General features: G+C 63.1%; 92 protein-coding genes, 1 tRNA gene, 3 pseudogenes and 1 riboswitch (1 of these 97 running past the window's edge). Of the genes and pseudogenes, 56 read left to right on the top strand and 40 right to left on the bottom strand.

Going from position 1 to position 115,343, the window contains the following annotated elements; genetic code table 11:
* The 17 genes from dnaA (at position 1) to ACP8LP_RS00085 (ending at position 19,684) form a co-directional block, all read left to right on the top strand.
* Positions 1-1,509 carry a chromosomal replication initiator protein DnaA gene (gene dnaA, locus ACP8LP_RS00005; RefSeq protein ID WP_016666594.1) on the top strand — a complete coding sequence of 503 codons (1,509 nt, stop codon included), beginning with the start codon at positions 1-3 and terminating at the stop codon, positions 1,507-1,509.
* A gap of 566 nt (positions 1,510-2,075) precedes the next feature.
* Positions 2,076-3,236, top strand: a complete 1,161-nt coding sequence (gene dnaN, locus ACP8LP_RS00010; protein WP_021108128.1) for a DNA polymerase III subunit beta — start codon at positions 2,076-2,078, stop codon at positions 3,234-3,236.
* Between the two features lie 142 nt (positions 3,237-3,378).
* Positions 3,379-4,032: a DUF6226 family protein gene (locus ACP8LP_RS00015; RefSeq protein ID WP_016666596.1), complete on the top strand. Its 654-nt coding sequence runs from the start codon at positions 3,379-3,381 to the stop codon at positions 4,030-4,032.
* A gap of 58 nt (positions 4,033-4,090) precedes the next feature.
* Positions 4,091-5,275, top strand: a complete 1,185-nt coding sequence (gene recF, locus ACP8LP_RS00020; protein ID WP_016666597.1) for a DNA replication/repair protein RecF — start codon at positions 4,091-4,093, stop codon at positions 5,273-5,275.
* Positions 5,268-5,873 carry a DciA family protein gene (locus ACP8LP_RS00025; RefSeq protein WP_016666598.1) on the top strand — a complete coding sequence of 202 codons (606 nt, stop codon included), beginning with the start codon at positions 5,268-5,270 and terminating at the stop codon, positions 5,871-5,873. Before recF ends, ACP8LP_RS00025 begins: the two co-directional genes overlap by 8 nt.
* 104 nt (positions 5,874-5,977) lie before the next feature.
* On the top strand, positions 5,978-7,171 hold the full coding sequence (gene manA / locus ACP8LP_RS00030; protein ID WP_016666599.1) for a mannose-6-phosphate isomerase, class I: 1,194 nt from the start codon (positions 5,978-5,980) through the stop codon (positions 7,169-7,171).
* Positions 7,172-7,439: 268 nt separating this feature from the next.
* Positions 7,440-9,509 carry a DNA topoisomerase (ATP-hydrolyzing) subunit B gene (gene gyrB / locus ACP8LP_RS00035; RefSeq protein WP_171023442.1) on the top strand — a complete coding sequence of 690 codons (2,070 nt, stop codon included), beginning with the start codon at positions 7,440-7,442 and terminating at the stop codon, positions 9,507-9,509.
* 50 nt (positions 9,510-9,559) lie between these two features.
* Complete coding sequence (gene gyrA / locus ACP8LP_RS00040; protein WP_016666601.1) at positions 9,560-12,235, top strand: DNA gyrase subunit A; 2,676 nt, start codon at positions 9,560-9,562, stop codon at positions 12,233-12,235.
* Positions 12,228-12,860, top strand: a complete 633-nt coding sequence (locus ACP8LP_RS00045) for a DUF3566 domain-containing protein (RefSeq protein WP_016666602.1) — start codon at positions 12,228-12,230, stop codon at positions 12,858-12,860. The genes gyrA and ACP8LP_RS00045 overlap by 8 nt, the downstream gene beginning before the upstream one ends.
* A gap of 236 nt (positions 12,861-13,096) precedes the next feature.
* Positions 13,097-14,104, top strand: a complete 1,008-nt coding sequence (locus ACP8LP_RS00050) for a LacI family DNA-binding transcriptional regulator (RefSeq protein WP_016666603.1) — start codon at positions 13,097-13,099, stop codon at positions 14,102-14,104.
* Entirely contained in the window at positions 14,101-15,612 is a 1,512-nt protein-coding gene (locus tag ACP8LP_RS00055; protein ID WP_016666604.1) for a sugar ABC transporter ATP-binding protein, read from the top strand. The genes ACP8LP_RS00050 and ACP8LP_RS00055 overlap by 4 nt, the downstream gene beginning before the upstream one ends.
* Before the next feature lie 53 nt (positions 15,613-15,665).
* Positions 15,666-16,667, top strand: a complete 1,002-nt coding sequence (locus ACP8LP_RS00060; protein WP_036975618.1) for an ABC transporter permease — start codon at positions 15,666-15,668, stop codon at positions 16,665-16,667.
* A 50-nt stretch (positions 16,668-16,717) separates the two neighbouring features.
* Positions 16,718-17,662: a D-ribose ABC transporter substrate-binding protein gene (locus ACP8LP_RS00065; RefSeq protein WP_016666606.1), complete on the top strand. Its 945-nt coding sequence runs from the start codon at positions 16,718-16,720 to the stop codon at positions 17,660-17,662.
* Positions 17,659-18,600 carry a ribokinase gene (locus ACP8LP_RS00070; protein WP_016666607.1) on the top strand — a complete coding sequence of 314 codons (942 nt, stop codon included), beginning with the start codon at positions 17,659-17,661 and terminating at the stop codon, positions 18,598-18,600. The genes ACP8LP_RS00065 and ACP8LP_RS00070 overlap by 4 nt, the downstream gene beginning before the upstream one ends.
* Positions 18,597-18,980 (top strand): D-ribose pyranase, encoded by a 384-nt coding sequence (gene rbsD, locus ACP8LP_RS00075; RefSeq protein ID WP_016666608.1) that lies wholly within the window; start codon positions 18,597-18,599, stop codon positions 18,978-18,980. Before ACP8LP_RS00070 ends, rbsD begins: the two co-directional genes overlap by 4 nt.
* A 94-nt stretch (positions 18,981-19,074) precedes the next feature.
* A tRNA-Ile gene (locus tag ACP8LP_RS00080) sits at positions 19,075-19,148 on the top strand.
* Between the two features lie 140 nt (positions 19,149-19,288).
* Positions 19,289-19,354, top strand: a riboswitch (guanidine-III (ykkC-III) riboswitch).
* Between the two features lie 15 nt (positions 19,355-19,369).
* Positions 19,370-19,684, top strand: a complete 315-nt coding sequence (locus ACP8LP_RS00085; RefSeq protein WP_016666609.1) for a DMT family transporter — start codon at positions 19,370-19,372, stop codon at positions 19,682-19,684.
* A 109-nt stretch (positions 19,685-19,793) separates the two neighbouring features.
* On the opposite strand, the gene ACP8LP_RS00090 is transcribed toward ACP8LP_RS00085, so the two are convergent.
* From ACP8LP_RS00090 to ACP8LP_RS00115, 6 genes are all read right to left on the bottom strand, one after another.
* Complete coding sequence (locus ACP8LP_RS00090; protein ID WP_016666610.1) at positions 19,794-20,828, bottom strand: NAD(P)H-dependent glycerol-3-phosphate dehydrogenase; 1,035 nt, start codon at positions 20,826-20,828, stop codon at positions 19,794-19,796.
* Positions 20,829-20,927: 99 nt separating this feature from the next.
* Positions 20,928-22,463, bottom strand: a complete 1,536-nt coding sequence (locus tag ACP8LP_RS00095; protein WP_252908575.1) for a xylulokinase — start codon at positions 22,461-22,463, stop codon at positions 20,928-20,930.
* Between the two features lie 216 nt (positions 22,464-22,679).
* Positions 22,680-23,156 carry a PTS sugar transporter subunit IIA gene (locus tag ACP8LP_RS00100; protein ID WP_016666612.1) on the bottom strand — a complete coding sequence of 159 codons (477 nt, stop codon included), beginning with the start codon at positions 23,154-23,156 and terminating at the stop codon, positions 22,680-22,682.
* 57 nt (positions 23,157-23,213) lie between these two features.
* Entirely contained in the window at positions 23,214-24,470 is a 1,257-nt protein-coding gene (locus tag ACP8LP_RS00105) for a PTS transporter subunit IIC (protein ID WP_016666613.1), read from the bottom strand.
* A 20-nt stretch (positions 24,471-24,490) separates the two neighbouring features.
* Positions 24,491-24,793 (bottom strand): PTS sugar transporter subunit IIB, encoded by a 303-nt coding sequence (locus tag ACP8LP_RS00110; RefSeq protein WP_016666614.1) that lies wholly within the window; start codon positions 24,791-24,793, stop codon positions 24,491-24,493.
* 5 nt (positions 24,794-24,798) lie between these two features.
* Complete coding sequence (locus tag ACP8LP_RS00115; RefSeq protein WP_252908573.1) at positions 24,799-25,857, bottom strand: alcohol dehydrogenase catalytic domain-containing protein; 1,059 nt, start codon at positions 25,855-25,857, stop codon at positions 24,799-24,801.
* Between the two features lie 303 nt (positions 25,858-26,160).
* On the opposite strand from ACP8LP_RS00115, the gene ACP8LP_RS00120 reads away from it, so the two are divergent.
* Together ACP8LP_RS00120 and ACP8LP_RS00125 are read left to right on the top strand one after the other, a co-directional pair.
* Positions 26,161-28,026, top strand: a complete 1,866-nt coding sequence (locus ACP8LP_RS00120) for a BglG family transcription antiterminator (protein WP_490292921.1) — start codon at positions 26,161-26,163, stop codon at positions 28,024-28,026.
* A 9-nt stretch (positions 28,027-28,035) separates the two neighbouring features.
* Positions 28,036-28,218 carry a hypothetical protein gene (locus ACP8LP_RS00125; RefSeq protein ID WP_063279443.1) on the top strand — a complete coding sequence of 61 codons (183 nt, stop codon included), beginning with the start codon at positions 28,036-28,038 and terminating at the stop codon, positions 28,216-28,218.
* A gap of 551 nt (positions 28,219-28,769) precedes the next feature.
* Here the strand turns inward: ACP8LP_RS00125 and ACP8LP_RS00130 are convergent.
* Positions 28,770-29,367 (bottom strand): annotated as a pseudogene (locus ACP8LP_RS00130) (hypothetical protein).
* Positions 29,368-29,676: 309 nt separating this feature from the next.
* Here ACP8LP_RS00130 and ACP8LP_RS00135 point away from each other — a divergent pair.
* From ACP8LP_RS00135 to ACP8LP_RS00145, 3 genes are all read left to right on the top strand, one after another.
* Positions 29,677-29,835, top strand: coding sequence for a hypothetical protein (locus ACP8LP_RS00135; RefSeq protein ID WP_016666618.1), 159 nt, complete (start codon positions 29,677-29,679; stop codon positions 29,833-29,835).
* Positions 29,836-29,977: 142 nt separating this feature from the next.
* Positions 29,978-31,441, top strand: a complete 1,464-nt coding sequence (locus ACP8LP_RS00140; protein WP_016666619.1) for an amino acid ABC transporter substrate-binding protein/permease — start codon at positions 29,978-29,980, stop codon at positions 31,439-31,441.
* Positions 31,438-32,190 (top strand): amino acid ABC transporter ATP-binding protein, encoded by a 753-nt coding sequence (locus ACP8LP_RS00145; RefSeq protein WP_417033805.1) that lies wholly within the window; start codon positions 31,438-31,440, stop codon positions 32,188-32,190. Before ACP8LP_RS00140 ends, ACP8LP_RS00145 begins: the two co-directional genes overlap by 4 nt.
* A gap of 187 nt (positions 32,191-32,377) precedes the next feature.
* On the opposite strand, the gene ACP8LP_RS00150 is transcribed toward ACP8LP_RS00145, so the two are convergent.
* A complete protein-coding gene (locus ACP8LP_RS00150) occupies positions 32,378-33,136 on the bottom strand; it encodes a DeoR/GlpR family DNA-binding transcription regulator (protein ID WP_036975628.1) in 759 nt (252 codons plus the stop codon).
* A gap of 536 nt (positions 33,137-33,672) precedes the next feature.
* Here ACP8LP_RS00150 and ACP8LP_RS00155 point away from each other — a divergent pair.
* A complete protein-coding gene (locus ACP8LP_RS00155; RefSeq protein ID WP_279187196.1) occupies positions 33,673-34,713 on the top strand; it encodes a histidinol-phosphate transaminase in 1,041 nt (346 codons plus the stop codon).
* A 45-nt stretch (positions 34,714-34,758) separates the two neighbouring features.
* Here ACP8LP_RS00155 and ACP8LP_RS00160 read toward each other — a convergent pair whose 3' ends face one another.
* Together ACP8LP_RS00160 and ACP8LP_RS00165 are read right to left on the bottom strand one after the other, a co-directional pair.
* Positions 34,759-35,493: a hypothetical protein gene (locus tag ACP8LP_RS00160; RefSeq protein WP_063279444.1), complete on the bottom strand. Its 735-nt coding sequence runs from the start codon at positions 35,491-35,493 to the stop codon at positions 34,759-34,761.
* Positions 35,487-35,961: pseudogene (locus ACP8LP_RS00165) on the bottom strand (hypothetical protein). Before ACP8LP_RS00165 ends, ACP8LP_RS00160 begins: the two are co-directional and overlap by 7 nt.
* A gap of 197 nt (positions 35,962-36,158) precedes the next feature.
* Between ACP8LP_RS00165 and hisC the strand changes: the two are divergent.
* Complete coding sequence (gene hisC, locus ACP8LP_RS00170; protein ID WP_434285422.1) at positions 36,159-37,226, top strand: histidinol-phosphate transaminase; 1,068 nt, start codon at positions 36,159-36,161, stop codon at positions 37,224-37,226.
* On the opposite strand, the gene ACP8LP_RS00175 is transcribed toward hisC, so the two are convergent.
* Positions 37,223-38,101 (bottom strand): patatin-like phospholipase family protein, encoded by an 879-nt coding sequence (locus ACP8LP_RS00175; protein ID WP_036909894.1) that lies wholly within the window; start codon positions 38,099-38,101, stop codon positions 37,223-37,225. The two genes, hisC and ACP8LP_RS00175, sit on opposite strands and share 4 nt — an antisense overlap.
* 51 nt (positions 38,102-38,152) lie before the next feature.
* On the opposite strand from ACP8LP_RS00175, the gene ACP8LP_RS00180 reads away from it, so the two are divergent.
* The 11 genes from ACP8LP_RS00180 to ACP8LP_RS00230 all read left to right on the top strand — a co-directional run bounded on the left by ACP8LP_RS00180 (position 38,153) and on the right by ACP8LP_RS00230 (position 48,278).
* Positions 38,153-38,719, top strand: coding sequence for a GNAT family N-acetyltransferase (locus ACP8LP_RS00180; protein WP_016666625.1), 567 nt, complete (start codon positions 38,153-38,155; stop codon positions 38,717-38,719).
* A gap of 13 nt (positions 38,720-38,732) precedes the next feature.
* Positions 38,733-39,389: a hypothetical protein gene (locus ACP8LP_RS00185; RefSeq protein WP_434285419.1), complete on the top strand. Its 657-nt coding sequence runs from the start codon at positions 38,733-38,735 to the stop codon at positions 39,387-39,389.
* Positions 39,390-39,886: 497 nt separating this feature from the next.
* Positions 39,887-40,360 (top strand): SAF domain-containing protein, encoded by a 474-nt coding sequence (locus ACP8LP_RS00190; protein ID WP_016666627.1) that lies wholly within the window; start codon positions 39,887-39,889, stop codon positions 40,358-40,360.
* A complete protein-coding gene (locus ACP8LP_RS00195) occupies positions 40,360-41,178 on the top strand; it encodes a hypothetical protein (protein WP_434285466.1) in 819 nt (272 codons plus the stop codon). The genes ACP8LP_RS00190 and ACP8LP_RS00195 overlap by 1 nt, the downstream gene beginning before the upstream one ends.
* 284 nt (positions 41,179-41,462) lie before the next feature.
* The gene (locus ACP8LP_RS00200; RefSeq protein ID WP_171048518.1) at positions 41,463-42,659 is read left to right on the top strand and encodes a TadA family conjugal transfer-associated ATPase; all 1,197 of its coding nucleotides are present in this window, start codon (positions 41,463-41,465) and stop codon (positions 42,657-42,659) included.
* Positions 42,650-43,525 (top strand): type II secretion system F family protein, encoded by an 876-nt coding sequence (locus ACP8LP_RS00205; protein WP_016666630.1) that lies wholly within the window; start codon positions 42,650-42,652, stop codon positions 43,523-43,525. Before ACP8LP_RS00200 ends, ACP8LP_RS00205 begins: the two co-directional genes overlap by 10 nt.
* Positions 43,518-44,420, top strand: coding sequence for a type II secretion system F family protein (locus tag ACP8LP_RS00210; RefSeq protein ID WP_016666631.1), 903 nt, complete (start codon positions 43,518-43,520; stop codon positions 44,418-44,420). Before ACP8LP_RS00205 ends, ACP8LP_RS00210 begins: the two co-directional genes overlap by 8 nt.
* A gap of 69 nt (positions 44,421-44,489) precedes the next feature.
* Positions 44,490-44,702: a hypothetical protein gene (locus tag ACP8LP_RS00215; RefSeq protein WP_021108142.1), complete on the top strand. Its 213-nt coding sequence runs from the start codon at positions 44,490-44,492 to the stop codon at positions 44,700-44,702.
* A 65-nt stretch (positions 44,703-44,767) separates the two neighbouring features.
* Complete coding sequence (locus ACP8LP_RS00220) at positions 44,768-45,076, top strand: TadE/TadG family type IV pilus assembly protein (protein ID WP_023033254.1); 309 nt, start codon at positions 44,768-44,770, stop codon at positions 45,074-45,076.
* Positions 45,073-45,510, top strand: a complete 438-nt coding sequence (locus ACP8LP_RS00225; RefSeq protein WP_016666634.1) for a TadE/TadG family type IV pilus assembly protein — start codon at positions 45,073-45,075, stop codon at positions 45,508-45,510. The genes ACP8LP_RS00220 and ACP8LP_RS00225 overlap by 4 nt, the downstream gene beginning before the upstream one ends.
* The gene (locus tag ACP8LP_RS00230; RefSeq protein WP_016666635.1) at positions 45,507-48,278 is read left to right on the top strand and encodes a LysM peptidoglycan-binding domain-containing protein; all 2,772 of its coding nucleotides are present in this window, start codon (positions 45,507-45,509) and stop codon (positions 48,276-48,278) included. The genes ACP8LP_RS00225 and ACP8LP_RS00230 overlap by 4 nt, the downstream gene beginning before the upstream one ends.
* Positions 48,279-48,281: 3 nt before the next feature.
* Here ACP8LP_RS00230 and ACP8LP_RS00235 read toward each other — a convergent pair whose 3' ends face one another.
* Positions 48,282-49,625 carry an MFS transporter gene (locus ACP8LP_RS00235; RefSeq protein WP_016666636.1) on the bottom strand — a complete coding sequence of 448 codons (1,344 nt, stop codon included), beginning with the start codon at positions 49,623-49,625 and terminating at the stop codon, positions 48,282-48,284.
* Between the two features lie 356 nt (positions 49,626-49,981).
* On the opposite strand from ACP8LP_RS00235, the gene ACP8LP_RS00240 reads away from it, so the two are divergent.
* On the top strand, positions 49,982-51,418 hold the full coding sequence (locus ACP8LP_RS00240; protein WP_484483190.1) for an APC family permease: 1,437 nt from the start codon (positions 49,982-49,984) through the stop codon (positions 51,416-51,418).
* A gap of 108 nt (positions 51,419-51,526) precedes the next feature.
* A complete protein-coding gene (locus ACP8LP_RS00245; protein ID WP_252908509.1) occupies positions 51,527-53,236 on the top strand; it encodes a formate--tetrahydrofolate ligase in 1,710 nt (569 codons plus the stop codon).
* Positions 53,237-53,264: 28 nt separating this feature from the next.
* On the opposite strand, the gene ACP8LP_RS00250 is transcribed toward ACP8LP_RS00245, so the two are convergent.
* Positions 53,265-53,531, bottom strand: a complete 267-nt coding sequence (locus ACP8LP_RS00250) for a hypothetical protein (protein ID WP_434285413.1) — start codon at positions 53,529-53,531, stop codon at positions 53,265-53,267.
* A gap of 45 nt (positions 53,532-53,576) precedes the next feature.
* Here ACP8LP_RS00250 and ACP8LP_RS00255 point away from each other — a divergent pair, with 45 nt between their 5' ends.
* Positions 53,577-53,987, top strand: coding sequence for a hypothetical protein (locus ACP8LP_RS00255; protein WP_036976383.1), 411 nt, complete (start codon positions 53,577-53,579; stop codon positions 53,985-53,987).
* A 53-nt stretch (positions 53,988-54,040) separates the two neighbouring features.
* On the opposite strand, the gene ACP8LP_RS00260 is transcribed toward ACP8LP_RS00255, so the two are convergent.
* The 8 genes and pseudogenes from ACP8LP_RS00260 to ACP8LP_RS00295 all read right to left on the bottom strand — a co-directional run bounded on the left by ACP8LP_RS00260 (position 54,041) and on the right by ACP8LP_RS00295 (position 63,177).
* Positions 54,041-54,562 carry a DUF3592 domain-containing protein gene (locus ACP8LP_RS00260; protein ID WP_016666640.1) on the bottom strand — a complete coding sequence of 174 codons (522 nt, stop codon included), beginning with the start codon at positions 54,560-54,562 and terminating at the stop codon, positions 54,041-54,043.
* Between the two features lie 24 nt (positions 54,563-54,586).
* Positions 54,587-55,283, bottom strand: a pseudogene (locus tag ACP8LP_RS00265) (hypothetical protein).
* Between the two features lie 224 nt (positions 55,284-55,507).
* Entirely contained in the window at positions 55,508-57,985 is a 2,478-nt protein-coding gene (locus ACP8LP_RS00270) for an ABC transporter permease (RefSeq protein ID WP_434285410.1), read from the bottom strand.
* The gene (locus tag ACP8LP_RS00275; RefSeq protein WP_016666644.1) at positions 57,985-59,010 is read right to left on the bottom strand and encodes an ABC transporter ATP-binding protein; all 1,026 of its coding nucleotides are present in this window, start codon (positions 59,008-59,010) and stop codon (positions 57,985-57,987) included. Before ACP8LP_RS00275 ends, ACP8LP_RS00270 begins: the two co-directional genes overlap by 1 nt.
* Before the next feature lie 115 nt (positions 59,011-59,125).
* The gene (locus tag ACP8LP_RS00280; protein ID WP_065672943.1) at positions 59,126-59,782 is read right to left on the bottom strand and encodes a response regulator; all 657 of its coding nucleotides are present in this window, start codon (positions 59,780-59,782) and stop codon (positions 59,126-59,128) included.
* Between the two features lie 270 nt (positions 59,783-60,052).
* Positions 60,053-60,877: a carbohydrate ABC transporter permease gene (locus ACP8LP_RS00285; protein ID WP_065672944.1), complete on the bottom strand. Its 825-nt coding sequence runs from the start codon at positions 60,875-60,877 to the stop codon at positions 60,053-60,055.
* A complete protein-coding gene (locus ACP8LP_RS00290) occupies positions 60,874-61,770 on the bottom strand; it encodes a carbohydrate ABC transporter permease (protein ID WP_252909467.1) in 897 nt (298 codons plus the stop codon). The genes ACP8LP_RS00285 and ACP8LP_RS00290 overlap by 4 nt, the downstream gene beginning before the upstream one ends.
* Before the next feature lie 102 nt (positions 61,771-61,872).
* Positions 61,873-63,177 carry an ABC transporter substrate-binding protein gene (locus ACP8LP_RS00295; RefSeq protein ID WP_016666649.1) on the bottom strand — a complete coding sequence of 435 codons (1,305 nt, stop codon included), beginning with the start codon at positions 63,175-63,177 and terminating at the stop codon, positions 61,873-61,875.
* A 352-nt stretch (positions 63,178-63,529) separates the two neighbouring features.
* Between ACP8LP_RS00295 and ACP8LP_RS00300 the strand changes: the two genes are divergently transcribed.
* The 6 genes from ACP8LP_RS00300 to ACP8LP_RS00325 are packed head-to-tail and all read left to right on the top strand — an operon-like array spanning position 63,530 to position 71,767.
* A complete protein-coding gene (locus ACP8LP_RS00300; RefSeq protein WP_036975633.1) occupies positions 63,530-64,282 on the top strand; it encodes a DeoR/GlpR family DNA-binding transcription regulator in 753 nt (250 codons plus the stop codon).
* A complete protein-coding gene (locus tag ACP8LP_RS00305; RefSeq protein ID WP_016666651.1) occupies positions 64,279-65,667 on the top strand; it encodes a 6-phospho-beta-glucosidase in 1,389 nt (462 codons plus the stop codon). The genes ACP8LP_RS00300 and ACP8LP_RS00305 overlap by 4 nt, the downstream gene beginning before the upstream one ends.
* Entirely contained in the window at positions 65,660-68,782 is a 3,123-nt protein-coding gene (locus ACP8LP_RS00310; RefSeq protein ID WP_016666652.1) for an alpha-mannosidase, read from the top strand. Before ACP8LP_RS00305 ends, ACP8LP_RS00310 begins: the two co-directional genes overlap by 8 nt.
* On the top strand, positions 68,779-69,834 hold the full coding sequence (locus ACP8LP_RS00315; RefSeq protein WP_016666653.1) for an alkaline phosphatase family protein: 1,056 nt from the start codon (positions 68,779-68,781) through the stop codon (positions 69,832-69,834). Before ACP8LP_RS00310 ends, ACP8LP_RS00315 begins: the two co-directional genes overlap by 4 nt.
* Complete coding sequence (locus ACP8LP_RS00320) at positions 69,828-70,472, top strand: HAD family hydrolase (RefSeq protein ID WP_016666654.1); 645 nt, start codon at positions 69,828-69,830, stop codon at positions 70,470-70,472. Before ACP8LP_RS00315 ends, ACP8LP_RS00320 begins: the two co-directional genes overlap by 7 nt.
* On the top strand, positions 70,469-71,767 hold the full coding sequence (locus ACP8LP_RS00325) for a glycoside hydrolase family 125 protein (RefSeq protein ID WP_016666655.1): 1,299 nt from the start codon (positions 70,469-70,471) through the stop codon (positions 71,765-71,767). The genes ACP8LP_RS00320 and ACP8LP_RS00325 overlap by 4 nt, the downstream gene beginning before the upstream one ends.
* Here ACP8LP_RS00325 and ACP8LP_RS00330 read toward each other — a convergent pair.
* On the bottom strand, positions 71,751-73,295 hold the full coding sequence (locus tag ACP8LP_RS00330) for a beta-N-acetylhexosaminidase (RefSeq protein WP_016666656.1): 1,545 nt from the start codon (positions 73,293-73,295) through the stop codon (positions 71,751-71,753). The genes ACP8LP_RS00325 and ACP8LP_RS00330 overlap by 17 nt on opposite strands.
* Positions 73,296-73,361: 66 nt before the next feature.
* On the opposite strand from ACP8LP_RS00330, the gene ACP8LP_RS00335 reads away from it, so the two are divergent.
* On the top strand, positions 73,362-74,336 hold the full coding sequence (locus tag ACP8LP_RS00335; RefSeq protein ID WP_187117011.1) for a carbohydrate kinase family protein: 975 nt from the start codon (positions 73,362-73,364) through the stop codon (positions 74,334-74,336).
* Between the two features lie 18 nt (positions 74,337-74,354).
* Here the strand turns inward: ACP8LP_RS00335 and ACP8LP_RS00340 are convergent, their stop codons facing one another.
* Positions 74,355-75,725, bottom strand: coding sequence for a sensor histidine kinase (locus ACP8LP_RS00340; protein WP_016666658.1), 1,371 nt, complete (start codon positions 75,723-75,725; stop codon positions 74,355-74,357).
* 185 nt (positions 75,726-75,910) lie between these two features.
* Between ACP8LP_RS00340 and galE the strand changes: the two genes are divergently transcribed.
* Positions 75,911-76,900 (top strand): UDP-glucose 4-epimerase GalE, encoded by a 990-nt coding sequence (gene galE, locus ACP8LP_RS00345; RefSeq protein WP_016666659.1) that lies wholly within the window; start codon positions 75,911-75,913, stop codon positions 76,898-76,900.
* A gap of 94 nt (positions 76,901-76,994) precedes the next feature.
* Here galE and ACP8LP_RS00350 read toward each other — a convergent pair whose 3' ends face one another.
* On the bottom strand, positions 76,995-77,615 hold the full coding sequence (locus ACP8LP_RS00350; RefSeq protein ID WP_016666660.1) for a TetR/AcrR family transcriptional regulator: 621 nt from the start codon (positions 77,613-77,615) through the stop codon (positions 76,995-76,997).
* Between the two features lie 108 nt (positions 77,616-77,723).
* Here ACP8LP_RS00350 and ACP8LP_RS00355 point away from each other — a divergent pair, with 108 nt between their 5' ends.
* From ACP8LP_RS00355 to ACP8LP_RS00365, 3 genes are read left to right on the top strand one after another with little or no spacing between them, the layout of a single operon-like run.
* Complete coding sequence (locus ACP8LP_RS00355) at positions 77,724-80,534, top strand: MMPL family transporter (RefSeq protein ID WP_036975636.1); 2,811 nt, start codon at positions 77,724-77,726, stop codon at positions 80,532-80,534.
* Positions 80,531-82,906, top strand: a complete 2,376-nt coding sequence (locus ACP8LP_RS00360) for a YhgE/Pip domain-containing protein (protein WP_484483191.1) — start codon at positions 80,531-80,533, stop codon at positions 82,904-82,906. The genes ACP8LP_RS00355 and ACP8LP_RS00360 overlap by 4 nt, the downstream gene beginning before the upstream one ends.
* A 27-nt stretch (positions 82,907-82,933) precedes the next feature.
* The gene (locus ACP8LP_RS00365; protein ID WP_016666663.1) at positions 82,934-83,089 is read left to right on the top strand and encodes a hypothetical protein; all 156 of its coding nucleotides are present in this window, start codon (positions 82,934-82,936) and stop codon (positions 83,087-83,089) included.
* 51 nt (positions 83,090-83,140) lie between these two features.
* On the opposite strand, the gene ACP8LP_RS00370 is transcribed toward ACP8LP_RS00365, so the two are convergent.
* Both ACP8LP_RS00370 and ACP8LP_RS00375 read right to left on the bottom strand, forming a co-directional pair.
* Complete coding sequence (locus ACP8LP_RS00370; RefSeq protein ID WP_252908515.1) at positions 83,141-84,586, bottom strand: FtsX-like permease family protein; 1,446 nt, start codon at positions 84,584-84,586, stop codon at positions 83,141-83,143.
* A gap of 2 nt (positions 84,587-84,588) precedes the next feature.
* Positions 84,589-85,341: an ABC transporter ATP-binding protein gene (locus ACP8LP_RS00375; RefSeq protein ID WP_063279654.1), complete on the bottom strand. Its 753-nt coding sequence runs from the start codon at positions 85,339-85,341 to the stop codon at positions 84,589-84,591.
* A 336-nt stretch (positions 85,342-85,677) separates the two neighbouring features.
* Here ACP8LP_RS00375 and ACP8LP_RS00380 point away from each other — a divergent pair, with 336 nt between their 5' ends.
* The 4 genes from ACP8LP_RS00380 to ACP8LP_RS00395 all read left to right on the top strand — a co-directional run bounded on the left by ACP8LP_RS00380 (position 85,678) and on the right by ACP8LP_RS00395 (position 91,373).
* Positions 85,678-85,974 (top strand): hypothetical protein, encoded by a 297-nt coding sequence (locus ACP8LP_RS00380; RefSeq protein ID WP_252908516.1) that lies wholly within the window; start codon positions 85,678-85,680, stop codon positions 85,972-85,974.
* 181 nt (positions 85,975-86,155) lie between these two features.
* Positions 86,156-87,613: an NAD-dependent succinate-semialdehyde dehydrogenase gene (locus tag ACP8LP_RS00385; protein ID WP_279187183.1), complete on the top strand. Its 1,458-nt coding sequence runs from the start codon at positions 86,156-86,158 to the stop codon at positions 87,611-87,613.
* A 44-nt stretch (positions 87,614-87,657) separates the two neighbouring features.
* Positions 87,658-88,950: a chloride channel protein gene (locus ACP8LP_RS00390; RefSeq protein ID WP_279187182.1), complete on the top strand. Its 1,293-nt coding sequence runs from the start codon at positions 87,658-87,660 to the stop codon at positions 88,948-88,950.
* 56 nt (positions 88,951-89,006) lie between these two features.
* Positions 89,007-91,373 carry a glycogen/starch/alpha-glucan phosphorylase gene (locus ACP8LP_RS00395; protein WP_252908517.1) on the top strand — a complete coding sequence of 789 codons (2,367 nt, stop codon included), beginning with the start codon at positions 89,007-89,009 and terminating at the stop codon, positions 91,371-91,373.
* A gap of 134 nt (positions 91,374-91,507) precedes the next feature.
* Here ACP8LP_RS00395 and ACP8LP_RS00400 read toward each other — a convergent pair whose 3' ends face one another.
* Together ACP8LP_RS00400 and ACP8LP_RS00405 are read right to left on the bottom strand one after the other, a co-directional pair.
* Positions 91,508-91,900 (bottom strand): hypothetical protein, encoded by a 393-nt coding sequence (locus tag ACP8LP_RS00400; protein WP_063279650.1) that lies wholly within the window; start codon positions 91,898-91,900, stop codon positions 91,508-91,510.
* Positions 91,897-92,520: a sigma factor-like helix-turn-helix DNA-binding protein gene (locus ACP8LP_RS00405; protein WP_252908518.1), complete on the bottom strand. Its 624-nt coding sequence runs from the start codon at positions 92,518-92,520 to the stop codon at positions 91,897-91,899. The genes ACP8LP_RS00400 and ACP8LP_RS00405 overlap by 4 nt, the downstream gene beginning before the upstream one ends.
* 138 nt (positions 92,521-92,658) lie before the next feature.
* Here ACP8LP_RS00405 and ACP8LP_RS00410 point away from each other — a divergent pair, with 138 nt between their 5' ends.
* Entirely contained in the window at positions 92,659-93,819 is a 1,161-nt protein-coding gene (locus tag ACP8LP_RS00410) for a 6-phosphofructokinase (protein ID WP_252908521.1), read from the top strand.
* Positions 93,820-93,869: 50 nt separating this feature from the next.
* Here ACP8LP_RS00410 and ACP8LP_RS00415 read toward each other — a convergent pair whose 3' ends face one another.
* Genes ACP8LP_RS00415 through ACP8LP_RS00425 form a run of 3 tightly spaced genes read right to left on the bottom strand, consistent with a single transcriptional unit; the run spans position 93,870 to position 98,375 of the window.
* Positions 93,870-94,460 carry a helix-turn-helix transcriptional regulator gene (locus tag ACP8LP_RS00415; RefSeq protein WP_484483192.1) on the bottom strand — a complete coding sequence of 197 codons (591 nt, stop codon included), beginning with the start codon at positions 94,458-94,460 and terminating at the stop codon, positions 93,870-93,872.
* The gene (locus ACP8LP_RS00420; RefSeq protein ID WP_484483193.1) at positions 94,457-97,246 is read right to left on the bottom strand and encodes a multicopper oxidase domain-containing protein; all 2,790 of its coding nucleotides are present in this window, start codon (positions 97,244-97,246) and stop codon (positions 94,457-94,459) included. Before ACP8LP_RS00420 ends, ACP8LP_RS00415 begins: the two co-directional genes overlap by 4 nt.
* Positions 97,239-98,375 (bottom strand): DUF8744 domain-containing protein, encoded by a 1,137-nt coding sequence (locus tag ACP8LP_RS00425; RefSeq protein ID WP_004810213.1) that lies wholly within the window; start codon positions 98,373-98,375, stop codon positions 97,239-97,241. The genes ACP8LP_RS00420 and ACP8LP_RS00425 overlap by 8 nt, the downstream gene beginning before the upstream one ends.
* Positions 98,376-98,913: 538 nt before the next feature.
* Between ACP8LP_RS00425 and ACP8LP_RS00430 the strand changes: the two genes are divergently transcribed.
* Positions 98,914-100,269 carry an aspartate ammonia-lyase gene (locus ACP8LP_RS00430; protein WP_279187181.1) on the top strand — a complete coding sequence of 452 codons (1,356 nt, stop codon included), beginning with the start codon at positions 98,914-98,916 and terminating at the stop codon, positions 100,267-100,269.
* A 117-nt stretch (positions 100,270-100,386) separates the two neighbouring features.
* Here the strand turns inward: ACP8LP_RS00430 and ACP8LP_RS00435 are convergent, their stop codons facing one another.
* A complete protein-coding gene (locus ACP8LP_RS00435) occupies positions 100,387-100,668 on the bottom strand; it encodes a GNAT family N-acetyltransferase (RefSeq protein WP_036979633.1) in 282 nt (93 codons plus the stop codon).
* 137 nt (positions 100,669-100,805) lie between these two features.
* Here ACP8LP_RS00435 and ACP8LP_RS00440 point away from each other — a divergent pair, with 137 nt between their 5' ends.
* The gene (locus ACP8LP_RS00440) at positions 100,806-102,257 is read left to right on the top strand and encodes a catalase (protein WP_004810220.1); all 1,452 of its coding nucleotides are present in this window, start codon (positions 100,806-100,808) and stop codon (positions 102,255-102,257) included.
* 153 nt (positions 102,258-102,410) lie between these two features.
* On the opposite strand, the gene ACP8LP_RS00445 is transcribed toward ACP8LP_RS00440, so the two are convergent.
* From ACP8LP_RS00445 to ACP8LP_RS00480, 8 genes are all read right to left on the bottom strand, one after another.
* Positions 102,411-104,156 carry an ABC transporter ATP-binding protein gene (locus ACP8LP_RS00445; RefSeq protein ID WP_484483194.1) on the bottom strand — a complete coding sequence of 582 codons (1,746 nt, stop codon included), beginning with the start codon at positions 104,154-104,156 and terminating at the stop codon, positions 102,411-102,413.
* The gene (locus ACP8LP_RS00450) at positions 104,153-105,787 is read right to left on the bottom strand and encodes an ABC transporter transmembrane domain-containing protein (RefSeq protein ID WP_171023439.1); all 1,635 of its coding nucleotides are present in this window, start codon (positions 105,785-105,787) and stop codon (positions 104,153-104,155) included. The genes ACP8LP_RS00445 and ACP8LP_RS00450 overlap by 4 nt, the downstream gene beginning before the upstream one ends.
* A 134-nt stretch (positions 105,788-105,921) precedes the next feature.
* Complete coding sequence (locus ACP8LP_RS00455; protein WP_004810226.1) at positions 105,922-106,914, bottom strand: magnesium chelatase ATPase subunit I; 993 nt, start codon at positions 106,912-106,914, stop codon at positions 105,922-105,924.
* 1 nt (position 106,915) lies between these two features.
* Positions 106,916-108,880 carry a magnesium chelatase subunit D family protein gene (locus ACP8LP_RS00460; RefSeq protein ID WP_202711793.1) on the bottom strand — a complete coding sequence of 655 codons (1,965 nt, stop codon included), beginning with the start codon at positions 108,878-108,880 and terminating at the stop codon, positions 106,916-106,918.
* Positions 108,880-112,788, bottom strand: coding sequence for a cobaltochelatase subunit CobN (cobN, locus tag ACP8LP_RS00465; protein ID WP_202711792.1), 3,909 nt, complete (start codon positions 112,786-112,788; stop codon positions 108,880-108,882). The genes ACP8LP_RS00460 and cobN overlap by 1 nt, the downstream gene beginning before the upstream one ends.
* Positions 112,785-113,885, bottom strand: coding sequence for a radical SAM/SPASM domain-containing protein (locus ACP8LP_RS00470; protein WP_202711791.1), 1,101 nt, complete (start codon positions 113,883-113,885; stop codon positions 112,785-112,787). The genes cobN and ACP8LP_RS00470 overlap by 4 nt, the downstream gene beginning before the upstream one ends.
* Positions 113,882-114,883 carry an ABC transporter ATP-binding protein gene (locus tag ACP8LP_RS00475; RefSeq protein WP_004810232.1) on the bottom strand — a complete coding sequence of 334 codons (1,002 nt, stop codon included), beginning with the start codon at positions 114,881-114,883 and terminating at the stop codon, positions 113,882-113,884. The genes ACP8LP_RS00470 and ACP8LP_RS00475 overlap by 4 nt, the downstream gene beginning before the upstream one ends.
* Positions 114,880-115,343, bottom strand: partial view of a FecCD family ABC transporter permease gene (locus ACP8LP_RS00480; RefSeq protein ID WP_484483195.1) — the final stretch only. 610 nt of this gene lie beyond the right edge of the window; the window shows 464 of its 1,074 coding nt (coding positions 611-1,074); its start codon lies off the right edge, out of view — the gene reads right to left on this strand; the stop codon is at positions 114,880-114,882. Before ACP8LP_RS00480 ends, ACP8LP_RS00475 begins: the two co-directional genes overlap by 4 nt.

Here is a 115,343-nt window from a genome sequence, read left to right on the forward strand (position 1 = left end):
ATGTCCGACACCCCGTTCGGCGACGCCGACCACCCCCGTCCCGCGCCGATCCATCCGGACGCCGTGCTGCCCCCACCGATGAGTTCGCAGCCGGCTGACAGTGATCCCACCGAAGCACTCAACGCGGCCTGGGACGAAATCCTCAAGAAGGTCTCCAAACCCAACCGGGCGTGGTTGTCCAACACCACACCGGTGACGATGCACGGCTCTACCGTCATGATCGCCGTCCCCAACGAGTTCGCCCGTGAACGCGTCGAGTCCAAGATGCGGCATGAGCTCGAGGAACTCCTCTCTGACCAGTTCCACAAGGGCATCCATCTCGCCATCACCATCGACCCCGATCTGGAGTTGGCCCTCGGTGCCCCCGAACATGACGACGAGGAGGAAGAGGCTCCCGTCCCACCGGCCCAATTCGTTCCCAAGGTCACCGTCGGAGCGACTGAACCCTCCACCCAGCCGACCCCCAGTGTCGATGATGACGAGGGCACCCGACTCAACCCCAAGTACACCTTCGACTCCTTCGTCATCGGCGCTTCCAACCGGTTCGCCCACGCGGCTGCCGTCGCCGTCGCCGAGGCTCCCGGCAAGTCGTACAACCCGCTGCTCGTCTATGGCGGCTCCGGACTGGGCAAGACCCACCTGCTGCACGCCATCGGTCGCTACGTGATGTCGTACTACGACAACGTCAAGGTGAAGTATGTCTCCACCGAGGAACTCACCAACGACTTCATCAACGCCATCGGCACCAACCGCACCAGGGAATTCCGTCGCTCCTACCGCGACGTTGACGTCCTGCTGGTCGACGACATCCAGTTCCTGGAGTCGAAGATCCAGACCCAGGAGGAGTTCTTCCACACCTTCAACACCCTCCACAACGCCCAGAAGCAGATCGTCATGACCTCCGATCGGCCGCCGAAACTGTTGGAGGCCCTCGAGCCCCGCCTGCGCAGCCGGTTCGAGTGGGGTTTGTTGACTGACATTCAGCCTCCGGACCTGGAGACCCGAATCGCCATCCTGCGACGCAAGGTTGCGGCCGAGAAGATCGAGGTCGAGCCGGATGTGCTGGAGTTCATCGCCAGCCGCATCCAGACCAACATTCGTGAGCTCGAAGGCGCCCTCATCCGGGTGACGGCCTTCGCCAGCCTCAACCAACAGCCGGTGGACACCTCGCTGGCCGAGGTCGTCCTCAAGGACCTCATTCCGGAGGGACGAGAGACCCCGGTGACTCCCGAGCGAATCATCGCCGAGACGGCCAGCTACTTCGACATTTCCACTGACGACCTGCTGGGCACCTCGCGCGCCCAGACTCTCGTCACTGCTCGCCAGATCGCCATGTATCTGTGTCGTGAACTGACTGATCTCTCGCTGCCCAAAATCGGGGCTGAGTTCGGTGGCAAGGACCACACCACGGTGATGCACGCCGACCGCAAGATCCGCGCTCTCATGGGGGAGCAGCGTCAGATCTTCAACCAGGTCTCCGAGATCACCAACCGCATCAAGCAGTACTGAGCGGCTCTCCACAATTCTGGGCGCCTTCAGGACAACCCCATCAGCCGTCCCTCCGGTCATGCTGCTGTCTGCCCATTCCCGGCCCGCAACCATCAGCGCAGAACCCATTCCCACCCCAGGCACCGTCGTTGACCCACGCGCGGACGCGTTCATCCCCATCCCCACACTCAGGTGTGGAAAACCAGTGGATAGTCGGGGGACAACCATGGGACAACGTCGGCCGTCCACAGGAACCCCTTCGACACACACATCCGGTCCACGTCCTCATCCACATCACCAAAAACTCTGTGACTACGGGTTTCAGGCATTATCCACAAGATCCACAGCGGTTATGACGATGAAGAAAAGACATACATTTCCACCTCTTAAAAATCTGTGGGTGTGGATTTGGGGACAAGGCCTCCTTCACCGTTGCTCACCCGACGAGATCTACTGACGGAATTTTCCCCGACATCACCGACCACACCCTCAACGTTGGCGTCCCGTGGGTGCGATTCGTCCTGTGGCATGGATATGATCGACCTGCAAGCACCATGGGGTGCAAGACGCCAAGTCAAGGGGACGCAGTGAAAATCCGTCTGGAACGCGATGTCATGGCCGAAGCTGTCGCCTGGGCTGCCCGCAGCCTGCCGAACCGGCCGACAGTGCCGATCCTGGCTGGACTGTTCGTACGCGCCGAGGGTGACTCCGTCGTGATGTCTGCCTCCGACAACGAGACCAGCGCCCAGATCACCCTTCCCGCCCAGGTTAACGAGCCCGGCGAATCCCTGGTTTCCGGCAAGCTGCTGGCCGACATTGCGCGCAGCCTGCCCAACAAGCCGGTCCAGATCACCACGGATCCCGCCAAGATGGATCTGGTCTGTGGATCTGCCCGCTTCACCCTGCAGGCCCTGCCGGTCGACGAGTACCCCGATCTGCCGCAGATGCCGGCTGCCACCGGAACCGTTGAGGCCGATGTCTTCTCCCGGGCTGTCGCCCAGGTCGTCGTGGCCGCTGGACGTGACGAGTTGCTGCCGGTCTTCACCGGCGTGCGCGTCGAGATCAACGGCGAGGTCCTCTCCCTGCTGGCCACCGACCGTTACCGCATGGCCCTCAAGGAGATCACCTGGAATCCGGCCGCCACCGACGCCGAGGCCACCGCCCTGGTGCCAGCCAAGGTTATGAACGAGACCGCCCGCTCTATGACCTCCGGTGAGCACGTCACCGTGAACCTCTCCTCGGGCGAGAGCGGCGAGGGCCTGGTTGGTTTCGAGGGTGATGGTGCCAACGGTGTGCGCCGGATGACCACCCGTCTGCTGAGTGGAGAATTCCCCAAGGTTCGTCACCTCATGGACATCAAGGCCACCCGATCGGTGCGCGCTCGTACCGACGAGCTCATCAACTCGGTGCGTCGTGTCTCTCTGGTGGCCGAGCGCAACACCCCGCTGCGCATGGTCATCAATGACGATTCGGTCGCCCTGTCGGCCGCCACCGGTGACCAGGCCCAGGCCTCCGAGGCCATCGAGGCCATCGTTACCAATCACGTTGACGGAGAGCCCTCCATCACGGCGGCTGGATTCAACCCGCATTACCTGTCCGACGCCCTCGGTGCCTTGGACACCCCTTACGTCCACTTCTCCTTCACCGCTCCCGGCAAGCCCTGCCTGGTGACCGGACTTAATGATCTCGACGGCAAGCCGGAGACGGATTACCGCCACGTCATCATGCTCATGAGGCTTCCCTCCTGACCGATCCCACGACACTAATGGGCCTTGTCGACGGGCATGGTCCGACAAGGCTGACTCGTGGAGGTTCCATAGCACTCTGACTTGTGGACCAGGGGCATGGGGTGCTGGATCGTCCAGTCAGTGGGATTGCCACACTGTTGGCATGACAACCATCGCTGACGTCCAGACCGAGGTCGACCGCGTCTTCGATGCCCTCAACGCGCCTTCCTGGCCCGATCCCCACGCTGACAACCAGATAGCGGCCGAGGAGGAGTACAGCAGGGTTACCGATCCACAGCGGTATCGAGCTCTCGTGCTGCGTCTGCAAGCCTGGCAGCAGGCCCTTTCCACCCTGTGCGACGTCGACGTCGACACCATGGCCAAGGGTGAGGACCGGTTGCAGCAGCGTTGGTCAAGCCCGCACGGAAACACCCTGCCGCTGTATGTCTCCGTCGTCACCTTCGACCAGGTTCCCCTCGTCGGGCTATCCGTCACCTCCGACGCCGACCCTTTCGACATCGTCCCCGACTGTGCCTGTGATGCCTGTGACTCCGGGTCGCAAGACCTGTTGGCCGTTCTCGACGACGACATGACGGCCCTCGTCGATGGCAGTCTCGTCTTCATCGTCGCTCCCTCGGAGGCGGATCGATCGGCCTTCCGGCTGGTGGCCACCAGCCGACGCTGTGCGTTGGAGTGGGGAGGAGACGGTCCTGCGCCGTTGTCTGAGCCGGAAGCCGTCGTCGATGCCATTCGCAGCGGTGATGATCCACTCCTGCCCGAGGGCTGCGTCGTCCTGCACGGCAGGCCATGGCTGTGAACAACGCGCTCCGGTAGCCTGATTCGGACGGCCTGACAGCGGTCGGAGGGAGGTCCGGATGTTCGTCGAGCGTCTCGAACTGGTCGATTTCCGCTCCTACGTCCGCGCCGACGTCCCCATGACAGCGGGGGTGACGACCTTCATCGGTTTCAACGGTCAGGGGAAGACTAATCTCGTCGAGGCCGTGGAATACCTGTCCACCCTGTCGTCACACCGCGTCAACAATGACACCCCGCTGGTGAGGCTGGGAGCTCATCAGGCCGTGGTGCGCGGCCGAGTCCGTGCCGGGGCCGAGGATTCCCGCAGTCTGCTCCTCGAGGTCGAGATCAATCCGCGGCGTGCCAATCGGGCACGGATCAATCGCGCTCCACTGACTCGACCTCGCGAGATCCTCGGGGTGTTGCGAACCGTGGTGTTCTCGCCCAATGACCTTGTCATCGTCCGTGGTGATCCGTCAGATCGTCGCACCTTCCTCGACGGGCTGGTGATGACACGATGGCCGCGGATGGCCGGGGTGAAGTCGGACTATGAGCGCGTCCTCAAACAGCGCAATGCTCTGCTCAAGTCCCTGGCTGGGAGGGGACCGTCGGCAGGAGCCGAGATCGGCGCGACCATGGAGATCTGGGACGACGAGTTGGCCACCATCGGTGCCGAGCTCCTGTCAGCTCGCCTCGACACCTTGTCGGCTGTCATGCCACTGACCTCGGCCGCCTACCGTGAGATCGCCCCGGTCAATGACCTGGTGACCGCCTCGTACAAGTCGACCATCGACCTCAACGGACTGTGGTCACCTCCCCAGGAGGGCCAGATCCCCGAGCCCATCGACCGCAAGGAGCTGGCGAACCGATTCCTCGACGCCCTGGCGAAACGGCGAGCCGACGAGCTCATCCGTGGCGTCACCCTCGTCGGTCCACAACGTGACGACATCGTCCTGCACATCGGGGAAATGCCGGCCAAGGGGTATGCCTCCCATGGTGAATCGTGGTCATTGGCGCTGGCCTTGCGGCTGGGGTCCTTCCAGTTGCTGCGGGACGACGGCATCGAGCCTGTTCTCGTCCTCGACGACGTCTTCGCCGAACTTGACGCCACTCGACGTGGACGGCTGGCGTCCTCAGTCATCGAGGCTGATCAGGTCCTGGTGACGGCCGCAGTAGCCTCGGACGTTCCCGAGATCCTGCGCGGGGAGAGGTTCGACGTCGGTGGCGGCCAGGTGCTGCCCCATGAGGGGAGTGACGATGACTGACGGAGTTGATCCGCGCGACCCGGTCATCCCTTCCGACGAGGACCGTCGCCTGGCAGCCGATCATGACGACGAGGGGGTCGACGTCGCCCTGGCCATCGCTCGGGCTTCCCGTGGTGAACCGGCGGGAACCCCGCGTCGTGACGACGCCGGTGAGGTGTTGTTGCCACCACCTCGACGCTCCACGGTGAGGAGACGTCGTCGTCCTCCCAATCCCCCGACATGGTCTGGCCCGGGAAAGGATGCCCGCGACCCGATGGCCCTGGGGGATGCCTTCACCAACCTTGTGAAGTCCAAGGGATGGGGACGTCAGGTCAACCTGCACCTGGTCCTCTCACGCTGGCCAGAACTCGTCGGTCCGACCAATGCTGAGCACTCCCGTCCGGTCAAGTATCAGGGCACGGTCCTGACCGTCCGTACCGAGGCGACGGTGTGGGCGACCTCCTTGCGCACCATCGCGCCACAGCTGGTTGCCGAACTCAATCGTCGGCTGGGCGAGGGGACCGTCACCAGGGTCATCATCGAGGGCCCCACTGCTCCCAGTTGGAAACACGGTTCCAGGTCAGTGCCGGGTCGTGGACCGCGCGACACCTATGGCTGAGATCACTGACCCTTGAGGGTGTCGGCACTGAGCGAAGAACCCGCGAGAATATGGCTCACATGGGGTGATACCCGTAACGTTGTACTCGACCATGAGGAGGTCAGATGCAGCGTTTGGTCGGTGAGGTTCAGCACTACGACTGGGGATCGGATCAGGCAATCCCCGAGATTCTCGGCGAGCAGCCGAATGGACAGCCGTGGGCTGAGTACTGGCTGGGGGCTCACCCCAAGGCTCCGTCAGTTCTGGCCGGCGGCGTCACCTTGGATCAGTGGCTGGCTGACCACCCCGAGGAACTCGGGCGGGCCAGCCGTGACGCCTTTGGTGATCGCTTGCCCTTCCTACTCAAGATCCTGTCGGCCTCCCATGCCCTGAGTATCCAGGCCCACCCGTCGCGTGAGCAGGCCGAGAGGGGATTCGCCGCTGAGAACGAGGCGGGAGTGGGCCTGGGTGATCCCACTCGCATCTTCCGTGACGACTGGCCGAAGCCCGAGATGATCGTCGCTCTCACGGATTTCGACGCTCTGTGTGGTTTCCGTGACCCGTCCTCTTCCCTGGTTCTGCTATCGGGACTGGGGAAGCTCGACGGACTGGATGAGGTGCTCGCGCCACTGGGCCAGGACGACGGACTGGCCAAGGTCGTCGCGACAGTGCTCTCGGGTGACGAGAAGGTCGTGACCGTCGTGGAAGGAGTCGTGGCAGCCTCTCGCACGTATCTTGAGGAGGGCACTGACGAGGCTGTTCGGGGCCTGGCGCGCACCGCCGTCGAGCTGTCCGAGGACCATCCCGGTGACCCGTCCATCCTCGTCGCCCTGCTCATGAACCGGGTGCGACTGGCACCTGGTCAGCAGATTCACCTAGGAGCCGGCACCATGCATGCCTACCTCGGTGGCACCGGTGTTGAGATCATGGCCAACTCCGACAACGTCCTGCGTGGTGGCCTGACGAGCAAGTACGTCGACGTCGATGCCCTGCTCGACCATGCCATCATGACTCCCGAGCCGTGCGTCGGTGAGTACGCGGTTCAGGTGTCCCCAGGAGTGGGTCTCTACCGCGCCGAGTTCCCGGAATTCCGGTTGTGGGCCCTGCAGGGACACGATGACACTCTCTCGCTTCCGGCTACCGACCTGGGTCGGATTCTCCTCGTCACGGAGGGACAGCTGGTTGCTCACTGCGGCGATGAGGACTGTGAACTGAATCGTGGTCAGTCGGCATGGCTGCCGGCGGGCGAGGAGGTGACGGTGACTGGCCAGGGGCGTGGATTCCTGGCGGGCGCCGGGGTTGACGCTGATCGCTCCTGAGCTGACCGAGGTGTGAGAGGCGGTGTACCGCTGCTGACGCCGTGACCCCCATCCCGGACCCCGTGGTCGGGGATGGGGGTCGAATCGCTCACAGACCCTCTCAACGTCCGTCTCGCGGGTTCCGGTGTCCGGTACCGCGCAGGATTGCGGTAACATCGGAGCGTTGGGCTCTCCGTCGGCGCATGACATCCGACGGTGACGCCAACCCCGGAGGTCACCGTGACCTCTGCAGAGACACAGGAGCGCATTGCCCGTGAGCCAGCCCGAGATGCCCGAGTCCGTGACCGTGACCGTGACCGACGGGGACACCCCCGAGGACCTTCTCATCGACGCCACCGATCATCCTGACGTCCTCGACTCGGATCTTTCCCCGACGACCGTCGACGGATCCTATGACGCCGGTCAGATCACCGTCCTGGAAGGTCTGGAAGCCGTCCGGAAGCGTCCCGGTATGTACATCGGTTCCACCGGTGAGCGCGGTCTGCACCACTGCGTCTACGAGATCGTCGACAACTCGGTCGACGAGGCGATGGCCGGTTACTGCGACACCATTCAGGTCGAGCTGCTCGACGACAACTGGTGCCAGGTCACCGACAACGGACGTGGTATCCCGGTCAAGGAGCACCCCGTCGAGCACATCCCCACCGTCACCCTGGTGCTGACCAAGCTGCACGCCGGCGGCAAGTTCGGCAACGGCGGCTACAAGGTCTCCGGCGGTCTGCACGGCGTCGGTTCCTCGGTCGTCAACGCCCTGGCCTCCCACTTCATCGTCGAGGTGCGGCGGGACGGCTACCATTGGCGTCAGTCCTTCAGCCTGGGCGAGCCGGACGGCCCGTTGGAGCAGCTCGAGGCCCTTGGCCCTGACGAACACGAGGGCACCACGGTGCGCTTCCAGCCCTCCGACGAGATCTTCGACTCCATCATCTTCGAATACGAGACCCTGTCGAACCGCTTCCGCGAGATGGCCTTCCTCAACAAGGGGCTGCGGATCATGCTGACTGACCGCCGTGAAGGTCATGTCGACGAGGACGGCAATCCCATCCACGAGGACTTCCTCTACAACGAGGGCCTCAAGGACTACGTCCGCTTCCTCACGGGTACCCGCGACGTCATCAACCCCACCATCATCTCCCTGGAGTCTCATCGTCCCGAAGAGGGCATGGGTCTGGAGATCGCGATGCAGTGGAACACCTCGTACACCACCAGCGTCCACACCTTCGCCAACGCCATCAACACCATCGAGGGTGGCGCCCACGAGGAGGGCTTCCGTGCCGCTCTCACCAACACCGTCAACCGGTGGGGCGAGACCTGGGGACTCATCAAGAAGCGTGAGGACCGCGTCTCCGGTGACGACATCCGCGAGGGACTGACCGCCGTCGTCTCCATCAAGCTCACCGAACCGCAGTTCGAGGGCCAGACGAAGACCAAGCTCGGTAACGCCGAGGCCAAGTCCTTCGTCCAGAAGGCTCTCAACGAGAAGCTCTCCGACTGGTTCGAGGAGAACCCCAACGAGGGCAAGAACATCGTCCGCAAGTCCCAGGCGGCCGCCCAGGCGCGTGTCGCGGCTCGCAAGGCCCGCGACCTGGCCCGTAACCGCAAGGGTTTGCTGGGCTCGACCTCCCTGCCGGGCAAGCTCAAGGACTGCTCCTCGACCAACCCGGAGGAGTGCGAGATCTTCATCGTGGAGGGTGACTCCGCCGGTGGATCGGCCTCCCAGGGTCGCGACCCGCGGATCCAGGCGATCCTGCCGATGCGAGGCAAGATCCTCAACGTCGAGAAGGCCCGTCTCGACCGCGCGCTGAGCTCGGAGACCATCGAGTCGATCATTAATGCGCTGGGAACCGGCGTCCACGAGGACTTCGATCTGGATAAGTTGCGCTACCACAAGATCATCCTCATGGCTGACGCTGACGTCGACGGCGCGCACATCCGCACCCTGCTGCTGACCCTGCTGTTCCGGTTTATGCGCCCAGTCATCGACGCCGGTCACGTCTACCTGGCCCAGCCGCCGCTGTTCCGGCTGCGGTGGACGAACTCTCCCCACGAGTTGGCCTACTCCGACGAGGAGCGTGACCTGCTGCGCACCGACGGTCTGGCCCATGGCAAGAAGCTGCCTCAGGTCAACCCGATCCAGCGCTACAAGGGTCTGGGCGAGATGGACGCCGAGGATCTGTGGGACACCACCATGGACCCCGACAAGCGTTTGCTGCTCCAGGTGACCCTCGAGGACGCCGCCCTGGCCGACCAGATGTTCTCCATCCTCATGGGTGAAGACGTCGAGCAGCGCCGGTCCTTCATCCAGCGCAATGCCAAGGACGTCCGCTTCCTCGACATCTGAGCACTCCCTCGAACCCTTCCCTCATCCACTGATCATTCAAAGGACACTCCATGGCTGACGATGAGAAGCCCGACGAGCAGAACCAGGCCGACCGTCAAGGACTGGTGACCGGCCGCCACGTCGGGATCCAGCCGGTAGAGATTCGCGACGAGATCCAGAATGCCTACCTCGACTACGCGATGAGCGTCATCGTCGGGCGAGCACTGCCCGACGTGCGCGATGGCCTCAAGCCAGTGCACCGTCGCGTCATCTACGCGATGTACGACGGCGGCTACCGTCCCGACCGCGGCTGGAACAAGTGTTCCCGTGTCGTCGGCGACGTCATGGGTAAGTACCATCCGCACGGCGACTCGGCCATCTACGACACCTTGGTGCGTCTGGCCCAGCCGTGGGCCATGCGCCACAAGCTGGTCCAGGGTCAGGGCAACTTCGGTTCCCAGGGCAATGACGGCGCGGCCGCCATGCGATACACCGAGTGCAAGATGGCTCCGCTGGCCATGGAGATGGTCCGCGACATCGACCAGGACACCGTCGACTTCCAGCCGAACTACGACAACAAGGAGACCGAGCCGGTCGTCCTGCCCGCCCGGTTCCCCAACCTGCTCGTCAACGGTTCCTCGGGCATCGCGGTCGGTATGGCGACCAACATCCCGACCCACAACCTGTGTGAGATCAACGAGGCCGTGCAGTGGTCCCTGACCCACCCCGAGGCCTCCCAGGAGGAGCTGCTCGAGGCGTGCATGGAGCGGATCAAGGGTCCTGACTTCCCCGGTGGCGCGCTCATCGTGGGCCGTCAGGGAATCGAGGACGCCTATCGGACCGGCCGTGGTTCGGTGACGATGCGTGCCGTCATCGACATGGAGGAGGACAAGAAGGGACGCCAGTGCCTGGTCGTCACCGAGTTGCCCTACATGTGCAACCCCGACAACCTCGCCACCAAGATCGCCGACCTGGTGAACTCCGGTCGCATCAACGGCATCGCCGACATTCGTGACGACTCCTCGGCCCGTACCGGTCAGCGTCTGGTCATCGTCCTCAAGAGGGATGCCCAGCCGCGCGTCGTCATGAACAACCTGTACAAGCACACCGCTCTGCAGGACACCTTCGGCTGCAACATGCTGGCCCTGGTGGACAACGTGCCGCGCACCCTGCGTCTGGATCAGTTCATCAGTTACTGGATCGATCATCAGATGGAGGTCATCCGCAGGCGTACCGAGTACCGTCTGGCCCAGGCCGAGAAGGACGCCCACATCCAGCGGGCCCTCGTCAAGGCCCTCGACATGCTCGACGAGGTCATCGCCCTCATCCGTCGCTCCCCGAACACCGAGGCCGCCAGCACCGGCCTGCAGGAGCTGCTCGACATCGACGAGATCCAGGCTCGCGCCATCCTCGACATGCAGCTGCGTCGTCTGGCCGCCTTGGAGCGTCAGAAGATCATCGACCGTCTCGAGGAACTCGAGCGTCTCATCGCCGGTTACAAGGCTATCCTGGCCAGCGAGGATCGTCAGCGCGAGATCATCTCGACCGAGCTCGCCGAGATCGTCGAGAAGTACGGTGACGAGCGTCGCACCCGCATCATCGCGGCTGACGGGGACTTCTCCGAGGAGGACTTCATCCCCGACGACGATGTCGTCGTCACCATCACCCGTGGTGGTTACGCTAAGCGCACTCGCACTGACCTCTACCGCGTGCAGAAGCGCGGTGGCAAGGGTGTTCGCGGTGCCAGCCTGCGTGCTGACGACGAGGTGGCCCAGCTGTTCACGACCACCAACCACCAGTGGATCCTCTTCTTCACGAACATGGGCCGTGTCTATCGCACCAAGGTGTGGCAGCTGCCGGAGGCCGGCCGTGACGCCAAGGGTGGTCACGTCGCCGGACTGCTGAGCTTCCTGCCCGATGAGAAGATCGCCCAGGTCATGACCCTGCGCTCCTACGAGGACGCCGAGTACCTGCTGCTGGCAACCCGTAGGGGCCTGGTCAAGAAGACTGCCCTCAAGGCCTACGACTCCTCCCGTCAGGCCGGCGTCATCGCCATCAACTTCCGTACCGAGGACGACGAACTCATCGGTGCCGAGCAGTGCTCGGCCGAGGACGACGTCCTGCTCATCAGCCGCAAAGGTCAGGCGATCCGGTTCTCCGCCGGTGATGACCAGTTGCGGCCGATGGGTCGTGCCACCTCCGGCGTGACCGGCATGAAGTTCCGTGGTGACGACGAGCTGCTGTCGATGTCGATCATTCACTCCGACATGCCTGAGGACGACCGCTTCATCTTCACTGCGACCGACGGTGGCTACGCCAAGCGCACCGCCGTCTCGCAGTACCGTCAGCAGGGACGTGGTGGCCTTGGCATCAAGGCCATGGCCCTGAACGAGGAGCGTGGTTCCCTCGTCGGTGGCCTGGTGGTCAGCGAGGCTGACGAGATTATCGCCATCAAGACCTCGGGTCAGATCACACGGTCGGCCGTCTCTGAGGTTCCTGCCAAGGGACGCTCGACGATGGGGGTGAAGTTCGTCTCCGTGCACGGTGACGACGCCGTCTCGATCATCGCGGTGAATCCTGAGCACCAGGTCGAGGACGACGTCGAGGAAAAGGCTGTGGAAACCGCCGAAGGTGGTGCCACGCAGACCGAATCCGGGGATGTGCTTCCGCAAGGCGATACTGTGGACGACGACCGTACCGTCGATACGGCGGAAAGCGACATGAAGCCGGAGGACAACGGTGAGTGACGAGAAGAAGGTGACGCATCCGGGTCCCGATGATCCAGAGGCGACGCACTGGACTGCCGGTGACGCTCGTCGTACCTTCCAGGAGACGGGCCGGCAGCGCCCCGATCCGCGTCAAGAGTCTGATCGCAAGCGGACGACGGCGTCGACCCCTGCGGTGAAGCGCGCCGACGCGAGAGCGACGAAGTGGGAGAAGGCGCCCAATCAGCCGGATTCCCGTCCCGCCCAGGCGCATCAGCCCGCCCGCGCTGCCAGGCGTACTCGTAAAGCCCGGTTGCGTCTGACGCGTGTTGACCCGTGGTCGGTCATGAAGACCTCCCTGCTCTTCGGTGTCGCCGGTGCCATCATCTTCTTCATCGCAACGTGGATCATCTGGGGCATCATCGGTGCTTCGGGTGCCTTCGACTCGATGAACAAGGTGGTCAACGACCTCATTAGCTCCCCGAGCTCGAACTCGAAGTTCCAGTTGTCCGATTACGTCAACACTGGCCGAGTGTTGGGTCTGACGGCCCTCATCGGTGCCATCAACGCGGTGCTGTTCACAGCCATCTCGACTCTGTTCAGCTTCCTGTACAACTTGGCTGCGGAGATCATGGGTGGTCTGGAGGTGACTCTCGCGGAGGACTGAGGGCCCTGAAAGCGTGGAGAACGTCCCCGGATGGTGCGCATCCGGGGACGTTTTGCGTTGTCAACCGAGTCGTCACATGCCAACCACACGGGTTTGACGAGGACCGCTGCCAATTCCCTTGACACCGGGTTCCTCGTTTGCTTTCATTTATGCCATACATCTGTGGAAACGTTTCCACGAGTGAGGTCGGGGACAGGCCCCGGCGACCTCGGACTCGACGATGAGAGGAGGGCAAGGTGGATCGCAAATCGACGATCAAGGACGTCGCCAAGCTGGCCGGTGTGTCCCTCGGGACAGCATCTCGCGTTCTCAATGGCAGTTCCGCGACCTCGGAAGCGTCGCGTACTGCAGTGCGCAAGGCGGCCAAGGAGCTCGGCTATCTGTCGAACGCTCATGCCAGGTCGCTGCGTTCGGCCCACACCGGCGTCATTGGTCTGGTCGTCCCGGACATTCGAAACCCGTACTTTGCCGAGCTGGCATCAGTTGTGGAGAACGCCTGCCTGGCCCATGGCTGGGCCACCTTGCTGTGCAACGCCGACGAGTCCCCTGACCAGTTCAACCGATACGTCGACACTCTTCGTCGTCAGCGAGTCGACGGTGCGATCGTCACCCCGACCGGCTTGGGAGAGCATGCCGTCAAGGACCTGGTCGACGACGGGGTCCAGGTGGTCTGCGTGGACCGTGAGGTCGCGGGGTCGTCACTGCCCTCCGTCACCTCTGATCCGTGGAACGGAATGGGGGAGGCCGTCGATCACCTGTTGGAACGTGGGCACCGCAGGATCGGTTTCATCACCGGCCCCCAACAGACGTCGACTGGTTTGGAGCGTTACCAGGCCTACTGCCAGCTGTTGGCCGAGCATGATGTCGACGTCGTCGATGACCTCGTGGTGGAAGGTGACTACCAGGAGGAATCGGGACGCGTCGGTGCCGGACAACTACTCGATCGCGGTGCCACCGCCGTCTTCGCCTCCGACTCGCTGATGTCGATGGGAGCCCTGCGAACCTGCCTCGACAGGGGAGTTCGCATCGGTGAAGACATCGACCTGGTCGGTTTCGACGACCTTCCGGTGTTCAGTCTCACCAATCCGGCCCTCACCGTCGTTGCCCAGGACATCGACGCCATGGGAAAGGTGGCCGTTGATCTGCTGGACCATGCCATGGCTGGTGAACCGACCAGCTCCGCTCGACTGGACACCCATCTCATCGTCAGGGCATCAACCCGAATGGTCAAGGAGGACCAGTGACAACATCGCCAGTACTTCGACTGGACCACGTCAGTAAGGCTTTTGGGCCCGTCAAGGTCATTGAGGACGTTTCCGTGGACGTCATCCCGGGCAGGGTGCGCGTCCTCCTCGGCGAGAACGGAGCCGGAAAGTCCACTCTCATCAAGATGATGAGCGGTATCTACCACCCAGACTCGGGATTCATCGTCATCGATGGCAACCCTGTTGACCTTCCCACCGTCAAGGCTGCTGAGGCTGAGGGCATCGCGACGATCCACCAGGAGCTCAACCTCGTTCCACAGATGTCGGTGGCAGAGAACATCATGCTGGGACGTACTCCCAGCCGTGGTGGACTCGTCAGTTGGGGTCCGATGCGAGCCCAGGCCCGTGCCGCTCTGGAACGGATTGGCCTCGACGTCTCCCCGGATCGGCTCGTCGGGTCGCTGAGTACTGCGCACCAGCAGCTTGTGGAGATCGCGAGAGCTCTCTCGATGGATGCCAGAGTGCTCATCCTCGACGAGCCCACCGCTGCCCTGACTCGCAAGGAGTCCGGTCAGCTCTTCGAGGTGATGGACGACCTCAAGGCCAAGGGCGTGGCGATGGTGTTCATCTCCCACCACCTCGACGAGATTCCGCGCGTTGGTGACGATGTGTCCGTGCTGCGCGACGGCATCCTCGTCGGTGAGATTCCCGCCTCCACCACCGAGCGCGAGCTGGTCAAGATGATGGTCGGCCGTGACATTGACGACCAGTTCCCGCGCCACCGCGGTGAGGTCGGAGAGGTGCTGCTGTCGGTCAAGGGACTCAGTCGTGAAGGGGCATTCCAGGACGTCGAATTCGAGCTGCATGCCGGCGAGGTGTTGGGCCTGGCCGGCCTGGTGGGAGCCGGACGTACCGAAGTCCTGCGAGCCGTTGCCGGGGCTGACAAGTACGACTCCGGAACCGTCCGCGTTCATGGCAAGGAGCTTCCGGGCGGAAAGGTATCCCGCGCGATTGCCCATGGCATCGGCCACGTGCCTGAGGAGCGCAAGTCCCAGGGACTGGTCCTGGACGCCTCGGTCAACGAGAATCTCGGTTACGCGACCATGAAGTCGACCTCCCACGCCGGTCTGGTTGATCGATCTGGCCAGCGACGACGAGCCCAGGACGTCGCCGAGAAACTGCGGGTGCGGATGGCCGGTCTGGATCAGCCGGTGCGCAACCTGTCCGGTGGCAACCAGCAGAAGGTCGTCATCGGTCGTTGGATCCTCGCGGACTCGTCAATCCTGCTGCTCGACGAACCGACCCGAGGGGTCGACGTCGGTGCGAAGGTCGAGATCTACCAGCTCATCAACTCCGTCACCGAAGCCGGGGGAGCCGTCCTCATGGTGTCCAGTGAATTGCCCGAGGTGATCGGGATGAGCGATCGAATCCTCGTGATGGCCCACGGACGGGCGATGGGGACCCTGGACGCCATGACGGCCACCGAGGATGCCGTCATGGAGTTGGCAGTGGCCTCCGTCGATCCCGTCGATGAAAAACCAGAATGACCATTTCTGAATCCGAAAAGTATTGAAGCAATGTCGTCTTGTCTCGATCGGTGATGATCGGGAAAGGAAATATCATCGTGACCACCGCAACAACAACCACCACTCAAAAACCGTCAGTCGGTAGGAGAATTGGTTCCTGGGCCCTCAATCATGGTGCCCTTGTCGGTCTCATCATTCTGTGTATTGCCCTGTTCATTGCCACCCCGGTGTTCCTCACCGTGCCGAACATCATCAATATCGGCATTCAGGCAGCCGTGGTGGCCATCATGGCCTTCGGCATGACCTTCGTCATCGTCACCTCCGGCATCGACCTGTCGGTCGGTTCCGTCGCCGCGCTGTCGGCCATGGTCTCGGCGTGGATGTTCTCCAACGTCGGTCTGCCGGGATGGCTCACCCTCATCATCGGCCTGCTCATCGGTCTCCTCGCCGGGGCCGCCTCCGGTCTGGCCATCGCCTACGGAAAGCTGCCGGCCTTCATCGCGACACTGGCCATGATGAGCGTCGCTCGTGGCCTGACTCTCGTCATATCCGGTGGAACACCGGTTGCCACCTCAGGTGCAGTGAACCACCTGGGCGCTGACCTGGGGCCGATCCCCGTTCCCGTCATCATGTTGGCCCTGGCTGGCGTGGTGTGCTGGTTCATCCTGTCGCGCACGGTGCTCGGCCGGTCCCTTTACGCCATCGGTGGCAACGAGGAGGCTGCCCGACTCTCCGGTATCCCGGTGCGTCGCATCCTCGTCGCCGTCTACGCTCTCGCCGGTCTGTTCGCTGGTCTGGCTGGCCTGGTTCTGGCTGGTCGACTGTCCTCGGCTCAGCCGCAGGCGGGTCTGGGATATGAGTTGGATGCCATCGCCGCCGTCGTCATTGGTGGCGCCTCCCTGTCGGGAGGTTCTGGAAAGGCGAGCGGTACGTTCATTGGCGCTGTTCTTCTGGCCGTCATTCGTAATGGTCTCAACATTCTCAACGTGTCCTCCTTCTGGCAGCAGGTCGTCATTGGCTGCGTCATTGCCCTGGCTGTCGGATTCGATGTCTTCAGGTCCAAGAAAGAATCCTGAGCACAACATTGGCAACTGAAAAATACTGTTGAAAAACGAAAGGTAGAACGATGAAGTTCAAAACTGCTCATAAGGTGCTCGCGACGGCGGTCGTCGCGACGATGGCCGCCACCGGTTTGGCGGGCTGCAACCGCGACGGCGGATCCGGATCGGCCGCCTCCGGGACGGTCGTGCTGGCCGTCTCCACCCAGACCAACCCCTTCTTCGTCCAGCTGGTTGACGGCGCCAAGAAGGAGGCCAAGGCCAAGGGGGTCAACCTCCAGGTCCAGGATGCCTCTGACGATGCCGCCACTCAGGCCAACCAGCTCGCCAACGCGGTGTCCACCGCAGCCAAGGTCGTCATCGTCAACCCGACCGACTCCGACGCCGTCGCCCCCTCGGTCAAGGCCCTCAACAAGGCCAAGATTCCGGTCATCACCGTCGACCGCAGCTCCTCCAGCGGTGACGTCGCCTCCTTTATCGCCTCTGACAACGTCGCCGGTGGCGTCGAGGCTGCCAAGGAGCTCGCCAAGATCATGGGCGACAAGGGCGAGATCATCCACCTGCAGGGAACCCCAGGAGCCTCGGCATCCCGCGACCGTGGCAAGGGATTCACCGGGGAGATCGCCAAGCACCCGGGCATCAGGGTGGTCGCCAAGCAGACCGCCAATTTCGATCGCTCCAAGGCCCTTGACGTGACGACCAACCTCATGCAGGCACACCCGAAGGCGGCTGGCATCTTCGCCGAGAATGACGAGATGGCCATCGGCGCCATCTCCGCTCTGGGATCGAAGGCTGGCAAGGGCGTCAAGATCGTCGGCTTCGACGGCACTGCTGACGGCATCAAGGCCGTCAAGACTGGAACCCTGGGAGCGACGATCGCCCAGCAGCCCGCTCTGCTCGGCAAGGCCGCGGTGGACCAGGCCGCCGACATTTTGGCCGGCAAGACGGTTTCCAAGACCACCCCGATCAAGGTGGTGCTGGTGACGAAGGACAACGCGAAGGACTACGAATGAGTGATCGATGCGTGACCGCATCCGGAAAGGTCGCCGTCGTCGGGTCGATCAATGCCGACATGAGAGTCGGTGTGGAGAGGTTCCCCGGGCCGGGGGAGACCCTGGCCGGGGGAGAGGCCACCCTGACCCCCGGCGGTAAGGGAGCCAACCAGGCCCTCGCGGCGGCACGTTGCGGAGCCCAGGTGGAGATGGTTGGTGCTGTCGGGAACGACCCGACGGCTGAGACAGCCCTCTCCCTGCTCTCGGAGTGCGTCGGCCTCGACGGTGTGGTGCGTCGAGACATCCTGACGGGGACTGCCGTCGTCATGGTGGCCGATTCCGGGGAGAACTCGATCATCGTCATCGCGGCCGCCAACGGGTCGGTCGACGCTGCGAGCGTGCATGCGCAGGCCGAGAGGGTTGAGGGCGCTGACGTCGTGGTCTGCCAAGGGGAGATCCCGCGGGACGGGATAGCCGAGGCAGCTCGATGCGCCGAGCGGTTCGTGTTCAATCTGGCTCCGGTCATCAACGTTGACCCGGAGGTCATTCGGATGGCCGATCCACTGGTGGTCAACGAGCACGAAGCGGCCCTCGTCGCTGCCGCGCTGGGGTCGACGACACCTCGCCTCGAAGACGATCCTGACGCCGCCCTGCGCGAGTTGTTGGATCTGGGATGTCGCAGTGTCGTCATCACCCTGGGATCGGCCGGCTGCATCGTCGGCGGACCGGAAGGGTTCGATTCGGTGCCGGCAACGAAAACGGTGGCTGTCGACACGGTCGGTGCGGGTGACGCCTTCGTCGGTGCCTTGGCTGCTGAGCTGGCTCGCGGATGCGGCCTTGTCGAGGGCTGCCGTTTCGCCACTGCGGTGGCGACTCTGACGGTGACCAAACCAGGAGCACAGGCCTCCTACCCGAGCATTGGGGAGATCGAGAACATTCGCCAAGGAGATCAAGCATGAAGAAGAGCGGACTGCTCAACCCCCAGTTGTGTGCGGCGGTAGCCAGGTTGGGGCACACCCAGACCTTCGTCGTGGCAGACGCCGGGTTGCCGATTCCCGCGGACGTCCCGGTGGTTGATCTCGCGCTGGTGCTGGGAACTCCGAGGTTCCAGGAGGTTTTCGACGCCATCCTGGATGAGGTCGCCGTCGAGGGGGCTACGATCGCCACCGAGGCTGTCGGCCACGAGCCGGAAGAGTGGGTGAGGAATCGGATCGACGAGGTCAAAGCCGTCAGTCACGAAGACCTGAAGAAGGCACTTCCGAGTGTCTCCTTCGTAGTGCGAACCGGTGAGACGACGCCATACTCCAACGTCATCGTTCATTGTGGTGTGGCGTTCTAAGTGGAGCACGACACCTCGATTGGATCCCGACTTGCTCCGAACGTTAAGTATCCATTAGAGTCTTAACTCGCGGTCGGGAAACCGGTCGAGGTTCGGGCCTATAGCTCAGTCGGTTAGAGCGCCGCCCTGATAAGGCGGAGGTCACTGGTTCAAGTCCAGTTAGGCCCACCGAACAAAACCCCTTGGTGACAAGGGGTTTTGTTGCGTTTAGAGGAAAGTTTTAGGGGCTGTGTGCGTCGGTTCGTGCTGATGTTGGCAGGAGGCCGGTGGGGGCCAGGTAGGGTGCCGCCCCCCATTTGAGAGGATGGTCCTGCCCCCGATCAGCGGGACCCGGACGAGGGAGCCGTACCCGGACAGCGACAAGACGGCCTGAAAAGGTGGTTGCTGTCATGGCATGGCTGATTCTTGTGTTGTCCGGTTCCCTGGAGGCGGTGTGGGCCACCGCGATGGGTCGATCCGAGGGGTTCACCAAACTCGTCCCAAGCATCATCGTCGTTGTCGGGTGTGCTGCGAGCATGTTCGGCCTGGCGATGGCCATGAAGTCCCTTCCCGTCGGAACGGCTTATGCGGTGTGGGTCGGAATTGGGGCTGGCGTCACGGTCGCCTACGCGATGATCACCGGTGCCGAGCCGGTTTCGGTGGCCAAGATCCTGCTGCTGGGCGGGATCGTCGGCTGTGTCATTGGTCTCAAGCTCGTGGAGTGACGGATCGTCCTGCGTCGTCAAGGCTTGAAAGACAAACAAGTGCGGTGCGGATCGATGGATCCGCACCGCACCGCTGGAGTTGGAGAATTGTTGGGGTCGCAGACTCCTGTCAGGGCTTGACCGCAGCAGCGACGGCCTTGTAGACGTCGCCTGCCTCCCCGCGAAGGATGCGGGCCACCGTGTGCAGCAGCGGGACGGTCTCCTCGTCGACACCGAGCTGACCGGCGAATCGAACGGCCAGCGGAGCTGCCGGGTACCCCTCGACCGTCTGCTCGAGTTCATTCATGGTCTTCAGGGCGTCATCGGGGTGTTCCCCCTTGCCGAGGCGAACGCCGTACAGCTTGTTTCGGCCGGACAGACCGGTGACCTCGAGGTCTCCCACCCCGGCGAGGCCGTAGGGAGTCTCAGCATGACCACCGGCATGGTCGACGAGGATGGACATCTCCCGGACGGCCTGGGCAAAGGTCGCTGCCTTGAGGTTGTGACGCGGGATGCCGCTCGCCTCTCCCAGACCGTCAGCGATGCCCAGGGCAATGGCATAGACGTTCTTGAGGGCAGCACACAGCTCGACGCCGACCTCGTCGTCACTGGGACGAATGCCGTAGGTGGCGGTGGACGCATCAGCTGCCAGTCCCTTGGCGATGTCGAAGTCGGTGCAGGCGAAGGTCGTCGCCGTCACCTCTCCGGCAGCGCACTCATTGGCCTTGACAGGTCCACCGATGGCGACGATCGGGGGAAGGGAGACCCCCTTGTCAGCTGCGATGGTACGAATGGCGTCGGGCAGCAGTGTGATGCGTCCTTCGGGATTGGTCCAGAAGCCCTTGGCCGTCAGGCACAGAGCCCGCAGATCTCCGAGGTGTTCCAGCAGCATCTCGGTGACGCGCGGCAGGCCGTCAGAGGTGACGGCGATGTCAACGACGTCAGAGCCCTCAAGGGCCGCCGCAAGCTCGTCGGAGCGATACGTCTTGATTCCGGGAGCTGCCTCAACCTTGATGCGGGGATGGGGCTCACCCTTCTCGATGCAGTCAAGGAGGTGGTCGTCCAGCCACGTTCCCCACAGGTGCACCTCCCATCCGGATTCGACGAGGGGCTTGCACAGCGCGGTGCCCATGGCTCCTGCGCCCAGAACGGTGAAAACTGGCATGTCGTGTCCTTCCTGTATTCGCTGTCGATCGCGAGGCGGACGGCGTTGTGGAAGATGTCGCGACTGGCACCTTCCACTCCACCGTAGGTTGGTCATGGCTCAGGACGAGACCTTGGGGGACTCGGGCTTGGTACTGGGGTATCTGTTGGCCAAGGTGTGCAGGTCTTCGAAGACTTCCTGGAGCTGCGGGTAGAGGCGATGCTGGACCTCGGCGATGTCCTTGTACTGCTCGTGCAGGGACATGTCGGGCTCCGTGGTGTCGCCGAAGTGGGCCATCGCCTTCGCCGATGCGGCGACGTCGTGGCTGCCGTGGGCCTCGATTCCGGCCATGGCAAGGACAGCGGCACCAAGGGCTGAGATCTCGTCCTCGACGCATGTTGTGATGGGGACACCTGCGGTGTCAGCCATGATCTGACGCCACAGCTTGGATCGAGTTCCGCCTCCCATGGCACGCAAGGTCGTGATGCGGACGCCGGTCTGTTTCTCGATGCAGTCCAGGTTGAAGCGCATCTCGAAGCCGATCGACTCGAGGATGGAGCGGTACATGTGCGCTCGGGAATGAGTTCCGCGCCAACCGACCACGGCTCCGCGGGCGACCGGATCCCAGTACGGCGACTGCACAGCGTTCCAGTACGGGAGGGTGATGAGGCCCTCACAGCCGGGCGGGATGGTGCTGGCGGCGGCGTCGAGCTCAGGGTCGGGCTCACCGAGGAGACGCGGATCACCGAGGGCCTCGCGGAACCATCCGGCCAGATAGGACCCGGACGACTGCAGCACCTCGAAGACGTACTCACCGGGAATTCCGGACACCAGGGTCCGTACCGCTGAGTCGTACTTGTAGGTGGGTGACTCGACGCCAGCGTTCACAGCGGTGCCAAGATTGAGGTAGGCAATGTCCGGGGTGATTGCGGCAGCGCCGATACCGGCTGCCTGACCGTCGCCAAGGCCCGCAATGACGGGAATCGGACCGTCCAGACCCCAGTCTGCGACGAGTTCTGGACGCAGATCCCCGATGACGTCGGCAGGAGGAACCAAATCAGCCATCTGATCGCGACGGACGCCAGCGATCTCGAGGAGTTCGTCCGCCCAGGTGCGTGATTCGATGTCGAAGAGGCCGAGGGAATCGGCGGATGCCTCGGATGTCGCCCACCTGCCGGTGAGGTTGAAGCAGATGTAGCCACCGACGTCGATGACCTTGTCGGCCTGGGCGAAGGCGTCCGGCTCATACTGCTTGAGCCATGCCATCTTGTAGATGGCGGGCGTGACGCCTGCCGGCTTTCCGGACAGTTGGTGGACGCGATCCGTGCCATAGGCGCGGATCTGCTCGGTGGCCCGGCCGTCCAGCCACAAGATGCCGTTGCGCAACGGCGTGCCGTCGGCCTTGAACGGCGCGAAAGACTCTCGCTGCTGCGTCACACCAATGGCGCTGACGCGGGATCGGTCTGCGGGGCTGAGGCCGGAGATGACTTCGCCGATTGTGTCCCGCGAGGTCTCCCACCAGCGGATGGGATTGTGCTCGTACTGATCCATCGCCGGGGTGTGCAACTGGATGGGACGCTTGGCGGTGCCCAGTACGTTTCCGTCGACATCGACGACGATGGCCTTCGTGGAGGTCGTTGATGAATCGATGGCGATGACGAGGGGTCCGTCAGTGCTCTTGTTGTTCATTCTTCAGCCTTTCCAAAAACAACTGCTTCGACGAAGTCGTCTTTGTATTGATCATTATATGTCACAAATCTCAAGATCAAGTGATGGTGATACAGCGCGACATCATGACTCAACAAGCTCACCCCTTGTCATGGCATGACGTCGCGCTGCATAATTCAGAACTGGATTTAGTCTCCGTTGTGATCAGGCGGCCTCGGTATCATCTGGCAACATTGTCCTGACGATGGAAACGATCTCCTCCGGTTTAGTGGCGCTCCTGATCCTTTGCATGAGATCACCATTCTGGATGGATTTCACGATGTTTTGGAGCATGCTCAGATGATCATCCGCATTCGACAATGCCATGAGAATGACGACGGAAACCGAAACCTCATCCTCCTCTGACCCACCCATCTGACCGAAGAGCACCGGAGTGCGCAAGGTCGTGACTGCCACGGCGTCCCGCGTCACGTACTGAGGATCCGTGTGCGGGATGGCCACGCCGCCACTGATGGGAAGGCCTGTCGGATAATTCTCCTCTCGTTTCAACAAAGCTTCTAGGAATCCCGCATTGGTCACCCCAGACTCATCAAGTTGGTGAGCCATGGCTGTCAGGACCTGATCACGGTCAGCAGCCTCAGCATTCACATTTGTAAGCTCGGTGTTCAGAAGTACGCTCATATTGTCACTGCTTTCACAGGCTCGGAAATAGCCGCGGGGATACTGTGCTCCGTCAGATCAGAACATCCGGTGGATGAGCGAGATGATGACGTTGGGAAGGTTGTAACCGAAGAATGCATCAGTCACAGAGCCGGAAACCTGAACGCCGGTGGCATGCATCATCGCAGTGGCCTCTGGTGCGAAGAAGCTCGCGCCCCACTCAACGAAGAACATGTAGATCGCCCCGATGATGAGGGAACGGAACATGTTTCCGTTGCAGGCCAGACAGATCATCGGCATCATGTAGACGATCACGGTGAGCATGCCGACCGGGAAGTAGTTCATACCCGGGATGATGAATGCGAAGGCAATACACAGCGGGATCATCAGAACGGTGATGGTGATTGCCGCCGGGTCACCGAGCGCCAGAGCGACGTCCATGCCGATGTTGAGCTCGCGCTCGCTGCCGTCCTTGTTCTTTCCGAGGTGACGCTTCATGAAGGTCTTCGCACCTTCACCCACCGTTGACAGGCCCTCCATCATGACCGAGACCATCCGAGGTAGGAGCACCAGAACGGTGGCGATTCCCATACCCATGACGAGGACTCCCTGCCAAGGCTGACGAGTCATGAGCCCCAGGAAGATGCCGACAATAAGGCCGATGAAGGCGGTGTCGCCGAAGAATCCGAGCTTGTCCCCGACCTTCTCCATGGAGATGTCAATCTTGCGCACTCCGGGGATCTTGTCGATGACCCAGTTCAGTGCGATCGCGATGGGCCATGCCGACGTGATGTAGGAAAGGGTCGAGCATGTCGTTCCTGTGAGACCGTAGTATTCCTGCCACTTTGGCGCGACACGCTGGGCGACGATGAGGTCAATGACCGAAAGGACGAGGACGACAGCCAGGCCGATCCAGGCGTTGTTCGTCAGTGCGTAGGCCAGAGTTCCGGGCACTAGGAAGTGGATGAAGTTCCAGATGTCGACGTTGAGTACGTTCGTCATCTTCGCGAGAATCATGACGACGTTTATCAGGACGACAAGAAGGATGGCAGGGGCAGCGAACGGCGCTCCGAATGAGGCCGCACCGACAGCCGCCCAACCGACGTCAACGGTCGTGAATCCTCCACCCATGTGCCGGTAGTAATCCACTGCCGGCTGCACGGACGTCATGAGGAATCCGATGACGAGGGAAAGTCCGGAGAATCCGATACCGATCATCAGACCGGCCTTGAGGGATTTACCGAAAGGCATCCTGAAGATCAGGCAGAGAATCAGCATCACGATCGGCAGGATGACCACAGCGCCGATGTCGAGAATGCCCTTGATGATTGACATGATGGGGTGCTCCTATGGGGTCATGACTGGTTCAAGACATCTCGACACGTGGAGATGATCTCTTCTGCCAACGCGTCTTCGTTGATGCCGGAGATGAGTCCGAAAACCTGAATTACGGGCTTGTTCAACGGTTTCCCGTAACGGGTTGTCAGCATGATGACATCGACACCGTCCTGGAGAACTGGTAGCTGTCCCACCGTCCCTTTCGTGATCTTCGCGGGAATTTTGGCGTCCCGCAGGATCTCCTTGACCTTTTCCTGGGCAACGGTTGACGTGGCAATTCCTGAGCCACATGCGATGAGAACCTTGACTTCACTTGCCATGGTTGTCACTTATCCTTTCCATCGGGTACGAGGACCACCTTCAGGGCCTCGCCGGTACGGGTGAGTTCGATTGCGTCGTTGATGCTGCTCAGGGGCAAGACGTTGGTGATGACCTTTTCGGCAGGGAATTTGTCGTCAATGGCGAGTTCGAACGCCTTTTGGACCTGAGTACTCGTCGCTCCGTAGTGACCGTAGATCCACATGCCCTTGTAATGAACGGAGTTTGAATCAAGACTGACGCAAGTCCCCTTGGGGACACCACCGAAGAAGACAGCGATTCCGCCAGGACGAGTCATAGCGACGGCTTGTTGTTGGCCGAGGGTAGTCGGATTCGCAGAGATGGCTTTGTCCGCACCCAATCCATGCGTGAGATCCCGGACGGCCCCGATCGGATCAACATCGCTGGAGTCGATGATCGTGTCGACTCCGAAATCAAGGCCACGAGTTAGACGGTTCTTGTTGATGTCGATCAGGATGATTCGCGATGCTCCGCGCAACTTGCTCAGAATGGACAGGAATATGCCGACGGGGCCAGCTCCCAAGATTGCAACGGTGTCCCCGAGCCTGACGTTGATGCTCTCCACACACGAATATGCCGACGACAGGGGCTCGGCCAAGCTGGCACGGACCGGAGAAATTCCCTCGGGTACCCGGAATGTGGCACCGCGTTCGACACGCCTGTTGGTGTATGAGATGTACTCCGCGAAACCACCGGGGCGATCCACATAGTGTTCGACGTCCGTGCACAGGTTGCTCAGCCCCGAGCGGCAGTACTCGCATTTTAGACAGTGTGCCTCGGGGTAGACGTAGAGTCTGTCGCCGACCTCGTATCCGTCCACGCCGTCGGCAGTTTCGCACACTGTACCCACGACCTCGTGCCCATAGATGAAGGGGTAGTCGCCCTTCCTAGAGTCCGTCGTGAGGTTGCGGACGTCTGAACCACACAGTCCTACTGCATCGACCCTCAGAACGAACCCGCCGGGTGGGCACGTGGGTTTCGGCACCGGCTCGACGCGGATGTCGCCAGGTCCATACATCAGTGCAGCGTTCATCATCTCGGCCATTGAGTAACCTCCTGTCTTCGCCGCGGTGCGATGTGGTGGTGCCGTTTTCATCCTCGGCACGGGGTCAGCGATGACCCTTCCTGGACGACAATGATGGTTGAGGTTGACGAGCATTTCATGCCCCATCGGTTCCAGGAGCGCGGATCAGATTTGTTGCCGTTCAGCGGGAAACTCTTCATTGCCAGTGCCGCGGCAAAACTCGAATTTCACCGAACAAGGATATATGACATAATGTGTCGTTCCAGTGATGATACGTCGATGTCAGGTGTTTTCTGTTGATTCTGTTTTTCACAGCGGCAGGCCTTGTTGCTGCAGCTGCTCAGCGAGGTCGATCACTCCATGAAAGGTACAGACCTCGCAGGGCTCCTTGGTGTCAGTACGAGGACGCTCAGATACGATATTGCGCGGATCAATGGCATTAGTCGAGAAAATATTATTGAATCAACGACGAACGGATATTCGGTGGAACGATCCGTGTACGCCGAGGTCGTTGCAAGGAACTCAGAGTTTTCAACTCAGCTCGAACACCACGAACGGATACTCCTGTATCTGCTCAGCACTTCCGACACCACGATCTATGACGTCATGCGTGATTGCTATCTCAGCGAGTCTGTCATAAAAGCGTCGCTGAAACGTTTGAAACCACAATTCGAAGACCATTCGTTGCACCTGTCAGTGAAGGGTTCGACGATTCATCTGGATGGTGACGAGGTTCATTTCCGTAATTTCTTGGGAAGCCTCGTGAATACGGCCATGGACGCTGTTGTTGGCCAGAATGACAGAGTGGCCAGGTATCTGCCAGATGTCAGACTGGGGGATATCGAGAGCTTGGTCGTCGAAACATTGCGTGATCACTACTTGGAAATTGACGACATACGACTCAGTAACATGGTCGTGAACATCGCAATATGTGTACAACGGTACAATTTTCCGATCGAGGACGACGCGGCGACAGATCTGGTGATGAGTAACCAATCTGAGATGTTGTGCGATCAGTTTCTGGTTGGATTGCGGAAGTTGTACCCTGATCGGCCACTGTCATCCGCTGATGACGCCTACCTGAGGTCGATCATTGGTGCGACCCTCGGACTTGGTCATGGCGAACCTGATCATCACTCTGATTCCTGTGACACTTGCTTGACGGTGAGCAGGTGCCTGGATGACACGGTTGAACACTTCGGGTTGGTCATCGCGAAAGAGGAGCTGTACGGCAGTGTTTCGAAACATGTTGAACGACTCATGGCTCATGCTCCTTCAATGCCCTATTTTCGCAATACTCTGCGTGAGTCATTGAGATCACGGTCACCATTCCTCTATGACGCCGCCGTGTACTTGGCTGACAAGCTTTCGAGGCTGTTGGGAATTTTCTTCACGGATGACGAGATTGGACTTTTGGCTGTCTACATCGGACTTTATTCCGAACCTGCGCCGAATCCGAGTTTGGTTACGGCAGTGGTGGTCTGTCCGCGTTACCGGGCGCTCCGTGATCTTTTATTGGCCGGATTGGTCGACCATTTCTCGGATCGGATGAGAATTGTGGACATCGTTTCATCTGTCGCGGAAGCAGATATCTATGATTGCGACATCGTGCTATCGACGACAGAGGAACCGTCGCACCGTCATACCTGTGTTCCCATTAGTGCGTTGATGTCGGATCTCGATCTGTCGGCGATCGATTCTGCACTCTTGAGGGCCAGTGAGAAGAAGTCGCGGGTTGCCACTGCCAGCGCAATGAAACGCTTTCTCGATCCCACATTATTTTTCACTGGGGGATCCTTCGATTCATGGCGTGAAACTCTCGACTTCATGTGTGAAGCAATGGAGAGGAATGGTATTGTTCCCGACGGCTTCAGGGAAAGTGTTTTTCTGAGAGAAGGGTACTCATCCACGGTCTTCTTCCGAAGGTTCGCGGTCCCACACGCGATGGACTTCCTGGCGTATGAGACCAAGATCGCGATCCTCATACCGTCAACTCCGATCGATTGGGAGGCGTCGGATGTTAGTTTGGTTCTCCTGCTTGCTATTAATGAGGGGGACTATGATGATTTCGTGAGGTTCTATCAGCCGTTGATCCGTGTCCTTTACGATCAGGAATTGTTCACAGAATTACGGTCAATTTCGTCGTATCATGAATTCATGAAATTTCTTGACAAGCAAGTATCTATGTGATGCCGCTGGGTGAGTGACAAGGGTTGGGCGAGTACCGCCGAGGAAGAGGCAGCATTCGGAGTGCTACCCGAGGGGTCGAAGAAGGGGCGTCCTGGCCTGCACGGTCCTGACGGCCTCCCCCTTGACCTCTCCCAATTGGGAGTCGGTGTCATCTTCTTGCCGTGTTTCTTTGGCGCCGTCGCCTCAGCCTGAGCCGGCACGATCGTCACGCGGTGGAGAGCTTACGCACGATCCTTGGTGGAGCCGTGTTGATCTTCATAGGCCTACCAATGGTCATCAGCACTTACCTGTCGGTCACCCTCACCGGCGTGGTGATATTCACCTGCGGGCTTGTCATCGTGCACTCGGTGGCGCTCGGCTGGGTGGGCGCCTTGGCGCACGCTGATCGCGCTGAAGTTTCAATTATGTATGTGGCGTGTTGCTACCTGCGTCGGATACGTATCGGGCCTCGTATTTCATCACTTCGGGTGGTTCTTACTGACGCTGTGGATGGAGGGAATATTCCTATTTTCGACAATCTTGGCTGCTATCGTCGCTGGGCAGTTGGCAATTACTGCGTTGGCTTTCATAGTGCCCTGACGTGCAGAATCCATAGGTAGGCGGGCCTTATCCGGGCGTGCCAAGTATGTGAGAGACCGTCAGACTGTGATCGCATCCGAAAATTTAATGAACCCAGCAGAGGGAGAATCTGGGTATCGGGTTAGAAAACTCCCTCAATGACGATCTCGGTATGTGTGATGGATTCACCATGGTCGGATTCTTCGTTCGCCGGGGCGGCGTGGATGTGTTGTGGTGGTTGTCTTTGGAAGAGGGTGATGAGGTCAAATAGTCAGCCTAGGGCTGTGATGTCGTCGGGCATGTGCCAGGTGTGGGTGAGGGGGAGATATCCACCGGCAGATGTCGGTGCTGAGGGGCCGTGTCATATCCATGTGTGTCGGGGTCTGGATTGAGGAGATCCCAGTAGTGGGGGTTGAAGTAGACGCATTCGACGTCGATGCTTTGGGGAGTGGATAACCCTATGAGCCGAAGGGCGTCGGCGAGGACGAGCATGGTTTTCATGCCAGGTCTTCCGATGAGGTGACGTTCAGGATAGGAATCTAGGCACAGAGTGAGGTATTCCGTTTGGCTTGTGTCGGATTCAGCTACCCCGATGGGTTCTTCTATGAAATATTCCCGGTCTTCTAACTGGCGTTGGCAGAAGTATCCGGGAGATCGAGCTGATTCCATGAGGACTCGTAGTTAATCGGTGTCAGTGAATGCTCCGATGTTGTTGGGTGCGCGGTGGAGCGTTGTGCTGATGGCTACGTTGCCGATGATGCATGAGCGTTGTTCTTTTACCATGGTCGGAAGTTTAATATCAGGTCTTGTGAGTTGGGTCGATTGGGTGTGCCGATTGCGCCAATAATGTCCACGTCAACTTGGCCGTAAAACCATGCATGTGTTTGGTTGTCACAGGATACCGATCCTGCCAATATCTCTTCCAGTATCGACGATCGCTGGATTCTTCTTAGGAATCTTGTCCACTTGGATCCACTGTGGCCCCTTTTGACCCACAGATAAACCGTAACTCGGTCCTTTATTTCTTTGAAATCGCTATTTCTACCTTCTTGTCGCCCCAAATTCGAGTGCAAGATAAATTTGCTCATCGCGGTGTTCGGCGGTACCGCTCCCTACATCATGTCGGCCTGGGCCAAGACTCCGAACAGGTTCGTCGTCTACGTCATCATCCTGCTGGTGATCTCGGCCCTGACAGTGCTCACCCTGCCCGAGACGAAGGGCAAGAACCTGCACCACCACGAGCTCGCCTGATCAGCCGTCGGAATGGGCGAAGACACACCCGCTCGGGTTTTCCCGGGCGGGTGCGCCTTGTGGGACGAATGGGGGAAAGCTCCCGGCATCATTTACCATGCCCGCCATGACGCCACAGCGGCGTCAAGTTGGGAGAAACCGCATGATTCACGTGTCACAGCGGGTCAGACGTCTCATGAGTGTCATCGTGGCTGCCTTCGTGGGCCTGGTGACCCTTGTGGGCCCCGGAATGGCCCAGGCACATGCCGACGACTCCTCGTCGGTCAAGGGCAAGACCTTCATCATTGCCACTGACACCACCTTCGCACCGTTTGAGTATCGTGACGCCTCCGGTGAGATGGTCGGTATCGACATGGACCTCATCCATGAGATTGCGACCCGTGAGGGATTCAAGGTTGACATCAAGGCGATTGGCTTCGACGCCGCCCTCCAAGCGGTTCAGGCGAAACAGGCCGACGCTGTGCTCTCGGGAATGACGATCACCGACGAGCGCAAGAAGATCTTCGACTTCTCGGATCCGTACTTCCAGTCCGGCGTGCAGATGGCCGTCAAGAAGGATTCCGACATTTCCGGATACGAGGGCCTCAAGGGCAAGACCGTGGTCGGTAAGACCGGCGCCGAGGGCTTGGCCTACGCCAAGTCCATCTCGAAGAAGTACGGATTCACCGTCAAGGCCCTGGACAAGGCCGACACCATGTACTCCGAGGTGCAGACCGGTAATGCAGCGGCTGTCTTCGACGACTACCCGGTACTGGCCTACGGCATCGCCCAGGGCAATGGCCTCAAGACCGTTACGCCCAAGGTGGCTGGCGGGTCCTACGGTTTCGCGGTCCTCAAGGGCAACAATGCCGCCCTCAAAGATGCCTTCAACAAGGGGTTGGCAGACGTCAAGGCTGATGGCACCTACGACAAGATCGTCGACAAGTACCTCAAGGCCTCCGACTCCGAGGCCGATCAATCCTTCTGGCAACTCTTCGTGAGCAGCTTCCCCGCCCTCATGAAGGGCCTGGGAATGACCCTGGCCGCCACCGCGCTGAGCTTGCTGTTCGCGTCGATCCTTGGCGTCGTCTTCGGGTTCTGCAAGGTGTCCGGCATCGGGATTCTCAAGGCCATCGCGGCCATCTACGTCGACATCTTCCGAGGGACACCGTTGTTGGTCCAGGCCTTCTTCTTCTACTTCGGTCTACCTACGGTGACCGGGATCAAGATCGGCGTGCTGACGGCCGGCGTCCTGACCCTGTCCCTCAACGCTGGTGCCTACATGACCGAGATCGTTCGCGGCGGCATCCAGTCCGTTGATCCTGGGCAGATGGAGGCATCCCGGTCCCTGGGCCTGAACTGGATGCAGTCGATGCGCAAGGTCATCGTTCCGCAGGCGGTCAAGATCAGCACCCCGGCCGTCATCAACCAGTTCGTCATCAGCCTCAAGGACACCTCCCTGCTGGCTGTCATTGGATTCGCCGAGCTCACGTATCAGGGTCAGCAGATCATCGCCCGGAACTTCCGGTCCTTCGACATCTGGCTGATGGTCGGCATCATCTACTTCATCGTCATCTTCGCCCTGACGAAGCTGTCGAACTTCGTCGACAGAAAGGTGAACAAGTGACCACCGCAACTGCCTATGACGGCCCCATGATCGAGGTCGTCGACCTGCGCAAGTCCTTCGGGGAGCTGGAGGTGCTCAAGGGCATCTCCGCCACCATCACCAAGGGTGAGGTGCTGTCCATCATCGGCCCCTCCGGGTCCGGAAAGTCAACCTTCCTGCGCTGCCTTAACCTGCTTGAGGAGGTGACGAGCGGCACCGTCAAGGTCGAGGGACAGGACCTCACCGCCAAGGACACCGACATCAACAAGGTGCGTCAGAAGGTGGGAATGGTCTTCCAGCACTTCAACCTGTTCCCGAACATGACCGTCGCCGAGAACATCATGCTGGCCCCGGTGCAGCTCAAGAAGACCAACAAGAAAGAGGCTGCTGAGCGCGCCCATCGGATGCTGGAGCGGGTGCACATGGCCGATAAGGCCGACGCCCGGCCCTCTCAGCTATCGGGTGGTCAGAAGCAGCGCGTTGCGATTGCGCGTGCCCTGGCCATGGATCCCGACGTCATGCTCTTTGATGAGCCGACGTCGGCCCTTGACCCGGAGATGGTCGGTGAGGTCCTGGACGTCATGAGGGACCTTGCCGTGGGAGGTATGACGATGATCGTCGTCACCCACGAGATGGGATTCGCTCGTGAGGTGGCTGATCGGCTGATGTTCATGTCTGACGGGTACCTGGTGGAGGAAGGAGATCCCGTCGAGGTGCTCTCTAACCCGCAGAATGAAAGAACGAAGAACTTCCTTTCGAAAGTTCTTTGAGGCTAAACAGATGGTGGCGGCGTCCGTGGGGCGCCGCCACTTGTCGTCTCATGCCGCCGTGTGGCGAATGGGGTTGTGATCGTCGGTGCTGCCATCGCCGGTGGTTGCTGACGAAGGTGGAAACCGAAAATCCACTACCGTCATTGCTGACGGCGCGTTCAAGTCGGTTGTGGTGTTGCGCGGTGAATCAGTCGGCAATGTGGATGCTGGTTCCAGCCTGCCGGAAGGTCTCCACTGTTGTGTCGGGTGCCTCGGATGTCGTGACGAGATCATCAACATCCTCGATGTTCCCGAACCGGAAACTGGAGGTGCGGGTGAGTTTCTCGCCCGTGGCAGCAAGGGTCACGCGAGACGAGGTTGCGAGGATGGAGCGTTTGATCTGAGCGTCCTCATAGGTGGTGACAGTCAAGCCATGGGCTGCAGCGGCTGCACAGGTACCCACGATTGCCATGTCAGCTCGGAAATCGTGAAGGGCTTGTAGGCAGGCGGTAGCTTCGTAGCGAAAGGTTTCGGGCATGACGGTTCCGCCAGGGGTGACGACGGTGGCGGTTCCAGCATCAGCTAGCGGCAATGCTGAACGAAGAGACAGACACAATGCAGTAATGGGGCGATTACGTAAGGCTTCAGCGATGATCGCCATTGTTGAACCGTTGTCGAGGATGATCGCCATATCGTCCACGACCAGGTCATTGATCACTTTGGCGATCGCAACTTTGGCATCTGCATTTTCGGCTGCGCGCAGATGATATGGAAGTGGAGCCCCACGAAGATTTACCGATACAGCGCCACCATGCACTTTGCGCAGTTGGCCGTGCCCTTCTAGATCCGTCAGGTCACGGCGGATCGTTGCGGGAGAAGCTCCCGTGAGGTCGACCAGGGAGTCCACGGAGATTGGAGCTGGTCCCAACGCCCGGATGATCATTCGTTGACGAAGTAATCGTTGCACATGATGATTTCATCATGAATGCTGGTGACATGAGTCATCTAAGGCAGCCCATTTTGGCCGGTGTCGGCGCGATCTTGTTCGACGCTCGTCTCTCAGTTGCTGGATTTAACCCACCTAAGTTGGTCACTCTTGGAAATGTGCCGTTCGGTAAACCGGCACCCAATGGTTACCTTCGGGCTGCACGAGCGTGCGGCGTCAACCTGCTGAGGCCGTGGCGATGGACTGCTCTTGCGGCCGCACGAGCCGCCGGGGTTGTCGTCGTAGCGGTGGGCGGACGCACCGTGCTGACATAGTGTGCATCAGCCTTTGTGATGTACATCGGGTACTTGCTCATACATTTCGCCTACACTCCCCCAGATCGGCATCCCACGATGGATAGTGAAACCCTTCAGTCTTTTGGTGAACGCGCTGTACTAGCAGGAGAACACACGTGTGAACCTCCTCCGCGCGACGGCGCGCCTCGATGGCCCCTCAGCATTGTCATGATGCCCCCGCCAGATGCGGCAGAGACTGTGAGCGCTCTCACGCGAACCGCCATGGAGCTTGCCGGGTCACATCACCTGCGCAGTGGAGACGCTGGCTATGCCCACATTACTGTTCGAGCATTGGAGAACAGGCGTCGAGTGGCGTCGGATGACCCCTTCGCAATCCGTTGTGCTGCTGCTTTAGATCGCGCCTGCTCCAAGTATCCGCCGCTCTCAATGCGTTCTGCTATCGCAGACCATTTCGGCGTCGACATGCGTCAAGTTGCTGTGGGGGCAGGCTCCACTGAGGTCGCCGGACAGCTCATGCATGCCCGGGCGAGTGACGGTGACGAGATTATTTTCCCGTGGCGGTCTTTCGAGGCGTACCCGATTCTCACTCAGGTCGCCGGAGCCACACCTGTTCCAGTCCCATTAACCCCCGATTTGAGCCACGACCTTGACGCTATGGTCGCCGCGATCACCGACCGCACCCGCGTGATTTTCCTGTGTACCCCCAACAATCCCACCGGAACCGTCCTCCACATGGACGAGGTGAAACAGTTCCTCACGCAGGTGCCTGAAGATGTGGTCGTCGTCATGGATGAGGCCTATTGCCATTTCAACCGTGACGACGCCGCCGTTGATGGGTTTGCCCTTCTTGATGACTACCCCAATGTCGTCGTACTGCGCACCTTCTCTAAGGCCTACGGGCTGGCTGGGCTGCGTATCGGATTTGCCATCGCTAGCACCGACATTACTGACGACCTGCGTCGCGTCGCCACCCCGTTTACGGTGACCTCGCTAGCCCAACAGGCCGCCATTGCGTCCCTAGCCGTTGAGGACGAGCTCAATAAGAGGGTCCAGCAGATCGTGACTGAGCGCACCAGGATCTTCGCTGAACTTACCCGTCAAGGGTGGCCAGTCCGGCCCTCCCAGGCGAACTTCTTCTGGCTTGCCACCGGCGACGATACCGAGCGGATCGACGGAGTGTTGACGTCCCGGGGTGTCTTCGCGCGGTGTTGGAGTGGCGAGGGTATTCGTCTGTCGATCGGGTCTCCCATGGAGAATGATCGAGCGATCGAGGCACTCTCGCAGGCGATCACCGAGGTTTAGACGCCCAGGAAGTCTCGCCACCGGGGCAGCTCAGCTGTGATGGGTTCACCATGGTCGGATTTTTTGTTTTCCTGGGGTTGCGTGGATGTGTTGTGGTGGTTGGCCTTGGAGGAGGGTGATGAGGTCAAATAGCCAGCCTAGGGCTGCGATGTCGTCAGGCATGTGCCAGGTGAGGGTTTCTTGGTGGGCTTGGGGTGTGTGTCCTAGCCAGGGGTATTCGAAGTCTGGTGGGAACCAGCGGTTGATGGTGTTTTGTGTGAGTTGAGGGTCGAGGTTGGGGTTTGTGGTGGTGGCGTGCCAGGTGTGGGTGAGGTGGGGAGACATCCACCGGCAGATCTCGTTGCTGAGGGTCCCGATCATGTGCATGTGGTCATCGGGGTCTGGGTTGAGGAGGTCCCAGTCGTGGGGGTTGAAATAGACGCATTCGACGTCGATGCTTTGGGGGGTGGATAACCCTATGAGTCGGAGGGCGTCGGCGAGGACGAGCATGATTTTTATGCCGGGTCGTCCGATGATGTGGTGTTCAGGGTGGCAGTCTAGGCGTAGGGTGAGGTATTCGGGTTGGCTGGTGTCGGATACGACTACTCCGATGGGTTCTTCTATGAGGTATTCCCGGTTTTCTAGTGGGGGTGGGCTGAAGTAGCCGTGGGATCGGGCTGATTCCATGAGGATGCGTAGTTCATCGGTGTCGGTGAATGCTCCGATGTCATTGGGTGCGAGGTGGAGCGTGGTGCTGATGGCTACGTTGCCGATGATGCATGAGGGTTGTTCTTTTACCATGGTCGGCAGTTTAATTTCACGTCTTGTGAGTTGGGTCGGTTGGGTGTGGCGATGGCGCCAATAATGTCTACATCGACCTGACCATGATACCATGTAGGTGTGTGGCTGCGACAGGATACTGATCCTGAGGCTCGTCTGCCGCTGCCTCCACCGGCATAGACAGTCACCGGATTCTTCTTGCTAGGAATCTTGTTCACTTGGACCCACTGTGACCCCTTTTTTGCCCACAGGTAAACCGTAACTCGGGCCTTCATTCCGCTGAAGTTGCCATGATCATCTAGCCACCATCCATGGACATTGACACTTCCAGCATGACTGGATGAATAGTGAGGATTGTCTATTTTCGATATGAAGGGAGCGGCTTTGGATGCGACTTTGGCGGAACCCTGTTCGGGTCTCAAGTCACTGTTGCCACTAGCAGTGGGGATGGAAGATGTGGTTGGGGGAGGCGGATGCGGTAGCAGGCACTGCTAAGGCAAGCGTCAGTGCCAGCAGGGCTGCAGCGGATTTTTGATACATAAGCAACTTATCTCACCCGAGGGAGTCGGACGAAGGATCGGGGCCAAGTAAAGCGTGGCTGGTCTGTGCCAGATGTGGTAGAGCATCGTGACAGCGATTGTCGTAGGCGTGTGAGAGAGTTCCGACAACATCGATTGGAGGATGACATGGCCAAGGATGTGACCCGACGCGACGTCGTGCGAGGGCTTCCCCTTTACCAGCAGGGCATCATTCCCGGTTCGGACGCTGTGAAGTTGTCGTCCAACGAGAACCCCTTTGGGCCGTTGCCGAGCGTCGTCGAGGCCGTCACTCGGATGCTCGCCGGGTTCAACCGTTACCCGTCGATAAGCGCTGAGGAGGTGCGCTCGGCCATCGCCGAGCACGTCGGCGTCGACATGCGCCAGGTGGCCCTCGGGGCCGGGTCGACCGAGGTCGCCAGCCAACTCATGCATGCCTTGGCCAGCACCGGTGACGAGATCATCTTCCCCTGGCGTTCCTTCGAGGCCTACCCGATCCTGACTCAAGTCGCCGGGGCCACTCCGGTCCCAGTGCCGTTGACGGAGGATCTGCGTCACGACCTCGACGCGATGTCCGCCGCGATCACCGACCGCACCCGGCTCATCTTCCTGTGCACCCCCAACAACCCGACCGGGACGGTCCTGCACACCGACGAGGTGGAGGAGTTTCTGGTCAAGGTGCCCGAGGAGGTCGTCGTTGTCATAGATGAGGCCTACTGCCACTTCAACAAGGAGGAAGGTGCCGTCGACGGGATCGGCCTTCTCGAGCACCACCCGAACGTCGTCGTGCTGCGGACCTTCTCCAAGGCCTACGGGCTGGCGGGCCTGCGCATTGGTTTCGCCATCTCCAGTCCCGAGATCAGCGAAGACCTGCGTCGCGTCGCCACCCCGTTCACGGTGACCTCTCTCGCTCAGCAAGCTGCGGTCGCGTCGCTGGCCGTCGAGGACCAGCTCGACGAGAGGATCCAGCAGATCATCGCCGAACGCACCAGGGTTTTCGATGCGCTGGTCGAGCAGGGGTGGAGGATCAGCCCCTCCCACGCGAACTTCCTGTGGCTGGCAACAGGGGACGACACCGACCGGATTGACGAGGCTCTGATATCCCGGGGTGTCTTCGCGCGGTGTTGGAGTGGCGAGGGAATTCGCTTGTCGATCGGGTTGCCCGAGGAGAATGATCGAGCGATCGAGGCACTCTCGCAGGCGATCGCCGAGGTCTAGACGCCCAGGAAGTCTCGCCACCGGGGCAGCTCAGCATTCACCTGGGCCATCCCCAGAGCATAGGCCCGACGCAACTTAGTGACGTTCTTTTCCCTATTGGTGACGGGTACGTCGTGTGGGTAGAAGACGTAGGCCTTCCCGTCTGACTCGAGATCGCGCAACATCTCGCGAGTGGCGTTGTATTTGGCGGGACGGGTAATGGCTGCTTCAGCGACGGCAGGGCGGCGTCGGAACAACCGCCGAAGCGCCTGAGGGTGTTTGACCTCATCTTTGACGTAATCACGGGTACGAGTGCAGACCACAAAGAACCGGTCGTAGCCGTCGAGCCGGGCGCCGTCGATGGGGATACCACCGGTGTCCCCTAAAGCTCCGTCGACGTACTCGATGCCATTGATGGTTACCGGGGGCATGAGCCCGGGCATCGTTGAGGACGCCCGTACCCGCACCATGAGGTCATCTAGTGTTGTGATGTCCTTGCGGGTGAACCATTCCGGCTTGCCGTCGCTGGTACGAGTGGCGCCAATACGTAAGGTTTGGCGTGAGGCGCAGAAGGTATCGAAGTCGAACGGGAGGGCCTGGTGGGGCCCGGCGGTGCGCTGGTAGATGTACTCGGCGTGGAAGTATCCACGTCCCGCTAACCAGGTACCGACATTTCCGAATCGCGGGTCCGCGGCGAAGTCAGTGAAGCTCAGGCGAGTTCGTTCGGGATCGCGGGAGATGTAGTTCGCGGTGAGACTGGAGCCAGCGGAGATGCCGGAGACGTGCGGGAACTCCCACCCCAGTGCAAGCAGCTTAACGACGACGGCGCTGGTATAGGCGGCGCGCATGCCACCTCCCTCTAGGACTAGAGCTGTACCGTTAATAGGAGTCGTCATAGGTTCCAGCCTGCCACGTCGAGAGTTGTCAAGGGCAGGCAAAATGGAGACGTGACCCCACCACGCGACATTTCTCCTTGCGACCATCTTGAACAGGGAGGGAAGGTCGGCATCCGCCCCCTCGTCGAGGACGACCTGGAATGGCTGTGGCATTGGAACGTCGAGGTGGTCGCTCCGGAGTGGAAACAGTGGGACGGCCCCTACTTTGGCTCCGACGATGATTGCAGCTTCGCGGAGTTTGCTGAGGAGTGGCGTCTGGGGCTGATGAGCGGTCACCGCGCCGTCGTTACCGTCGGCGGAGACCGTGTCGGATTCGTCTCCCGGTTCGAGGAGCCACCGGCTGGCGGAGGCTGGTGGGAGGTTGGGATCGTCTTGTTTAGACCGACCATCTGGGGGTATGGCGTGGGGCGTCAAGCCTTGCGTTTGTGGACTGAATCGACCTTCTCGACCACTGATGCTCACGTCGTGACGCTGACGACGTGGAGCGGCAATGGCAGAATGATTCATTGTGCCAATGCTGTGGGATATCGAGAATGTGGCAGGATACCGCAGGCACGATCGTGGCAGGGGAGTCGCTGGGACTCGGTGACGATGGCCTTGCTACGCGATGACTTGTGATGGAGGTGAGTGGATGCGCCTCGGCGTGGTCACGTGCGTGGTGCTGACCTGTGCGCTTGTGTCAGGGTGCAGCGCCCTCGCCCCTCTGACTGAGCCGCAGCCAACCCCGACGGTTTCACGTGAAACCCCGAAGGGTGCCCAGACACAGCCGGCATGGGCTGTTCCAGTGACGAGATCTGGCAAGAAGCTCGGGCACTTTGGTGATGACCGTATTCGCATCGAGGTCGACCAAGCGGGTATAGCGAAATCCCCGGCAGACTCTGTCATGGTGGATCCGCAGGATGGCACTCCGGTAGTGCGCAAGGGATCTCCCATCGTGCTGGTGCGCTACATCGTGACGAATGTGTCAACGGCGCCCCTCAACCTAGGTTTGGGAACGGTGACAATTTCCGCGCGCTACCCGGACTGGAGTTGGCGTCAGCCGTTGGTTTCGGTGCCGGCTCCTCAGGCCGATGCTGCCCACCATGTCGTGACGACCCCTTTTGCTCGTGGTACTGCACGGCCTCCATATGTGCTGGAGCCCGGTGAATCCTTCATGGTCGGAGCGAACTATCCCTACGAGACTGCTGAGCAACTCGATGTGACGGCCAAAATCGTGGTGTGCGACTCGGCAGGGGCCGTGGATCCGGGGTTGGGATGGACCCTCACCGGTCAGGTGCATTTGACGTGAGATGACGCTCCCGGGAGTGCTGAGTGTGACGGTTCTGTCGGGTGTCGAAGATCCGTGGCAGAGCCTCAGCGAGGAGAGTGGACGAATTCTCGAGGAGCCCGGAAGAACGAATGACACATTTGATCCGGACGCCTTGTGCTGAGTCCACTTGGTGGGAATGTCATTGGGGCGATCATCTCGTGGTGGGCGGTGCGTTGTGCACAGGACTGTCCACAGTAGCTGTGGACAACTGTGGATAACGTTCGTGGGTGATGTGATCTGGAACACCCCCAAAAAAGTTGTCCACAGATGTGCTGTGTGTCTCTTGAGGGGGATCGAGGCGCGCCCATAACTTCACGGCCATGTCCGCGACGACTCCTGCACACATAGCGACGCCGGTACCCCGGCTACGTCGCTCGCCCCGTCTCATCGCCATCGGCGTGCTCTGCGCTTGCCTGGGCGGCCTGGGCGGAGCATTTGCCTGGCACAGCGCGTCCCACACAGACCAGGTTCTCGTCATGACGCGGGCAGTGGGGCAGGGCGAGATCGTCCGCAATACCGATGTCGGTCTGACATCCGTGGCCGTCGACAGGGCGGTGACGACCATCCCGGCATCTCAGCTCGACGAGATAGTCGGCCGCCATGCCCTCGTCGATCTCTCAGCCGGTCAGCTGCTCGGATCCCACTCAGTCGGCGCGCTTCGGGTGGCACCGGGGCGTTCTCGAATTGGGCTGAAGCTGGCTGCCGGACGATTACCCACCGTCTCCCTTCCCGCGGGAGCGCGCGTGACCTTGGTGGAAACCAGCTCTGACAAGGCATCGGAGACCGCATCCCAACTCTCAACCTTCGACGCCGTCGTTGTCGCAGCCCCCAAAGGCACCAACGACCATGGGGGCTGGCTGGTCGACGTCGAGGTGGATTCCGGCAATGCGGCCCGGCTCGCTGACCTGGCCTCGTTGGACCGCATTGCCCTGGTCGAGAGGGGACGATGATGGCGATGCTCCTGCTCACCAGCCCTGGGGGAGCCCCAGGGCTGACGACGACCGCTCTTGGTTTGGCGTTGAGCTGGCCACGCGACGTCATCCTCATCGATGCTGACCCGTGCCCAGGCCGCGCCATCGAATCAGGATTTCTCGCTGGTCGCATTCCACCGCGGGCCGGGCTGATCGGATTGGCCGCAGCCTGTCGTGACGGTGCTGATCCAGTGCAGGCGATGTGGGAGGAGATCATCCCGCTTCCTCACGATGACGACAACAAGATGGTCGGGCTCATCAGCGGTTACGGGCACCCTGGGCAGGCTTCTCTCATGGGTGCTGCGTGGCCAGGCCTTGTCAGCGCCATGATCGATCTCGGTCGGGCTGGGGTTGACGTCATTGTCGACGGTGGGCGGTTGGGTCCGGAAGCCTTACCCGAGAGCCTCATTTCTCGCTCCTCACTCATCGGGATCGTGACGGGATCGCGGCTGCGACAGCTTGCCGGGCTGTCCATGCGATCCAAGGAGGTCGAGGCCATCTCCTCGACCACCACCGGAACTGTGGGACTCGTCGTCGTGGGCCCTGGACATCCCTACGGCTCGCGCGAGATCGGACGCCAATTTGGCCTGCCAGTGTTGGGAGAAGTGACTCGTGACGTTCAGGCTGCGGCCGTTCTGTCCGATGGTGATCCAACGGGAAGGAGATGGGCTCGTGGACGGTATGCCACGAGTCTGCGAACCCTGGCTGATGCGATGGAACTCAAGCTCAGTCGCTCCAACGAGACCATCAACGGGCCGCGGGCCGCGACGTCATTGGCCGTGGGGGTGGCGCCATGACGATCAACGAGACCGCTCCGGCGGTGTGCCGATACGCCGATGACACCCCGGCAGGCACCATCGAGAGCAGAGAGGACCTCGCTGGTCTGCTGTCTCGGATGTCCCCATCGGTTACTCCGTCTCCAGCTGCGGCTCCTGGACCCACGCCGAGGCGACTTGAGACGACCGACATTGACTGGAGCACAGTCGTCGCGCTGCGTCGCAAGGCGTCGGAGCGTATCTCCTCGGAACGTGCATCGCATCGAGAGCGCAATGGAATTGATCTCAGCGGCGATGACGTGAGGATGCTCGGCCGGTCGGTTGTGCGTCAGGTGGTTGAATCCCATGCCGAGAAACTGACAGCCGAGGGTCAGGCGTTGTGGAGTACGTCCACCAAAGAGGCCTACGCCAGCGCCGTCGTGGATGCGATCTTCGGGTACGGACGGTTGCAACCGCTCTTTGAGATCCCGGATGCCGAGAACATCGAGATCAACGGCAGTGACCGGGTCTTCATCCAGTACGGGGACGGACGACGTGAACCGGGCCCGCCGGTTGCCGACAGTGATGACGAACTGGTGGAGGCGATCCGCTTCCTGGGGGAGTCCGCAAACCCTCCGCGACCCTTTGACGACGCCCATCCCACCATGACGGTGGCTCTCGGCTCGGAGTACCGCCTGCACGCCATCGGGTTCGGGCTGTCCTACCGACCGTCGGTCGTCATCCGTCACCACACCCTGACGAGGGTGACGATCGACGACCTCGTTGCCAGCGGGATGATGCCCCATCACGTAGGTGTGTTGTTGCGCGCGGGCGTCTTGGCTCGACGATCCATCGTCATTGCAGGAGACCAGGGAGCCGGCAAGACGACCCTGTTGCGTGCCCTCGTCGACGCGATCCCGCCCACTGAGCGGTTCGGAACCCTCGAAACCGATTACGAGTTGCTGACCCACCTCAACCCGGATCGCGACAACATGGTTGCCCTGCAGGCCACCGTCGGGCTGGGGGAGAAGGTGGATGGTCGATCCCTCGGTGAGTTCACGGTTGCTGATCTCATCCCGGAGGCGTTGCGTCAGAACCTGTCGCGCCTGGTCGTCGGCGAGGTGCGTGGCGTCGAGGCAGCTGCCATGTTCGAGGCGATGCAGGCCGGGGCTGGAACCATGAGCACCACCCACTCCCATTCCGCGACCTCGACTATGGACCGTTTGGCTGGACGAGTTGCCATGGGCGGCGTCATGACGATCGACGAGGCCTATCGCCAGATCGCTCACAACATCACCTTCCTCGTCCACGTCACCCTGGTCGATGACACCTGGCGAGGAGGGACCCGGACCCGTCATGTCACGGAAATCCGGCAATTGACCGGGGCACTGGAAAACGGCCGTCCCATCACCCATCTCACCTATGCCGCGCCGACATCCACGAGCCCCGGTGTCTTCCACCCCGATCCTGCCCTTGTCGCCGAACTCTCCCATTACGAGCCGGAGGTGACGAGATGGGCATGAGCACACCGGTCGCGGCATTGCTGGGGGTTCTCCTGGTCGGAGGACTGACGATGATCGTCATCGGGTCAGCCTCCATCCACCAGTTGTCCACAGGGCAATCCACAAGTTTGTGGACAGCGGTGGACAACTGGTTCTCCCGATTGCCCCGCCGCAGTCGCGTGCATGGTCTGACTGGTCTGGGTGTCGGTGCCGTCGGTTACCTGGTGACCGGTTGGGCAGTCCTGATTCTCATCGTGCCGATCCTGGCTGTCGTCGTCCCTGCCTTGCTGGCCGATCCGCCCCGGCGCGACCTCGACGTCATGCGCGCCCTGGAACGGTGGGTGCGCCTGGTCAGCGGTTCCGCGTCGACGGGTAAGTCCGTCATCGACGCCATCCGGGCGACGCGGCGTCAGGCCCCGGCGCTCCTAGTGGAACCGCTTACTCGCATGGTGGCGCGGCTAGATTCACGATGGGACACCCGGGCTTCCCTTCAAGGACTTGCTGACGACCTGGACAGTGCCGACGCCGACCAGGTCATTGCCGCGATCATGATGGCTTCAGAACGAGGGGGAACAGGGGCCACCAGCACCCTCGATGCACTGGCGGCATCCCTCCAGGAGCGGATTCGGGCAGCCCGAGGAGTCCAGGCCGAGCGTGCCAAACCGCGAGTGGTCGTCCGCCAGGTCAGCATCATCATCGCCGTCGTGTTGGCTGGTGCTCTTGCTCTGGGACGAGAATACCTGGCCCCCTACCGTACCGGCGTCGGCCAGGTGTTGCTGTGTTGCTACGCCGGGTTGTACCTCGTCGGGCTCGTCGCTCTGTCGCAACGCAGCAAGCCTCGACGCCGCGCCCGGATCCTGTTGAGGCGGGAGGCCGATCATGACTGAGTCCACGCTTGCCCTCGCCGCCATCTGTGGGGCTCTGCTGGCATCCGCACCCATCTTCGTCATCGCTGGAAGGCGCGGTGCTCCCCTGAGGCTGATCGACGCGCTGGCAGGGTTGTCCGCGCCTATCCGGCAGGACGCCGTCGTCGATCCAGCCTCCGAGGATGGACGGCTGGAGAGATGGGGAGCACGCGCTGCGGCACGGTGGCCACGTCTCATCAGTGAGAAGTCTCGTCGAACCCTCGCGCTGCAGGGCCGGACTCCCGGTGACTTGGTCGCCGAGAAGGCTGTCATGGCGGTGGGAGGAATGACGATGCCCGTCCTCGCCCGAGTCGTGACAGCGATATGGGGTGACGCTCTCCCGGTGACTCCTGTTGGACTGGCGGTTGTGCTTGCCATTCTTGGATGGTTCATTCCTGACACCCGGATCAGGTCACGATCCAAGGCAGTCCGTCAGGATGCTGCCGAAGCGGTGCTGGTCTACATCGACCTCGTCACATTGGCGAGGTTGGCAAATCAGTCGGCGCCCCGAGCCCTCGTCGAGGCCGCACAGATGAGTGATCACCCTGTCCTGGCCCGGATTCGCACCACGCTGGAGCGTTCCCGATTGGAGCAGCAGTCGCCGTGGGCTGGCCTGGAGAGTCTGTCCGAGGAACTGGGACTCCCCGAGCTCGCTGAGCTCGTCGAGGTGCTTCGCCTCGACGATCAGGGGGCCTCTCTGGCCGGAACTCTGCGAGCACGCGTCAACGAAATGAGGGATGCCCATCTCAGCCGGGAAAAGATCGAGGCTCAGACGACCTCCGAATCCCTGACGATCTGGATGGTCATTCCGGTTCTCGTCCTGGGGTTGGTGCTCATCACTCCGCCGCTTCTGATCATGGCTGGGGTGGCGTCATGACCATGCCTCGCACCCTCGACACCCCAACCTGCAACGGGGCCAGTGACGTCACCGGAAAGGCCGGTGCGAATGACCAAGGAGGTCGCCATGAAACATGTCAACACCGTCGCGTCCCTTGTCCTGCCGATGATGGCGGGCATCCCGCCGGTCGTCGAGAAGCACGACGAGAGGGGACTCAGCCAATCAACCGAGAACGCCATCCTGCTGGTGGGGGCCGTTTCCATCGCAACGGTGGTCGTCACCGTGATCAAGGGGTACGTGACGTCGAACCTGCCGAAGTGAGGTCAAGGCAGGCGTCTCGACGAGGCCGGGAGCGTGGGGTTTCCGAATCTCTCCAGTGGTCGCTGGTGTGGCCGGTGGTCCTGCTCGTGGTGGTCGGGGTCGTCCAGACCTCGGTCGTGCTGCAGGCTCGGGCCACAGCCACCGAGGCGGCCCGGGCGGCAGTCAGGGTACAAGCCTTGCGTGGTTCCCATGCTGGTGATGCCGAAGCCGTCGCTCGGGACGTGGCCCAGACCTCCAAACTGGCCAATGTCACGGTACGGGTGTCGACCACTGGCTCCCTGGTACGCGTTGATCTCGAGGGCAAGGCAGCGACCCTGTTTGGTGCTGTCATCCCCGTCGAAGGTCACGCCGTTGCCGTTGAGGAGGGGACATGACTCGGCATAGTCAATTTCGGGGATATCAGCGTGGTGCAGTCGCCGTCGAGGCTGCGCTCATCCTGCCCAGTCTCCTCATGATCGCCGCAATGACGACAGGGGGTTGGCGGCTGTCCGAGGTACGGGCCGATGCCCAGTCGGCTGCCGAGGTAGCCGCTCGCGCGGGATCGGTCGCCTCGACGGTTGGTGAAGGCCATGCGGTAGGCCAGCGAGTCGCCATGACCGAACTTGCCGGAACCAGGTGCAGCGATCCTGCGATCAGCATCGACTCATCGGCCCTTGCCCTGCCAGTGGGGTCCACGGGAGTCACCTCCGCCCGGGTGAGGTGCACTGTCAGGCTCTCCGACCTTCTCGTTCCGGGAATGCCGGGCGCCCTCCACGTCGAGTCGACGGCACATTCCACCGTCGACAGTCATCGGGAGCGACACGTATGAATGACGCATCTCTCCGCGCCCGAATGCGCGGTCTCGCGGCCTTCGTGGCCCTCATCATCCTTGTCCTCGGTTCCCCAGCTGCCCTGGTGGCATGGGGACGTCTCGACGCCACCACCTTGTTGCGTCCGTCAGGCTGGCTCACCCCTGATGACGGGACGATCCTTCTTGGAATTGCCACCGTCGTCGGCTGGCTGGCGTGGGCGGTCTTCACGGTCTGTGTGGTCTCGGAGATCGTCGGACTGGCGACCAGTCAGCGTCGCCACATCAAGCTTCCAGGGCTGGGCACAGTTCAGAGCATCGCTGCCGGACTACTCGTGGCGAGCCTGACAGTCCTGTCCCCTCTGACGCGCTCGGCCGCTCCTCCCACCCCGGCGCCGATCGTGGCGACGGCTGCCGCGACGCCGCAGCCTGCAGACGAGGTGCAGGCGAGTGCTGAGGTTGAGCCTGCCCCTGACGACGATGTCATGACGGTCACCGTCGGCCCCCATGACGACCTGTGGGCGATAGCTGAAACCTGGTACGGAGACGGCACCTCATGGCGACGTATCGCGGCCGCCAATCCCGGGATCGACGTCGACCACCTGGCCGTCGGTCAGGAACTCGCTCTTCCCGGGGCCACCATGACCATCCCCAATGGGCATACCGGTGCTGGCCATCCCCTCGACGCGGACCAGCTCGATCGGCTCACCCCGTCCGTTGACGACCATGACGTCCGAACTGTCACCGTTCAGGAAGGGGACACCCTCAGCGGGCTCGCACGCACCTGGCTCGGTGATGCCGCAGCCTGGCCGTCCCTCTGGCATCTCAATGCGGGAATCGTCACGGACCCTGACCACATCGAGCCCGGCTGGGAGCTCGTCGTGCCTGCCCCGGAACTTGAACAGGCCACGTCGACATCAGTGGCCGACATGGACGAAGCTGCCATGACCGAGCCGGAGAAGGCTCTCCCCGGCCACGACGACGAGGCGTCTGGTGCAGATATCGCTCAGAGCGCGCTGCAGCCAGATGCGCCTCCCTCAGATGTCCCGACTCCTCGACCCGAGGAAGCGGTGGCTGCCGCCGGGGTAGGTCAGGACCCTGCCGAGATCCTCCGTACCGGGTTGGCGGGCCTGAGCCTGTTCCTGGCCGGTGGGGTGGCCGGCACAATCGCTGCTCGACGGCAGCAGCAGCTCTTCACCCGCCCGCTGGGCCGGCAAATTCCTACCGTGTCGGGACCGCCGCGTCGCGCCAAGAGAATGCTCGACACCGCGGCCGATCACGGGGACGAAGCAACGTCACGCGGTGACGACGCCGTCAACACTAACCCTGTCAGCGCCGACACCCTGACGCCCACGACCGTCGTCCTGGGAACCACTGACCCGCACACCCCAGTCGTGCTGGACCTCGCCGATACCGGCGGTCTCCTGGGTATTGACGCCACTGCCGAGTTGGCCTCCGCGGTGGTGGCATCGATCAGTCTGTCCCTTGTCGCAGCGCCATGGTCCGGCGGAATCGACATCGTCGCCGTCGGTGACGACCTCGCGTGGTTGTCACGGGCCGGAAGTGACGATGTGCAGTGTGCTGACGTCGAGGAAATCGTCGAGGGGCTGGCAGATCATCCTGACGGTCCCAGTAGTCAGCACCCATCGATTACCAGGGTCGTGTTGTCCTCTCAGCCCCTCGACCTTCCGAACCCGTCATCCGTGGTCGAGGCGGGAATCGTCGTCGTCATGCCAAGCACATGTGGCCGGAGGGTCATCGTCACCGGCCCCGATCATGCCGAGCTGGACGGTCAGGCTTTCACACCCCAGATCGTCACCGCACCGATGCGCCGTGCCGTCGTCGAGCTGCTCGAAACCACTGCTCGAACTGATACCGAGCCTGCCCTCTGGTGGGAGCCACGGCGAGGGGAGGAGACGTCCAGCCCTCCGACGATGGTGGCCAAGACCTGCGCAGTACTGCCGCCCAGTGATGCCCATACGACCGTCGAGGAGGAACACGTGCTCACGCCAACTGCACTGAGTGATGTCGCTCAGTTGCCCGTCCCCGTCGGCGCAGTTTCCTCTCCTGTCCTGCGCCTCCTTGGCCCGGTCGACCTCGTGGGAGCTCGCGGGAATCCGCCGACCAAGGCTCGGCGGCAATGCCTTGAGTACTGCGCCTGGTTGCTGTGCCATCCTGGCGCGCGATCGGTGCAGATGGCTGACGCCCTCATGGTCGCAGAGCCGACCCGACGGTCCAATGTCTCCCGACTGCGGCGATGGCTGGGCGCCGATGATAACGGTCGGGCCTACCTGCCCGAAGGGTATGACGGTTCCCTGCGTCTGGCAGATGTCGTCAGTAGCGACTGGGAACGGCTTGAACTGCTTGTCGCGGGAGGGGTCTCGACGGCCCCGCTGGCCAATCTCGTCTCGGCCATGGACCTCGTTCGTGGTGCCCCGTTGGCTGACGCCGCTCCCGGTCAGTGGCACTGGGCCGAGGAATGGCGCATCGACATGATTCAGATGATCCGTGACATCGGGGTCGAGGTGGCCCGTCGAGCCATGGAGAACAGCGACTTTGAGCTGGCATCCAGGGCCTTGGCGCGTGCCACCGTCGCCTGCCCTGAGGACGAAGTGCTGTTGGTGGCGCGCATCAAACTCGCTGACGAACTCGACGATCGTGGCGAGGTTGAACGGTTGGTCTACGTGCTGTCGCGGCAGGCTCGCCGTCTTGGCGTCGACCTGTCGGAGGAGACGATTTCGGTCCTCCAGGAGGTGATGGAAGGCCACGTGCGGGCCCGGGTGGTGTGAGCGTCACTCCTCAGGACTGCCGGTGGGAAGACCTCCCATGGCGCTGCCCTTGTCGAAGACATCGTCACCCTGTGCGCGGGTGGCCAGGATGAAGATTCCGGCCACCACGAGGTAGGAGAGTGCCAGACCAATCATGTGCGGGCCAGACAGTCCGTGCACCGGAAGCACGAGGGCCGCCAGGGCGGAGCCTCCCACGAACAATGCGTTGTAGACCATGTCGTAGGCGATGAAGACTCGGCCCTTGTAACCATCAGAAACATGGGCCTGACAGATGGTGTCGACCCCGGCTTTCAGGGACTGGGCGAAAAGGCCGATGAGGAAGCCGGCGACCAGCAGACCCCAGCGGTTCGGGATGGCCCCTGGGAAGGCCTGAATGACGGCGGTGCCGACCAGCAGGCTGATGAGGGCTTTCCTCATGCCCAGCCCGTGTACCAGCATCGGCATGAATCCGGCCGACAGCACGAAGCCAGCCCCCATCGCCACCGCCCAGATCGTCATGTCAGCCATGGCCCCGTTGATGTCGGACTGCACGTGGAAACGGTTGCGATAACCCAGGATCATGGCCACCGAATAGACGCCGAAGAGTGCTCGCTGGGCGCCGATGAGAGTGAGGGAATTGCCCACCAGGGGCACCTTTCCCAGGTAACGGAAACCGTCGACGACATCCTCGGCGACAGCACGCAGCGTTTGGGAGCGGTCCAGCAGTGGTGGCCCGAGTTCTCGGCGCGAGAACTGAAGACCAAGTGCCACAGAAATCGCGAAGAGTACCGCAGAGATGCAGAAGATGATCGTGTCGGCATGGTGAACCGGCATGTAGTGTCCAGCAATCATTCGAACGGCGGCCGCGACGACGGCTCCAATCATGAGTCCCAGGGGGCCAATCGTCGGCATGATCGAGGAAGCCGTCAGGTAGTCGCGTTTGTCGATGGTGTACTCCAGCCCCGCCACCAACGCCGTAAGAAGGAAGCGGTTGAGGCTCATTGCGATGAGCAATCCGACGAGCAGGGCCAGGTGAGAGGGTCTGTCGCGTGCACCGTCCCAGACCAGGATCCCCAACCCGATCGCGATGAGGCAGCGCAGGCCGTCGGTGTAGACGAGGATTCGCTGACGTGACCAACGGTCGAGAACGACAGAGATGAAGGGCCCGATGATGCTGAACGGCAACAAGGTGATGGCCAGCACCATCGTGATCGACCACGCGTCAGGCTGCTGCTCGGGAGAGAGCAGCACGTAGGAGGCCATTCCCACCTGCAGGGTGCCGTCGGCCGCCTGTGTCGCTACGCGGACTCCGAGAATCCTTCGAAAATCGTGGCGTCGCCACAGGTGGCGCAGGTTCTGCCAGAACACATGGTCTCCTTCGGGGCCGGCCTGCCTCGATCCTAGAGGGTTGTGGGAAGGGGATCCTGGGCGGATCCGTCGCTGGTTGCGCGCGCATGGCCGGTGGGGGACAGCCTGAAAAGGCCCTTGAACGCCACTTCATGAGGAGTTCAACAACAGGGGTGTGGACTTGGGAAGGTAGAGCGGCTAGCTTCTAACCACCCGTATCAGTCGGCGTTGGATCGACGTCGGGGCTGTGCTCACCGCATGCGCAGCCGCCCCACGGATGACTGATCGTTCTGCCCGAAACTATATATATCGTTCATGTAGCATAATTAATGCCCTGCAATGCAATGCGGCGTTGTGCTGACAATGAAGGAGTTGCCATGGCTGAACTCAAGAAGAGCCTAGGATTCTTCCAGCTCCTCGCCCTCGGGGTGGCCGGATTGATCGGCTCGAGTTGGATTTACACGAACTCGAAATTTTTCGACAAGTACGGTGCTGGAGGCATGATTTTCGGCATGCTCCTCGGAGGCTTGCTGGCATCCTGTGTGGCTCTGGCTTATAGCGAGCTGACAACGCTGTTTCCCAGAGCTGGGGGCGAAGTCGTCTATTCCTACGTCGGCCTCGGTAGAAGGGCATCCTTTGCCACTGGTTGGCTCCTCATTGGCGCTTATCTTTCATCCATTGCTTTTTATGTGACAGCTTTCGGGTATCTTTTGGAAAAGATTTGGCCGAATTTGGGATCCGTGTCCCTGTATTCAGTCAACAGGGAATCAGTCGATATGACTGTATTGATAATCGGCGTCGTCCTGACCCTGATCATTGCGGCCATGAACTGGTTCGGAGTGAGCCTTTCCGGTCAGATCCAGACCGTTCTCTTCGTCGCTATGGTCGTCATCGGACTCGCCCTGGTCGTCACGGCGCTCGTCACTGGCAGCCCCAGCAACTTCATCCCGCCCTACCGGGCCGACGCCAATGCCCTCGGCGACACCCTCCGCTTCGTCGTGCCCGGTATGACCTACATGGCAGGCTTCGGGCTGGTGGCAGCACTGGCCGAGGACGCCGACATCCCTGCCCGCAAGATCGGTCGCATTACCGTCCTCACCGTCCTGACGGCCACCTTGTTCTACTGCTTGGTGCTGGCCTCCTCGGCCTGGATCCTTCCCTGGCAGGACGTCGCCAAGATGCACCTGGGCACCATCGATGCCTACACCACTGCCGGCTTCCCGATCCTCGGCTGGGGAGCCTGGATCATTGCCATCTGTGGTCTGTTGACGAGTTTCCTCGGTCTGTTCATGGCGATCTCCCGCATCGTCGTCGCGATGGCGAGGGCCAGGCTCCTCCCGGAGGGCCTCGCCGCAGTGGACGAGGAGAGTGGCGCCCCGCGCAGGGCCATTCTGCTCACCACTGTCATGACCTTGCTGCTGGGAGCCCTAGGCCCGGGCGCCATGCTGTGGTTCCTCGACACCGGTGGCATCTACCTCGGACTGGTGTGGATCATCGTCGTCATCACCCTGTCCACCCTTCCGAAGAAGTACCCCCACCTGCGCTCCAAGTACCATGCCGGATGGCTGCCATGGGTGGGAGCTGTCGGCGCCCTCGTCACGGTCGTCATGGCGATCTGGCCGGGAACGAATACCTCGCTGGTGTGGCCTGGTGAGTACCTCGTCCTGCTCGTCTGGGCCGTCATCGGTTTCATCCTGTGGCGGCTGGCCAAGCCCATGGGGGAGGACGAGGCCCTCGGCAGCTTGCTCGGTTCCTACGCCGATGACCTCAAGGAAAACCTGGGTGAGGTGGAGCAGACCCCGGCCAGGAGCTGACGATTCGTCGAGCGCTCCTGGCTCATGACGTCGCGCTCATGGGGCGGGAGACGGCGTGGTTGCAATGTTGCTGTCCGAAAAGGTGTGCAAAAGGCCTGACAACACGCCATGATTGGGGCCATGACGATGAAGTCGGATCTGGAAATTGCTCGTGAGGCCCACCTTGACCCCATCGAAAAGGTGGCAGCTCGGGCTGGCATTGAGGAAAGGTGCATCGAGCCCTACGGGCGCGATGTCGCCAAGGTCGATCTCGAGGTCATCAAGCAGAACAGGGATCGTCCGCGTGGCAAATACGTCGTCGTCACGGCCATCACGCCCACACCCCTTGGCGAAGGCAAGACGACCACAGCAGTCGGTCTGGCTCAAGGACTGGAGAAGATCGGCAAGCGCAGCGTGCTCGCTCTGCGTCAACCCTCCATGGGCCCGACCTTCGGCATCAAGGGCGGTGCCGCTGGCGCCGGGTATTCCCAAGTGCTGCCGATGGAGAAGCTCAACCTGCACCTGACCGGTGATTTCCACGCTATTGGTGCGGCCCACAACCTGTTGGCCGCCATGATCGACAACCATCTGCACCACGGAAATGAGCTCGACATCGAGCCTCACTCCATCTCATGGCGTCGCGTCGTCGACATCAACGACCGTGCCCTTCGCAACACCATCGTCGGCCTTGGATCGCGAATTGACGGCATCCCCCGTCAGAGCGGATTCGACATCACTGCGGCCAGCGAGGTGGGCGTCATCCTGGCCCTGGCCACCTCACTCTCAGACCTGCGCGCCCGGCTTGGACGTATCGTCATCGGCTACAACCGCTCCAAGGAGCCAGTCACCGCGGAGGACCTGCATGCCGCCGGGTCGATGGCGGTCATCCTCAAGGACGCCATCAAGCCGAACCTGCTGCAGACCACCGAGAACAGCCCAGTGCTCGTCCACGCCGGCCCCTTCGGCAACATCGCCACGGGCAACTCGTCGGTCATCGCCGACCGCGTCGGCATCGGCTGCGGCGACTACCTGCTGACGGAGGCCGGATTCGGCGCCGACATGGGCGCCGAGCGGTTCTTCAACATCAAGTGCCGCCTCGGTGGTATGCGCCCCGACGCCGCCGTCCTCGTCGTCACCGTGCGTGCCCTCAAGACCCATGCCGGTCGCTACAAGGTCGTTCCTGGAAAGCCCCTGCCCCCGGCCATGCTCGAGGACAATCCTGACGACGTCCTCGCCGGTGCCGCCAACCTGCGCAAGCACATCGAGATCGTCAGAGACTTCGGCGTCTCCCCGGTGGTGGCCCTCAACGTCTTCCCGAGCGACCATCCCGACGAGATCGACGCCGTCCGTAAGGTGGCAGAGGCGGCCGGTGCTCACTTCGCCGCCTCGACCCATGTCGTCGACGGTGGCGACGGCGCCGTCGATCTGGCTCGTGCGGTCGTTGCGGCGTGCGACCAGAACACCGACTTCCGCTACACCTACGATCTCGAGGACTCCCTGGTCGACAAGCTCACCAAGGTGTCCACCAAGGTCTACGGAGCTGACGGGGTCGACATCGCTCCGGCCGCGGCCAAGGAGCTCGCCCACTTCGAGGATCTCGGCTACGGGAACTTCCCGGTCGTCATCGCCAAGACCCACCTGTCCCTGTCCCACGACCCCTCCCTCAAGGGGGCCCCGACCGGATGGCGTCTGCCTGTCCGCGAGGTGAGGGCCGCTGTGGGTGCCGGGTACATCTACGCGATCTGTGGTGACATGCGCACCATGCCGGGCCTGGGACGTCACCCAGCGGCCGAGCGCATCGACATCGATGACAGCGGGGAGATCATCGGACTGTTCTGATCGAGTGGGATCGGCGGGGCTGCGGATATCATTCCCCGCCCCGCTTCTGTCGTGGTCCTTGTCCTGGGGACGATTCAGCGTCCTTCGACACCGTCATCGATGTGATCCTCGTCACTGGCCGTCCCGGTATGGTCGCGTAACCACACGAGATCGTCGTCCTGGCAAGCCGGAGCGCTGTGGCCTTGGCGGGAGCATGCAGGTACCCGTCATGAAGTTCGATCTCGTCAAATCCGATGCGATTGCGCTCGGGCCAGTAGTGCATCTTTCCGATGGCGTCGGTACGCTGTTCGATCACTCTTGTGACGCGTTCACGCCGCCCAAGGCATGCACCATCTCCGAGGTGCCGTACCCTCGATCCGTGACCAGCAAACGCGCCGAGGACGCCAGACTCCGCATCGAACTCGAGGAGAGGGCGCGGCGTCAGGAGGCTGCTCAGGCTCAGAGACTCATCGACGACTTCCTTGCGGCGGCCCGGGCCAAGGGCATGACACCCGAGCCGTTGCGGGCCCAGCTCATGGATGGCCACGAGGCGCGGACGGACAGACGAGGTTGGTACCTCAACGCCAAGCATTCCCTGGCCATCGGCGAACACGGCGAGTACTACCAGCTCGTCGTCCCGGGTGGCTTCATGGAGCGGATGCGCGGGGTCAAGCTGGAGCCCTCTTCACCGCCAATGCACATTGGTCGCGGCGGACGTGACGGTGAGACCGGCGATCTCAAGGAGTTTCTGGGCTGGCTGCTGGCCGATTGAGCTGTTCTGGTGGACGAGAGGCCGTCGCTGCTGCGACTCCCCCGGAATTACGGTCACCCTTCGACGGCGGCTGGTGTCTGTCGGTGTGACGTGGTGCGACGCCGGCGTTGGGACCTGAGGGAATCACGCCAGAACCAGGCCGCCATGAGGACAGCACAGGCCAGGAATCCCCACGGGACGAGGCGCAGGCCGAGGATGGTGTGATCACGCACGGCGACAATGGCATCCTCGGGATGTCCTGGGGTGGATCGGATGACCAGATCGACCTGCTGCCCGACCTGGTACTTCTTGACGTTGCGATATGGATTCGACGGCACGGTGTCGGTGACACCGTCATAGGTGTACTTGATGATGGCGACGTTGCCGCCCTCGGTGTGCATGAGATACCTGGTGGCTCCGGTATTGACGGGGTCGTGCAGGTACACGGCTGTGACGGTTCCCTGGATGACCTGACTGTTGCGAATGAAATCGTCACTGCGTTCGGCCAGCACTAGGTACAGGCAGCCCACCGTGGTCAGGTAGATGACCCCCAGCAGGGCCATGACACGCTTGAACTTCGTCACGGCGAACAGCATACGTCGCAGGCATGACAATCCTGTTCATGACGCGACTAGCAACTCGTCACGGCGCTTCCTCATGGCTCGACTCGCCCGAGAGCACCGGGCACGCACTGCCTCAGGACTCATCCCGTGGCGTCGCGCTGCGGATGCGGAATCCAGGGCATCCACCCACACGCTGCGCAGGACCGGCGCGCTGACTGAGGTGATGATTCCCAATTCCTCGGCGGCGGTGAGCAGTTCCGAGGCGACCTGGCCGGGGTTGTCCGGCATCTCAGGCGCACTCATGTCCACGACCTCGACCGGGGTTTCCCTGCTCGTCGCGCGTAGCCTCGCCGAGACGACGTGCAGACAGTCCAAGGCCAGATTCGTGCACACCTTGTGGTTGCGCGTCAGTGGGAAATTGACGATGACCAGCCACGCCTGACCGACGTAATCGTCCAGACATGTCCGCCGATTCCTGCTCGCCATGACGACGAGGGCTGGCAGGATCGCCTGGATCAGCGCCATCCCGGCGAATTCCGATGTCTGGCCAGCGCCACTGCGAGCAGCGATGAGGGCCCGGATGGCAGCCACGTCGTCGGTACGTAGCGTCCGGGGCAGGTCCTCGGGCTCACACCCGGTGCAGGTCCTCGGGCTCACACCCGGTGCAGAGGAGATTGGCACGCCATTCGGCGCGGGGATGAGCGCACATCTCGGCCCAGTGGGAGTCCAGACGGCGGTGGATCATCATTGTCATGGCAGCACCTCTCGGGATCGGCGATGCACCAAGTCCATCGGCGGGACGTTGCCCACGGTGTTGCCTGCCGGGGTCAGGATGTTGCCCATGCGACGCTCAGTGTTGTTCGTCTTCACGTGAGTGTTGTCCGGTGGCCGTCACGACAAGATTCCCCACCAAGAGGACCGGCCGTGCCCCGAAGGACACGGCCGGTCGTCATCACGCAGATCGGGCGGTGGAAACCCTCACTCGTCTGCCAACGCCTCAGTGGGGGCAGCCATGGCGGCGCGTCGGCCCGGGAGGACCGAGGCGAGGCAAGCCGCCGCCAAGCAGATTGCGATGAGACCGAGGGTCCAGGGCCAGTCGATCGAGAAGTGCACCGGAATCGTGTCCGAGGCCACCCGGAATATAGACCGGATGCCCAGCCAGGCGAAGTAGAACCCTGCCACCATTCCGACGATGACACCGACCATACCGACCTGGATCGACTCGTAGAGCAGCATCAGCCGTAGTCCGCGCCGTTGCATGCCCATGGCCCGCAGCAGTGCCGACTCGCGCCGTCGTTCCAGTACCGACAGGCTCAAGGTATTGGCCACACCGATGAGGGCGATGAGCACGGCAACACCCAGCAGAGCCGTCATGACGATGAGCAGGGCCTTGAGGATCAGCTCGACGATGCCGCCGATGAGGGCACCGCCGCCAACATCCATGTGCTGCGAATCGATGTTCGTCGACGAGGAGATCATCACCGTCAACACCGAGGCCAGATTGCTCCGGTCCTCGAGGTGGACCCAGGCAGCCTGGTCGCCCACGGAAGGAACGATCTTATTCATGTCCTTTTCGGTGACCAGGATGTCGTTGTAGGGGAGTCCGTTGACCTCCTTGACCTTGAGAGACACCTTTCCCTTGGAAGACGAGAAGTCCATCGTCTTCGGTGAGTTGCCCATAGAGGACATCAGCGCGACCCCAGGTTTCATCTCCTTGGCAATCGAGGGCGCGACCTTGGCAATCTTGTCCTTGTCGGCGGAAACGATGTGGGTCTGAGGTGACACGTCCGTCTCGACGAACCCGCCCTTGAGGATGACGGAGTCCTTGACGTTCGGGAGGTTCTGCACCGACTTGATGGCCGACGGGTCGAGGGTTCCCACCTTGGGCTCGTCGCTGTTGGGGTCATGGCTGGGACTGTTCGTGAAGGTGATGTCGATCGGATAGTGCTCGTCGATCTGGTCCATGACCGTCGTCCGCGTCGTGGAGATGCCGACCTGCAGGGTCACCGACAGTCCGATGGCCAGCATGAGGGCCACCGCCGTCAGAGAGGTACGGGTCGGGTTGCGGGTGGCATTGGAGGTCGAAAGTCGAGCTGTCGGCCCCAGCGGGCGCAACAGGAATCCGAACCCCTTGATGAGCCACGGCACATACAACGGTGTGGCGATGAGGAAGGCCAGCGACAGGCAGGCGGCCGACAGGAGGGCCCAGCCGATGATTCCGTTGCCGTGCCCGGTGATCGCCACCACGGAGGTGATGACTCCGATCACTGTGAGCAGGGAACAGATGATGATCCGTGCCAGTCCGACCCGGCGCTTCTGCTCCACCGTCGGAACCGGGCGCAGCGCCTCCAGAGGTGCCACGCGAGTGGCTCGAAGCGCCGGCAGGAAGGCGGCCAGAACCGTGATGACGATGCCAATGAAGAACTCAATGACGATGTCCTTCCAAGGCCATTCCAGCCCGAAGGCCAAGGCGCCCGTGTAGGCAGTGCCAGCGACCGTCAGCAGGATTCCGAGCACGACCCCCAGGGCCGATCCGATGACACCCAGCAGGATCGCCTCGCCGAGAACTCGCTTCCTCACCTGACCGCTCGACGCTCCGACAGCCCGCATGAGACCGATCTGACGGCGTCGCTGGGCCAACAGGATGAGGAAGGTCGTCGTGATGATGATCGCACCCACCAGCAGGGCAATGGCTCCGAAAACCATCAGCAGGTACTTGGTGACGTCGAATCCCTGAGCCAGGTCAGTGACGGTCTTCTTCTGATGATCGGTCGCGGTCTCGATCGTCGATCCGTACTCCTCGCCGGTGTTGAACTTGGGGGCACCCTTGACGGTGGGCAGGGTCTTCTCAAGGTTGGTGACGAGTTGCTGGGGAGTCGTCCCGTCCTTGGCCTTGACGATCCAGGTGTCAAAGAATTGGCTGACGTCCTCGCTGCTGTAGGCCGGAGCGGTCTGCAGGGCGTCCGCGTCGTCGGTGATTCCCACCACCTTGATGTTCTTACCGGTGATGTCGATGGTGTCCCCGACACTGACGTTCAGGTTCTCGGCTGCTGCCTTGGACAGCGCGATCTGACCGGGTCCTGATGGCCAGTTGCCCGAGGTCACCGAGGACCAGCGGAACGGTTCTGCCGGCGTCTTGTGGACGTCGATCATCGTGGAGTCCTGGCCATGAGAGGCGGCCATGGTGGTCGACTGGACGATGTCGACGGTCTGGACGCCGGGAGTGTCGCGAATTCCCTGAGTGATGTCCTTGGGATTGGTCTCGGTGTCGGCGTTGTAGACGACGACGTCAGCCTTCGAGGTGGCAACCGCCTGCTCCTTGCCCAAGGCCACTCCCTGGGTTCGTACGAACATCGAGATGCCGACGAGGAACCCGACGGACACCGCGATGGCAGTGAGGGTTGCGGCCATCCTGCCTGGATGCTGCCGCAGCTCCCTGAGAGCTTCGGTGAACATCAGCCCTCCAACCCGGCCATGGCCTCGTTCACCGCTTCGGCGGTGGGGGAGGCGATGTCGTCGACGATGCGACCGTCCAGCAGCATGAGGGCGCGGTCGGCATAGGAAGCAGCCTTGGCGTCGTGAGTGACCATGATGATCGTCTGACCCAGGTCGTCGACACAGTGGCGCAGGTAGCTCAGCAGGTTCGTTCCCGACTTGGAGTCCAGGGCGCCGGTGGGCTCGTCAGCGAAGACGACATGCGGCTTGGTGATCATGGCGCGGGCACAGGCGACGCGTTGTTGCTGACCACCCGACAGCTCCGAGGGACGGTGCTTGAGGCGATCAGCGATGCCCAGGCCGGTGATGAGCTGATCCCACAGGGCCTTGTCCGGCTTGCGTCCGGCCAGGTCGAGAGGGAGCAAGATGTTCTCCTCGGCGGTGAGCATCGGCAACAGGTTGAATGACTGGAAGATGAAGCCGACATTGTCGCGGCGCAGGGTCGTCAACTTGGGGTCTGGAAGGCCCGAGATCTCCTGGCCAGCCAGGAACACTCGACCGGAGGTGATCCGGTCCAGGCCGGCGAGGCAGTGCATGAGGGTTGACTTGCCGGATCCGGACGGGCCCATGATCGCGGTGAAAGTGCCGCGGGTGAAGCGAACGTTGATGGAATCCAGGGCGGTGACTCGGGTCTCCCCGTCCCCATAGACCTTGGTGAGGTTGATACCAGCGGCAGCGTCCGTCTCGAGGGGGGTGTCCAGCAGTCCAGGAGCCAGATCGCCGGAACGGGCTGAGCTGGTGGCGCGGGAAGGCTGGGCGGACTCAGCCCGTTCCGGGAAGGATCCGCCGGCGTGAGCCGGTTGAGGATCAGGCGATTGTGGTCGTATCCACGGCTGACTCAGCTGCTGGTCCTGCTCCCCGCCGCGCTGGGGTGAGGGCTTGGCCCACGCCGATGGGGATCCCGGCTCGCCGGGGGCTGCGTGGCTCGGCTGCCAGGGCTCGTCAGATTCGTAAGGTCGGTTGTGGTCGCTCATGATGCCTTTCATGGTTCCCGAAGGGGGCATCGACAGGTGGACGATGCCCCTCACACCTTAGGTGATGTGAATAATAATGTGGACGCTGGGCGCATCCAATATCGAATATATGTCCGGTCTGAAGTTGTCAGATGAGACCGACCTCATGGGCAAAAAGCACGAGGCCAACCCGGTCTCGGCACTCCAATTTTGATAGTAGTCGACCGATGTGAGTTTTCACGGTTCCCTCTGCCATGTAGAGGGTTTGGGCGATCTCGGCGTTCGTCGCCCCCTTGGCGATCTCCACCAACACCTCCCGCTCGCGGTCCGTCAGCACCGACAGCCGCTTGTCGGCAGCCTTGGGGTCGCTGGGCAGGGTGGGCACGACGTGGTCGAGCAGGCGTCGAGTGGCAGATGGGGCGACGACCGCGTCACCAGCAGCGACGTTGCGGATCGCGCTCAACAGCTCAGTGGGGCGGGCATCCTTGAGGAGGAATCCCGAGGCGCCAGCCTTGAGGGCGGCGTAGACGTACTCGTCGAGGTCGAAGGTGGTGAGAATCAGCACCTTGGTGTCCAGTGGTGATTCAGTGATACGCCGGGTGGCCTCGACACCGTCCATCTGTGGCATCCGGATGTCCATGAGGGCGACGTCGACCGGCATTCGCCGCAGCACGTCGAGGGCTTCGACGCCGTTGGACGCCTCCGCGACAACCTCCATGTCGTCCTCGGCCTCGATGAGCATGCGGAATCCCGAGCGTACGAGGGACTGGTCGTCGACGAGGATGACGCGGATCGGATCAGGCATGGCACCTCCAGTTGCTCGTCAGTCGAAGTTTACCGACCGCGTGCCGTGTAGGAATCTGTCTATCTCTGCTTCGTCGCTCCGTGGGCAACCATGCCGAGTAAGACGAATGAGCGTGGTAGGGGGTGACAAGAATGCGAGAACGAGCAGGACGAACGCAGGCCAGCTCATCGCAGGCGCGCTCTGGTGGGCGTCAGCAACGACGACCTCCAGGCTGTGACGCAGTGCCGATCGACAGAGCTGCCGCCAGGGTTTGCCTTGTTTCGACGCAGCTCAACTCTTGACTGCTCCCTCCGAGATACCGGCGATGAGCTGCTTGGCGCCGATGGCAAACACGAGCAACAGCGGGACGACGGCGATGAGTGAGGAGGCCATGAGCATGCCGTAGTCAGTGCCGTGTGCTGTTTTGAGCTGGCTCAATGCGACCTGCAAAGTCAGCTTGCTGGGATCGTTGAGGACGATGAGGGGCCACATGAAGTCGTTCCACGAGCCGATAAAGGTGAAGATCCCTAGGAATGCCATGGCAGGACGGATGATAGGCACGCACACGTGCGCGTACTGGCGCCAGAAGCCGCAGCCATCCAGGGTGGCCGCCTCCAACAGTTCCTTCGGGATGGCGTTGGTGGCGTACTGGCGCAGCCAAAACACTCCGAACGAACTTGCCAGGGAAGGCACGATGACGGCCTTGAGATCGCCCACCCACCCAATCTTGCTCATGAGGACGAACTGCGGGATCGTCGCTAGCTGGGTGGGCAACAGGAAGGTCGCCAGGACTACAGCGAAGAGCACTTTCCTGCCGGGAAAATCGAACTTGGCGAAGGCGAAGGCTGCCAGTGAGGAGATGAGCAGCACGAGCACCGACACCGTCACCGCCACCAGGGCCGTATTAGCCATGGCAGCCCAGATGTTGATCTTGTCCGTGATGGTGCGGATGTTCTCGCCTAGACGGTCACCAGGTGTGAGCACTGGGGGATATTTGTAGATTGCCGAGGAAGGTCGGCTGGCCAGCACGAGCATCCAGTAGAACGGGAACAGCGAGACCAATCCGCCCAGGACAAGGAAGATGTGCCGCAGGGCCGTACGTACGGGCCGTCTCATCGCGTCGCCTCGCGATCATGCTCGCGGGTGACGAGCCAGTTGATGATCGAGAAGAACAGCACGATGACGAACACTCCCCAGGCGATCGTCGCACCGTAGCCGTACCGGTTCTCCTGGAAGGCCACCGAGTAGAAATAGAGCACCATCGTTAGACCGGAATTGTTCACCCCACCAGCAGAGGCTGCCCCGGTGGATTCGGAGCTGGTGATCACCTGGGCTTCGGTGAAGCTTTGCAACGAACCGATCGTCGACATGAGGGTGATGAACAGGACGATGGCTCGAAGCTGCGGCAAAGTGACGTGGAAGAACGTGCGCCACCCGTTCGCCCCGTCGATGGCGGCTGCCTCGTACTGAGCCTTGTCAATAGCTTGCAGCCCGGCAAGGATGAGCAGAGCGTTGTACCCGACGAATGACCAGATCGTCAGCGATGAGATCGCGATCTTGATGCCCCATTCGCTTTGTAACCAGGCGATGTTCGACTGGCCGAGCACATTGCGGATGGCGTTCGCGAGCCCAAACTGGCTAGCGAAGATTGAACTGAACAGAATGCCCATTGCCACCATCGACGTAATGTTTGGCACGAGGTATATGACCCGGTACGTCGTGGAGAACCGCATCGTCTTGTTCAGCATGAGGGCGACGATCGTGGCGATGATGAGTGTCGGGATCGTGCCCATTGCCCACAAAATGAGCGTGTTGCCCAGCGACTTGTAGAACAGGTGGTCGCTGACCAGGTACTTGAAATTCTCCAGACCGACGAAGTTGGCGTCCCCCAGCCCTGACCAGTCGGTGAACGCGAGTAGCAGGGTGAAGACCATCGGTAAAGCCGCGAAGATGAGGAAGAAGAAGAAATACGGACTCAGAGCGGCATATATCGGCAACGCTTTGCGCATCCGCGGGCCCACGGAAGAGCGACGCAGCTCACCCGTGGGCACGGGTTCAACGGTGGTGTTCGCAGAATTCATCTCGTCACAGAACTCAGGTTGAAAGCTGTGTCACTTGACGGTGAGATGCAGTTGTTTGGCGATCCGCTGTGCCCCAGCGACGGCGTCCTTCCAGGCGGCCTCGGGATTCTTGCCTGAGGACTCGACCTGCTCCAACTGGGCCCTGAATGGGGCGGACACGGCATCGGAGTGCGAATCTTCGTAGATCGGACGTACCGACTCAGCAGCTTTTCCGAAGACCTTCGCGGCATGCTGGCCGCCGAGAAATTCCACTGGCCCGGAAACCTTCGGATCATCGTAGGCTTTCGGTGAGACGGGAAAGTTGCCATTGTGGACGTACTCGCGCACCTGGGACTCCACGCTGAGCAGTTCGCGGATCGCCGTGAAGGAGGCTTTGGGATCGGGTGCGCCCGCGGGGATGGACAGGAACGAGCCGCCCTGGTTGATGGCTGGTCCGGGGTGGGCGCAGACTCGCCATTTGCCTTTCGTTTCGGGAGCGTCAACGATGAGATCGGCCAGGTGCCAGGAGGCGCCGAAATCGGCAGGTAGACGTCCCTCATTGACGGCAGCAGCCGAATCGGAGGTGTTGGACTGGATCCCGGCGACGATGCCGGCCTTAAGCGCCGTGACAGCGATGTCCCAGGCTTTGCGAATATGGTCTTGGTCGCCGATGAAGGTCTTCTTCGCGTCAATGAATCCCTTACCCGACTGCGGCCAGATCGTGTCGAACAAGCCTGCCGAGTTGCGCACCAGGTAGGTCTTGTCCTTGGCGGCCAGTAGTTTGGTGCCGAACTCGATGAAAGCGTCCCAGGTGGTGATCTGGGCAGCGACCTTGTCCGGCTCGGTGGGCAATTTGGCCTGCTCGAAGATGTCGGCCCGATAGAACAGGGCCGTCGGGCCGATGTCGGAAGGAATGCCGAGCTGCTTGCCGTCGGTGGTGGAGGCCTGGGCCCATTTCCAATCCAGGAAGGTGGGCTTGATGTCCTTGGCGCCCAGAGTGTTGAGGTCGACGAAGTAGTGAGCGTGGTCGCGGAAGAAGGCGATGTCCTCACCCTTGACGCCGGTGAGGTCGGGCAGCCCAGAACCTGCGGTGAAGGTTGTGGTGAGCTTTTGTTTGAAGTCGCCGCCGATGATGTCCTGGCGCACGCTGCAAGACGACTGCGCCTTGGAGACGGCAGCCAGCGTCTGCTTGTCGAATCCTTCCGGCCAGATCCATAGGACGAGCTTCTTGGCGTCACCGGCACCCTTGCCGGACGTGGGATCGGCGGAGGTCGAGCATCCGGTTAATGCCGACACTCCCAACATGCTCAGTCCAGCAAAGCTGCCGGTGAGAAGACGACGACGCGACAGATTCATGAGATCCCTCCTAGGGTTGAACGGAAATCGCCACTGACAAAAATCGCTCAATAATGTTCATTGTGGAGGTGGGTTCCGAGCCGACTCCCGATGATGTGGACGTCATTCAAGGGGAGTTTGGGCTCTTCCACCCACCAATGATTCAGGGTGTCACGACTGTGTGCACCTGAGGTTAACTATAGGTGATATCCAGGAAACAACCTTGTCAATGCTTGATTCGAGTGTGCCTGAGCTGGCCGGGAGGGGCAGCTCTTGAGATCACTGTAGCGCCCGGTGGAGGAGAGGATGATGAAAAATGATCGAAATGACGAAAATCTTCTGATCGGTGACTCTGCATCGCTATCATGGGCATATGCTCAAGGCCGCTCGTCATGACGCGATCGTCGAACTGCTCCGGGATCGACCTGCCATGCGAACCGTCGACATCGCTCGGAATCTGAACGTGAGCATGGCCACAGCGCGGCGTGACTGCATCGCTTTGGAAAATAAGGGCATCATCGAGCGTTCTTGGGGAGGCATCCAACTCGTCACGAACGTGGACGATCATTTCGGTGACGTGATGAACCACCGCACTCGCGCCAAGGCTGCGATCGCCCGCAAGGCCGCCGAGCTTGTTCACGACGGCGACACGATCATCATGGACATCGGCACCACCGTCCATCATCTGTCCGGGCTGCTCACCGAGCGCTCCGTCACCGTCCTCACTGCGTCCCTGCCCGTCTTTGAAGCTCTCAGGAGCGCCCCGGACGTCACCGTGGTTGTGCTTGGGGGAGTGTGGTCGGAGCGATACCAGTGCTTTGACGGTCAGTTCGTCGCTGATGCGCTGACTCATCATCAGGCCGACCTAGCTTTCCTGGGCTGCTCCGGGGTGAGTGCCAACGGGCGGGTGCGTGACACAAGCCGCTCCCAGGCTCAGATCAAACAGGCGATTGTCGCTGCAGCGAGTCGAAGCTACCTGCTCGTCGACTCCGAGAAATTCCCAGGTGTCGGAGCGCATTCCCCGTTCACCGTCGAGGACGTCAGTGGAGTCATCACGACTGGACCACTGCCGCCGGACCTCGACGCCCACTACGAATCAACAGGCATGGAGGTCGTCACGGTATGAAACTCACCATCCTCGGTGGCGGGGGATTCCGCGTTCCACTGGTATTCAAGGCCCTCGCTCGCGACGACTCACCTCAACGAGTCACCGAGCTGCGGCTTTACGACACCGACTCACTACGACTAGGTGTCATCGAAACAGTGTTGTCCCAGCTGGCCCCCGGCCTGCCTAACGCGCCGTCTGTCGTGGCGACCACTGACCTGCCCACTGCCTTGGCGGGAACCGACTTCATCTTTTCGGCCATTCGCGTCGCCGGAACGCGTGGACGCGCCCTGGACGAGTCGATGTGTCTGGCGCGCGGTGTCATCGGCCAGGAGACTGTCGGGGCTGGCGGTATCTCATATGCCTTGCGGGGTATCCCGGTGGTGCTCGACCTCGTCGAACAGATAACGCGATACGCCCCCCATGCCAAGGTCATCAACTTCACTAATCCTGCTGGGGTGATGACCGAGGTCATGCAGCACCGCCTTGGAGACCAAGTGGTCGGTATCTGTGACTCCCCGGTCGGCTTGGCCCGTCGCGCCCTCTCCGCCCTGCAGAATGCCGGGCTGGCGCCGACTGACCTGGGCTCCCTGTTCGATGCTGACGGACGCGTCCACATCGGATACAGCGGGCTCAATCACCTGGGCTGGCTCACCAGCTTGGAGGTCGACGGCATCGACGTCCTGCCGCGTCTGATGGAGCGCCCCCACCTCATCGGGAGTTTTGAGGAAGGTCGGCTCTTCGGTCCTGATCTGGTGCAAGCCTTGGGCGCCGTACCCAACGAGTACCTGCACTATTACTACTATTCTCGCGACGACCTCGCCGTCGACCGGAATGCCGAGGCTCCGCGCGGGGCGTTTCTGGAGGCCCAGCAGCGGCGCTTCTACACCAAGGCCCAACACACTGACGATGTCGCCGGACTGTGGGAGGCCACTCGCCTCGAGCGTGAAGAGACCTACATGGCCACCAATCGCGAAGTCTCGGGGGAGTTCGAGCGCGATGAGGCCGACCTGGAAACCGGCGGATACGACAAGGTCGCCCTCGCGATCATGCACGCCATCGCCAACGACGTGCCCGCTGAACTCATCCTCAATGTTGCCAACCGCGGGGCTCTCCCCGACCTACCTGATGATGCTGTCGTGGAAATCCCGTGTCGAGTAGACGGTGCCGGGATCCACCGACTCCCTGCACCGGAGCTACCCGACCACGCTCGCGGGCTTGTCGTCAACGCCAAATACGTCGAGCAACGCACTATCGATGCCGCTGTCAACCACAGCCGCACCGCCGCGTTGCTAGCCCTGAGCCACCACCCATTAGTTGACTCCGTGTACGTTGCCGAGCAACTTCTCAATGACTTCGCCGATGCCTTCGACGGCCTGGACTACCTTGTGGATGACCATGCATGATCACACCGAGCTCACCCAAGACCGCATTGGTCACCTCAAAGAGCGTCTCGAGCGAGAAATCACCAAGAAGATCTGTCCACTGGACGTGACGGCCTGGCAAGCTCCCGGAGAACCGGTGAGCTTCGAGGAAGCCGTCGTCGCCGATTACCGTCCATTCCCGCCCGGAACCTGGTGGGGTTCTCCATGGAGTACCTGGTGGCTCCACGTCACCGGCACTCTGCCCGAAGGCCACGCCGGCGACGAGATCGACCTCTCGATGGACCTCGGATTCGTCGGCGACTGGGCCGGAAACCAGTCCGAAGCCATGGTGTACACCTCTTCGGGACGCCCCCTCAAAGCCCTCAACCCACGCAACCATAGGGTCGCACTCAACCACGGGACGCTGACCCAACGATTCGCTGACGAGGGTGAGCCGCTCATCGGGACCGATGGGGGCATCGAGCTGTGGGTGGAAGCCGCTGGTAACCCCGACATGACCTTGCATCTGGGCGGACCCACTGAGCTGGGGGATCGTCGCACTGCAGGCGATGAACCGCTGTGGCAGTTCAGGGGAGCGGAACTCTCGGTGCGTCGCAAGGAGGTGTGGGACCTGTGGCTCGACATTGATGTCCTCGACGGGCTCATGCGCCAGCTGCCGTCCGACTCCACCCACCGTGCCCGATTGCTTCACGGTTTGGAGCAGGCTGCCGACGAGGTCGATCTCCATGGCATCCTCGCCGGTGCCGGACAGGCCCGAGAAATCCTTGCCGGGCACCTTAGCTCGGGGGCGAACTCATCGGCTCAACAGATGACGGCGATCGGACACGCGCACATCGACTCGGCATGGCTATGGCCGTTGCGTGAGACCCGCCGCAAGGTAGTGCGTACCTTCTCCAACGTCGTGTCACTGGCCGAGGAATATCCCGACTTCCACTTCGCTTGCACCAGCGCCCAGCACTACGCCTGGCTCCAGGACTCCTCGCCAGAACTCTTCGAGCGCGTCAGGGACGCCATTGAACGTGGCCAGTGGCACCCGGTGGGTGGCATGTGGGTGGAATCCGACACCAACCTGCCCTCGGGGGAATCGTTGGTGCGTCAATTCACCAGTGGTCTGCGTTGGATGCGTGAACAGCTTGGGGTACGCCCGGACTGCCTGTGGCTACCGGATTCCTTCGGCTACACCGGTGCGTTGCCCCAGATCGCCCGACTGGCTGGCATGAACTGGTTCTTCACCCAAAAACTCAGCTGGAACACGGCCAACACCTTGCCCCACCACACGTTCTGGTGGGAGGGCATCGATGGGACTCGTATCTGGACGCACTTCCCGCCGGTGGATTGTTACGACTCCATCGTCAGTGCCGACGAGGTCAAGAAGGCTGAGGCGAACTTCAAAGAGAAAGGTGTGGCGCGACGCTCGATCCTGCCATTCGGGTATGGCGATGGCGGTGGAGGGCCCACAGCTGAGCAGGTGGAACGCGTCCACCGATTCGCCGATGTGGAGGACGCGCCTCAGGTTCGGTTGGGCTCACCTGACGACTACTTCGCCCAGGCTCGCGACGACTACCCCCAGGCGCCGGTGTGGCGCGGCGAGATGTACTTGGAGTTCCACCGGGGCGTCTACACCTCTGTCCATGCCCTCAAAGACGGCAACCGGCGCGCCGAGGAGGCTCTCACCGCCGCCGAGTGGTTAGCCGCCGCGGCAGCTCGCCTCGGCCATCCCTACCCCCATGAGCAGTTGGAACAGCTGTGGCGACGTACGTTGTTGCTGCAGTTTCACGACATCCTGCCCGGCTCGTCGATCGCGTGGGTGAATCGGGAGGCCATCGCCGAGTTCACCGCTATTCGTGCTGAGTTGGGTCAGCTCATGGATGAGGCCTGGCAGGCACTGTCACAGGCGTCTGGAGGCGAGATCACCGGGGCGAGTCTGATCAATCCATCTCACAGTGACCGTCGCGAGGTTGTCACCGTTGACGGTCGGCCCACACTCGTACAGGTGCCAGCCATGGCGGCGCAGCCGCTCACCGATGCGGTGGTTGACCCTGAGCACCCGGTACGGGTGGAGCGGGAGCTCGACTCGATCCGAATGTCCAACGGACTGGTCGAGGTGTGCATCGACACGCACGACGGACTGGTGAGCTCGGTTGTTGACCTGGTGGCCGACCGCGAGCTCCTGCTTCCTGGGCAGCGAGCCAACCGACTCGTCCTACACCCCGACTATCCCGACTGTTTCGACGCATGGGAATTGCAGCACCAGTACCGTCACAGTGCTGTTGTGGTGGATGACCTCACCGGGGTGGACGTCCTCGAGGGCCCGCTACGGAGCACGGTGCGAGTTGAACGCGGGGAGTCCGGCTTCATTCAGGCCATCACCCTTGACGCCGATAGCCGAGCGGTCGAGTTTAGCCTTGACGTTGACTGGACCGAGCAGGCCCGAGTCCTCAAGGTCGACTTCCCCCTCGATGTGGCCGCTGACACCAGTGTCGACGAGATCCAGTTCGGTCACATCAAGCGACCAATCGGTGCCAACACGTCATGGGATGACGCCCACTTTGAAAGCTGTGGGCAGCAGTGGATGTTGCTGGGCGAACCCGGCTACGCCGTCGCATTGGCCAACCAGTCCACCTACGGTCATGATGTGAGTCCAGCGGGAGGGGACGAGCACACATCCACCCAGGGGGTGATGGCCCGGCTTACCCTGCTGCGTGCTCCGCAGAGCCCAGACCCGCACCCCGACCGAGGTCATCACCACCTTGTCTACAGCCTGCTCGCTGATGCCGGGGTTGCGTCTGCCCACGTCGAGGCGGCACGGCTCAACCAGCCGCTCCAGATGCGAGATGGTGCGCTGCACCTGGACAGTCTGGCTCGGATCGAACCGGTACGAGGCTTCGCCGTCGTCGACTCCGTCAAGCAGGCCTTCGATGGCTCTGGTGATCTTGTCATCCGGATGCACGAGGCGGACGGTGGCCGCAGCCGAGTGCGCCTGCTGCTAGACCGGGGCGGCTACCTCAGCGAGGTGGACCTGCTCGAGGAACGAATCGGTGATCCGACCCAACAGCTTCCGACGGTCGCCGTGAGCGAGGTGGACCTCGCCCTGCGTCCTTTCCAGATCTTGACGTTGAGAGTGAGTCAACGATGAAACTGCTTCTGGTGTGTATCGATGGGGTGCGCCTTGACATGGCACTACCCGAGGCACTGCAGCACAATCCTGGATTCATCCACCCCGATCATCCCGCTGACCCGCGATTCGTGCGCGGGGTGGGTGAGGGGGAGCCGGTTCCCGCACACCCCGCCCCAGCCCTGGACCACACCCTGCCCGTTGACCAGGCCCCCGTCGGGCTGGCCCCCACCCTCGCTCGCCTGGTGCGAGGTGACGACCGTTCCCAGGGCACGATCATCCCCATGTGGATGACTCCGCCGACCGATTCCGCTCCCGGCTGGACGACGATCCTCACCGGCGCCACCCATGAACAGTGCAATGTGTGGTGGAACGAGTTCGTCGGCCATGACATGGCCCGTCACCCCGACATCCTGTCCCAAATCTTCTTCGCCAACCCATTGGCGCGCACCATCGCAGCAGCCACCTGGGACGCCTTCGTCAGCCCTTACGGGCCCGGACCGATCATTCATCAGCGGGTGGACCAGCAACGCACCGGCCAGCACCAGCTGTTCAGTCCCGACTTGGCGGAGGGTATTGACAGGGCCGACGAGCAGGTGTCGTCGTGGGCCGCCTGGCACCTGTTGCACGAGGGCCCGGACGCTGCCGTCGTCTACTTCGAAGGGGTCGACAACGCTGGGCACAGTTACGGAGCGGACTCCGAGCAGTATCGCCAAGCCGTGCGTCACGCCGATGAGCTCACCCGTCACCTCGTCAAGGCCGTCGCAGAGCGTCACGAGCAGCTCGGCGAGCAATGGCTCGTCGCCGTCACCACCGACCACGGGCACAAACCCGAGGGAGGCCACGGCGAGGATGAGGTCGAGGTGCGTCGTAGCTTCCTGGCAGCTCATCACATCGGTGGGGCATTGCCCGATCCATTGCTTCGTACCGATCCCATTCGCAGCCACGAACTGACGCCGCTGTTACTCAGGGCAGTCGGAGTGCACCCTGGTCACATGGACGCCAGCGATGTCGGCGTCTTGCGCGATGTGAAGCCAGTCGGCCCGAGTAGAGAGATGGATTTTGAATGGTGACGACGCACTTGCCTGAGAAGGTTGACGGCGTTCTCTTCGACATGGACGGCACCCTGCTCGACACCCTGTCTGCATGGCGTGCAGCCTCCGAACGGTTGTGGGGCGGCTGTCTGGCTGACGCTGTCAGCGCCGACGTTGACGGGGGCACTGTTGACGATGTCGTCGAGCTGTATCTGCGGGACCACCCGCAGGCAGATCCGCAGGCCACCAGTGAGCGTCTCGTCGACCTTCTGGACGTCTGCCTGGCTGACAACACGGAGCCGATGCCCGGGGCGGACCGTCTGGTGAGGAGGTTGGCCGGTAACGTGCCCATCGCGGTGGCCTCCAACTCCCCCACCCGCCTCGTGCGTGACGGACTGGCCTCGCAAGGCTGGCTGGACCTCTTCGACACCGTCCTTGGGTTCGACGACGTCGCTGCCGGCAAACCAGCCCCCGACCCCTACCTCGCAGCAGCGAGGCGGATGGGAGTCGACCCGGCCAGATGTGTCGTCATCGAAGACTCTGTCTTCGGGTTGCGTGCTGGACGGGCCGCCGGGGCGTGGGTTCTCGCGCTCGGCGATCGACTCAAGGGCCAGGGGGACATGTGGGTCCCGGGGCTGGATGATGAGCGCGTGACCTCATGGGAGCCCTACCGATGACGGCGTGCGAGTTGACGCCCGCCCTGCAGCGGCGCCTGGACGAGGTCGGTGCTCAGATCGGTTCGAGTGTCAGTGAACACATTGATGAGGCATCGGGCCGGCAGGCTGCAGGCCGATTCGTGGCCTGGATGACGGACACGTGGACTCGCACCATGACCCGCGACGACCACGGCGTCTTCGTCGTCACTGGCGACATTCCGGCCATGTGGTTGCGCGACTCCTCAGCTCAGCTGTGGCCCTTCCTGGCACTGTGCGACCTGCCTGCGGTGTCCCGTCAGATCGGGGACGTCGTCGCTCGGCAGTGGCACTGCATCGGAGTCGACCCCTACGCCAACGCCTTTAACTCTGGTCCGACCGGAGCACATTTCGACCCCGACGATGTTGATCTGCTCGATGAGTTGTGGGAGCGCAAGTACGAGGTTGATTCGCTGGCCTTCCCCGTCGATCTCGCATGGCGGTTGTGGCAGGCCACGGGACGTCCAGACCACCTCAACCGTGCGGTGCACGAGGGGTGTCAACGCATCGTCGACGTCTGGAGCCTGGAACAGGACCATGCCACCCGCTCCACCTATCGTCATGTGCGCCCCAGCGAACCCGTCGACACCCTTGGCGCTGACGGCTCGGGAGGGCCGGTAGCGCCCACCGGGATGACGTGGAGCGGGTTCCGACCTTCCGACGACGCCTGCCGCTACGGATACAACATCCCGGCACAGTTCATGGCAATACGTGCGTTGCGGCAGATTGGCGAATTCTGCCGTGTCTGGGGCGACGAGAGCCTTGCTGAACGCGCCGCGAGGTTGGCCGCTGACATCGACGCCGGGGTGAGGCAATTCGGCGTCGTGACAGATCACCTTGCGTACGAGGTTGACGGGCTCGGATCAGTAGTGGAGATGGACGACGCGAACATGCCGTCGCTGCTGTCGCTGCCCCTAACCAGCGACCTTGCCCGTGACGATCCGCTCTACCAGACCACCCGGAACTGGGTGCTCAGCGAGGCCAACCCCTACCTGTTCAGCGGCCCGGCAGCACGGGGCATTGGCAGCCCGCACAGCCCCGAGGGCTACATCTGGCACATCGGTTTGGCGGTGCAGGGGCTCACGGGGGACGACGTCGAGGCGCGTGATTGCCTCAGGACGATCCTCGCCACCGATGGTGGCACTGGCTGGACACACGAGAGTTTCGATCCACATGACCCCACCCGGTACACGCGCGGGTGGTTCAGTTGGTCGAACTCGATGGCTTGCCTGCTCATGATGAAGGTGGCCGGTATCGACGCCATCACCGGTGCCAATTGATCCCCATTGCGGTGAGCCGGCGGGACTGGGCCTCCAACTCTGATCGCGGCCGAGCCGGATCGCCGGTCCACAACTGTTCAGCGATCGATGTGCCGCGCGGGAAGGCGGCGTCTTCGACCTGGCCAGGGGTGCGCAGGTATTCAGTCCACAGTTGGAATTGCCCACCCAGCAGGTGTGGCGAGTCCACTGCGGCAAGTACATCATGCAGCCCGGCGACGTCGTCCATGGTCATCGGGGCAGCTATCGTCACCGGTGCCTCCGGACCCGCTTCAATGCCGTGATCCAGGTACGTGTGCCGGGCGGGTGCGCCGATGACGTCGTGGCCTGCGGCGACGGCGCGGGAGATGTCGTCGGCGTCTCGCCACACCATCACCGTAACCTCCTCGGGGGCGCCGGCCTCTAACACCTCGTCCCAGGCAATGATCTGACGGCCTGCGGCGACCACGTGATCACAGATCTGCCGCTCGAACCAAGCCTGGGCCTGGTGTGGTGTCGTGATCCCCAGTTCGGCAAGCCGGGCTCGGGTTTGCTGGTGGTCGAACCACTCCTTTCCGGGACATTCGTCACCACCGATATGGATTGGTGAGTCCGGGAAGATCTCCATCACGGCGTCTAAGGCATCGCGGCAGAAACCCAAGGAATCGTCGGTCAGGTTGATGTGATGCTCCGACACCCCGAAAGCAGTACGTGGGTGATCCAGTGGTATTCCGCAGCCCAGCGCGGGGTAGGCGGCCACTACCGACTCGGTGTGGCCCGGCAGGTCAATTTCTGGCACGACCGTGATACCCAGCAGTCCGGCCCGTTTGTTGATGGCGCTCAGCTGCTCGACGGTGTAGGCGCCTCCGTGAGGTACGTGATCGTGCTCGGCGACGTCGTCACAATCGTTGTCGTCGGGTGGTGGTTGGTGCCCTCGTACCGTTCCCGGACGCCAGGCCCCTACCGTGGTCAGACGTGGCCACCCCGGTACCGGCAGGCGCCATCCCTGGTCGTCGGTGAGGTGCAGGTGCAGCCGGTTGAGCTTGTGCATGGCCAGCACGTCCAGGAAGCGCGTGATGAACGAGGCAGGCATGAAGTGCCTCGAGACATCCAGATGCGCACCTCGCCAACTGTAATGTGGCGCGTCAGCGATGACACCCTTCGGAAGGCGCAGGTGCTCTCGGGCCAGCGGGCCAGGCCCGTGGACCCACGGGGGGAGTAGCTGCAGCAAGGTCTGCACCGCCCATCGTGCGCCATTTGGGTCGCCGGCGGTGATGCGGATCTGCGTGTCGATCTCGATGCGGTATCCCTCTGCCTCCAAGGCGGGATTCACTGTGACGATGAGAGAAACGGTGTCGGTGTGTGACGTGACGCGCACGACGTCCAGCGCCGGGGCCAGTCGCTCGGCGAGGGTGGTGACAGCATCGGTGACCTCGTCGGGGCCAACCCAGGAGAGGACGGTTGGCAGGGGGAATCGTCCCTCGGTGAACTGCACGTGGCGGGGCTGGGGACACAAGCCCCGAATCAGGGTGTCGTTGGAGGGGACGGGCATCTCTACTCCTCGTGGCATCGCCTGCCAATGGGGTGCTCCACAGCTTACCTGGGATTGGAGTTGCTTATGCTGGGGGACGACCAATCGCGCACAGGAGCTACGCCCATGCCCGTCAACCGCCATCCTCGGCTGCTCGCCGCAGGTATTACGTACCGCGACCTCGTCATCTCTGGAATCGGGCAGCTGCCTGCGTTGGGGGAGGAACGCTACGGCACGGACTTCGTCGCCACGTGGGGTGGGATTGCCAACACGGCTCGGATTGCAGCAAGCCTGGGAGCACGGGTGCAATTGCTCACGGGTCTAGGTGACGACCTCAACTCGCAGGTGTGTCGTCGTGAATTGATCGACTGGGGCATCGATCTGGCCCCGAGCCCGATCAACCCGGGCTGGGCGCTCCCGGTGACGATGAGCCAGGCGTGTGGCACCGAGCGGGCTATGACGACCGTGGAAACGGCGCTACCAGTCCCTTTCCCCGCTCCTAGTCTTGACGGAGTCGACGCAGTAGTCACCCATGTCTCAATTCCCGCTGACGCCTGGCTGTACGAAGCCGCCGATGCCGGAATCCCGGTGATTGCAGACCATGGATTTGAGGAGGGCCAGGAATCCGGGGTGCTCGAGGCGGTGTCAGGATGTACCTGCTACACGCCTAACGCAGCTGAGGCGATGCGACTGACCGGTACCGACGACCCGGTGTGGGCGGCGCGAGCCCTCGCCGAGCACGTGCCGGTCGTCATTGTCACATGTGGCGGCGACGGGATCGTCGGTGTGGATTCCCGCACTGGTGAGGAGGTCCATGTTCCGGCAGTGGCCATTGATCCGGTCAACACCACAGGCGCCGGAGACGCCACCGTGGCTGGCCTGGCCTGGAGCTGGGAATGGCAGGTCTCGTTGGCCCGAAAGCTCGATGTTGCAGCCCTGGTGGGAGCCATCGTCACGGCGCGAGCGCACGGGACCACGGATCCGCTCACACCCGAAGACCTGCTCGCCTGGGTACCGCGAGACCCAGAGCGGTTCGAGTTCCTTGCTGAACTGTTGAGGTGAGTGGTTACGGAACCGAGCTCATCTCTGGCGGGAATCAGCCTGGACCGGCAGCTTCGCTATGACGCAAAACCCGCCCTCCTTGCGAGGCCCCGCGGACAGTCGTCCGCCCATCGACGTCACCCTCTCACGCATGCCCTGCAGCCCGTGGCCGCGTCCGTCTCCCTGGACGGCGTCCCCATACCCGTCGTCGACAATCTCCACATGGATTGCGGTAGGCGAATAGGCCAAGGTCACTGAGGCGTGAGCGCCTGGGCCAGCATGTTTGAGGACGTTGGTGAGGGCCTCCTGGACGACTCGGTAGGCAACCAGACCGAGGGCCTGGGAGACGACCGGCTCCTGTCCCGTGACGGTGAAGGTGACCTTCACCCCGGACTTCTCGACGAGTTCGGGAATCTCCGCCAGCCCGGGGGAGGGGGAGTAGTCGGCGTCGGTGTCCTGTCGCAGCACCCCGACGATGCGACGCATCTCGACGAGGGCCTCGCGACCGGTCTCGGCGATGGTGTCGAGGACCTCGGGGGCCTTCTCCGGCTTCTTCGTCGCCAAGGCCTTGCCGCCCTCCGCCTGCACGATCATGACCGACAGTGAGTGGGCGACGATGTCGTGGAGCTCGCGGGCAATCTCGCTGCGGGTGCGTTCCTCGGCGACCCTGGCCTGCTGCTCACGTTCAGCGAGGATGGCTCGGTAGCGTTGAGCTTTGGCGATACGCTGTTGGGAGTCGATGAGGGCGGACTCGCGCAGTCGTCGTCCCACCGCGTAGGGGGTCAGGACCAAGCCGGCACAGACCGCCATCGCAAGGATCAGCAGTACCCACGGCGTCCCCGAGGTGGGGTCATATCCAGCGGCGATGGTGAGCTGCCATCTCATCGGGCCGATGACTGAACCCAGCGCTCCGACCCACAACACCCAGCGAGACTCGTGGCCGTCCACCCATCTGGCCACCGAGTAGGAGGCGATGGGGACGATGAAGATGCTCAGCACCGGGAAGGGCACGAAGATGAATTGGATGGCCCCGCCGAGGGCCACCAGGGTCATCATGAGCAGGGGATGTTCACGGCGCATCGGCAGCGAGGCCACCATGATCATGGAGGAGACGAGGGCCGCGGCGTACTCGGGATGGGGTCGTTCGACCAGGCTGACGAGATAGGGGACGATCGTCACCACGGCCATCACGAGGGTGAGGGTGACGTCTCCCCACCAGGCCCGTTCGGTGTCTGCCGGACGACCGTCGTCGAGCTTGGGGTCCAGCACCTCCTCCATGCCGGGGATGGAGATCTGCGGGACGTTGTTGCGGGTCGGGTTGAACCGGTTGAGGCGGGCACGCACACCGGATCCGCGGGATCCGTTGGAACGGTTGTCCGCGGTCGAGGTCTGCGATCCGGTCTCCTCCATGACCGCCAGTCTAGGAAGACCGTCCAACCCATGGTGGATTGGTTTCTGATGTCGGGTGACGGTGTGTGGGGTGGCAACGCGCACGGTCGGTGACCGCTTCGCCACACACAACTCGCCCGCCGACTGGGTCGGTAAGCTGCCCCCTAGACTTGAGACTGACGATCACGGCGACACGGAAGGTTCCCATGAAGATTCTCATCACCGGCGGGGCCGGTTACATCGGATCGACGGTCGGTTCGGCATGCGAGGAGGCAGGCCACGAGGTCGTCGTCCTGGACGACCTGTCCGCGGGACGCCGCGAGTTCGTCCGCGACCGCACCTTCTACCAGGGCGACATCGCCGACCAGGACCTGCTCGACCGCGTCTTCACCGAGAACCAGATCGACGCCGTCGTGCACTGCGCGGCCAAGATCATCGTCCCGGAGTCGGTTGATGAGCCGCTGACCTACTACGACAACAACGTCGGCAAGACCGTCGCCCTGCTCAAGGGCATGGAGCGCAACGGCGTGCACCGCATCCTGTTCTCCTCCTCGGCCTCGATCTATGCCACTGACGAAGAATTCAAGGTGACCGAGCAGTCCGCCCTGGACCCCGGTTCCCCCTATGCGACCACCAAGTTCATGGTGGAGTTCATCCTGCGTGACGCCGCCCACGCCTCCGACCTCAAGGCCCTCAGCCTGCGCTACTTCAACCCGATCGGTTCGGACCCGAAGTTGCGCACCGGCCAGCAGATTGAGCACCCGACTCACGTGCTCGGCAAGATGATTGACGCCTGGATGGAGGACTCCACCTTCACCGTCACCGGTGTTGAGTGGCCGACCCGTGACGGTTCGGGCATCCGGGACTTCATTCACGTCTGGGACCTGGCCCGCGCCCACGTCGCCGCCTTGGAGCACCTCGATGAGGTCACCACCGAAGACCCGTACCAGGTGTTCAATATCGGTACCGGGAACGGCGTCACCGTCAAGGAGCTCGTCAAGGCCTTCGAGGAGGGCACTGGCAAGCCTCTCGACGTCGTCTACGGTCCGCCGCGCCCCGGCGATGTCGCCGGCGCCTACACGGTCTCCAGCCGAGCCAAGGACCTGCTCGGGTGGAGTGCGGAGCTGACCCCGACCGATGGTATCCGTGACGCCATCGCGTGGCTGCCCGAGCGCAAGAAGATCCTGGGTTACTGATCTCCCGAACCCTCGACCCGTCCCCGGCCTCGCACTTGTGCGGGGCCGGTGGTGTTTTCCCGGGCTGCGTGATTCCGGGGGCGATGTGACGGTGTCAGAGTGGACGGATGAAGGCCAGCACCATCGTCGTCAGCTGGTTGGTCATCCGGTCGATGTCGGCCTTTCGCCCTGACGCCATGGTCGCCAGCACCCGGGAGTCGAAGACCGCACGGGTGACCTCGATGAGGTCGTTGACGCTGATCGTCGTCGTGACGTCGTGGTCGCGCAGGGCTTGTTCCACCATCTCGCGCAGGGCGGGGGAAATGGCTGCCTCGACGTGTTGGTATGCCTCCCGCAGTCGTGGATTTCGTGTTGCCTCGAGGGTGATCTCCAGGATCGCCACAACCGTCGTCGGGTCCGAGCCGACCGCCGACGAGAAGAGGGCGATGATGTCGTGGATTCGATCCCGCAGGGCGTCCTGGCCGTCATTGGGGAAATCCAAGGAGGAGCTGAGGACAGCCAGATTCTTCTCGGCGTAACGGCTCAACACCGCCATGCACAGCTCGTCCTTGGAATCGAAGTTCGAGTAGAACGCTCCGCGGGTGAACCCGGCTTCCTCGCAGATCTCCTCGACGGTCGACCCCGGTACCCCCTTGCGGGCGAAGACGGCGACAGCGGCGTCGGCCAGTCGTGCCTGGGTGGCTGCGCGACGAGTAGAGACTGTGGTGGTGGACATGACGCTCCTGGAGACCTCGAGGGTTGAATACGACGATGTATCGGATACGATACTGCATCGAATACGATGTTGTATCGAGTGGTGCTCGGGCGAATTCATTGCGGGGTGATGATGTCCTCCTTCCTTCACGATGTCGGGGAGTGCTGCTTCCGCAGGGCCAAGACCGTCGTCGCCCTGTGGCTGGGCCTGTTGGTCCTGCTCGGGGTGGGGATGGTCGCCCTGCAGAGCGACTACGACAACTCCTTCACCATCCCGGGCGCCCCCTCCCAGGTGGCCTACGACAACCTTCAGGTGACCTTCCCGCAGGCCTCCGCGTTGAGCGCCAACGTCGTCATCACCGTGCCCGATGGCACCGACATCTCGTCGAAACCCATTCGTTCCCGGATCGAGAGAGGTGTCGAGGAGCTCAGGGACCTCAAGGACGTAACGGGGGCGACCTCGCCCTGGAACAAGCACGTCACCGGGATGATCAACAAGGATCACACCGCGGCCGTCATCCAGGTTGAACTGGGGCAGGTCAGCTCGGTGACCTTTCCCGACTCCGGACGTGATGATCTGCAACGGCTGGGGCACGAGATCCAGGCTGACCTGCCGTCGGGATCACACGTCTATGTCGGTGGCCAGGCCTTCGAGGCGATGCTGCCCTCCCTGTCGATCACCGAGGTCATCGGGGTCGGGGTGGCCCTCGTCGTCCTCGCCGTCACCCTGGGATCCTTGGTGGCAGCCGGGATGCCGATCATCACAGCCGTCCTCGGGGTGGGGATCACCTACGCGATCATGGCGATCCTCACCCGGTTCACGACGGTCAACTCCGTCACCCCGATGCTCGCCGTCATGCTGGGGTTGGCCGTCGGGATCGACTACGCCCTGTTCATCCTCTCCCGCCACCGCGATCAATTGCGTGACGGCTTCGAGGTACAGGAATCGGCTGCTCGAGCCGTCGCGACGTCGGGGTCGGCCGTTGTCTTCGCCGGGACGACGGTCGTCATCGCTCTCATCGGGTTGGCCATCGCCAAGATCCCCTTCCTCACCGTCATGGGCGTCTTCGCCGCCGTCGGCGTCGCTCTCGCCGTCGTCATCGCCCTGACGATGCTGCCGGCCTTCATGGGCTTGATGGGGGAGAGACTGCGTCCGCGGAAATCTCGTCGCGGACGGGGGTCGAAACCAGCCCAGGTGACAGCCAGAGCGAGCAGGAACGACGATGCCACAGCCGGCACGGAGACACCGTCAACCAGCACCAATGCGGTTGGTAAGGGGGAACGTTCCGGCGGCATCTTCGGGTGGTGGGTACACACCGTCACCCGCGTCCCGCTGGCGACCATCCTCGTCGTCGTGGTGGCTCTGGGGGCGCTGGCCGTTCCGATGAAGGACCTCCACCTCGGCCTGCCCACCGCCGCAGAACTGCCCGCAGACAACACGGCCCGGCAGACCTACGACGCCCTGGAGAAGAAGTTCGGGCCGGGATTCAATGGCCCGGTCATTGTCACCGCCGACATCGTCACCTCCACCGACCCGATGAAGATCGTCAACGGGCTCAAGGCCGACATCGAGAAGCTCCCCGGCGTCGACACCGTCGCTGTGGCAGTACCGAACCAGAACGCCGACACCGCCATGGTCCAGGTGCTGCCGACCACGGGTCCCACCGACGAGGCGACCAACGACCTGGTCCGCGAATTGCGAGACCACAAGGCCGAATGGCATGACGAGTACGGGGTCGACACCGCTGTCACCGGACTGACGGCCATCAAACTCGACGTCTCCGACCGTCTGGGGGCCGCCCTGCTGCCCTTCGGAGTCTTCGTCGTCGGGCTGTGTCTGGTGCTGTTGACGGTGGTGTTCCGGTCGATCGCGGTCCCCATCAAGGCGACTGTCGGCTATCTGCTCTCAGTGCTGGCTGCCTTCGGAGCTGCGCAGTTGGTCTTCAACCGAGGCATCGGCCTGTCGGTGGTCAACCTCGACCGTCCAGTCCCGATCATCTCCTTCATGCCGATCGTCGTCATGGGCATCCTCTTCGGTCTGGCCATGGATTACGAGGTTTTCCTGGTGTCGCGAATGCGTGAGGAGTATGTCCACACCGGCAACTCCAGTGGTTCCGTCATCAGGGGCTTCATCGGTTCGGGCAAGGTCGTCACGGCCGCAGCCGTCATCATGTTCTCGGTCTTCGCTTTCTTCGTCCCAGAAGGCATGAACGCCATCAAGGAGATCGCCCTGGCCCTGGCCATCGGCATTCTCGCCGACGCCTTCCTGGTGCGAATGACCCTCGTCCCGGCCGTCATGGCCCTGCTCGGTGACAAGGCCTGGTGGCTGCCCGGATGGCTGGATCGCCGCTTACCCCGCTTCGACATCGAGGGGGAGGGGATTGCCCACGAGGAGAGACTCGCCGAATGGCCTACCCCTGACCATACCGAGACTCTGCACGCCGAGGGGATCGGGGTCGATGGTCTCTTCGCTGACCTCGACCTGCACGTCGAGCCACATGAGGTGCAGGCCGTCGTGGGGTCACCGGGCTCGGTCACGGCCGTGCTGCTGGCTGCCGGGGGACGACTTGCCATCGACCACGGTCAGATGAGGTCGGGCGGCCGTCTCCTCCCCGAGCGGGCCTCCGTGGTGCGTCGGGTGGCATGGCTCATCGATGCCGCTGACAAGAACCTCACCGAGGAACTGCAGGCAGCCGCGGCAGCCCTCACCCATCCGCCGCGACGCCCACCGCGTCTGTTCCTCATCGACCACGCTGATCAGATCGTCGAGCAGTCCCACCGCGACCAGCTGGAATCCCTCATTGTCGAGGTGAACCAGGCCGGTGAGGCCGCCGTGATCCTGGGAGCCCAGCGTGCCGGCCGCATTGACTGGCTGGAGCCACAGGCCGTTCATGACCTGACCGAACACCAACCCGAGCCATCCCTCGGAGGTACCCGATGATGACCGAACGTTCCCACTCCACGATCAGGTTGCGGTGGCCGGCGGTGGTCGCCCTGATCCTCGTACCGTTGGTGGTGGTGGCCGGCCTGGTCGGCACCACCTGGCGGACCACTGACCGGCTGGGCCAGGTGAAGGCGGCGGTTGTCAACGAGGACAAGGCCGTCAAGGTCGGTGGACGGCTGGTTCCCATCGGACGCCAGCTCACCGCGGAACTGGTCGATTCTGGCTCTCACACCACTGACGGCCACACCGTCGATTGGACCTTGACTGACGCCGACGGGGCCGCCAAGGGGCTGCGAGACGGCACCTACTCGGCGGTCGTGACGATCCCAGAGTCCTTCTCGTCCGACGCCACCTCCTACTCCGCCAATGACGCGGCCAAGGCCAAGCCAGCCCTCATCGACGTCACCACCTCCCAGACCTCCCCGGTCTCCGACACCACCATCGCGGCCCTCACCGCCCAGGTGGCGCGGCGTTCCCTCAACACCACCCTGACCTCGGGGTACCTCGAGAACGTCTACATCGGCTTCAACCGCTTCGCCCAGCAGATGGGCAAGATGGCCGACGCTGCGGCCAAGCTCGATGACGGGGCGACGAAACTTGCCGACGGCACGAAGAAGTCAGCCGCCGGGGCGGGGACCCTGGCCGCTGGCATGACGAAGCTCAGCGGAGGAGCCCAGCAGCTGAAGACCAGTGGCGGCAAGCTCACCGACGGAGTCTCCCAGCTCTCGGGTGGCCTCAATATCCTGTCCGACAAGGGAAAACAGCTCAGCTATGGTGCGAACGGTCTGGCCAGCGGGGTGACGACCTACACCGATGGCACCGGCAAGGTCGTCGACGGAATCGGTCAGCTGTCCGCTGGCCTGACGACGATGGACCAGAAGGTCAGCGCGGCCACCGGCAAGATCGACACCTCCCAGCTCAACCAACTCACCGACGGGGCAAGCCAATTAGCGGACGGCATCGACCAGTTCACCGATGGCCTGGTCGGATATCGCACCGAGATTCGTCAGTACGCCTCCGGGGAGAAGACCGCCGAACTCAAGAAGGAGTCCTTGTCCAAGGGTGAGGCGGACTTCATGGCACGCTGCACCCAGAGGTACACCGCACAGGATTGTCAGAACCTGCTGCCTCTCGTCCGCGACGCCATGACCGACGGGTACGCCCTCGGGGTGAGGGCTGGATCGGCTGTGGCCGTCAAGGCGATGTCCGTCAAGGACCCCAACTCCGGCATGAGCATCGACGACGGCATCGACCAGCTGGCTGACGGCTCCTCGCAGCTGTCCCAGGGTGTCGACAAGTTCACGGTCGAGATACGTACCGGACTGCCCAAGGTGGTCGGCCAGGTCGCCCAGCTGCGAGATGGCATCCATCAGACCGCCACTGGCGCCCAGACCTTGGCCGCCAAGTCCCAGCAACTCAAGGGAAGCGGGGCCAAGCTCTCCGCGGGGGCTGTGACCTTCGCCAATGGTGTTGACGCCTACACCGGCGGGGTCTCCAAGGCGGCCGCCTCGACCTCGAAGCTCGAGCAGGGAGTCAATCAGTACGTCGGCGGTGTGAATCACCTCTCTGACGGGGTGAGGAAGGCTTCCGCGGGGGTCGACACCTTTGCGTCCGGGATGACGAAACTCAATGGTGGGGCCCAGAGACTCACCGACGGCACTGGCACGTTCTCCGGTGAGCTTGCGGCCGGGGCCAAGAAGGTGCCGACCTACTCTCAGAATGACCGCACCAAGCTGGCTGACGTCGTGTCCGCTCCCGTCAATGGGGATGGGCCTGCCATTGCGACCTCGGTGGCCGCGGTGGCGGTTCTGCTCATCCTTGGTGCCTGGATCGCTGCTCTGGCGACCTGGCTGGTGGCTCGCACAGTTCCCTCGCGGGCGCTGAGCTCCGCGCGCTCGACCCTGGGCCTGCTGGCCCGGACGATGTCGGTCGGCGCCATCGTGACCGTCGCGGTGAGTATTGGCCTGGCGGTCATCGGCGGGGTGGTGTTGGGTCTCTCGGTACCACGGTCGATCGGATTGGGAGGATTGCTGCTCCTCATCGGGGCGATGTTCGGCCTGATCAACCACGCCCTGGCCGCTTGGTTGCATGGCCTGGGGCGGCTCATCAGCGTCGTCCTGGTGACGGCGAGTGTTGCTGCCGGGCTGGCGAGCACCGTCCCCGCCCCGGTGCACGGGGTCGACGCCATCTCCCCGCTGCGACCTGCTTTGCAGGCGGAGCAGGCTGTGGTGGCCGGGAACAATCCCAGCTTCGGGTCCCTGCTGGCCGTTGTTATATGGGCGGTGGCGGCCCTCATCGCCAGTCTGCTCGCAGTGGGGCGACGGCGTCAGACCAGTGCCAGGGAACTGCTGATCGCCAGCGAAGCCTGAGCGACGGCAGCGATCTAGAGTGGCACCATGAACAAACCCCTCCTCGCGAGTCTTGCCGTCCTGGCTAGTGTCGTTGCAGTGACCAGCCGGATCCGCTCGGTGCGGAGGGGTTGGATCGACGAGGTGTGGCGATTCGGCATGGAGGGGATTGACGAGGGCCCCGACGACGAGCAGCGGAGTTGATCGTCGAGATCACCTCGTCCCTCGCCAGGTCCGGTCTTGTCGGGCCTTCTCTCACTCGGTCCGAGCCAGTCCGTCGGCAAGTACCCGGTTCAGGGTCGGACGGGTCGCCCACAGACCCAGCCGCACCATGCCTGCACCGATGAGAATGGTGCCGACCGTCACGAGGATCGTCACCGGCCTCAGGACGAGGGCCACCCCCACCATCGGGACGATCAGCAGCCCGGTGGCGACCAGGCCCGTCACCATGGCGAACCTCATTGGTGAGATGACGGTGATCCGTCGCACCTTGTCCTGAGTGGCCAGGTCCATCCCGACGATGTCCAGACCCACCTCGACCGAGCGGCGGTCGAGAATTGCAGAGGCCTGATTGACGCCCACCGAGCAGGCCACCGTGGCGAAGGCGAAGACAATGAGTAGGATGGTGCCGGTCTGCAGGTCCTGCCCGATGATCTGGGCAGCCGGGTCGGCGCTGGTACCGTTGCCCGCCGCCTGCATCATGGCGGCCCCGGTTCCTGCGAGCATTCCCACCACGCACACCGCTCCCAGGGAGGCGACCTGGGTCCAGGCAGCCCGCGGGTTCTCCAGCACCTGACGGGCAGCGACCAGGTCGGTGGCAGTCCTGGCCTTGTTGAGGCGGTGCTTGAAGTACATCGACAACAGCTTAGGGCCGATGATGTTGGCGAGTTCGACGACGGCTGCCAGCAGGATGGCGAGGAAGACGTACACACCGACGACGCCGGTCTGACGTCCGAGGACGCTGAGTACAGCCTTCGAGGAGACGAGGACGAGGACGATGGCGCCCCCGATGGCCAGCCGAACCCATGACACCGAGCGGGGCTGACTGCGCATTCGCACCCCGAGGGGAGAGACGTCGACCCGTCTCAGACCAATGGCGGAACTGATGAGGGCGAGGAGTACCAGGGCCAGGATGACCCCGGCCACCGGAGCGGGGCCGAGCAGGACCGAGCCCGCACCGATCTGGCTGCCGTTGAAGGACAGTCGTCCCAGTAGGGGCACGCAGATGAGGTAGCCGACGATGCCGAGCAGGGACCCGACGAGAGCCTGCAGGCCCGCCTCGACCAGGGTGACCACCCGCAGCAGATGGGATGACGCCCCGATGAGACGTAAGGAGGACAGCCGGTCGTCGCGACGTCGGGCGGACAACCGCGCGGCCGAGGAGGCCAGGGTCATCAGCGGCAACACCAGCAGGATGACGGCGATTGACGAGGTCAGCTTGTAGAAGGAGGCATTCTCACCGGGCAGGTGCCACATCATGACGGCACCGCCGGTGACGTCGAGGATGATCGTCGTGATGACCGCGAAGGCGACCACCGGCAGCCGCCAGGTCGAGTGATCAGCGGCCGAGGTGCGCAGGGTCATGCCGAGGATCGACGAGGTCGCCGGGCGTCCCGCTTTGGTCGTGAGCGGTTCGGGGACGGAGATCGACGGGATCTGCTGATCCGCGGTTCCCGGTTCAATGGTGGACTTCGTGGTCATGGTCACCACCTCCCGTCGGAATGACGCATCTCGTCGGAGACGATCCGGCCGTCCTGCAGGCGCAGGATGCGCTGACAGCGGCGGGCGACGCCCTCGTCATGGGTGACGACGATGAGGGTGCGTCCCCTCCCGGTCGTCGCCGAGAGCAGGATGGACATCACCTCGACAGCAGTGGCCGAGTCGAGGGCTCCGGTGGGCTCGTCGGCGAAGACGATCGCCGGGTCGATGACCTGGGATCGGGCGATGGCCACTCGCTGCGCCTGGCCGCCGGAGAGTTGACCGATGCGTCGATCCTCCATGCCTCCCAGTCCCATCGAGCTCAGCCACTGGACGGCGTACCCGACGGCCTGTGACCGAGAGGCGCCATTGAGCATGAGAGGCAGGGCGGTGTTCTCGACGGCGGTGAGCTCGGGGACGAGCATTCCCTGCTGGAAGACGAACCCGAGGGACTGGCGACGCAGCTGGGCCCGTCCCTCGCTGGAGAGACTCTCGACGTTGACGACGCGGTCGGGCAGACCCAGCTCGATGCTGCCGGAGTCGGCCGAGAGGATCCCGGACAGGCAGTGCAGCAGGGTGGTTTTTCCCGATCCGGACGGCCCCATGACGGCGACCGACTGGCCGGCCGGGATGGCGATGTCGACGTGGTCGAGGGCACGAGTCGTCCCGTAGGTCTTCGTCAGTCCCAGGGTGCGGAGGTGAGCGCCGGGGACAGGTTCGGCGACGGCGTGAGGGTTGGGTCGGGTTGGCGTCAACATGTCATCCACCGTGCTGCCCGAGCCCCTCGTCGCGCATCGTGCTGGCGGACGAATTGGAGGGTCCTCCTGTGGTGGGAGAACGGTGGTGTCACGGGCTCGGCTCCGATGATCATGGGAGCGTCGAGGAAGAAGATCAGCGCGCAGGGTTGTTCGCTGTCTCAGATCGGTGCCGTGACCAGAGTGGAATAGATCCCTATCCTCTAGTTGTTGTAAGGCACCCTGCGAGAGGCTGTAGCATGGAATTGATGTCTCCACGCGATGCTTACATTTATTATTTTAAGTACTACCTCAAGATCTCATCCGAACTACGCAACATGGTACTGGGATTCTGGGTCAGTGACCCCCCTGGATATAGTGCAAGTAGTGTACAGAATCGAGGAAAGTAACCTCCTGCGCGGTAGGGCTCGCTACGAGCCAGTAGAGGACTGGGGAGACAAGATCCCGAATCCACCAAAACTAGAGACGATGGATCCAGATTCCATCGTAAGAGTACTTGGTCATATTGACCCTGCAAACAACGAGATTCATCATATGGCAATGATGCTCGCCATAGATATTCGCGAACCTAGTGAAATACAAGTAATAAATAATGGAATCGGATGGATCGGCGAGCCGACAGATATACTGTCCTGACAGATATAAGGTTCCTTTGGGATCAAAGATACACCTCCAGGGGAAATGAAGAGACTGAAGGCAAAAATCTTCGTCGGCCTCGCCATGACCCGCCGCGCCGGAAGACCCCCATCGGCACCGATCCCGCCCGCACAGTCGCCGAACCCCTCGGATCGTCGAGGTCCCGTCGTATGGTGTGTCCATGACGACCAACGACCGCTCGCTCCCATCAGATCTGCCCTCTCAGCTGCTCATTGACGGAGAATGGGTGGACGCCGAGGCGTCCCGTACCTTCGACGTCCTCGACCCCTCCACCGAGAAGTCACTCGTCGCCATTGCCGATGCGTCCGTCGACCAGGGCACCGACGCCCTCGACGCCGCCGTCCGTGCCCAGGGGTCCTGGGCCGACACCTCCCCGCGTGAGCGCAGCGAGATCCTGCGCAAGGCCTTCGAGCTCGTCACCGAGCGCAAGGACGACTTCGCCAAGCTCATGACCCTCGAGATGGGCAAGCCGCTGGCCGAGTCCTACGGAGAGGTCACCTACGGCGGGGAGTTCCTGCGCTGGTTCTCCGAGGAGGCAGTGCGCATTCGCGGTGACTACGGCTTGCTCCCGGAGGGCAAGATCCGCCAGCTCGTCACCAAGCGACCCGTCGGCCCGTGCCTGTTCATCACCCCGTGGAACTTCCCGCTGGCCATGGCCACCCGCAAGATCGCCCCGGCTCTTGCCGCCGGTTGCACGGTGGTCATCCGCCCGGCCTCGGCCACCCCGCTGACCACCCTGCTCTTCGCCAAGACCCTCGTCGACGCCGGTCTTCCCGCCGGGGTCGTCAATGTCATCACCGGTCGTGACCACGCCGTCACGGACGCCATCCTGGAGGACCCGCGGCTGCGCAAGCTCTCCTTCACCGGATCCACCGGGGTTGGCGTCAACCTGTTGGAGAAGGCAGCCAAGCACGTGCTGCGCACCTCGATGGAGTTGGGCGGCAACGCTCCATTCATCGTCTTCGACGACGCCAACCTCGACCAGGCCATTGCCGGTGCCAGGGGAGCCAAGATGCGCAACATGGGAGAGGCCTGCATCGCTGCCAACCGGTTCATCGTCCACGAGTCGGTGGCCGAGGAGTTCACCAACCGGATGGTCGAGATGATGTCCGGCCTCACCGTCGGGGATGGCCTGGACGAGAAGTCCGAGGTCGGCCCGATGATCACCGAGAAGGATCGTGAGAAGGTCGACGGCCTGGTTCGTTCCGCGGTCGAGGCCGGTGCGACTGTTCACTGCGGCGGCGAGATCCCTGCGGGCAAGGGCTGGTTCTACCCGCCGACGGTGCTCTCCGGGGTGTCCGCCGATGCCGAGATCATGCAGACCGAGATCTTCGGACCGATCGCCCCGATCACCACCTTCAGCACCGAGGAAGAGGCCCTGGCCATCGCCAACTCCGTCCCCGTGGGACTGGCCGGTTACGTCTTCACCGGCGACACCGCCCGAATCCTGCGGATGGGTCAGAAGCTGGAGACCGGCATGATCGGTGCCAATCTCGGTGTCTTCTCCAACGCGGCTGCCCCATTTGGTGGCGTCAAGGAGTCCGGTCTGGGCCGAGAAGGTTCCTACCAGGGCATTGAGGAATTCCTGGAGACGATCTACGTCGCTCTTCCGGCGTGACTCAAAGGACATGATCTCGAGGGTGGGACGGTAGCGTCTGCCGGGTGGGCATCTCACGTCTCCGACTCATCGCCGCCGTCGTCCTGACAGGGCTGGTGTCCGGACTCATCGGTGGCCTCATCGGCGAGCTGTCCCACCTCATCGAGGCCTGTGCCTTCGGTGCTCCCTTCTCCTCCTCGACGACCGGCGTCGGCGGGGTCGTCATGTGGCGACGGTTGGTCGCCCCGATCGCAGGTGCTGTCATCGCGGGCCTGACGTGGTGGTGGTTACGTCCGCGTCCGTTGGGTTCGATCATCTCGGTACGCCAGGCTGTCGACGTCGACTCCCCGAAACGTTTGCGGCCGATCGAAACCATCGTCGACGCCCTGGCCCAGCTCGTCGTCGTCGGGTCGGGAAGCTCCCTGGGCCGAGAAGCCGCGCCTCGTCAAATGGCTGCCCTGGCCGCCCAGGGGTTGTCCGACGGCTTCCGCGTCGACGCCGCGACGAGACGAGTGCTGTTGGCCAGTGCTGCCGGGGCTGGTCTGGCGTCGGTCTACAACGTGCCGGTCGCCGGTGCTCTCTATGCCTTGGAACTGACGGTGCGTCCCAACCTGCGCACCCGGCGCGGTTGGGGACAGGTTGGGATTGCCGTCGTCATCTCGGTGCTCTCGACGGTGACGGCCTGGATCTTCAACCATGATCGGCCCATCTACCGCTCCCCGGTGGCCGAGGTCACCCCTTCCGGTCTGGGATGGATCATCCTCCTCGTCGCAGTAGCCACCCCCATCGGAGCAGGGATGGGCGTGCTCTTCGGGGAGATGAAACGTCGCGTCCCGGTGACCTCCCGACTGTGGTGGACGGTGCCGCTCGGATCGATCGGAGTGACGGCCATCGCTCTCATGGCTCCCGAGGTGGTCGGAAACGGTCAGGTCATCGTCAATCTGGTACTGGCCCACCCCGTCGCCCCGGCCACGTTGGCGATTCTGCTCGTCGGGAAGATCCTCGCCACCACGATGGCTCTGAGGTCCGGCGCTGCCGGCGGTCTGCTCACCCCATCCCTAGCATCCGGTGCTCTCATCGGCACTCTCATCGCGGCAGCGGCGGGAATTGATTCCCCCTCCCAGGTCACGATGATGGCCATCGTGGGAGCCGGTTGTGTGCTGTCCATGACCCAGCGTGCCCCCCTTTTCGCGGCCGCCTTCGCCCTGGAGCTGACCCGTGCCGGGGCATTGGGTGTTCCGGTCGTTGTCGTCGCGGTGCTGCTCGGGTGGGCTGGTTTCGTCCTCATCGGCAAACGCGGGCCGGGGTTCCACGGAGGGATCGGTCGCGCTCCGGAGAATACATCAGGTTCGCGATAGTCTGACCTGGATGTACCAGCCGCCGTGCGGCGATCCTCCCAACCAAGGAAGGGCACATGACTCAGGATCTGGCTTCAGCAATCGCATTCCAGGTGCGATCCACCTCGGGACGCACCGTCACCGCGTCGACCCCCATGGAGGTGTGGCAGGGGCTGTCAGCCTCCGTCGTGGGCCGCATTGCCGACGATTGGGAGGCCACTGACGCCGTCTACAAGGCAGGACGTCAGGAGCACTACTTCTCCGCCGAGTTCCTCATGGGACGAGCCCTGCTCAATAACCTGTCGAACCTCGGCCTGGTCGACGAGACCCGGGAGGCCCTGGCCAGCTTCGGCATCGACCTGTCCCAGGTGCTCGAGCAGGAGCCGGACGCAGCCCTCGGCAACGGTGGCCTCGGTCGTCTGGCCGCCTGCTTCCTCGACTCCTGCGCCACCCTGGAACTGCCCGTTACCGGCTACGGCATCCTCTACCGTTACGGCCTGTTCAAGCAGCTCTTCGACAACGGTTTCCAGACCGAGCACCCGGACCCGTGGATGGAGGAGGGCTACCCCTTCGTCATCCGCCGCGAGGAGCAGCAGCGCATCGTCCGCTACGCCGACATGTGGGTGCGTGCCATCCCCCACGACATGCCGATCACCGGTTACGGAACTCGCAACGTCGGAACCCTGCGGTTGTGGAAGGCCGAGCCGATGGAGCAGTTCGACTACCAGGCCTTCAACTCCCAGCGCTTCACCGACGCCATCGTCGAGCGGGAGCGCACCTCCGACATCTCGCGTGTGCTGTACCCCAACGACACCACCTTCGAGGGCAAGGTGCTGCGGGTCCGTCAGCAGTACTTCTTCTGCTCGGCCTCCTTGCAGGAGATCGTTGACAATTACGTCAAGCACCACGGCGAGGACCTCGCCGACTTCGCCAAGTACAACTCGATCCAGCTCAACGACACCCACCCGGTGCTGTCCATCCCCGAGCTCATGCGCATTCTGCTCGACGAGCACGGCATGGGTTGGGAAGAGGCCTGGGAGATCGTCACCCATACCTTCGCCTACACCAACCACACCGTGCTGGCCGAGGCCCTGGAGAAGTGGGAGATGCAGATCTTCGATCGCCTCTTCCCGCGTATCTCCGAGATCGTCCGCGAGATCGACCGCCGCTTCCGTGAGGACATGGGCAAGCGCGGCCTCGACGGCCAGACCATCGAGTACATGGCTCCCGTCTCGGGCAATCAGGTGCGAATGGCGTGGATCGCCTGTTACGCCTCCTACTCGATCAACGGCGTCGCAGCCCTGCACACCGAGATCATCAAGCGCGAGACCCTCAAGGAGTGGCACGCGATCTGGCCGGAGCGGTTCAATAACAAGACCAATGGCGTCACCCCGCGTCGCTGGCTCAACCAGTGCAACCCGCGCCTGGCAGCCCTGCTGACCGAGGTCACCGGCTCCGACGCCTGGGTCAAGGACCTTTCGCTGCTCGCCAACCACACCGATTCCGTGGACGACTCGGTCTACGACCGCATCAATGAGATCAAGCACGCCAACAAGGTCGACTTCGCGGCCTGGGTGGCCGAGCGCGAGGGAGTCGAGATCGATCCGGATGCCATCTTCGACGTTCAGATCAAGCGTCTGCACGAGTACAAGCGCCAGCTGCTCAACGCCTTCTACGTGCTGGATCTGTACTTCCGTCTCAAGGACGACCCGACCCTCGACGTCCCGAAGCGCGTCTTCGTCTTCGGCGCCAAGGCCGCTCCTGGCTACATCCGTGCCAAGGCGATCATCAAATTCATCAACGAGGTGGCTCGCCTGGTCAACAACGACGAGGACATCAACGGCCGTATCAAGGTCGTCTTCATCCACAACTACAACGTCTCCCCGGCCGAGCACATCATCCCGGCCGCCGACGTCTCCGAGCAGATCTCGATGGCCGGCAAGGAGGCCTCGGGCACCTCGAACATGAAGTTCATGATGAACGGTGCGCTCACCCTGGGCACCTTGGACGGGGCCAACGTCGAGATCCTTGACGCCGTCGGTGACGAGAACGCCTACATCTTCGGTGCCACCGAGGAGGAACTGCCCTCCCTCAAGCGCGGATACGACCCGCGCTGGCACTACGAGAACGTGCCTGGTCTCAAGCGAGTCATCGACGCGCTGACCGACGGCACCCTCGACGACAACGGGTCCGGTTGGTTCCATGACTTGCGTCAGAGCCTCATGGAGCCCGGCTGGGAGGGCCCCGACGTCTACTACGTGCTCGGCGACTTCGAGTCCTACCGCACCGTCAAGGACAAGATGGCTGCCGATCACGCTGATGCCCGCGGGTGGGCCCGCAAGGCCTGGGTGAACATCACCAAGTCCGGCCGGTTCTCCTCGGACCGCACCATTCGCGACTACGCCGAGCAGGTGTGGAAGCTGGATCCGGCTCCGATCGACTGAGCAGCGTCGGCTGACTGACGACGGCGGTAGCCGGGCTGCCCTGAGGGTGGCCCGGCGTTTGCCTGCCCAGGTGTGTTCGACGGCGTGAGCTCCAGTGCTGCGAGTCTCAGTGTCGTGAATCCGCGCAGTGAGTCTCAGCGCCACAGCGCCTTGGCGGCCAGGGCCAGCAGGACCGCCCACAGGGCCGATGTCATCGTCCCGATGATGAACTGCTCGATGGCCGCGCTAGATTCCTCGTTGGCCTCCTGAGCCTCGGTACCCGGAGTGGGTTGGGATTTCAGTTCGGCATAGCGGGCGAGGGTCTTGACGCCGAGAATGACGGCGATGCCGGCTGGATATCCGGTGAGAATGGCGGTGACGATGCCGAGTCTCTCCAGATAGCCGATCCATAGCCCGCCACGCAGCAGACCCTTGTCACCGTCGGTGTGGACCCCGGCAGCGTGGAAGACCAGGGAGACGACGTACTTCCCGGCCCACACCGCGGTGATGACGACGAGGACGGCCGCGATCCTCATGGCGATGGTCATTGCACATCCCGGGCCAGATCGACGGCGAGTTGGCGAGTCTGCACCAGGTACTCCCAGCGGGCACGGGTGAGACGTTGGCTGACGGCTGAAGTGCTGATACCCAGGGCTCGTGCGGTCTCCTCACTGGTCATGGACAGATCGTAGGACGCGACGATGTCGCGAGAGGCTGGCCGCAATCCGCGTGCCAGGTCGACGACGACGCTGGCCACCTGGGAGAACCGTCGCATGGCGTCGGTCCCGTCAGTGGCCACCTGGACACCAGCGCGACGGCGTCTGCACTCCTCGATGGCCTGACGGGCTTTGACGTATGCCGGTCCGCGCGCAGCTCTCGTGGAATCTGGCAGCGGAGTGACGACCTCGTCATGGGCGAGGCCGATTCGCCACGGCCCGCAACCGGCTGTCCACAGCGCATGGATGAGGGTGGCAGGGTCGGTCGAGAGGGCCTGGACCTCGTCCCCGGAGGTGCGTTCTGGTGGAAGGGTCCAGTGTGGCGTGCCGACGTGGTAATCCGTCGAGCTGACGAGGAGTCCCGGGGAGGTGAGGGAGTCCAGGAGAGTGGGGACCTCGTCGTCATGACTGCGGCTTTCGAGCTGATCGGCCAGGATCACCCAGGCGAGCATGATCACATCCCCTCATACGGGCTTGAGGTCATTACCTTAATCGTAACAGTGTTAAGGTAAAAAGCTGAAGTGGTTGATCGTGGGACGAGGTGGACCCTTACTTCCGACGAGTCTGTTGGTGACGTCATCCGTGGGAGGATGGAGCACACCCGACACAGATCAGGAGTCGTCATGTCCAAGAAGAAGAAGGTCGGCATCCTCACCGCTGGTGGTGACTGCCCAGGTCTCAATGCCGCGATCCGTGGATTTGGCAAGGCAGCCATTCGGCAGCACGACATGGAGCTGATCGGTATTCAGGACGGCTTCCTCGGGCTGGCCGAGAATCGGACGATCACCCTGGATCCGCGCGCCCTCTCCGGCATCCTGACGGTCGGCGGAACCATTCTCGGAACCAGCCGTGACAAGGTCAATCGCATGATCATTGATGGTGAGGAAAAGGACATGGTCCCCACCATCGTCGACAACTACGAGAAGTTGGGACTGGATGCCCTGGTCACCCTGGGTGGCGGTGGTACTTCCAAGAATGCCTACAAGCTCGCCAAGGCCGGACTCAACGTCCTACATCTGCCCAAGACCATTGACAACGACATCGTCGGGACCGATGACTCCTTCGGATTCTCGACGGCGCTCGAGATCGCCACGGAGGCCATCGATCGGCTGCACTCCACCGCCCACTCCCACCACCGCATCATCCTGGCCGAGATCATGGGCCACCGTGCTGGCTGGCTCGCCCTGGGGTCTGGCATCGCCGGCGGCGCCGACGTCATTCTGCTGCCCGAGGTGCCCTACAAGGTTGACTCCATCGTCGAGGCGGTGGAGAGGCGCCGGAAGCAGGGCCTCAACTTCTCCGTGATCGCGGTGGCCGAGGGAGCCCGCGACGAGGCCGACTCCGCTGCGATGGCTGGGGCCCAGGCCCTCGTCGATGCCTCGAAGACCCCAGAGACGAAGGCCGCTGCCAAGAAGGCCAAGAAGGACCTCGAGCACTCGATGCGCGACAACACCCTCAAGCTGGCGACCCAGCTCGAGGAGGCCACCGGGCTGGAATCGCGAGTCTCCATCCTCGGCTACGTGCAGCGCGGCGGCATCCCGTGTGCCCATGACCGGCTGCTCGCCACTCGCCTGGGAACCATGGGAGCCAAGCTCGTTGATGACGGTGAGTTCGGCGTCATGGTGGCTGCCAAGGGCGGGGACACGATGACCGTTCCGCTCAAGGAGGTCGCCGGCAAGGTCAAGTACGTGCCCTCCGACCATCCGTGGGTCGAGGCAGCTCGCGAGGTCGGAACGGGCCTCGGCGACTGAGTTGTGATGCCCCTGGCCTCGGCCAGGGGCATTCGTCTGCCTGCCGTCCTTCAGGCTGCGGTGTGGATCACGCACTTTCCCCCTGGGTTGGCGTCAATGGTTGCCGTCTTCCCCGTCACACCCTCGACGACCCCGCAGTGCAGGGCACAGACCACCTGCGGGTGACCGAGGGCCAGGTCGAGGAAAGGACAGTGTCGAAGCACGATTCCCTCATCCTCGGGGGCGGGGGAGAAGCCCATCTCGTCGAGGACGGCGACGAGGTTGCCGGGGCGATGATGTCCCCAGCGCTGACCGATACGCGTGGCGGTCCCTGCCGGATCGTCGCTGGTGGCAATCTCCTCGACGAGCATCTGGGCCAGCAGTCGGTAGGCACGCGGTCCCTCGTCGTTGACGAGGGTGAAGACGGTGTGGGGTCGGCCCCGAGTGGTCCGGTGTTGGCGGGTGGTCTCCACTCGTCCCTGCTCGACGAGACGATCGAGGTGGAATCGCGCCGTCGAGGGGTGAATCCCCAGGTCAGCTGCCACGTCGGCGCTGGTGGCAGAACCGCCACGCTTCTGCAGGGCATCGGCGACCTCGTCGATCCGCTTCTCGGATCCCGGGTCTACCAGGCTGGTGTCACTCATCCCGTCACGTTTTCTCATGCCGTCACCTGAATGATGCCCCGGGCTCCGCGCTCCATTTCCACGAAGGAGTGGTTGACGAAGGTGTAATGGCCCGGTTCCTCGAAGACCATCTCGACGAAACCACCCTGGGCGCTGGACAGGTCGAGGGCCTGACAGCCGCCGCCCTCCGGATTGCCACGCTTGAGGGTGTAGGCGCCCTCCTTGAACACGGTGTCGAACTGGGTGCCGACGACGTGGAAGGAGCAGCCGCGACTCGGGCCGGCTGCCAGCACCCAGATGCGTACCCGCTCACCGACCTTGGCCTTCAGCGGCTCGAAGACGTACTGGTTGGCGTGACCGTTGAATATCGTCAGGTCCGGGGTCTCGTTGGCGATCTTGGCCATGTTGACCTCGGCCCCGTTGTGCTCGCTGAGGTAGGTCTCCGACTGCACCAAGTAGTACTCGCGATCGGCGCGCGGCAGGTCATGCGGGGGGACGATGACGGCACCGAACATGCCGGCCGCGATGTGGGCCGACATCGGCATGGTGGAGCAATGGTAGAGCCAGATCCCGGCGCGACGCAGGGTGAAGTTGTAGTCCAGTTCCTGGCCCGGCGCGATGGTGCGCATCACCTCGTCGGGGGAGACGGTACCGGCGTGGAAGTCCAGGGAGTGACCCATCGTCCCCCTGTTGACCAGGTGTACCCGCATCTCGTCGCCGATTCGGGCGTGGATGACCGGTGCCATGTAGCGACCGTTGTAGGTCATGGCGTCGATGGTCGTCCCCGGGGCGATCTCCTGCACGGATTCCTTCGCGGTCAAGGTCATCGTGTGGACGCGTCCGGCCAGCAGTGGGGGGACGACGGCGTCACGGGTCGTGAATCCCCTGCCAGGAGCCTTGGTGAGGTCGATCTTGCGGCGAGGATCGGCCGAACCCATGTGGTCGTCGTGCTCGGCACCTCCTGGCATGCCATTGACCTGGACCTTGAGCACCATGCCCATCGACTTGTGGCCGACGATGGTGCACCAGCCCTCGGTCGGGCCGGTGATGACTCCCGCCTTGACAGTGGCATGGGCCCCCGGGTCGAGGCGTGGTGAATGAGCGCCATTGGCGAACTGTAGGTCGTGGACCTGATTGGGATCCTTGTTGGTGATCTCGACGACGAGCTCGTCACCGGCCGGCACGCTGATCGTGCTGGGGTGGTACCTCATCCCCTCGGTCGTGACGTTGGCCGTCGTGGTGTGTCCGGTGGGGGAGACCTTCCCGACCACCGCAGCGGGGCCGTCGGTGCCCTCGGTGGGCGCGTTCTGGTCCAGTCGGTGACCAACGGCGGCTGCCGTCAGGGCGGTGGCAGCACCGGCAAAGGCCCCGACGAAGGAGCGACGATCAGTCGGAGCGGTGGGAGCCGGGTCGACGGTCTTGGGCGTGATGCCGGTGACGGCGGAACGGTTCGGGGCGTCGGATTCGGTGGATGTGGTGGCTGTGGGCTTGGCGGCAGGTGAGTCGGCTGCCCTCTCGGGGGAGGCCCCAGGGGTTCCTCCCTTCTCGGCAGGGGTAGCCGTCCGAGCCGCCATCTGGCGTCCCTTCTCCTTGAGCAGGGGGACGCCGGTGCGCACCATCGCTGCGGTGGCAGGCAGGAAGGTGGCCAGTCCGACGACGGCCATCACCATGCCGAGGCGACGAGTCCAGGTACCCATGGCGAGCACCCACAGCAACAGCCCGGCATTGGTGATGGTGGCTCGCAGCGCTCCGAAGGCGTGCATTTTGGCATTGGTCGCCCGGACGATCCTCGGCCCGCCACCCATGACCATCGGCATGAGGTAGCTCATGGCGCCGATGAGGAGCTGGAGCAGGAAACCGACGATGACGGGCACCGAGAGGGTGAAGATGTCGTCAGCCAGCAGCTCGGTGCCCTTGGAAGCGAGTTTCCAGGCCAGCCAGACGAGCCACACCAGCATCCAGCAGATGGCCGCCCCCATGGTGAATCCGGGGAAGTCACGCGGCGGCTTGTGGACGGCACAGGCCACGAGGTCTCCGAGTACGATGCAGACGCCGATGATGTGGGCAGTGATGCCGACGGCAGCGAGCCACCACAGCCCGCACAGGGCGCTGACGGTGGTGACGGCGACCGCGGCCATCATGACGTACAGGGAGTACCTGCCGTGGCGATCTTGGGCGGGTTGCATCTTGGTGCGCAGCACAGTTGGCCACAAGGTGATGAGGGTGCCGACGACGGTCAGACCGACGAATCCGAGCAGGTTGAGGGCCTGGTGAGCGACAAGCAGACGGGTTCGCCACGGCTCGACGGGGGAGAAGGCCATGATCGCGCCGAGAGTCGCTCCCAGGGGCAACAGGCAGGCGGCCGCGCAGTAAAACCTCACCGTGGAGTCGAAACGACCGGGGAGGGCGTGGCGAACCTGATGGCCCAAGTCAAAGGCGTACCAGGTGAGCATCGAGCCGACGATCACTGCTCCTACGACCGTCACCCACGGCCAGTCCGCCACCATGCCGACACAGGTGACGATGATGCCGGCCGTCAGCAGACGGATGCGCAAGACCTGACGACTGCGATCAGCCTCGGTGAGGTTGTTGTGCAGGATCGCCTCGGTGAAGTACTGGCCCCACACCATGATCGAGGTCGTCGCGACGCCCAGGGTGACCATGTGGACCAACAGCCAGCGCGACTGCGGGATCCACCGGCTCACGATCGCCACGATGAGCAGGGCCGCCAGCCACCCGGAGACCGGACGGGACGCCTTGCGGTGCCAACTGCGCTTGTTCGTGTCCGGTTTGCGGCCGGCCGACGCGGACGTGATCTCAGCCATGGTCCCTCCTGAGGGGGAGTGTCGTGTGTGGGGTTGCAGGCTTCGGACGGGTGTCGGGCCGACTTCGCGAACGAACATGGGTAGCCACGACGGCCACCAAGGTCAGCAGGCTCAGGACGTTGACGACACCGCCAGCCTGCACGGCGGTGGGACGATCCAAGGCGTCACCGATGCCGATGCGCACCAGCAGGGAGGCCTCCAGCAGGAAGGCCGGCAGCCAGAACCACGTCGTCCAGTTCAGTCTGACGCGCAGTACCGCGGGGAGGATGATCGGGGCGTGGCCGAGGATCATCCCCATCGTGAATCCTAGGAAGACTGAGTGGACGACGGCGTCATAGGCCCGTCCGGTGGTGAGGAGGCCATTGACCGTCCAGATGAGACCAGCCAGACCGAGCCACAGGTAACCGATCATGAGCAACAGGCCGATGTAGGCCGCCTGCCCACCACGCTTCAGCCCGCCGCCGGCGACGTCGTTACGGCACAGCCACACCGCCAGAGCAATGAGGACGAGTCCGAGCAGTCGGTATCCGATCTGGGGGCTGGCGACCGAGACGAAGAGAGCGGCCACGACGGTCAGACACAGAGCGGGGAGGGCGCGATTGCGAGTCATCGTCAGACGGGAGAGTTCCAGCCTCTCGCCGCAGATCGTCAGGATGAGGTAGCAGGCAAGCCATCCGATGACGTCAGGGACGTCGGCCCCTGAGGTGAGCAGGGCGGCTGCACCGGCGGCGCAGAAGGCGCCGGCAATCTGGATGACGGTGGCGTCGTCGTGGCTGCGTTTCCACAGCGGGACATATATGCCCAGCAGGCCGAACTGCGCCAGGGTGAGCAGGGCCAGGCCGAACCGGGGAGGTATGAGGGGCACGAGGAGGGCGACCACGCCGAGTCCCGAGACCAACGGGACGAGGTAGCCAGGTTTCTTCCCCAGGGCGACGGCCCGTTCCAGGCAGATGACGGTGCCGACGAAGCCGAGCACCATGAGGGGTCCGTGCCAGTCCGACAGCCGTGACGACATCACCGGGGACCAGACGCCAAGAAGTAACAAGGCGCCGTCAAGGCCCGCCAACAGGGAGATTCCGGCCCCGACCATGAGCCAGGCTCGGCGCGATCCGACGGAGGAAGTGGGCACTGGGGAGTCCTCTTTTCGATGATCGACTCCTCAAAATACTACGTGCGCCGAGGTTTTTTCTACTTGTCCTACCGGGGATGGCAGGAGCAAGCGGGGCTCTCGGGATCATGGTTCAGGGTGTGCAGACATGGTGATCTTGCGCTCGTCGGGAGTCAGGTCGTCCAGCATGCGGAGGGGTGTTAGCATGCTACATATTTGGTGTCCATAGAGAGGTGGACATATCACTACTAGGTCTGTGCTAATTTGCGATTTGCGGTTGTGTCATATTTGAAATGATGACTAATCCATGTATCTGTGTAGTGTCATTTTCCTGACTTGCGTGAAATTAGTTCCTTGCCTTCAATGACTCCAATTATTATATATGGTGTCGAAGGATGGGCATGTGAGTCTAGATGAAAATAATATCCTGGTTAGGAGTAAAGGTGACTGGGGGCGGATCGAAGAGGACCTTCTTGGGAAACGGGAAATCTCGAATTAGTACTACTATGGAATCCATACATTGCGTGCTCTAGAGAATTTCCAAATGTGACGCGGATGCATGAACGACGAGCCTGACTTCATTCGTGGGATGGTTCAGGTGAAGAAGGCAGCAGATCTGACGAACAAGCAGTTGAAGGTTCTGCCGAGTGATGTCGCTGACGCCATCGTCGCCGCATGCGATGCGATCTTGGATGATGGGCGCTGCATGGGCCAATTCCCGACCGATTCCTTCCAAGAAGGAGCGGGAACCTCGATCAACATGAACACCAACGAGGTCGTCGCCGACTTGGCTCTCGAAATGTTGGGATACCCGAAGGGTACCTATGACGTCATCCATCCCAACGATGACGTCAACAAGTCCCAGTCGACCAATGACGCCTACCCCACTGGGTTCCGGCTCGGGGTGTACGCCCTGCTGGAGGGGCTGAAACGAGCCGTCGCCGACCTTGCAGATAGTTTCGATGCCAAGGCCAAGGAATTTGCCGATGTACTGAAGATGGGACGCACCCAGTTGCAGGATGCTGTTCCCATGACTCTGGGTGAGGAGTTTGACGGGTACGCGCACAATATCCGTGCTGAACTGGACCGGCTTGATGCCGGAAGCGATCTTCTCGTAGAGGTCAACCTGGGCGGCACTGCCATCGGCACTCGGATCAACACCCCAGACGGATATGCCGAACTTGCCGCAGAGAAGCTGGCCAAGGTGACCGGGTACCCGATTCATCCCTCCACTAACCTCATGGAATCGTCCTACGACAACGGCGCCTACATTGCTGTCCATTCCATCATCAAACGCCTAGCGGCGAAGATCTCCAAGATTTGCAACGATTTGCGACTGCTCTCGTCTGGGCCAAGGGCTGGACTCAAGGAAATCAACCTTCCAGAGATGCAGGCAGGATCGTCCATTATGCCGGCGAAGGTGAATCCGGTCATTCCTGAGGTTGTTAACCAGATCTGTTTCAAGGTATTCGGAAACGATGTCACCGTCTGCTTTGCTGCCGAAGCTGGTCAGCTGGAACTCAATGTGATGGAACCGGCCCTGGCGCAAGCAATGTTCGAGTCGATCCACCTTCTGATCAATGCCTGCGACACCTTGCGTAGCAAGTGCATTGACGGAATTACCGCAAATGCGGAACGGTGCCGAAAGTATGTCACCAATTCCATCGGCATTGTGACCTACCTGAACGATGTGATTGGACACCATCAGGGTGATCTCATTGGCGAGGAGGCTGCCCGTACCGGAAAATCAGTTCGTGATGTCGTCCTCGAACGCGGCCTAATTCCGGAGGAAAAGCTGGATGAGATCATGTCGACCCAGAACTTCCTGCACCCTCGATACTCAGGACGCACATACGAGCCGAGCGACCGCGGTCTCCCGGAGGATCCCCGGACATTCGTGTCTGAGCGTCGCTGACACGCGATGATGCTCGCAGTCGGATGAATGCCGCCCTTGCACAATCCGTCGAAGTCTCCAGTGTGAGAGCGTGTGGGGGCTGAGTCTTGGAAAAGGCTTGGTCCCACCCACACACCTTTAGATAACGTTCACCGGGTGATCGGGGTGCTTGTCCAGCCATCCCCTGATGAAGGTGCAGTCCGGTCGTACCGTCAGGTTCTGGGAGGCGATGTCGTCGAGGGCAGATCGGGCCAGGGCACTGCCGACTCCCTTGCCGCCGAAGGCGTCGAAGACCTCGGTGTGAGGCATGACGACGATGTCGCCGTCGCGTCGAAAATCCGCGAATCCGGCGAACTCACCGTCGATATGAGCCTCGTAGCGTGACTGTTGGTCGTTCTTGGTGACGATAGTGTCGCTCATACTCCCATCGTCGGGCAACTGCGGCCCTATTGCCAGGGCCTTCGCAGGTGCTTTCACGGATGGCGTCATCTGCTTGGAAGCGACCGCGTCAAGGGGCAGTGTGGAGACGATCACTCAACCCGTACGGAGAAGTCGTCATGCCCATTGATCCCAGTAAGCCGTCAACTAATACGAACGGTTCCCCCGCGCCCAGCGACGAATACTCCCTGACCGTCGGTGCCGACGGCCCAGTGCTGCTGCACGACGCCCACCTGATTGACACCCTGGCCCATTTCAACCGCGAGAACATCCCCGAGCGCAAGCCGCACGCCAAGGGATCGGGGGCCTTCGGACACTTCGAGACCACCGCTGACGTCTCGGAGTACACCAAGGCCGGCTTCCTGCAGAAGGGCAAGGAAACCCCGATGCTGGCTCGTTTCTCCACGGTCGCCGGTGAACTCGGTAGCCCCGACACGTGGCGTGACGTCCGTGGATTCTCGCTGAAGTTCTACACCGACGAAGGCAACTTCGACATGGTTGGCAACAACACCCCGGTGTTCTTCATGCGCGACCCGATGAAGTTCCCCCACTTCATTCGCTCACAGAAGCGCCTGCCAAACTCTGGCCTGCGCAGCCCCAACATGATGTACGACTACTGGAGCCTCTCCCCGGAGTCGGCCCACCAGGTCGCCTACCTCATGGGCCCGCGAGGCATTCCGCTCAGCTACCGCACCATGAACGGCTACTCCTCGCACACCTACTCGTGGGTGAACGCCGAGGGGAAGATCACCTGGGTGAAGTACCACTTCATTAGCGACCAGGGCGTCCACACCATGACCGCCGATCAGGCCAAGGCCGTCGTCGGGGATCACCCGGACCTCCACCGCGAGGATCTGTTCAATCACATTGCTGACGGCGATCACCCGTCTTGGACCGTCAAGGTGCAGTTGATGCCCTACGACGATGCCAAGGACTACCGCTTTAATCCCTTCGACATCACCAAGGTGTGGCCACACAAGGACTATCCGCTGCACACCATCGGCAGGTTCACCCTGGACCGCAACCCGGAGAACTTCTTCGCCGAGATCGAGCAGGCGGCCTTCTCCCCGTCCAACACCGTCGAGGGCACCGGCCTCTCGCCCGACCGTATGTTGTTGAGCCGCGCCTTCGCCTACAACGATGCCGCCCGCAACCGTCTGGGCGTCAACTACGAGCAGCTTCCCGTGAACCGTCCGACCGTCGCGACGAATCAGTACACCTTCGACGGCCAAATGACCTACGAGCATGCCGGCTCGGCCCCGACCTACGCCCCGAACTCCTACGGTCGCGACCACGCCACCGGCTACCGTGCCGGGTCGGAGGTCACCTGGGAGACCGACGGCGAGCTCGTTCGTGCCGCTCAGACCCTTCACTCCGAGGACGACGACTTCGGCCAGGCCCACACCTTGGTCCACGACGTCTTCTCCGAGCAGGAGCGCGACGAGCTGGTGGAGACCCTCGTCGATCTGCTGACGAACTTCGACATGGAGGAGCCGGTCATCGGCAACACCCTGACCTATTGGCGCAATATCGACGCTGGTATCGCCGACAGGGTCGAATCCACGATGTGACGCCACTGTGACTCACAGGTGGTCCCCGGGGAATTTGCGGTTCCCCGGGTACCATTTCTTTTCGGCCACGCCAGCCGCCGGGCTTTCAGGGCGCAGGTGGCATTCGGTGGCGCAGCTGTCAGACGGTGGCGCAGGTGCATGCTCGGCAGCGGCTCAGTGCTGGCTCGACCACACCTGCCACAGGCGGGCGAAGGGCCCGTCCCCACGGCGCAGGTGGTCAGGAGGCCCGACCTCCACGATCCGCCCGTCCTCCATGACCGCGACCTCGTCAGCCATGGCCACCTGGGACAGTCGGTGAGCCACCACCAGGGCCGTGCGTCCCTTGACCGCCTCGGCGGCGGCTCGGTCGAGGGCAGCCGCTCCCGAACTTCCGGCCTCGGCCGTCGCCTCGTCCAAGATGATGACCGGGGGATCGGCCAGCAAGGCCCGTGCCAGCGCCACCTGTTGAGCCTGGGTCGGGGAGAGTCGAGTTCCCAACCGTCCCACCACAGTGTCGACGCCATCGGGCAATGCCCCAACCCAGTCGGCACCGACCTGCTCCAGAGCCTTCAGCACTGCATCGCGAACCTGGTCATCGGGCCAGTCGTCGGCCGATGCCGGCAACCCCAGGGCGACGTCGTCGAGAAGACTGCCCGAGAAGGTGTGGATCTCCTGGCTGATGAGCACGGTTCGAGCCTGGCTTGGGGACATGACGACCTCACCAGCCCGAGGTTCCAGCAACCCTGCCACGAGCGCTGCCAGGGTCGACTTGCCAGCACCGGATTCCCCGACGAGAACCATGGTGTGCCCGGCAGGAATGTCCAAGCTCACCTCGTGCAGCACGTCCGGACCGTCCTGATAGCCGAAACTCAGCCCCTCCACGTGAACCGACGACGGGCCCTGGTGGGTGTGCTCGACGACGGTCGGTTCCTCGTGACGGGCGTGGATCACACCCACTACCCGCTGCAGGCATACCCAGGCAGCCTGCAGGTTGTTGAGGAACATCAGCAGGAACCGTACCGGGGAGAACAGCCTCAGCAGCACCAGGACTGCCGTCGCCGCCGCACCGACGCTGAGCTTGTTGCTGGTGACGAGTAGGTATCCCGTCCAGGCGACGCCGATGGTCGCCACGGCCTCACCGGCCAGCAGTCTGATGACGAGCCTGTTCCCGAGGAACCGTCCGCGCAGGTTCCAGCGGATGGCCTGCCAGGATCCGCCCGCCACCGTCCGAATACGCAGATTCTCCAGCCCAAAGGCCCGCACCACGTCAAGGCCGTGGATGGTCGAGAGGATGTGCTGGGACTGGGTTGTCGAGGCCCGCCTCTCAGCGCGATACACGGGCGGGGCAGTCCGCAGGAACTCCCGGATGGCCAGGCCGTAGAGCACGGCGGCGAGGAGCACCGGGATGAAGAAGGCCGGATGCAGACTGGCCAATGCACTCACTGACACGATCACCATGATCATGGTGTTGACAAGGCGCGGAAGGGCGCCATTCGCCGCGTCGCGTACCGCTTGGACGTCGTCGGACGCGCGTGAGACTAGGTCGGCGGTACCCGCCCGCTCCACCCGCTGCTGGTCCAGCCCCAGGCCGGCCCGGATCATCGACTCCCGCAACCGGGTGACGATAGTCGTGAAGAAGGACGGCGTCAGTGCCTGGGCGACGCCGTTGCAGATTCCCGACCCGATCACCGCGCCGGCCATGACGAGGGCCGGGGAGAGCAGGGACGAGGGCGAACGGCGGGCCCGAGCGGCGTCGATGATCCATCCGGTCGCCATCGGTACAGCCAGGTCCAGCAGGGCCGCCGCCGTGATGACCACGATCGCGCCGACGAAGTACCCGCGCACGCCGCGTGCCGCCCGGTGGACCTCGTGACGAACCTGGGCGACAGAGGCGAGTGGCAGCCAACGAGGAGTGCTCATGACAACATCCCCCGGTAATCCTCGCGGGTCAGCAATTCGCGATGTGGAGCGCGGGCGACTTCGTGGCCGTCACCGTCGAGCATGACGACCTCATCCATGCAGTCCAGCAGGGCCGGGGACGTGGTGGCGATGACGGTGGTGCGTCCCCGCCGCAACTCCTGCAGCCGTTCAGCGATGGTGGCGGTCGTGGCGGCGTCGATGCTGGTGGTGGGATCGATCAGCACCAGACCGTCAGGGGAGTGCAGCAGGGCTCGCGCCAGGGCCAGGCGCTGACGCTGACCTCCGGAGACATGGCGTCCGCCCTCCCCGACCTCGGTCTCCAGACCGCGCGGCAGCGCTTTCGCGACGGCGTCCAGGGCGGCGGCGTTGACGACAGCATTGAGTTTGGCAACCGTCGTCTGGCGATCCAGCACGATGTTGGCCCGCGCGGTGTCGTCGAAGAGTTCCGGGGCGCGTGGAGCCACCAGGACCAGACGACGTCGCTGGGACGGGTTGAGACGACTGGCCGGCACCCCGTTGAGCAGGGTTTTCGGCCCGTGGTCGATGGCGTCAGCCAGTGCGTCGCAGACTTGCTGCGGGGCGACGATCCCCAGGTGTGTCCCGGCCGGGACGTCCAGACAGAAGTCCGGCTCCTCGACTGGAACCCGTAGCCAGACCGGGCCGTCTCCGGGAGTGGTGCGGGCCCCGTCGTCGGGATGGACCGGCCAGGCCGCAGGGCTGTCACGCAGCTCGCAGAGCCTGTCCCCGGAGGCGTTGGCGCTGGATAGCATCGTTGCGGCGTCGACGCCCAGGGCTCGTAGCGGCGGCCCAAGGGTCTGCGCCAGACCCACCACGGTGACGAGCTGCCCGACGCTGATGTGACCCGTGAGGGCGAGCCACCCGGCCAGCACCGTAAGGGCGGTGATGAACACGCCGACCGAGGCGTTGATGGTGCCGGTGTAGACCCCCTTGATCCGACGGTTGCGCAGGGTGGCCGCCAGCCCCTCCCGACTCGCCGCGCGGAATCTCTCGGTGGCGCGGTGCTCGGCCGACAGTCCCTGGATGACGCGCAGCCCGCTGGTGAGATCGGCTGCGGACCCGGCCACCGCGGCCTCGGCCCGCCGCTCTCGGCGGGTGCTGCGCTTGACCGGGGCGACCCCCTTGACCGACAACAGGATGAGCAGCGGGACGATGCACACCGTCGCCAGTGCCAACCACCCGTTGATGAGAGCCATCGCGACGAGGGAACCGAGCAGGGTGACGGCGTTGCCGGGGATCGAGGTCAGGGCGATGAAGGCTCGCGACACCGCCCGGACGTCGGTGACGACGACGGCGAGAAGATCACCGGGAAGACGGGACGTCCCACCTATTCCCCCCGGAGCAGTGATCCGATCGAGGGCCTGGACACGGAGGTCGTGCTCGGCCAGCCCGGCCCCGACATTGGTCTGCATCCGCACCGTCTGGGCCACCGCACGGACCACGTAGGCCAGCGCAACCAGGGTCAGCCAGCCGGCAAGGGCAGCAGCATTGGCCGCGACCACTCCGTCATCAATGGCGCGGCCGAGGGCCATCGGCACCCCGATGTTGACCAGGCTGACGAAGGCTGAGGCGATCGACCCCGGCAGCAGCCACCGCTTCCCGTCGTGAGACATCTGACGCACCACGGCCCGCCCGTCGTGGACCTCGTCGAGGTCGATGAGAGGGACGTCGATGGGCGGCGGGGTCTGTCTGGGGATGTGTGGAAGCCAACTCAGCCTCGGCTGCCAGTGCCGACGGGGAGTACGTATCACGCTGCTCCCGGACCGCCGACCGACTCGAGGGGACGCCGCCTCATGCGGTGTGGCAGGACGAGCCGGGCGGACTGGGTGAGGTCGTCGGTGGTGATCTCGGTGCGTCCGTTCCACGCCGCCAGGGTGCGTGCGGCCCTCACCATCATGATGTCGGCCCGGTGGCCGTCGACATGGGCGTTGATGCAGGTGCGGGCGACCGTCATGAGGGTCTCGTCGTCGATCTGTACCTCCTTGACGAGCTCGGTGGCCCGTCCGATCCTCTTGCTGGTCTCGTGACCTTCCTGTTCCCACTTGCGTGAGAAGCCGGTCGGATCGTCCTCGAAGGCCAGACGGCGCCGGATGACCTCGATGCGCTTCTCGGGGTCGTCCTCACCTCCGACGGTGACGCACAGTCCGAACCGGTCGAGCAGTTGGGGACGCAGTTCTCCCTCCTCGGGGTTCATGGTGCCGACCAGAGTGAATCGCGCCGGATGGGTCACGCTGACGCCCTCGCGCTCGACGGTGTTGACCCCCATCGCGGCCGAGTCCAGCAGCAGGTCGACGATGTGGTCGTCGAGGAGGTTGACCTCGTCGACGTAGAGGATCGCGCGGTGGGCCGCGGCCAGCAGACCGGGCTCGAAGCGGCGTCGCCCCTCGCGCAGGGCCGTCTCCATGTCGAGGGTTCCGGTGACGCGGTCCTCGGTGGCTCCCACCGGCAGCTCGACCACGGGCACCCGGACGGTGCGCGGCTCGGGTATGGTCTCGGGCAGCCCGAGCTCGGTAGCGTGGACCGGATACTCCTCGGGGGACAGGTGGTAGGCCCCGGGAACCTCCTGGTGCTCCGGGAGCAGGGCTGCCAGGCCACGCACCGCCGTGGACTTCGCGGTTCCCTTCTCGCCGCGGATGAGTACCCCGGACAGATCGGGGCTGATCGAGGCGAGGATGAGGGCCAGCTTCATCTCCTCCTGTCCGACGATGGCGCAGAAGGGGTAGACGGGGCGTTGTGCCATGTCAGCGGTCCTTTCGGGGTTGGGTCGGGTCGAGTTGGGAGACGACGTTCACGAGGTCGTCGGCACGTAGGTCGTCGATGCGCAGGCAGGGTCCGCCCAGGGCCATCGCGATGTCGTTGGCCCTGGACAGTTGGATGCCGCGGGGGTCTTCGGTGTCGATGACGACCCAGCTGAGACGCCGGTCGGCACCGATCTCGTCCGCCACCTTGAGGGCTTCGTCGGTGGCGCGGGAGTTGGGTTTGCCGTCCAGATCGACGTTGCCGCGTCCGTCGGTGACGAGCACCAACAGCGGACGCAGACCGGGGTCCTTGAGCAGCAGGGGCCGGACGACCTCGCAGGCCGTCACGAGCCCAGCCGCCAGAGGAGTGCGACCGCCGACGGGAAGCTCGGCCAGGCCGCGTTGGGCGACCTCCACCGAGGAGGTCACCGGGACGAGCACCTCGGCCCGGTCGCGGCGGAAACCGATGAGGCAGACCCGGTCACGCTTGACGTAGGCGTCGAGCAGCAGGGAGAGGATGGCCCCCTTGGAGGCGGTCATCCGGCCCCGTGACCCCATCGACCCGGAGGCGTCGACGACGAGGATGACGCAGGAGGCCGACCGTCCGGTCCTCACCTTGGCCCGCCAGTCAACCGGCTCGACGTGGACCGCCATCGCGGGGCGATTCGGGTCGGCTCGGCGTGACCTCTGGTGCACCGCGGCGGCACGCAGGGTGGCGTCCAGGGCAAGGTCGTCGGGGACGGTCGTGAGGCGGGCCGAGATGTAACGACCGCGTCGATCCTTGCTGCGGGTACGCAGGCGTCGTCCGGAGGCGCGGCGCGCCAGACGATCCTGACCGGGTTCCAGAGGCCGAATGGCGAAAGGATCTCCGATGGCAGCGACCTGTTCCCCGGGGTTGGGCTGTTGGTTCGGCTGGTCGGTCTGGTCATCAGGATCTGCGTGGTCATCGGGTTGCTGGTCGTCCTGACTACTGGTTGGGGGAGCATCATCCTCGTCCTGCGACCCGTTCTCCACATCGTCGCTGGGGCCAGGGTCGGGCTGATCAGGCCGTTGATCTGGTTGGTTGGGCTGCTGGTCCTCGGACTGCTCCTGCTGTGGCGGTTCCGGTGGCGGTGGCGGGTCCGACGGGGTCTCGTCGCGGCGGCGATGCCGCAGCACCATCTCGCTGACCGCAAGCACGTCGTCCTCGGTGGCGACCCCGCGGCCGGCCAGGGCGGCGTGGGCTCGGGTGGCCTCCGCCATGACGATGTCGGCCCGGTGGCCGGCGACGTGGTTTTGCCGGCACAGTGAGGAGATGAGTTCGGTGACGACGTTGTCGAGGCGCTCCCCGTTGACCATTCCGCGGGCCCGTTCGATGACATCAGCCTGACGACCTTGCTCCTCCCGCCACGTCGAGAGGAAAGCAGCGGGGTCGGCGTCGTGACGGAGACGACGCCGAATGATCTCTGCACGGGCCTCCGGGTCCGCCTCGCCGTGTACCTCGACGCACAGTCCGAACCGGTCGAGCAACTGGGGTCGCAGCGCTCCCTCCTCCGGGTTCATCGTTCCGATCAGGACGAAACGGCTTGCCAGGGCAGCTTTCAGCCCCTCGCGCTCGACCCGGACGGTTCCGGCGCACGCGTCGATGACGAGGTCGACGAGGTGGTCGTCGAGGAGGTTGACCTCGTCGACGTAGAGCACCCCGCCGTCGACCTCGCTCAGCAGACCCGGCTGGAGCACCGGCCGGCCCGACGTCAGGGTGGCCTCCAGGTCGAGTCCTCCGACGAGGCGATCCTCGGTGGCGCCCAGGGCCAACGTCCTCATCACCTGACTCGGCAGCAGTTCCGCCAGACCACGGACCACCGTCGACTTGGCCGTTCCCTTCTCACCACTGAGGACGACCCCGCCAATACGGGGGTTGACCGCGCACAACAGCAGGGCAAGTTTCGTCTCGTCCTGTCCGACGATGGCGGTGAAAGGGTAGGTCATCAGGCCAACCCCAGCCCGGCCAGGTCGAGTCCGCCGTCGGCGGTGACTGACGCAGTGGGCGTCGGAGCAGCGGACTGGTGCGGGTCGTCGGAAACCTCCTCGATGGTTCCCTCGATGTCGGCATAGGTGTCCTGCAGCTCCTCGACGGTGATCGGGTCGGCCTCCCAGACCTTGCGCTGAGCGGCGTCGAGAAGCTTGTCGACAATGTTGTGCAGGGCATGTGGGTTGACCTCTCGGAACCATTCCTGCATGGCGGGGTCGAGGGCGTAACGACGCGCCACCTTCTCCCACAGGCCGTCGTCGACGACATCGGCGGTGGCGTCCCAGCCGATGAGGATGTCGAGAACCTTGGACAGGTCACCCGCTCCCTTGTACCCGTGACGCTGCAGACCTGAGATCCACGACGGGTTGAGGATCCGGGACCTCAGGATGAGCCGGGCCTCCTCGGTGGTCGTCCGGGTGGCGATCCGGGATGGATCCGAGGAATCCCCCACGAAGGACGACGGTGCCTCACCCCGCACCGTCGTCGCAGCAGCGATGAGTCCGCCGTAGTAGTTGTAGAAATCGGTGCAGCTGAGCATGTCGTACTCGCGGGTGTCCTCATTCTTGACGGTGACATCCATCCGAGACAGGGCAGCGGTGAATCTCTCCGTCTCGACGTCTCCGAACACCCCTTCACCGTAGGCGTGGGAGGAGGCTGCGATGTAGGCCCGGCCCAGATCTGCCTTGTCCTGCCATGCCTTGGTCTCGATGAGTTCCTCCACACCGGCACCGTAACCGCCGGGCGGGCAACCGAAGATCCGCAAGGTGGCCTTGCGACGGGCCTGCTCGACGTCGATTCCGCGGGCTGTCATGTCGGCGACGTCAGCCTCGACGTGGGCGCGCAACATGTTGTCGTCGTCAGCCTCGGGCAGGGCGGCGACCATCCGGACCGCCCGGTCGACCATCTCGACGAGGTTGGGGAGGGCGTCCCGGAAGAGCCCCGAGATGCGCGGGGAGACGTCGATGCGAGGACGCCCCAGCTCGACCGGGTCGATGATCTGCAACCCACTGACAAGGCCCGATGACTCCCAGATCGGACGCACCCCCATGAGGTACAGGATCTCGGCGATGTCGGCCCCGCCGCTGCGCATGTTGGCCGTTCCCCACACCACGACCCCGACGGTGCGCGGCCAGGGCTGGTCGGGGTGGGCTTCGGCGTACCCGGCGAGCAACTGGTCGGCCAGCTCGACCCCTTCCAGCCATCCGGTTGGTGTCGGCATGGCCTCGGGATCCAGGGAGAAGAAGTTCCGGCCGGTCGGCAGGATGTGGGCGTTACCCCGGCTGGGTGCCCCCGACTGCCCCGGGGACACGAATCCGCCGTCCAGAGCCGTCATGATCGACTCGATCTCGTCCCGGGTGGCGTCCAGACGCGGCATGAGGTCGGTGATGACCCAGGTGAGGGTCTCGACGACGTCCCCGCGTTCGGTGCCGAGTTGTTCGAGACTCATCTGGACCGCCAGGTCTCGGGCCTTGTCGGCGTCGAAGCATCCGCCGTGGTGACAGGCGATGACCGGGGCCAGCAGGTCGACACACTGCTGGTGGGCAGCTTCCATGATCCCGCGTCCGGTCAGGCCATCCGGCAGGTCGGCGGTGACGGTGACCGGCTCGCCAGCCTTCGCGCTGACCTCGTCGAGACTCGTCCCCCAGGCGTCCAGCACCGCTTCCCGCAGGGACGGCACGTGGCCGTTGGACTGACGGGTCAACTGGGCGACGTACTCCACCTCGGCCGCGGCGGGGTCGTCCTGGTCGGCGACGAGCTGTCCGAGCACGTGCAGACCGTCGGAGATCTCGCGGTCCTGCAGCTCGAGCAGGTGGTGATGGACCTTGTCGAGCAGCTGGACGGGGTCGGTGTCGACGTCCTCGGGGGCCAGCCCCAGATCAGTGTCCAGACCGGCCTCCACGACGGCGCCCCACACCTGTTCGGCGACGAGACGGGCGCGCTGCGGGCTCTGTGACTCCGCCCCGGCGTGTTCGCGCAGGATCCGGTCGATCTCGGCGGTGGAGTCGTACAGACCTGCCTGACGCATGGGAGGGGTGAGGTGGTCGACGAGGGCGGCGGCGCTGCGTCTCTTGGCTTGGGTGCCCTCGCCGGGATTGTTGATGATGTACGGGTAGATGTTGACCAACCGGTCCAAGGCGAGTTCCGGGTAGCACTCCTCGGACAGGCCCAGCCCCTTGCCGGGAAGCCATTCCAGGCTGCCGTGGGTGCCGACGTGGATGACGGCGTCGGCCTTGAAGACGTCACGGATCCAGCGGTAGTGGGCCAGGTAGTGGTGCGGGGGAGGCAACACCGGGTCGTGGATGACGGAATCCGTGACGGCCTCGAAGTTCCCGCGCGGCGGCTGAATCGTCAGCAGCACGTTGCCGTCGAGGTGACCGGCGAAGGAGAACTCGTCGTCGTGGACGAAGAGGGTTCCTGGGTGCGGCCCCCAGTTGCGGTCCATGCACTCCCGTACGGACTCCGGCAGTGCCCGGTACCAGGGGCGGGAAGTCTCCAGATCGGCGTGGGCCTCGGCGCGGTCGTGCATCTGTTCGGGAGTAAGCCAGCGCTGGTCGCAGGTCAGGCAGGACAGCAGCACCTGGGCGATGTCGTCGGCATGGTCGAACTGTTCCGGGACGTCGTACCCCTCATCGGCCATCCGGATGAGCAGTTGGCGCACTGACTCGAAGGTGTCCAGCCCCGTCGCACAGCCGATGCGGTCGTTGCGTGGCGGGTGGTGGTGGAAGACGATCGCGACCTTGCGCTGGTTGGCCGGGGTGCGGGCCAGGCGAGCCCAGGACAGAGCCAGCTCGGCCATCGCCTCGGGGCGTCCCGGGACCGGGATCATGCGAGGAACGATGGCTCCGGTGAGTTCGTCGACCTCGTCGGTTTCCCGGGTGGCGAGGAACTTGGTGATGAGGGCGCCGTCGAGCTCCGGTTGGGCGGCCTGGGTGGCGATGTCCATCGACCCCATGCCCTGGGCGGTGGCCTCCCACACGGCCCGCGGTGCATAGGAGGTGAGGGCATGCAGCACACTGACGCCCAGGTTCGGGTAGGCGTTGGCATTGGCGGGGACGCCGGCCGTCATCGACATCCCGTGGACGTCGACGAGGGTGTCGATGATCCGGTTGCCCTTCTCGTCGTGCAGCAGGGTCTCCAAAGTTTGGGCCATACCCATGTTCCCGCGCCGGGAGTCGGGCAGACGCAGGCAGAAGAAGGGGACGGTGTTGGCGCCAAGCTCCTCGACGGCCTCGACGAGGGCCCGGATGTGCGCGGTGTCGTGCTCCAACCAGTAGCTGCGCGGGAAGGTGATCCCGATGGTGGGACGGTCGGGGTTCAGGTGGTGCTGGTAATCGGCCAAGCTCGTGAACAGGCCGTGACGCGGATGCCAGATTCCCTCGGTGGGGGCACGGACGACCTCGGGGACGGGCACGTTCCCACCCGTCACCCGGTCGGCGAGGACTCGTAGCGCCGCCTCGACGTTGTCCGGACCGCTCATCCCCAGCAGACCGATGAGCCCTTTCCAGGTGCCGTCGGCGAGGCCGCTGGCCCATTTCTGGGCGGCGAGCAGGCCGTCGTCGTCACCGGAGGTGGGTTGGATGTGGATCCACGGCAGCGACAGTCCGGAGTCGCGACGGTCCTGCCATGCCTCGACCAGGTCCGACCACGCCGGGCAGGACCCCGTCCCGCCGTGGAGACTCAGTACGACGGCGTCGCTGCGAGCAGCTGATCGAGCGAAGGCGCGGGACAGCTCCGGATCGATGAGTTGCTCCTTGGTGCGGCCGAAGAGGGTGACGTCGAGGCCGTCAGCCCTCATCCGTGAGATGGCCTGACTGACGAGGGTGAGTTCGCCTCCGGTGGCTGAGAAGAAACACAAGGTGGTCATGATGCGGTCTCCAGACGGGCGAGGGCGTCGTCGATGAGGCAGGTGAGTGGGGTGCGAGCCTGCTCCGGGTCGGCGAGGGTGTTGGCCTCGACCCGGGAGGGGCAGTCGCCGGGACAGCGGCCAGCCAGGGCGCAGCGATGGCATGGTCCGCGCAAAGTGTGGACGTCCTGGGAGAAACGGTGTTTGAGGCGGTCCCAGTCGACGTCGGGGACGGTTCCGGCCCGGGATGCCGGGTCCCCGACGGACTGGGAGCAGGGGTAGACGCCGCCGTCCGGGGCCACCGCCATGGATTCCCCGACAGCTGCGTGGCAGTAGGGATGGTTGGACACCGACAGCGGAAGCAGGGTGCGACCGGAGGGATCGACGGTGGTGGGTGTGTTCGCCGGGGAGCGATGCATAGCAGCTCGGACGGTCTCCAGTTCCCGCCAGACCAGGGGTCTCGCCCGCATCGCGTTGACCTGGATCAGGCGTCGGTACAGGGCGGTGATCCCTCCGACGACGGCGTCATCGGAGGGAACGAGATCGCCTCTGCCCGCCGCGCTGCCGATCCCCACCAGTGGGTCGAGGCCGAACCCGGTGACATTGGGCAGTCCCCCCAGGGTGACGGCCAATTCGTCGAGGTGGTCGACGTTGAGGGCCGAGAGCACCGTCGTCACTCGTACCGGGATGTCGGCTCGGGCCAGGGCGAGCAGACCCCGGAAGGTCGGGGCCGCCGAACCGCGGGCTCTCTCCTGCACCTGCGGTGGACCGTCGACGCTCACCCCGACACGTACGCCACGGTGTGTGAACATGGCAATGATCTCGTCGTCGAGGTGTGCTGCGTTGGTCTGGATGCCACAGGTGACCCGTCCACCTCGGATGCCTGCAACTCTCTCGGCGACGTGCTCGATGAGGGAGGGCACCAGGGTGGGCTCACCACCGGCCAACTGAACATGGGCCGGCTGGCCGGTCGTACGAACCCCCTCGGCGAGAAGATCCAGGGAGGCATCGGCGACCTCGGTCGGCATCCGACCGCCCCGGCGCTCCCGGCGGTAGCAGTAGGGGCAGGCAAGGTCGCAGGCGGCGGTGGGCCACAGCACGAGGTAGCGGACAGTCATGACCTGCTGACCTCCTGTTGACGTCCGACGAGGTGATCATGGAGTTGTGACAGGGTTGGCACGACGCGGTCATCCACCACCCAGCCACCGTTGGTCACGCTCACCGTGACGCTGGCGTCCGCAGGGTCCTGGACCACCCGGTATCCGGATCGTGCCAAGGTGTGATGAGCAAGGTCGGCATCCACCCCTGACCCCACAACCCGCGCCGTGGGGCATCCGTCGTCGGACTGCCAGAAAGTGAGGGTGTGGAGGTCGAAGGTGATCCCCTCGGTGCGGAAGGCCTCCTCGAGGGCGCCGGTACGGGCCAGGTCCTCCGGGGCGCCGATCGTCACGTCAGTGCCGTGCCCAGCCACCCACAGGGTGTCGGCGTAACGCATCACCGGCTCGATGTCGTGGCTGCACACCACGACGGCGATGTCCCTCGCCGTGCACACCTCGCGTAGCATTCCGAGCAGGGCGATACGGCCCGGCGGATCGAGGAAGGAGGTTGGCTCGTCGAGCAGCAGGACGGACGGCTCCTGGGCCAGTGCCCGAGCCACCATGACCCGCTGACGCTGTCCGTCCGACAACTCGCCGACGAAGTCCTCGGCCAACTCGGTGGCCCCCACCGCCGCCAAGGACTCGTCGATGACGGCCTGATCATGGGGGCGCAGCCGACCTCCGATTCCGGAATGGGGGTGACGTCCCAGCGAGACGACATCCCTGGAGGTGAGGCGGGCGACCGAGACCCGGTCGGTCAGCACCGTGGAGAGGGTCTGGGCGATCTGACGGCGAGACATCTTTGACGTCGATGTGCCATTGAGGGATACCTCGCCACCCAGAACGGGCTGCAAGCCGGCCACCGACCGCAGCAGGGTTGACTTGCCGGCCCCGTTGGGGCCGACCAGCCCGATCATTCGACCGGCCTCCAACGACCCTGTCACCCCCGACAGCACCGTCGTGACGTGGCGGCCCGAACGGTACCCGACCGTCAGGTTCGACAGTGTGAGACCGGTCATGTCGCCTCCGCCTCTCGATACCAGCGCACCAGGATGACCATGACGACCGGCGCCCCGAACACCGCGTTGACGGCGTTGACGGGCAGCACGTCGTCGCCGGGCAACTGCGCCAGGATGTCGGCCATCAACGCAAGGGAACCGCCGGTGAGGATGCATCCGGGCAGCAGATGACGATGATCGGCCCTCCCAAGCACCCCACGCGTCAGATGTGGGATCGCGATGCCCAGGAAACTGATCGGCCCGCAGAACGCGGTGGCGGCACCGGCGAGGATGGCGGTGCTCGCCACCAACAGGGCGCGCACCACCTTGAGGTTCATCCCCATCGTCTGGGCATACCGTTCTCCCAGCAACAAGGCGTTGAGCGGTTTGGCGAGCAGCATGCTGGCCAGGATCATGATGACCATGATCGGAGCCATCGCCTTGAGGTTCTCCCATGTCACGCCGTGGTAGCTGCCGAACT

It is taken from the genome of Cutibacterium sp. LaCa_89 (genome assembly GCF_058177555.1).

What these genes read in the sequence shown, in the direction of transcription:
- dnaA (WP_016666594.1), top strand. Translation starts at nt 1, where the DNA reads ATGTCCGACACCCCGTTCGGCGACGCCGACCACCCCCGTCCCGCGCCG.
- ACP8LP_RS00015 (WP_016666596.1), top strand. Translation starts at nt 3,379, where the DNA reads ATGACAACCATCGCTGACGTCCAGACCGAGGTCGACCGCGTCTTCGAT.
- recF (WP_016666597.1), top strand. Translation starts at nt 4,091, where the DNA reads ATGTTCGTCGAGCGTCTCGAACTGGTCGATTTCCGCTCCTACGTCCGC.
- ACP8LP_RS00025 (WP_016666598.1), top strand. Translation starts at nt 5,268, where the DNA reads ATGACTGACGGAGTTGATCCGCGCGACCCGGTCATCCCTTCCGACGAG.
- manA (WP_016666599.1), top strand. Translation starts at nt 5,978, where the DNA reads ATGCAGCGTTTGGTCGGTGAGGTTCAGCACTACGACTGGGGATCGGAT.
- gyrB (WP_171023442.1), top strand. Translation starts at nt 7,440, where the DNA reads ATGCCCGAGTCCGTGACCGTGACCGTGACCGACGGGGACACCCCCGAG.
- gyrA (WP_016666601.1), top strand. Translation starts at nt 9,560, where the DNA reads ATGGCTGACGATGAGAAGCCCGACGAGCAGAACCAGGCCGACCGTCAA.
- ACP8LP_RS00060 (WP_036975618.1), top strand. Translation starts at nt 15,666, where the DNA reads ATGATCGGGAAAGGAAATATCATCGTGACCACCGCAACAACAACCACC.
- ACP8LP_RS00065 (WP_016666606.1), top strand. Translation starts at nt 16,718, where the DNA reads ATGAAGTTCAAAACTGCTCATAAGGTGCTCGCGACGGCGGTCGTCGCG.
- ACP8LP_RS00070 (WP_016666607.1), top strand. Translation starts at nt 17,659, where the DNA reads ATGAGTGATCGATGCGTGACCGCATCCGGAAAGGTCGCCGTCGTCGGG.
- rbsD (WP_016666608.1), top strand. Translation starts at nt 18,597, where the DNA reads ATGAAGAAGAGCGGACTGCTCAACCCCCAGTTGTGTGCGGCGGTAGCC.
- ACP8LP_RS00085 (WP_016666609.1), top strand. Translation starts at nt 19,370, where the DNA reads ATGGCATGGCTGATTCTTGTGTTGTCCGGTTCCCTGGAGGCGGTGTGG.
- ACP8LP_RS00090 (WP_016666610.1), bottom strand. Translation starts at nt 20,828, where the DNA reads ATGCCAGTTTTCACCGTTCTGGGCGCAGGAGCCATGGGCACCGCGCTG.
- ACP8LP_RS00100 (WP_016666612.1), bottom strand. Translation starts at nt 23,156, where the DNA reads ATGAGCGTACTTCTGAACACCGAGCTTACAAATGTGAATGCTGAGGCT.
- ACP8LP_RS00105 (WP_016666613.1), bottom strand. Translation starts at nt 24,470, where the DNA reads ATGTCAATCATCAAGGGCATTCTCGACATCGGCGCTGTGGTCATCCTG.
- ACP8LP_RS00110 (WP_016666614.1), bottom strand. Translation starts at nt 24,793, where the DNA reads ATGGCAAGTGAAGTCAAGGTTCTCATCGCATGTGGCTCAGGAATTGCC.
- ACP8LP_RS00115 (WP_252908573.1), bottom strand. Translation starts at nt 25,857, where the DNA reads ATGGCCGAGATGATGAACGCTGCACTGATGTATGGACCTGGCGACATC.
- ACP8LP_RS00140 (WP_016666619.1), top strand. Translation starts at nt 29,978, where the DNA reads ATGATTCACGTGTCACAGCGGGTCAGACGTCTCATGAGTGTCATCGTG.
- ACP8LP_RS00155 (WP_279187196.1), top strand. Translation starts at nt 33,673, where the DNA reads ATGGAGCTTGCCGGGTCACATCACCTGCGCAGTGGAGACGCTGGCTAT.
- ACP8LP_RS00160 (WP_063279444.1), bottom strand. Translation starts at nt 35,493, where the DNA reads ATGGTAAAAGAACAACCCTCATGCATCATCGGCAACGTAGCCATCAGC.
- hisC (WP_434285422.1), top strand. Translation starts at nt 36,159, where the DNA reads ATGGCCAAGGATGTGACCCGACGCGACGTCGTGCGAGGGCTTCCCCTT.
- ACP8LP_RS00175 (WP_036909894.1), bottom strand. Translation starts at nt 38,101, where the DNA reads ATGACGACTCCTATTAACGGTACAGCTCTAGTCCTAGAGGGAGGTGGC.
- ACP8LP_RS00185 (WP_434285419.1), top strand. Translation starts at nt 38,733, where the DNA reads ATGCGCCTCGGCGTGGTCACGTGCGTGGTGCTGACCTGTGCGCTTGTG.
- ACP8LP_RS00190 (WP_016666627.1), top strand. Translation starts at nt 39,887, where the DNA reads ATGACGCGGGCAGTGGGGCAGGGCGAGATCGTCCGCAATACCGATGTC.
- ACP8LP_RS00195 (WP_434285466.1), top strand. Translation starts at nt 40,360, where the DNA reads ATGGCGATGCTCCTGCTCACCAGCCCTGGGGGAGCCCCAGGGCTGACG.
- ACP8LP_RS00200 (WP_171048518.1), top strand. Translation starts at nt 41,463, where the DNA reads ATGCTCGGCCGGTCGGTTGTGCGTCAGGTGGTTGAATCCCATGCCGAG.
- ACP8LP_RS00205 (WP_016666630.1), top strand. Translation starts at nt 42,650, where the DNA reads ATGGGCATGAGCACACCGGTCGCGGCATTGCTGGGGGTTCTCCTGGTC.
- ACP8LP_RS00210 (WP_016666631.1), top strand. Translation starts at nt 43,518, where the DNA reads ATGACTGAGTCCACGCTTGCCCTCGCCGCCATCTGTGGGGCTCTGCTG.
- ACP8LP_RS00215 (WP_021108142.1), top strand. Translation starts at nt 44,490, where the DNA reads ATGACCAAGGAGGTCGCCATGAAACATGTCAACACCGTCGCGTCCCTT.
- ACP8LP_RS00225 (WP_016666634.1), top strand. Translation starts at nt 45,073, where the DNA reads ATGACTCGGCATAGTCAATTTCGGGGATATCAGCGTGGTGCAGTCGCC.
- ACP8LP_RS00230 (WP_016666635.1), top strand. Translation starts at nt 45,507, where the DNA reads ATGAATGACGCATCTCTCCGCGCCCGAATGCGCGGTCTCGCGGCCTTC.
- ACP8LP_RS00240 (WP_484483190.1), top strand. Translation starts at nt 49,982, where the DNA reads ATGGCTGAACTCAAGAAGAGCCTAGGATTCTTCCAGCTCCTCGCCCTC.
- ACP8LP_RS00245 (WP_252908509.1), top strand. Translation starts at nt 51,527, where the DNA reads ATGATTGGGGCCATGACGATGAAGTCGGATCTGGAAATTGCTCGTGAG.
- ACP8LP_RS00260 (WP_016666640.1), bottom strand. Translation starts at nt 54,562, where the DNA reads ATGCTGTTCGCCGTGACGAAGTTCAAGCGTGTCATGGCCCTGCTGGGG.
- ACP8LP_RS00270 (WP_434285410.1), bottom strand. Translation starts at nt 57,985, where the DNA reads ATGTTCACCGAAGCTCTCAGGGAGCTGCGGCAGCATCCAGGCAGGATG.
- ACP8LP_RS00275 (WP_016666644.1), bottom strand. Translation starts at nt 59,010, where the DNA reads ATGAAAGGCATCATGAGCGACCACAACCGACCTTACGAATCTGACGAG.
- ACP8LP_RS00280 (WP_065672943.1), bottom strand. Translation starts at nt 59,782, where the DNA reads ATGCCTGATCCGATCCGCGTCATCCTCGTCGACGACCAGTCCCTCGTA.
- ACP8LP_RS00285 (WP_065672944.1), bottom strand. Translation starts at nt 60,877, where the DNA reads ATGAGACGGCCCGTACGTACGGCCCTGCGGCACATCTTCCTTGTCCTG.
- ACP8LP_RS00290 (WP_252909467.1), bottom strand. Translation starts at nt 61,770, where the DNA reads ATGCGCAAAGCGTTGCCGATATATGCCGCTCTGAGTCCGTATTTCTTC.
- ACP8LP_RS00295 (WP_016666649.1), bottom strand. Translation starts at nt 63,177, where the DNA reads ATGAATCTGTCGCGTCGTCGTCTTCTCACCGGCAGCTTTGCTGGACTG.
- ACP8LP_RS00300 (WP_036975633.1), top strand. Translation starts at nt 63,530, where the DNA reads ATGCTCAAGGCCGCTCGTCATGACGCGATCGTCGAACTGCTCCGGGAT.
- ACP8LP_RS00305 (WP_016666651.1), top strand. Translation starts at nt 64,279, where the DNA reads ATGAAACTCACCATCCTCGGTGGCGGGGGATTCCGCGTTCCACTGGTA.
- ACP8LP_RS00310 (WP_016666652.1), top strand. Translation starts at nt 65,660, where the DNA reads ATGCATGATCACACCGAGCTCACCCAAGACCGCATTGGTCACCTCAAA.
- ACP8LP_RS00315 (WP_016666653.1), top strand. Translation starts at nt 68,779, where the DNA reads ATGAAACTGCTTCTGGTGTGTATCGATGGGGTGCGCCTTGACATGGCA.
- ACP8LP_RS00320 (WP_016666654.1), top strand. Translation starts at nt 69,828, where the DNA reads ATGGTGACGACGCACTTGCCTGAGAAGGTTGACGGCGTTCTCTTCGAC.
- ACP8LP_RS00325 (WP_016666655.1), top strand. Translation starts at nt 70,469, where the DNA reads ATGACGGCGTGCGAGTTGACGCCCGCCCTGCAGCGGCGCCTGGACGAG.
- ACP8LP_RS00330 (WP_016666656.1), bottom strand. Translation starts at nt 73,295, where the DNA reads ATGCCCGTCCCCTCCAACGACACCCTGATTCGGGGCTTGTGTCCCCAG.
- ACP8LP_RS00335 (WP_187117011.1), top strand. Translation starts at nt 73,362, where the DNA reads ATGCTGGGGGACGACCAATCGCGCACAGGAGCTACGCCCATGCCCGTC.
- ACP8LP_RS00340 (WP_016666658.1), bottom strand. Translation starts at nt 75,725, where the DNA reads ATGGAGGAGACCGGATCGCAGACCTCGACCGCGGACAACCGTTCCAAC.
- galE (WP_016666659.1), top strand. Translation starts at nt 75,911, where the DNA reads ATGAAGATTCTCATCACCGGCGGGGCCGGTTACATCGGATCGACGGTC.
- ACP8LP_RS00350 (WP_016666660.1), bottom strand. Translation starts at nt 77,615, where the DNA reads ATGTCCACCACCACAGTCTCTACTCGTCGCGCAGCCACCCAGGCACGA.
- ACP8LP_RS00355 (WP_036975636.1), top strand. Translation starts at nt 77,724, where the DNA reads ATGATGTCCTCCTTCCTTCACGATGTCGGGGAGTGCTGCTTCCGCAGG.
- ACP8LP_RS00360 (WP_484483191.1), top strand. Translation starts at nt 80,531, where the DNA reads ATGATGACCGAACGTTCCCACTCCACGATCAGGTTGCGGTGGCCGGCG.
- ACP8LP_RS00365 (WP_016666663.1), top strand. Translation starts at nt 82,934, where the DNA reads ATGAACAAACCCCTCCTCGCGAGTCTTGCCGTCCTGGCTAGTGTCGTT.
- ACP8LP_RS00370 (WP_252908515.1), bottom strand. Translation starts at nt 84,586, where the DNA reads ATGACCACGAAGTCCACCATTGAACCGGGAACCGCGGATCAGCAGATC.
- ACP8LP_RS00375 (WP_063279654.1), bottom strand. Translation starts at nt 85,341, where the DNA reads ATGTTGACGCCAACCCGACCCAACCCTCACGCCGTCGCCGAACCTGTC.
- ACP8LP_RS00385 (WP_279187183.1), top strand. Translation starts at nt 86,156, where the DNA reads ATGACGACCAACGACCGCTCGCTCCCATCAGATCTGCCCTCTCAGCTG.
- ACP8LP_RS00395 (WP_252908517.1), top strand. Translation starts at nt 89,007, where the DNA reads ATGACTCAGGATCTGGCTTCAGCAATCGCATTCCAGGTGCGATCCACC.
- ACP8LP_RS00400 (WP_063279650.1), bottom strand. Translation starts at nt 91,900, where the DNA reads ATGACCATCGCCATGAGGATCGCGGCCGTCCTCGTCGTCATCACCGCG.
- ACP8LP_RS00405 (WP_252908518.1), bottom strand. Translation starts at nt 92,520, where the DNA reads ATGCTCGCCTGGGTGATCCTGGCCGATCAGCTCGAAAGCCGCAGTCAT.
- ACP8LP_RS00410 (WP_252908521.1), top strand. Translation starts at nt 92,659, where the DNA reads ATGGAGCACACCCGACACAGATCAGGAGTCGTCATGTCCAAGAAGAAG.
- ACP8LP_RS00415 (WP_484483192.1), bottom strand. Translation starts at nt 94,460, where the DNA reads ATGAGAAAACGTGACGGGATGAGTGACACCAGCCTGGTAGACCCGGGA.
- ACP8LP_RS00420 (WP_484483193.1), bottom strand. Translation starts at nt 97,246, where the DNA reads ATGGCTGAGATCACGTCCGCGTCGGCCGGCCGCAAACCGGACACGAAC.
- ACP8LP_RS00430 (WP_279187181.1), top strand. Translation starts at nt 98,914, where the DNA reads ATGAACGACGAGCCTGACTTCATTCGTGGGATGGTTCAGGTGAAGAAG.
- ACP8LP_RS00435 (WP_036979633.1), bottom strand. Translation starts at nt 100,668, where the DNA reads ATGAGCGACACTATCGTCACCAAGAACGACCAACAGTCACGCTACGAG.
- ACP8LP_RS00440 (WP_004810220.1), top strand. Translation starts at nt 100,806, where the DNA reads ATGCCCATTGATCCCAGTAAGCCGTCAACTAATACGAACGGTTCCCCC.
- ACP8LP_RS00445 (WP_484483194.1), bottom strand. Translation starts at nt 104,156, where the DNA reads ATGAGCACTCCTCGTTGGCTGCCACTCGCCTCTGTCGCCCAGGTTCGT.
- ACP8LP_RS00450 (WP_171023439.1), bottom strand. Translation starts at nt 105,787, where the DNA reads ATGTCTCACGACGGGAAGCGGTGGCTGCTGCCGGGGTCGATCGCCTCA.
- ACP8LP_RS00455 (WP_004810226.1), bottom strand. Translation starts at nt 106,914, where the DNA reads ATGGCACAACGCCCCGTCTACCCCTTCTGCGCCATCGTCGGACAGGAG.
- ACP8LP_RS00460 (WP_202711793.1), bottom strand. Translation starts at nt 108,880, where the DNA reads ATGACCTACCCTTTCACCGCCATCGTCGGACAGGACGAGACGAAACTT.
- cobN (WP_202711792.1), bottom strand. Translation starts at nt 112,788, where the DNA reads ATGACCACCTTGTGTTTCTTCTCAGCCACCGGAGGCGAACTCACCCTC.
- ACP8LP_RS00470 (WP_202711791.1), bottom strand. Translation starts at nt 113,885, where the DNA reads ATGACTGTCCGCTACCTCGTGCTGTGGCCCACCGCCGCCTGCGACCTT.
- ACP8LP_RS00475 (WP_004810232.1), bottom strand. Translation starts at nt 114,883, where the DNA reads ATGACCGGTCTCACACTGTCGAACCTGACGGTCGGGTACCGTTCGGGC.